Consider the following 115,343-nt stretch of genomic DNA (forward strand, 5'->3'; position numbering starts at 1 on the left):
ATAACTCAGCTCCTCGCAACGATGCATCATGAAGATACGCACGCTGCGGGGGGATTGGGCCATCAAAGCGTGCTCTAAACGCTGCAAGATCTCTTTGGCCAGCACTTCCTCATAGGTATCAGGGGCATGGTGATGGGCGATGCTCAAAGCGTACCCGTCGACAGCACGCTGCTCACGCGTATGGCGTCGATACCAGTCTGCAGCGATATTGGCCGCCACTTTGAATACATACGCGCGATGGTTATCGGCCTGCACCTGCTTGCCCTTTTCGAGCAAGCGCAACCAGGTGTCATGCGCGCAGTCCTGTGCCAGTTCAGGACAATGCGTGCGCCTGCGCAAATAGCGGATCAGATCCGGATAATGGGCCAGAAAGGCCGCCGTCAGCTTGGACATGAAAAGGCGATCAATTTATACAATCAATAATCATTCTCATTATTATATACACGCCAGGCATCTGATTTACCGCTGTCAGAACTCCTTGAATGTGCTGATCGCTGTCACTCCCTTGGCGATCAGGCATAAAAAAAGCGCCGCATTACAATGCGGCGCCTGGCGAAACCCAGCCTGAATGCTCAGGCTTTCTTCAAATACATGGCTTTCAGCAAATAGCTGATGCCATCAATTTTGCAATCGACCTCATGGTCACCTCGAACCAGACGAATGCCTTTGGCCTTGGCACCCTTTTTCAGGGTATTGGAACCTTTGACCTTCAAATCCCGGATCAGAATCACATCGTCGCCCGCAAGCAGCACATTGCCGTTGCTGTCTTTGACAATCAGCTCGTCCTCGTCCGTTTCGACATCCGTCGTTTGATGATTATCTTGCCATTCATAGCCACAATCGGCACAGACCCATTGCTCGGTGTCATGGTAAGTATTTTCCAAGGTGCACTGAGGACAGGGAAGCGGTGTGCTCATATTTTTTTCCTGTAAAAAGCTGGGTGCTACCGCACCAGAAGTGCGGCCAGTGTAGCCCCTCGCATCAGGAACACCAAAAACACCCCACGCAAGACCAGCGCGATACTGCGCCAGCCTCGTCGCCAAGGCACAGTCCGGCCAAGAACCGGTCAAATGAGCGGCGCGTCAGGCAAGTCAATTAATAGCCTATGCAAACACCAGTCCCATACCGCCTCGACCGACTTTCGGGCGGGGGTCGAACGCTTGCGCAGCAAATAAAAGTCCGCGCCCACGGTCCCCGCATGCGCCACCTGCACCAAACGGCCGGCCGCCAGATCCCTGGCTACAAACGCCTTGCAAGCCAATGCCACCCCTTGGCCGGCTAATGCGGCATCCAGTGCCAGAGTGGTCTGATTGAACACCGCACCGGGCAGTTTTCTAGGGGTTTTCAAGAAAGCAGCCCAATGATTCTGCGCATCATGCAGCAGCGGCAAGGCATGCAACTGCTCCATGGACAAAGGCAGTACGGCATTCCCTACCAGTCCAGGGCTGGCTACCGCGACCACATCTTGACGAAACAGCAACTGCGCCTCTAGATCCGCCGCAAAGGGAGGACGAGTCAGACGCACCGCAATGTCGACCTGGTCGCGCTCAAAATCCGACAAGGCTTCCGTTGCCACGGTGCGCAACTCCACATCCGGCAGCAGGGTTTGCAAATCTCCCAGCCGTGGAATCAATAGCTTGGCCGCAACGGTGGGCGTCACACTGATGGTGACGGTATCCGGGCGCGTCAGTAAACGCCCTGTCGCCTCGCTTAGCGTATCAAAAGCACGGGTGACATCGGCCAGATACGCCGCCCCCCTCCCCGTCAGGTGCAGTCCACGCGGCCGACGTTGAAACAACACCACTCCTAAATGCTCTTCCAAGGCCCTGACTTGCTGCGCCACCGCCCCCTGCGTCACCCCCAGCTCCTGAGCCGCTGCTCGGAAACTGAGCCTGCGCCCCGACACTTCGAAGGCGCGCAAGGCATTTAAGGAAGGCAGGGAACGACGTGAGGAGCTCATGGTATAGGCAATAGTTTTTCTACAGTCTAAGACGTTTATTTAACGCCTGATTTTTTTCTATCAGACTGAAATAATAACGTTAATTACTTAACAAGGAGCCTTATATGACTATAGAAAAAGTTGCTCTTATCAGCGCTGGGGGATCCGGCATGGGGGCCGCGGCCGCACGTCGACTGTCTCAAGATGGCTATCAGGTCGCCATCCTGTCCTCATCCGGCAAAGGGGAGGCACTGGCCAATGAACTAGGCGGCATCGGACTGACGGGATCCAACCAGTGCAACGAGGACTTGAAACGACTGGTCGACCTGGCCATGCACCGATGGGGACGCATTGACGCACTGGTCAGCTCGGCCGGGCACGGCCCACGCGGCCCCATCCTGGACATCAGCGACGAAGACTGGCACACAGGCATGGACATCTACTTCTTGAATGCTGTGCGCCCCGCCCGACTGGTGGCCCCCATCATGGCAGCGCAAGGCGGCGGCGCTATCGTGAACATCTCGACCGCCTGGGCGTTTGAGCCTGCGGAAATGTTCCCCACTTCGGCGGTGTTCCGCGCCGGATTGGCAAGCTTCACCAAGATTTTTGCGGATAGCTATGCAGCCCAAAATGTACGCATGAACAACGTGCTGCCTGGCTGGATTGATAGCCTGCCAGCGACCGACGAGCGGCGCGACAGCGTACCGATGGGGCGCTATGGCAAGGCCGAGGAAATTGCGGCGACCATTGCGTTCCTGCTGTCAGACGGCGCCGCTTACATTACGGGTCAGAACATCAAAGTGGATGGAGGGCTGACACGTTCGGTGTAAACCGCAAGCCGTGCAGCCCACTGGACCCGTCTTATAGAGGGCTTATCCTGACAAGAAAGGCGCTCATGCGCAGCAGGAAAGGCCATGCGCATTGGCATTGAGGGATTAGGAGCCAGACGCTGTGCGGCAAAAAACAGAGCTAATCGCCCTCTCTCCGCACCACCCAAACTCTATGAGCCCAGAGTCCATCACCGACGGTTTGAACACCAAAAAAAACGGCCACCCTTGCTGGGTGGCCGTTTTCTTTATCTGAATGCCGCATTACTGATTCACCTTGCCGCACTATAGCGTCGTCTGGAACGGCGGGCGGACAAGCGTAAAAAACTGGGGCCAGTGGCATCACCAAGAAGGCATAAGAACACCAGTGACGCCCCCCAAGACATTACCCCGAATGTGCGCGCTTGCCAGGATTTTTCTTGTTGCGAGTATGCGCACCACGCTCCTGACTAACACGTTGACCCCGGCACTTTGTGCTAAGGGTGACACCCTTGGGAGCGGCGGGGGCCGGAGTACGCTTACGATCAGCTTCAGTCACAATTTTAGTACCCATGTCTCTCTCTCCAGTTTGATTAAATTTGCACTTGTTTCCCATGTTCCCGGTTTATGCGTGGCAACAGGAAACAGACAAGAGGATATTCGGCAGTGCCTTAAGGTATAAAGGCACAACTGAAGGGTCAAATCATCACGAACAAGCCCTCAGCCAAGTTGAGCATAGCAGGGATTGAGCAAACCGGCTCGAATAGGCCCCGAGCAGACACCCAGGCAAGCACCCATGCCTACCCCACAACAAGGCCACTGCCGGACGGGCCACTAAAACCATACGTCCCACACGGCGAGAGCCGTTTCTCAAAGAGGGCAGCCTTCCCTGCTCATTCTTTGACCCAGAAAAAGACATAACTACAGCGATGAAATACGCAGTGCAGCCCAGCCGCATCGCATCTGCACATGTAATCGAATGAGCAATACGGACAACCCCAGGGCCACGAGTCTCCCGCTCATCGCTGACGCGAATGGTCATCCATTAGGGACGGGAGCTTAAGCGTTAGATTTGTCAGAGCATGCGACGCTGCCAGCGCCCCGAACAGCAAATTGCAACACCGTGAGCTACCCGCCAAAGCGGACACAGTCCAGGCAAAGAGTATCGGCCACATCCACCAGACACAGCATCAGCCTGGGCACTAGTCGGCAAGCAGAATGGCGCACTAGGCCCAAAACCGTGGCGGCGGCAAGATAAGCCCTACCAAATAGATTGCGCGCAGCACGACCAAAACGGCGGAACAAAGAAAAAGCGGCTCACATTGCTGTGAGCCGCTTAAATTTTGGTGGCGCATCCCTGATTCGAACAGGGGACCTGCGGATTATGATTCCGTCGCTCTAACCTGCTGAGCTAATGCGCCGAAGAAGAAATTATAGCAAGGTTTCTTCTTTTGGCAAGCACTTCTCTCGAAATTTTTTACTCTTTTTGATGTCTTCCACCCATAAAACTGCTAAGCCCTTGTATTTACTAGCTTTACCCATTTCCCGTAACCCTAGCCCGTTCTCATCATCAAGAAACAAGATGTAAGAAACCCGATGCAACTCCGTCTTTGGGGCCCGGTCCCCGTCTTGCGCGCTATCAAGCCGTTTTGTCATTGCCTGTTGCTACACTGCCTGCTTGGCGTTCGACCCCACCTCATTTATTGACGTCCGTGATCCGGACCTTGCACAGGAACTTTGTTTATGGCCAGTACGCTTGCTATCGTTGTCTCGCTTTTACTGCTGATGTTTTTTGCTTATCGGGGGGTGACGGTTCTGTTGCTGGCTCCCTTGATGGCCGCTTTGGCCGTGCTGCTTTCGGGGGATTCCGGGTTTTTGCTGCCCATCTATACCTCCACCTTCATGAGCGCACTGAGCGGCTATGTGCTGCAGTTCCTGCCCATCTTCTTGCTGGGCGCCCTGTTTGGTCAGTTGATGGCGGACTCCGGAGCGGCGCAGGCCATTGCCAAGTGGATCACCCATAAGCTGGGGCATCGCCACGCGATTGCCACTATTGTGATGGTGTGTGCTGTGCTGACCTATGGCGGCGTGTCCTTGTTTGTCGTGGCCTTTGCTATCTATCCCATTGCCAAGGATCTGTTTCGTGCCGCAGGCATTCCCAAGCGTCTGATTCCCGCCTCCATTGCCCTGGGCTCCTTTACCTTTACCATGACCGCCCTGCCCGGCACGCCCGCCATCCAGAACGCCATACCTATCCCTTACTACGGCACCAACGTGTTTGCAGCGCCCGGACTGGGAATTATTGGTGCCTTGATCATGGCCTTCGGTGGCTTGTGGTGGCTGCAGTCACGGGCTCGCAAGGCCATTGCCCAAGGCGAGACCTACGGGGATCATGGGCAGGATAAGTTCGACGCCAGCACCCCCGATAGCACGGAAGGTGAGAAACCCATGCCCATCTTCCTGGCTTTGCTGCCTTTGATTCTGGTGATCGGCGTCAATGCCCTGTTCACCTATGGCATTTTCCCCGACACAAACTTCGGGTTCATGGCCGAGCGCTTCCCTCAGCTGGACCCGGCCAAAATTACCGGTCTGTGGGCGCTGATTATTGCGTTGATCACGGCCATTCTGGTCTTGATCATCAGCCGTCTGGGGCATTGGAAAAACCTGCGCGAAAGCATCAACAAAGGGGTATTCGGTTTTATGCTGCCCTTGTTCAATACCGCCTCTGAAGTTGGTTACGGTGCGGTCATTGCCAGCCTGGCAGGCTTTGCGATTATTCGGGACTTTGTACTGAACGTGGCACCGGGCAATCCACTGATTTCCGAGGCAGTCGCCATGACCACGCTGGCCGGTATTACCGGCTCATCCTCGGGCGGCTTGAGCATTGCCTTGCAGACCCTGGGCCCGGACTATCTGGCCATGGCTCAACAAGCCGGCATCAGCCCCGAACTGCTGCACCGTGTCGCCGTGATGGCCGCAGGTGGCCTGGACACCTTGCCCCATTGCGGTGCCATCATCACCTTGCTGTCCATCTGCAAGCTGAACCACCGCCAGTCCTACGGCAATATCGCCATGGTGACGATGGCAGCCCCTATTGTGGCGCTGATAACCGTGATTACGCTGGGTACGATTTTTGGCAGCTTTTAAACCGTCTGCCTAAAATGGCCTTGTCCACAGCGGTGTGCCCCTCGCACATCGCTGTTTTTTTATCCAAAACCGGTAACGCTTTGCTATCCGTTGTTGAGACTGAGCATGCTAGGATTCACGCGTAGGGGCCCGTATTATCATTAGCCATAATCAGGAGCACGCCATGAACTACACCTATACCCTCAATGAGTTAGGCGCGGAAGCCATTCGTCAGTTTGTGCTGGATCGTGGTCAGCCTGAGCTGAACCTACAGGCGTATATGGCCGCTGCCGAAGTCGAGGCCGACAACTTCAATGAAGGTGGCAGCCAGCGCGGCCAGATCGAGATTGACTCTCACTGCAGCAAGGACGGTTTGACGCATACGCTGCTGTTGGAGAAACACTGGTTTGCCACCCAGCCTGTTCCTGAAACGCCTGAGGAAGACAGCTTCTTTTAACCACCTGCAGGCCGTTTTCCGCGTTCCGCCTACGTCGCTGACACGCTGCTCGAGCCCTCTTTCTGTGCCCCGACGATGTTTAGCCTCAGCCAGGCAGCCTGAAACGGCTGCCTGATTCTGACTCTGCGTGCATGCGCGGGCAAGGGGCGATCCGCACCTGAAAAAACGGCCTCGCACTCAAGGCCACACCGCTGCCGCATCAATCCACCTGCAAGCCTATTTTGGACGACAGGGCCCCGAACCGGTCGATATCGTTCCAGATCATGGCCTTGAAGCCGCTGGGCCGGGCAGACTCGTTTCCTTCTTGCGGCGTATAACCCAATGCCAGCAATTCCGCCTGCAGGGCGGGGTCCGTCAAGGCTTTTTGCACGACACGATTCAGCGTAGTGATGATGGGTTCGGGGGTGTGGGAAGGAGCCAGCAAGCCATGCCACTGATCCAGTTCAAACCCTGTCTTGCTCACTTCAGCCACCGTCGGCACATCAGGCAGTACCGGACTGCGCTGGGCAGAGGTGACCGCCAGAGCGCGCAGATGTCCGGATTCGATCAAGGTAGCTGCGCTGGACAAGGTGACGATGCCAATCGGCACCTGCCCGGCGACCACATCGTTCAAGGCCGGGCCGCAGCCTCGGTAAGGGATATGCAATAAGGCCGCACCACGCAGATCGTAGAGCATTTCTCCGGCCAGGTGCTGCGGGGTGCCATTGCCACATGACGCATAGGCCAACGCCGGTTCGGACTGCTGCAGCAGGACTTGCTGCAGACTCTGAATATCCGAGCCGCTCCCGGTCACAATGACGGAGGGCACAAAGCCTATATTGGCAATGGGTGCGAAGTCTTCTTTAGGCTTGAAACCCAGGTTGCGGAACACACCTGGATTGATGGCAAAGGAACTGTTGGCCATCAGCAAGGTATGCCCATCGGCACGGGCATAAGCCACGGCACGCGCACCAATATTGCCACTGGCCCCGGGCCGATTGTCGATGATGACCGGCTGGCCCAGGGCTTTTTCCAGACGGGGGCCCAACTTGCGAGCCAGCAAATCGGTTCCCCCACCCGGCGGAAAGGTCACGATCACGGTAATGGGTCTGAGGGGATACTTTGCAGTCTGGGCGACTGCTACCTCGCTGGCCCGCCCCGTCAAAGGGCTTGCGCCCCACGCCACCACCCCCAGCAAGGCGGCCGCTGCCACCCGCTTGCTCACCTGAAAACCCGCCATGACCGCCAGCACCTTGTTACTCAAGCATCCAGACCAATATCGAGCACACGGGCGCTGTGTGTAATCCAACCCACCGCGATCCGATCCACGCCACAGCGGGCAATTTCCACCGCGGTCTCGGGCGTGATACGACCCGAGGCTTCGGTCTTGGCGCGGCCACCAACGCGGGCCACAGCCTCGCTCAAGGTCGCAATATCCATATTGTCCAAAAGAATGCTGTCCACCCCTAGCTCCAGCACTTCATCGAGCTGCTCCAGGGTATCGACTTCCACCTCGATGCACACCAGATGGCCGATATAGGTGCGAGCCGCTTCCACGGCCGCTTTCACGCCCCCGGCCACAGCGATGTGGTTGTCTTTGATCAGCACCGCATCATCCAGACCAAAGCGATGGTTGCTGCCACCGCCCACGCGCACCGCATATTTCTGCACTGCGCGCAGGCCGGGCATGGTTTTGCGGGTGCAGGTAACCTGGGTGCCGTAAGGCGCAATGGCCCGGGCGATGGAGGCCGTTGCCGATGCCACGCCACTTAAATGCCCCAGAAAATTCAATGCGCTACGCTCTGCCGTCAGCATGGAGCGGGCCGAGCCACTGATGACGGCGATCTGGGCACCCGGCATCAGGTCATCCCCATCTTGAAGCTGGGCCTCAAAGCGCAGCGTAGGGTCCAGCAAGGTAAACGCCAGACGAGCCAGATCCAGACCAGCCAACACGCCTTGTTCGCGGGCTACCAGGCGCATTTGCGTACGAGAGTCGGCAGGCACAATGGCGTCCGTTGTCAGATCACCCGCACGACCCAGATCTTCCTGCAAGGTGGCGCGCACCAGAGGCTCAAGCATCACGTCGGGCAGGGAAGGAATACGGTGCGCGCGTGTCTGCGCAGCTTGCGCTGCCGGCGCAGGGGCATTAATTATGCTCATTATGAGTATTTAAATCGCTAAAAAATAAGGCCTAATGGCACGGTGCATTTATGCTATTCCTGAGCATAAGCACTGTCAAGCCATAGGCCCAGTTTTTAACGCGCCTGTTTCGCCAAGGGCAACTTGCTACCCGAGATAGCCCGCTCAAACAACACGTCACCCCGAAAGCGGAACAGCTTGGCAGGCCGCCCCGAGCCGCCCATGCTCATCGCGCCGGTTTCCTCGACCAATGCCTGCTGCTCAATCAAGCGGCGGAAATTCTGCTTGTGCAGGCCACGGCCAGCCAGCGCTTCGACCGCCTGCTGCAATTGCAGCAAGGTGAACTCCGGGGGCATCAGCTCAAACACCACGGGGCGATATTTGATTTTGGCGCGCAGGCGCGCCAGACCCGTAGCCAGAATCCGGCGATGGTCGTGGCGCATGCCCAGTCCCAAGGCATCCTGCTTGCCCTGCGCTTGCTGCTCCTGCTGGCGACGGCGACAGGATTCGGGTAACAGGCCCGCTTCGTACAGCAGCTCGTAGCGCTGCAAGACAAAATCTTCGTTCCAGATGGCGCCCTCCAGCCCAAAGCTGTAATTGACGCGCTGACGTCGTAATGCACGCAAGGACTCGTCCTGCTCGCACCACGTCAACAAGGCCGGCACGATGGTCTGCTGAATGATCGAAGGAGTACCCTCACGCCAGTCCTCCCACGGAAAGTAACGATAACAATCCTGCCAGATCACCTGAGCCACATCCGGCTGACCCACTTCCCGCGTCAGCCCCACATAGCTGACTGACACGATACGCGTTCCCTGAGCGTCAAAACGATCGCGATCTGCAAAGGTATAAAGCTGCTCCACATACCCTACCGGGTGATGGGTTTGCGTTTCCACCCAATCGCGCAGCCCCGTTTGCAAAGAGCGATGCGTATGCTGAAACGGCCCGGCGGGCAAGGCCTGCCCGCCATCCGTGGTCAAGACACGGGGCTCGCCGTCGCTGACAGCGACTAACACAGCGACCAGCTCAGCGCTGACTACAGGTTCCTGCGTATCGATCACATATTCTCCTTCTGAATCTCGCCCATGAGCGTGTGGCCGATTATAAGCGAGCCCTGAGCCGCCCCCACCCCGGAGCGAGCACGTACGCCACGCAATACAGTCCGTACATTATTTTCAGATGATCAAATTATGATCCATGAACATCTAAGCCTAAAGAATTTTGTTTGGCAGCCGTTAAGCGTTTGAACTGTATGTGTTTGCCATAAATGACAAGCAAGCGCTCAGTCAAAGGCCGGATCAGTCAACAGTTTCACGCTTTGTTCTGCTCCGCCATTCGCAAAAATAGAAGGTTTCTGACAGTTCAGAGCAGTCAGTAACCGGGCGTAGAAACCTTTGCTTTTTTTGCATGGCCCCTGCGGGCTTGACGGCCCCTCGCGTCCCCTTTGTTGCTCCCCTCCAGGATGATGAATGCGTAAGAATTTCCCCATTACCCAGGACGAGGTTCGCGTCCGGGCCGATCAGTACCTTATTTCAAAAACCGATCTGAAAGGACGGATCACCTACGCGAACGCGGCCTTTATCGCCATCAGCGGCTTCACCCGGGAAGAGCTGATCGGCAAGGCGCACAATCTTGTCCGCCACCCCGACATGCCGCCCGAGGCGTTTCAGGATTTCTGGGACACCTTGCAAAACAAGCGCCCCTGGATGGGGGTGGTCAAGAACCGACGCAAGGATGGTGGCTTTTACTGGGTCTACGCCATGGCGGTGCCCATTTATGAAAATGGCACGCTAGCCGGCTATGCCTCGGTCCGGGTCAAACCCAGCCAGGAACAGATTGACGAGGCTGAGCGCCTGTACACCGCCATCAATGAGGGACGTGCCCACGGCGTGCGCTTGCATGAAGGTCGTGCTGTGCCGACCGGCTGGCGAAAGGCCTTGAGCCAGTTGCGCCGCCCATTCAGCAACTCCCTGCGGGCCAGCCTGTTCCGTATGGGCACACTGGCGCTGGCCACCACCGGAACTGCGCTGTACTTCGCCCTGACGGGAGGGGTTCCCCAAGGCTCGGGCCTGTGGCTGACCGGTGGCTTGTGTCTGGCCAGTGCGGTCATGATGGGCTACGGCTGGCTGATTGCCCAGCGCGTCATCCGCCCCCTGGATCAGGCCTCGCTGATCGCCCAGCAAATTGCCACCGGCAATCTGCAACTGGACATTGATGTCAGCTCCAGCGAAAGCAATTCGGAAATTGGTCAGCTCTACTTCTGCCTGGACCTGATGCGCAAAAGTCTGGTGGGCATTGCCAGCGATGCCCGAGCGGGAATTGACGCCTCGATTCATGCCGCCCGCATCCTAGAGGTGAACAATACCAATCTGGCCTCCCGCACTGAAGATCAGGCCGCCTCCTTGCAGGAAACCGCCGCCAGCATGGAAGAGCTGACCGTGACGGTGCGCCAGAACGCCGACAATGCCAATCAAGCCAGCCAACTGGCCGATGCCAGTATGCAGATTGCCCAACGTGGCGGCGCTGTGGTGAACGAAGTGGTGCAAACCATGCAAGGCATTCACGACAGTTCACGTCGCATTGGCGATATCGTCACTGTTATTGAAGGCATTGCCTTTCAGACCAATATCCTGGCGTTGAACGCAGCGGTGGAATCGGCTCGCGCCGGCGAAGCGGGACGCGGGTTTGCGGTCGTGGCCGGTGAAGTACGTAGCCTGGCTCAAAAGAGCTCGCAAGCTGCCGGAGAAATCAAGAACCTGATCGACGCCTCTGTCAGCCGCATGGCCATCGGGGCCGAACAGGCGGCCCGCGCCGGCGCCACCATGGGCGAGGTCGTCGATTCGGTCAAACGTGTCACGGACATCATTGGCGAAATCTCGACCGCCTCGATCGAGCAGGCCAGTGGCCTGGACCAGATCAATGAGGCCATGGCCAAAATGGATGGTGTCACCCAGCAAAACGCCGCCCTGGTGCAGGATCTGGGCAATACCATGAGCGATCTGGCCTCGGAAGCGTCCGAGCTGGCCGATGCAATCAAGGTTTTGAATACGGGCTCGGTGGAATCGGCCCAGGGTGCCCCGGCGGCCCTGGCTCAGTTGAGTCAAGCCTCTACCGTGCAGGTGCTGTCCTACCAGAACACACCGGCCTTCCAGGCTCACAGCGCCAAAACGGCGAACGCCAGACTTGAAGCGATTCGTCGCTAAGCAGGCCCTTCAGGATCGGCAGCCCCCTTGCCGATCCTGATACTACTGACAGCTAGACAAAACATTTAATCTGGGGTCGGTTTTTTACCGCCAGACCAGCAAAAAAACAATAATTAATAAAATCAACTGCTTATAGAGATCAGATCACGCTTTTTGAACCGGTTTTTCTCCGTCATCACGGTGACACATTTAGACTTTAATACAAATACCAAGTAACAAAATTAAGTCGATATGCAACATAATGATCTGTCCTTTTCCGCCTACGTCTTTAACAGGGCCAGATCATGCGTGAAAAACAAGCCATTACCTCTCATGAAACACAGGTACCCGAAAAAACCTATTTAATCTCCAAGACCGACCTGAAAGGGCGCATCGTCTATGCCAATCCCGCCTTTATCGAGGTGAGCGGCTACAGCCACGACGAGCTGATCGGAGCACACCACAATATTGTGCGCCACCCCCACATGCCGGCCGTTATTTTTCAGGATTTATGGCAGGCACTCAAACAACAACGATCCTGGTCAGGGCTGATCAAGAACCGCCGCAAAGACGGCGGCTTTTACTGGGTCAAAGCCCGCGTCATTCCTTTATTTGAAAACGGCCGCGTCAGCGGCTACGCCTCGGTTCGGGTACGTGCCCAAGCCAAGGACATCAAAGAAGCGGAGTATCTGTACCACTCCATCCAGCAACAAGGATTGCGCGGTTTTCGTTTACACGAAGGTCAATTGCAGGCCAGAGGCTGGCGCTCGGTTCTGAACACCCTGCTCCAACCCTTGAATCGCAGCCTGCGTGCCAGCTTGTTGCGATTTGGGTTTCTGACCACGGCACTTGTAAGTTTGAGCGCCGGCTTGCTGGTGGGCAGTGGCGCGTCCGGCACGTATCTGACTGTCGGGCTGAGCAGTCTGGGGCTGGTCAGCCTGGTAACCTTGGCCTACGGCTGGATGGTCACCCAGCGCATGATGCAGCCCCTGCACAGCGCCACCCATATCGCCCAGCAAATTGCCACCGGCAACCTGTTGATCGATCTGAACCCCCAGCACACCCGCAGCCAGGAAATCGCACAGCTCTATTTCTACATGGACATGATGCGCAAAAGCCTGCTGGGTCTGGCTTGCGACGTGCATCAAGGCATCCAGGCCTCGTTGGATGTGTCCACACAGATTGAAGAGGGCAATCGCCAGCTTTCCCATCGTACCGCCGCTCAGTCGGGCTCCTTACAGCGCACCGCCGCCAATATGGAGCAGTTGACCATGAATGTGCAGCAGACCGCGGACAATGCCCGTCTGGCTAACCAATTGGCCGACCAGAGCCTGTCTACCGCACGGCGAGGTGGTGAAGTGGTTCAGGACATGGTCAGCACCATGCAGGACATACACAACAGCTCTGAGCGTATTGGCGATATTGTGTCGATTATTGAAGGACTGGCCTTCCAAACGAATATCCCGGCCCTGAATGCCGCTGTAGAATCGGCCCGCGCGGGTGAAGCAGGCAAGGGCTTTGCCGTGGTGGCCGGTGAAGTGCGCAGTCTGGCGCAAAAAAGTGCCCAAGCCGCCGGGGAAATCAAAAACCTGGTGGAGGATTCGCTCAAACGCATGGCGACCGGGGCGCATCACGCCAAGCGGGCAGGTTCCACCATGGACGAGATCATGCAATCCGTCTCAGATGTCACCCATCTGATCAGCGAAATCTCCACCGCCTCCAACGAGCAAGCCAACGGTTTAGCGCAAATCAACGATGCCGTATCCACCATGGACAGCGACATCAACGACAACGCGGATCTGGCTCGCAACCTGGGCGAGACCGTCAACGAACTGAGCCGCCAGGCCAAGGAGCTGAAACTGTCGATTCAATTGCTCAATACCGGCACGACGAACCGCTCGACTTACGTGCCCGACCCAAATGCTACCCAGAAGCCCGTCCCCTTGCTGAAAGTGGCCTGAGTGAAGGGCTGGGTGGCAAAGGCCCCAGCGGCTCGCTGCCCCACCCGCTTATGCCCTGGCCCGCTCCGCCCTGAGATCTGAACACATTCTGACTGGCAGCGACGAACATATTCGTTCGCCGGGCACGGTTTGCATCTTCGCCTGGCACCACTCTGACTGCTATTGTCAGACCAGCCCCAACAGCAGGATGGCGTGCAGGCCCACGCCCACCAGGCCACCTACGACCGTGCCGTTAAAGCGGATGTATTGCAGATCGGTACCCACCGTCAGTTCCAGCTCGCGCACCAGTTGCCTGTCATCCCACTGACGAACGGTGCGCGAAATATGATCCTTGGCCCCTTCGCGCAACTGCTCGGCCAGCCCGGCCGCCGCCGACAACATATGCTCATTCAAGGTGGCCCGCAACGTGGCGTCGGTATTCAGGCGGGCGCCAAGGTCCTGAGCCACCTGCCGCAAATGGGCGGCAACCGAGGAGTCCGGTCTGGCAAGATCGCTGCGCAGCACACGCATGACATCAGTCCAGATGCCATCGATGTATTCGCCCACCTCTTTGTGATGCAAAAACCGCTGCTTGATGGCTTCGACCTGTTCTCTGAGCTCAGAGTCCTGGCCGAGGCGCTGAATATAATCGAGCACCCACTGCTCATAATCCTTACGCAAGGGATGCTCGGGTTCACTCAAAATTGTGTGTACCTCGTCCACCAGCGCACGCGCCAAGCGGTCGGCCATCTTGCCTGACAATTCGTCCACGGAGGTCACCACGCCCACCATCGCCAACAGTTTGGGCCATTCGCGCTGAGCGTAACGCACAAGCACAGCCGCCACGCGTTGCTTGACGGCTTCATTGGACAAATAAGTGCCCAATTGCTGCAAGACCTCATCGAGCAGGCGCTGATGCCGGGCATTACGCGTCAGCAAGCCCAGAATCTGGGAGCTGGTCCCCGCCATATCCACCCGCATCAGATAGCTGCGCACCCCATCGGTCAGGGCCTGTTTGACGCTACGCTCGTCCAGTAAACGCAGGGCCTCGCCCAGGGCCGTTTGCAAAGCACGGCTCACACGTTTGCTTTGCTCAGGTTGCGACAGCCACTGCCCCAGGCGAGCCGCCGGGTCCAGACTGCGCAGTTTCTCCAACAACATCGCCGAATCCAGAAAGTGGTCGCGCACAAATACGCCCAGACTTTCCCCCAGACTGTTTTTCTTATTGGGAATAATGGCCGTATGCGGAAAAGGCAGGCCCAGGGGATGCCGGAACAAGGCCACGACGGCAAACCAGTCAGCCAGCGCGCCCACCGTGGCCGCTTCACTAAAGGCACGCAGCCAAGGCCACAGTCCAGCAACCGGCGCAGCCTCGCCCCGGCCAATCATGGCGTGACTGAGCAGGAACAGGCTGATCGTCAGGCCCAGCAAAGCCAGGGCGCCGCGTTTCATGCGACGCAGACGACGTTCAGGCGAATCGGGGCGAGAGGGAGATACAGGCATGTGCACAGTCTATGCGTCGTTTAGCGACCCCCTTATTGTCACCCTGTCTTTTTCTGGCTGTCCAGAAGCAAATCAGCCTGGGGCAATCCAGGCTGATTCAGGCCCAGCCACATGCCGGGGGTTTACTGGCAAGCCTGTTCGGCACGCTTCACAAAGTCGGTTGTAGCATCGCGCAAGGCCTGGGCAATCTGACCCGCTTGCTTGGGAGCCAGCGTGACACCGCCCGTCGCCGTAGCCGCACAGGCGGACAGGCCTTGACCGGTGATATCCACCACATTGATCCGCAAGCGCGGCTTGGCGCGTGCAATACTGCGGGACACAGCGCAAATATCCTGCTCGCAACCGTCATTGCCATCAACAAACAAGACAATCAAAGCATCCCGTTTAACGCCATCCACCCGACTGGCCGCCAGATTCAGGGAATGAACCAGATTGGTGCTGTCCTTGGCCTCGATAGTCTGAATCAGGTTTTTCAACCGTCCCCGCTGAGCCGTCGTAAAGCGGCCCTGGTAATTGGGTGCGGCGCACTGCTGCGCAAAGGTTATCAAATGCAGGTCCTGCCCCGCGGGCAAACTGTCCACCATGCTGGAGAAAGCGCTGCGCGCCGCCTTGATGCGCGACGTCCCTTCAAACAGGGTTTTAGCCCGTTGGGTCGCGTAATCGCTCCAGGAACCCATATCGCTCAAGTCCTGGCTGAAAAACCACTCCTCGTCCTGAATCTTGGCATCCACGCTCAACAGCATGGACATGGACGTATCAAAAATAAGGTAGACCTCGGGTTTGAGCACCTGGCCCTTATCATCGTGCGCACACACAAAATTAGGGTCTGATGACACCTTGGGGGCAGGCTTGGGATCGGGCTGGGGTTTGGGCGCAGGCGATGGCTCAGGCACGGGCGGCTCCGGTACCACAGGCTCGACCTTGGGCGGTTCGGGGACCGGCGCCAACGGCTCTTGAGCAGGCACAACCGGGGGCAGGACAGGCTCCTGCACCGCAGGCGCTGGCTTGACCACTGCGGGCGGGGCCACGGGCATCCCACTCCTGTCCCAACAGTTGGCAGGCCACTTGAACCACCAGGACAAGAGCAGCACCAGCAGGAGGGCCAGTAGCGCGGCCAACAGAAACCACAGAAGCGGGCGAGCCTTGGCAGCAGGCTCCCCCATGACAGCCGCGCCAGCCCCAAAAGCCGCTGTCGCCGGTGGACCCGGCGGCACAGCCGCTGCTCCGGCCATCCGACGTCGGGCAGACGCGAACAAAGGTTCGGGCGACAGCGCCGGATTCTCGCTCATCACCAGCAACGGCTTGCCGCCTACGCTGTAGATCGCCCCTTGGGCCGCCCCGTCTTGCAGCAGGGCTTGTAGCGCCTGCGCATCTTGGCTCGCCCCCTGATCGTGCAACTGGCGAATCAACAGCTCAATCCGGTCCAACGCTTGCTGATAACGCGCGTCCAGTGCCTGTTGCTGAGCAGCCGGCAAACTGCTTTTGGCCACAGCCTGGCCCTGCAGGCCCGTCCACCAGGCCGTCGTCTGCGAACCATCGGCCTGATAAATGGAAAACAGATGCGTCAGGGGTTCATCCTGACGCTTCAGGATATCCAGCGCAAGCTGATGCTGACGATAGGCCCCGGAGGGCCCCACCGAATCAAGTATGACGCGCTGCATAGGCCTTTACTCGTCGTATCCCAAACTGGACTGCAGGCGGCTGACATCTTTTTGCAGCTGTTGCAACTGCTGCTGCTTTTGGGCTATCGCGGCCGGGCTGTTGTCTTCGGTGGAACGGTTTACGTCCTTGAGCCCTTTATCCAGATCCTTGAGCTGATTCTGCAAGCCGGCTTGCTGACCTTTACTGGCCTGCAAACTACGCAACAACTGCCCCATGGAACGGTTCAGCGCAGTCTGGGCCTGACGCTGCCGGGCCAGACTGGCGTTGCTCAAGCTTTGCTGAGCCTGAATATCCTTGTAGACCTGATGAAACAGCGCATTGGCTTGCTGCGCGCTCAGCAAACTTTGCTCGCGCGTGTCAATGTGCTGGCGATAGGCGCCCGAGGTGTCGCAACTGATCTTGGTCAGGAAACCGGCGTTTTGATCCGACGGATCACACTCGCTCATGGTGGTGGCGCAACCTGCCAGCACAAGACTGGCCGCAACGGGTGACCAACGTAGAAATACTCGCATGAAAAATCCCTTTTAACCCAAGGTCACTGCAGAACGCATGGAATACAGGTCGTCCACTTCTTTTTGCAGCACGGCCACTTTGACATTCATCTCGTCAATCTGACGATCCAGACGCTGGACTTCCGCCTTCTTGCCTCCGTCCTTGCGCTCCGCATCGGCCACATCCCGATATAGGCTGACTTTTTCAGTCATGTTTTTCAGATCGCGATTGAGAACCTCGATATTCTTATCAATACGGGCCAGTTGCTTTTCAGCCTGTTTTTTCTCCATCGTCTTGGCCTTCATGTGCTTTTCAATGTCGGCAATCTGCCTTTTATCGTCAGCAATCACCTGCTGGGCCGTACGGGTTCGCTCAAGAATATTGGCAGTATCGGCCTCGACGTCACGTTGCATGGCGGCCAGACGCTCCGTGGTATTGGCGTATTCGGTGCGACGCTGATCCAGATAGTAGTTGGTCCCCATGGCGACCCCGCAGGCCGCCACGCCCGCGATAATCGCGCAAGCCGCCTTGTTGCTGGAGTTCGACAGCATGCAAGCCAGCACGCCCACCGCCGCCGCGCCGGCGCAGGCCTGAAAGCCAGAGCGGCTGAAGAATTTGGCATCCTGACCACTGGTGAGACGATCATCGGCCTGAGCACCACTGAGCAAACTACTGCCCGTGCTGGCACAGCCCGAAAGCAAAGCCACACCCAGCATCAGACTGCCCAGTAAGGTTCTAGGGGTAAAACGGCGCACGTGTTGCATAACTTCCTCTTCCAATTGAAGTACGTCTATTTTTTATTGACCCGCTCTTTACGAGTTGGGAATCGATTTGCAGTTGTTCTTCCAGGCACTGATATCAATCGAATCTGTTTTCAAATAGTCTTTTTGATTCTTCCAGTGCACGTCCAGATAAGGTTTCAGGGCGCTGAGGCTCTTGTTCTGTTCCATCATCTGGCGTGCGACTGGCACCTGTTTTTCCAGCAAGGTGAGCCCGTACAGGGACGAGGCGTCAATCAAGTTGCTGGCGTAATAACGCGCCAGTTTCGCAACACGATCGTGCTGTTCATCCAGCTTCAATTTGCGGCTGACACACTGTTTGTCGTCCGGGCTGGCCTGACACAGCGCCTCGTAATTTCGTTGCAGCAGCTCCACGAACAAGACGTCGTCTTTAAGTTTGGTGCACAGAAAAGAGCCCAGCTCCAGATTGGCGCGAATGGCTTGGTCGCGCATTTCCTCCTGTCGCAAATTGGCAGCGCGCAAATCCCCTTCCAGCTGCTTGAGCTGCGTCTTGAGCGTGTCGTCCTCCAGACTGCTGGCCAGGGAGCCCAAACGCTGCACGGCGGACTCTTGTGCCGGCGCATCCGGGTTGACAGCGCCTTGCTCGGTCCCCAAGGCCTGCCAGCTCTTTTCAATGGCCTGCACCCGGTCGCGCGAAGTCAGGGCAATTGACACCAGAGCCAGCCGCATACCCGTCGTTTTGGCCTGGGTAGGCCCTTTGGAGCCGTAATAGGCTAATTCCTTGCGCGCCGAAGCGCGCAAGGCTTCGGGCTTGGACAGAAAATTGCCGCCCCGCACCACAAAGCCGCCAGCCTGACCATGCTGACGATCCAGCTTGTTCAAGCGAAACGGCTCCAGAATCATCTCGTCCACATTACCCAAGATGTCGTGCAGCCCCAGCGGATTGGGCTTGAGCCGCCCCATTAGCTGAACCGCCCCATTGGACGACTGCGACCCGGCATACCACTCGTAGTCGTTCATGCCTTCAGGCATGGGATAGCGCACGTCACGGAACTCGGCCGAAGACAAGGACGAGCCACCACGGGCCGCGTATTCCCACTCGATTTCCGTTGGCAGACGCACAAACCCAGCCAAGCCGTCTTCTTTGGGCAGCTTGTCGGCGGCATTGTCGCGCAACCACTGGTTGTACAGGTCGGACACACGGATCGCGTCCATCCAGCTGATTTCGGTCTGCGGCACCACCAAGGTATTTTTGGGTGTCGGGCAGGTGGCTTCAGTCAGGGCCTGGTACTGCAATTTGTTCAGCTCATACTTGGCCATCAAGTAGTAGCGCGATGAACCGGCCTTGCCATCGGTAAAACTGCCCGCAATAAAGTCAGGGCGTTTGTGTTCGATATAACCCCATTCTTGCGCTTCCTGCCCTACCACCACACGCATATCATCCAGAGGGCCGGCCACCGGCACCGCGACACGGCGAAACACCATGGCACCCTCACAGGGCATGGGCAACACCACATCGCCTTCGGCAGGTTTGGGGTTGTAGTACTTCTCCTCCCAAGGTGCCGCCTGAGCAAGCGCGCTCATACCCAGCAGCGCCGTCGCCGCACTGAACCACAATTTACATTTCACGCAGACTCTCCGCAGGTTGAACGCGAACGGCACGCCAGGCTCCGATCGCCGCCACCACACAGGCCAGGCTCACCACCATCAATAAGGCGTACAAGGCATGGGCCGGGGTGATACGACATACGAAGTCCGTCTGGAGGCCATCTCCCACTAGTAATTGATTAAATAAAGCACTGCCCAGGCCATAGAGGCCCAGCCCCAGGGCATAGGCGATCAGGCTCAGTACCAGTGCCTGAATCAGCACATAACGAATGACACCGCCACTATCAATACCCAGCAGCCGCAGGACCGCCAGATCTTTACGTTTGCGATCCACATTAGCCAGAAAGGCACCGCCCAACGAGGCCGCGCAGCCCACCATGGCCGTCAGAGCAATCACGCCAAAAATCAGGCTCAGCACACGATTGATGGCGCGAACGTTTTCAATGTCGGCATACCGGCTGGCCACCGGAATACCCTGCTGTTCCAGCCTCTTGGCCACCGCCCCGACCTGATCGATCGTGCTGGCATAGACCCGGGCGCGGGCATACAGCACGGGCATATCAGCGGCCAGGGGTTTGCCGCTGAACAGGGCAAAATCGGGCACTTGAAAACCATCGCGAGCGTATTCCAGGGCCAGCAGGGTTTCCGGGGCCACGAACACGGCAGGACGCGAATAGCGATGTTCAGCCAGCACATCCACCACGGTCATGGCTTTATCGCCCTGCTCGCGCTGCCCGTCCAGACGACGGTCAACACGAATATGAACCAACTCGCCCGCCTGCCAGTTCAATCGGCGCGCAGCCTCCTGCGTCAGAATGATTTCCTGGGGGGACAGATCACGAGCCTGGGTCTGCAACAAAGGATCGCCCTGCGCACTGGCCAGCACTTCAACGTTTTCCAGAAAACGACGTCGGTCCAGGCGCAGATCCGCCTGCGTGTTCAGCGAACGCGTCATGCCCACGGCGTATGCCACACCGGGCATCTGTCGCAGCCGGTCCAGCCAGGCCTGATCAAAGCTGCCGCTGCTCAGCATCTTTACTTCCAGATTGCGCGGATCATGCAGCAACGCTTGCTGCAATTGAGTGACAACTCCGTGCTTCAGACCGAAGAGCAGCAGCAAAGGCGCGACCACGGCGACCATGGCCGCAACCATGCAAAAAGAGATGCGCCAGTCAAAGCGCAAGTCAGCCCAGGCCAGTCGACACACGCTTAGCAGCATGTCGCATCCCCCTGAGGAAGGAAAACACTCAAACCGGGCTCCAATCTGGCTTGCAGGCGCGGAATGGCGAACTGGCTCAGACTGTCCCAATCATGCGAGACCAGCAAAACCGCCAGATCCAGCTCCCTGGCCAGGCTGAAAAACAGCTGGAACACATCATGAGCGGTTTCGGGGTCCAGGGCTGCGGTAGGCTCATCGGCCAGCACCAGGCCGGGAGCGTGGGCAATCGCGCGCGAAAAAGCAACTCGCTGGCGCTCGCCAATCGATAAGGCAGAGGGGTACAGATTCAGCAGCCGCTCCAGCTTCAGGGTGGCAATCGCGGCATCCAGATGATCGGCCTTGATCGGCATGCCTAACAAGCGCCGTGGCAGAACCATGTTTTCCCAGACCGACAGGTAGGGCAGCAGACCACCATTTTGCAGCACAAAGCCCAGGTTTCTGGCACGCCATTGCGCCAACTCGGATTCACGACCATCGGCATACAAGGCCTTGATATCCATGGCCTGCCTGCCCAAACGAAACGCTTTGACCTGTTTGGGCTTGAGCAACAGCCCCAGGGTCTCCAGCAAGGTGCTTTTGCCGCATCCGCTGACGCCGGTCACGGCCACGATCTGCCCCGCTTCCAGAGCGAGCGCAGGCAATTGCACACGAAAAGCCCGGGGGCCTTGCCCCCGGGAAACCTCTAACTGCTGAATGCGGAGCATGTCAGGGCATCATCTCCAACGGCACGGGATACACGTCATCCCGCGCATCTGCCCCTTCGGCCAATGACACCCAGCGATCCGCATCCGCGTTGTAACGTTCGTAATGGCGCAACTTGATGCCCAGATCACGAATGAATTTCTCCTGGCTCAGGGCATCCCAACTGCTCCAGGTATCTTCGTCCAGACTCAGTACCGCACTTTGGTAGGGCAAGTCGTCCAGATACTCGCTCATCAGGCCCAGCTCGGCGAGCTTGGTGCCCTTTTCCTGCTTCAAGGTGCTGGGGTCCGCCCCCATGGCGGCGGCCACGGAACGCAAGCGGTTAAACATGTCGGTAGGCGAAATCATGCCTTCGTTGGCCGCCTCCAGAATCTGTTTAACCACAGCGCTCAGATCACTCAACTGGGCTTTGGTCAACAGAACACGGACATCCGTTGTGGGAATGTTCTGGCGCACCAGGTCACGATCGCTGATCCAGGCATGAAATACCTCGGGCGCGGTGGTGCCGGTTGTCTTACCCAGATAGGCCAGGCGCATGGCATGGCCGATCAACTCGGCGTCCGAGAGCATCTGGTCAGTCGTGCTATCGCCCGTTTCCTCGGCGCGGGCCGCGCTGCCAATGGCATCTCCGCCCTGATAGGCCACTTTGACCTGCTCCGTCAGCGCCGTGGCCAGGTTATCGACCATCTTGCCAAACTGGTTCACATCACCGGCATTGACGGGGTAGTACAGCGAAGTCTGCGTGCCCCCATACGTGGACAGCTCGCGGTACTGGTCTTCGGCTTTGGCGTGGTTGTTCTTGCCCGAGGGCGTCTTCAGATGCAGGGTGTAGATCGCCACCCCCGGCTTGGCCGCTTCAATACGCAGTTGCGGCGCATCCAGGCCGGTCGAGGAGTACGTGTTATTGCCTTCCAGCGCCCCGGCGTCGGTAATCAGCACCACGTAGCGCGCGCCAAAATCATTCCAGTTCACCTTGTCCAGGGCTTCGAGCACCCCGGCGTAGGCGTCTTCGTCATAGGCAACCGTCGAGACCTTGGCCTGCTTCAGATCGGCCACTTTAGCCAGGAAGTCTTCACTGCTGGTGACGGTATTGGGATCTGCATACATGCGCGTCAGATACTCAATGCCCGGCGCCGCGTCCAGATTGGAGCGAAACGCGATCAACCCGAACTTGACCTGCTCTGTCAGGCCCTGCTCTTCCACCTTGCTATAGACCTTGCGTACCGCCTCGCGGGTACGTTCAATGTAGGGGTCCATGGAAATGGTGGAGTCAATCACAAAAACGACTGCCGCACTAAAGCCCTTGATCTGGGACGTGCGAAGGGCATCCTGATCCGGCTGCGGCTCGTTCTTGGCGGCGTCCGGCTCGTTCTGATCGGCTGTCTGTTTGCTGACCGAGGCCACATTGAGCAAACGCGTACGGAAACCGTTTTCAGTCATCACCTCTTCGCCACTCAAAACGGGCAACAGGTAGAACTGCTCTTGCACATCCACAAAATACTCAGGTTCCTGGGCCAGCACACCCTCGGCCTGCGCGTCTTTACGCAGCGCCTGACGGATAGGAGCCACCAGGGTTGCCGGGTCAGGCGTGTCCAGGACTTTTTCCAGCAAGGTGCGCTCCTGGAAAAACAACATGCGGTCACGGTTGGCCGGGTTGGTAAAGGCCAGGGTCAACTGCATTTTCCAGTCCACCGTGCAGGCCTTGTCCAGCCAGCCCACGGTTTTGCCCTGGCTGTCCGGGCCCACCTGCAAGCGCTCTGCCCCGGCCTGCTCGATGCGCTGATAAATATAAAAACGGCTAAAGGCGGGAACTGGCTTGCCCTGTTGATCCGTTGCCGAAGAAAACAGACGGCAGGAAGGCGTGGTCAGGACGCGTTGATAAAGCGTCTTTTTACCCTCTTGCAGCAAGGGGGCGGCCGCCTGTGCCTGGCCTGCCCCCAACAAGAGCGCAGCAAGCAAACTGAATCGAACCAGCGGACGGATCATCATTGGCTCAGCTCCTGAAAGCGGGCCTTGGCGTGCGCATTATCGGGATCGGACAGCAAGACGGTTTCATACCAGTACGCAGCGGTAGCCGGATTGGGCTTGCTAAAGCAGGCATGCGCCGGGTGATCCTGGGGATCATATTCACGGGCATAGGCCAGGGCAATCTTCACATCACCAGACTGTGCCTTGTTCACATACAGGCGTTGGGCGACGTCGCATTGCCCCGCCTTTTTGACTTCCTCAATCACAGCCAGCCACTGCTCGGACGTTTTGCTTTCCTTGACACACTCTTGCACGAACTGCAGCCCAGGCCGATCTGCCAGCTTGTCCATGGTGCAGTTGTCAGTCTCCACCACGGCGGGCTTGGGCTCGGGTGCCTCGGGGGCCGCCGGGCTGTCGTCCTTGGCGGATTGGCTGTAGAACCAGTAGGCGGCTGCGCCCAGCAAAGTCAGCAAAAGGACAAGCAAAACAATCCATTTGGCCATGCCACCTTTTTTGGCGGGAGGCTCGACAGGAGCCACCGTGTCCACGTTGGGGGCGGGCATCTCTACCTTGACGGGTTCCGGCGCTGGAGGAGCCACCGTCTCAACCACAGGAGGCGTTTCCACAACAGGCTCGGGCGCGGGTGTTTCGGGTGCAGCGGCTACCGGCATGGTCAGTTCCATTGCCTGGGCATGGCCACCCGCAGTAGAAGGCAAGATGGCCTTGTCCAGTTTCAGCGGGCTGCGACCCAACTCTTCACCACCGCTATCCGCCAAGGTGATCTGATACGCATCGCTGGCATTGGCCAGCAGCGAATCCACAATGTCGGCGTTCAGCAGAACCGCGATACCCTCTTCATGCTCGGTCCAGCCTTGTTGCGGCAACCAACGCAAAGAAGCATCCCAGCTTTGTGCCGAATGCAGGTAATAACTGTTTTGGCTGCGCTGAATGGCGATCGCATAGTCCCCCAGCTCCAGCTCATCATCCAGATCACGCACATACAAACGAGCGCGGCCCGGAACAGCAGGCTCCAACGCCTGCAAACTAAATCTTAATTTCATGCCACGCTCTTATCGGTAAAACAGTCCAAAATGCGGCCCAAGGCCTGATTTTGCTCCAGGCTCAGTTCGCGCCCGCCCTCATAACCCGCGTTATGCAAGGTGGTGTGCGCCAAAGCGGCCAGCCATTGCTCAAAAAAGAGAGCACCGTGATCCTGGGGCTGGGCGGGCAGTGCCGGCATGCCATCGGGGGCAAACGTCCTGGGGGTCTTGAAGAAATCCTCGGTGCCGCCTTTCAGGTAGAACCAGGTCACAAACTCGCTGATCGTCATGGACACATTGCAGACCTGACGATCAGCCAGGCGCTCGCGCCGCACACCGCTTTGACGACGCTTGGTCAGCGCGGCCAGCAGCTTGTCGCGCAAGGCCCAACGATCCGAGGCCACAATCAACTCCTCCACCAGGCTGGCGAGCAAATCGACCGGCATGCGCAACACATTCTGATTGGTGCGGCTGGCAGGAAGGTCACGCAACTGACTGACCCAACTGCGATAAACCAGATCGGCATACTGCTGCTCGAAAGGCTGCTCCTGAACCAACACGCCCGGTTCATCGGGCTCACTTTTGCTGGAACCCAGGCTCAAGAACAGATCTCGCAAGGTATCTTGCGACAGGTGCAAGGCCGCCAGCAGTTCGCCCACAAGGGCACGATAGGCAGGCAATTCTTCACGGAACTGTTTGGCCAGCGCCTCTTTGACTACCGATTGCTGATCGCCATCCTGGCTGTACCAGGAATACAGGGACTTCTTGACCAGGCTGTCATGCAAACTGCGAAACTGCTCTTGCAGGCGCATCAGCTTGAAATCCAGGCCGCCGATCTGGGCCACATAAGCGCGCAAACGCTGCATGCCACCATCGTTCAAGGCGAGCATGGCATCCCAGGCCTGGGCTGGATCACTCAGTTGCTGCGCCAGCAGCGGGTTCTCAATAAAGCTGCCGCGCATGCGCCCCATTTTCTCGGCCACAGAGGCGGTAATGGAGAGCTCCCGGCTCTCTGTATCCAGATCGATAAACGGCGTGGGCATGCCGGGCTTGCGCACCAGGAAGGTGTTGGAAAACGGCTGATCGGGACGCCATTGCTGCAACCATTCGCAGTGGCCAAAACGCTCCTTGAAGCTCATCTTCATCAAGCCATCCCAGCTGTCACGCACCTGAGCATCATCCTGAATCAGGGAGGCGCCAATACGTTTGTCAAACATGGTAATGGCCCACATCAGGCCCACTTTGCGGTTCTGGCGCTCCTGCGGTGTGGCCCCCTGAGTGCGATGCACCCACCGTGTCAGCACGGGTTCCACGTCCTTGACATCACTTTGCTTGTCCGAGGCCGTACACATGACAAGGCCATTCATCTCCTGCTGGTCGGTATAGCGCTCAAACAGATAGGCCACCTTGCCGCGCAGAATCAGCTGCGAGGCAGGATTGCCACCGCTGCTCTCCGACGCGGCACCGGCCTCCTGCACCGAGCGAATGTTCAGGCGACCGCGGTAACCGGGAAAATCCAGCAGGTCTACCTTGTCCACACCGCTGGCCTGGGTTTCACCGATCAAGGGAAAGGTCAGCTCAACGGTCAGCGCGGCCAGATGGGCCAAGGGCACGTCCACCGCCTGGGCAGCAACAACGGTCTGGCCATCGTGCTCGCGCACGGGCAAAACGCTCAGGCTTTTCTCGGCGGGACTGCCCAAGGATTCGAGCACATCCACGTTCATGATGCTGTCCTGCTGCACAAAGCCATCGCCTTCGCGACGGATCAGGGCGGTCAAGGGTGCATACACCTTGCTGGGATGGCCCAGGGCCTGCAGCACTTTAGCCAGGCCGATATAAAGTTCACTCAACTCAGCCTGTTCACCCCACAAGATGGAGAACAGCTGTGCCCGATCTTCCAGACGCAAAGCGGGGGCCAGATTCATGAGCTCGGGCCAATAAACACTATCGAGCAAGCGGGTGGAATTGCCAAAACTGCCGCGCACGTAATCCCACAAGGACACGGCATCATCGGCGCTAAAGCCGGTATCGGTGAGGCCCGCGCGGCCTTTGAGCGAGTCGATCAAGGCCTTGATACGATCAGGAGCAAAGGTATAACCGACCTGCTCCTTGTCAAAGTCATTGAAATAACTGTTGACCAGGATTTTCACCATATCGACCTCAGAGAAAATCTGCAGTTCGACAGGGTAGGCCTCGGGACCTGCGCTCGCATTACGGCTGAAACGCGTCACCAGACCCGTGGCTTCTTTACCGCCTCCCGGTGGGTTCACGTGGCGCAAGAAGTCGATGGTTTCACCACCGTAACGGGTTTCCAGGCGTCCGTTGCCCCCCGCGGCAAGGCTGGAAATCAGATAGGATTTGCCCGCTTGCGACAGACCAAAAAACCCAATCGTCATGGGGCGCCCCGACACCACGCTCAGACTGCGGGCTGTATTACGGGCACGGCGCAGCTCCAGCACCAGACTGTCGGCTTGCGCATTCAGGCGTTGCGACGAGCCACGCGCCTGCATGACCCACTCAATCGCCTGTCCTGCACCGTGATATACGTTCTGCCAGTCCTGGCACAAATCCTTCTGTAAGGTCGTCATGTCCGTCATTTGAGCACTACGCTCCCGCTATCGAGCCAATATGGAGAATCACCCAGACCTGCTTCCAGCATGGTGTTGAGCTGGATACGCACAGCCTTGGGCACAGGGCTGGACAATTTGAAGTCGCGCGGATTGGAGCGACGCACTTCCAGGCGGTCGCTGATCATGCGGCGACCTTGCTTGTCACGCACTTTCTGGTTGACCTGCAAACTCACTTCCATGGAAGGCAGTTGCCCATCATCGTCAGGCGCATCCGCCATCTGGCGACGCACCTTCTCGTTCAAATGCAGGTAATACAAGGGCGAGGCGGGCCAGCGTTCGACATCCAGCTGTCGATAGCCCAGACGCAGGTAACTGCCCTGCATCAAGAGGTGATAGCCGTCCGAGTCCTCGCTGCTGACGCTTTCCAGCGTCACCATTTCCTCGCGGGTATCCGGGTCAATCTGGAGCACATCCTTGTAGACCAGATCCTGATCCTTGATCTGATTATTGGAATCGATAATCCCGATATGGCGCAGGGTGGAGCGCGGCCGCAGATTCGATACTTTGAAATTGAACTGGTCAATATTCATGTTGTAGCAAAGCAGGCACAGCATGGCGCCCACCGAGGCCGTACTCTTGGGATCATCGATCCGGCCATTGGTGTGGAAGGGATACCAGCTGCCGGTGCGGTAATTGTGCAAAGGCAACAATCGCGCAGGCGAGACAGGCATCTGTGAGCGCACATAGGCCTGCACGCCTGGCAGGCGCGAAGGACGCCCGGCCATGAGCACAATGTCGCAGTCGTAATAGTTCAACACTTCGCAAAAAGCGCGCAAAGGGTCGTTAATGTTCAGCGAACCCGTGACCAAACCCTGGTGCAAATGGGCCAGATCAAAGGACTGCTCAACATGGGCCAGCTCCAGCTCCACGCGCTGACCGACATGCTTGTGCAGTTCGTCCAGCACATACTGCACCACTTGGCCGGAAACGCGTGGCAGGGCATCGGCCGCCCCCGCCGAGGCATGGGACAGGGGAACATTGCCCTGATCGCCATGCACATGTTCAAAGTCCAGCAACTGGCCCCAGGGCACCGACTGAACAGCGCGCGGGTCCTCGTGCGGATCGTAGGCTTCATAGCGTTTCAGAAACTCCAGCCCCAGCGGCACAAAGACCTGCAGGGCCAGTTGCTGGCGCAAGACGGCTTTATTGGCATCGGCTTTTTCATTGCCGCATAGACGCGACAGGAAGACGTCCGTATCCTGCACACCGGCATGACTCAGGGCGTGTTCAAACGCGGGCAGGACATAACGCTGAATCACATCGAGCAAGATATCGTCACCGGCCACGCGGAAGCTGTCGCGAAAACGCTGTTTGGGCGAGATGGTCAGGTTGCTGCCACCGCCCGCCCCTGCCGGGCGACGCAAGGTGTAGTCGCTGATCACGATATCGGTGGTGCCCCCACCAATGTCAATAATGCCCAAGGTCAGCGTTTCCCGATCTTCCTTGTAGGGGGCCGCAACGGCATCAAAGAACTCATCGGCATGGCCGGCAAAGTTCTGGGTAATTTCGGTAAACAGATAGACCAACTGCGAACTGGTTGCCTCGTCCCATTCCACCCGGAATTCGGGCAAAGGCACACGCAGGCTCTCTGGCATGCGACCCGATTCGACAGGCTCGAGCGCATAAGGATCTTCTTCACCCTGATACCAGTCCAGGCTGGTCCACAGCAGACCAATGGCCTGACGCAAACGCTCAGACAGGAGGCTGCGCTCTACCAAAGGCATGCCGGGCGGTACCGTCAACACGATGTTGCTCAGGCGACGCGGCTTGTTGGAATGCCCCTGACGCACCCGTTGGGCCGGACTGTTGATTTGCAACAGCGCCTGGGCCAGCACTTCGGTCAGCATGAATGTCATGACCGAACTGCGCGAATAGAACGGCTCAAACACCGGCAGGCGGTCGTCTTCTTCCAAGGTGAACAGCGCTTCGCCCCGCTCGTCAATGTGCAGGGAGAATGGTGCCGCCAGGGCACGCGGCTCTGCATCGGAACGGTCGTACTGCTGACTGAAACGCCAGCCGTGCTTGTATTCGTTTTCGTCCCACAAGTAGCGTTTAGGACTGGACAGGCCGGTGGTGCCTTCGGTGCCACGACGGCGCGCAGCCAAACGCGCAGCCTCATCGCCAACACGCACCAGCGTAGGCCAGGAAAAGGCGGTGGGACGGCCACTTTTAAGGGACAGATGATTCTTGCCAAAGTCCGTCTGCGCAAACTCGACACGACTTTCAAATGGCTTGCTGTACACCTGATGCGGGTGGGACAAATCGCGCAACTGCAGCACGTAATTTTGCCGCAGCCCCGAATCGTCCTGGCCATGGTTTTCAATCAGAATCCCGCAAGTACGCGAGTTCCCTACATCCAGCACCAGATCTACCGGAATGATCTGCTCGCTTTGCCAGTTGGCCGCCAACACCTTGATGTCCGGCAAGCGTACCCAGGCTTCCGTACGCTCTTCCACACTCTCATGCGGGGGCGCGAACAGACTGAGCAGGTTCAAAAAGTGCAACTGAGCCGAGCGCAAGGCGCTGACCTCTTCGCCAAAGTCGATGTTGCGCGTTTTGTTGACGTTGTCTTTATAAACTTCCAGCAGCCATTCCTGCACCCAGTCGCGGTTCAGGAACCAGTCCATATGGGCGCTATCGCAAGCAAGGCGAAACAGGGCGCCGGCGTTGATGTCCTCTCGCAAGGGGGCCAGATAGGCCGCGCCTTCAGTCAGGTCCACCACGCTGGTGTCGCAGGCAAGCGTAATACGGTGCGTGTTGCCGTCCCGATCGGGCGTTTCCAGACGCACCACCCGCAGGCGGCTCCAACTGGCTGGCCCATGATCGAAACGATGGGGGGCGACAAAACGAACATAGGGCACCGGTAGCCACAGGCCATCGAACAGGTCCAGGGTACGACTCAGGGACACATCGCATTCCTGATCATTGCGCCCCCCTCCCTGATAGACCCCCACCTCGCCTTCGGGCTGGTGAAAGAGGGTCTGCTCCTGGCCAAACTGCAGACCTTCAAACAGCAAACGCCAGTTCTGGCCATTTGTGCTGAAAAAAGAATGGTTCAAGGTGCCCAGCTTCTTGCTACCCAAAGTGGGAGCGTTGATGTCAAAACCGAAGTCCATGAACTGGACTCCGGTATTTTCAATCAAAGTAACCAAGCCATCGTGTTTGAGTAATTCAGGCAACATAAGATTCAGGCACTCATCATTCGGATTGCTGCAAGATCAGAGGAAAGGCATTGGAGCCGTACATGCCCGCGCACTGGGCGGCAGCTCCTGCGGCACCGGGATCACACACAATCTTGGGCATATCGTAGGCCGCATTGTCAGTACATTTGGCGGCGGAATTAGCATTCAAGATCAGACGGCCCTGATCGGCCAAGGCCGACACAGGAGCCTCGCACTGCACGCCGTCCCCGCGCTTGATCTGCACATGGCCTGCACCGTCTTTCAATTGATATTGCAGTTGCACGGGTTTACCGGTCTGACTGTCCTGCACTCCCATGCGGGCGGCCCATTGGCCGTTAAGGAAATCCATCTTGCCCGTTTGCAAGGCATCGGGCGGCACCACCAGAGAACCGGGGGGAACTGCCGCAGACGTTGCAGGGCTAGTCGGATTGGCATCCAGAGTCGGAGGCGCGGCAGGATCGGCAGGCGGGTTGGCAGGCCCGTCTGGCAACTGCGGCGGCTGGGGATGGGCATGCGCGTTCGCGGCCGGATCAGTTGGCGGCGCAGCATCCAGAGCCTGGCCTCCCTCTGGAGCACCCGGCACGACAGGAACGCCCGTTCCCGGAGCAACAGCGTCAGGCGCCCTTACCCCTGGAGCCATACCCGAGCCTGGCGCGCCCGGTACCACGGGCACCGAGCCTGCCGTAACACGCCCCGTCGCATCGACACGAGCATTGGGCAGCAGAACGCCCGTATCCAGCGTGGGCAAGGACCAACCCAGCCAGTTACGCACTTTCTCGGGCAGGTAGCTGCCGACACTGGAACTCAACGACGCCACAGGGGTATTGGGCACAAGGGGCGTCGAACACCAGCGCAAGCCAAACAGGAGCAAGGCCAGCAGCAGCAATAAGGCCAGCAAACGCCACCACCAGCGGGACCACCAGCTTGCAGCCACGGGAGCCACCACCGGAGGCACGGCGGGCTCGACTGGCGGCAGCGGGGCAGGCACGACGGCAGGCGCCACCTGAGGAGCGGGTCTCAAGGGTAGCAAGGGATCTTGGGTTTGGTCCGCTCCGTGGTGCAAAAAGCCCCAGAAGGTCAGAACGGGCTTGCCGTTGACCAGATAGACAAAGTTTTCATCCGGGAAATACAGAACACGGCGCAGCAGACTGGAGAACAGGGCCTTGTCGCCCAAGGCGTTCTTTTCCTGCTCATCGGCGTCCACAGCAGGCGTCATCTCGTCCAGCCTGGCCTGAAAAGCCGTTAATTGTTTCAGGCCTTCCTCACGTTCCTGCGCCGTTGCTGCCGTCCAAGGCACCACCTGACCTGGGATCGGGCTGTACCAGTCCAGTGTGGAGCCTGTTTCATTGCTTTGCGGAATCGCCATATGATCGGCAACATGGCCGGCCCGACGGCGCAAAGCTTCTCGTAACTGTAAAGCGGAGCGAAATACCGGTCGGCCGCCCTCACCTAAAGCCATGAAAGCATCGGCACGGCCACTGCGCAGTAAAACCCCTTGCTTCATTGAGTTCCCGAATAAAAAAAAGAAACATAGTACAACAAATAGCTACTTCCACCGCCTCAGGAAAATGCCCAGTCATAGGGCGTGCCCAGGGAGAAAAAACCCCTTTAAGGGTTTTGAAAAAACCGGAACCAAAAAGAACGGAAAGTCGTTTTGATACTGAGCGACCAATTAAAGAGGGTAATAAAACCGCCTACCTTTCGGCCCTGCTGATAAAAATGTACGCCGTCGTACGCAAATCAACATTGACCCTGCAGAAATAAGCGCCGCCTTGACTTACTAATCAGAATTAGACCCTGCCGCCCCCAGTTTCAGTCCGTGGAAAAAGGCCAAAAAAAAGGACTGGTCACGCGCATCCAGCCCGCCAACCCGCGCTATGACCCGATCTGCGGCACGTTTGCCGGCCAGACCCCGGCAACATTCCGGCCTTTGTCATAGACCTTTCACGTTGACCGACTAGGATGAGCGCTACCCCCTAACTCAGCCTTGGCGCTATTCATCACTATGAGCAAACATATCTCCGACAAGACTGTACGTAACGCCAGTCAGAACACCCCTTTTAGCGAAATTCTGGAACGAAGCCTGTCTCGCCGTGCCGTCATGCGCGGAGGCCTGGCCGCTGCGCTGGCCACCATGACCGGCTTTGGCCTGGCTGGCTGTGACAGCAACAGCACCGGCAGCAGCTCGTCCGATAGCGGCAGTGGCCAGACCCCTACCCCAAGCCCCAATCCTGATCCAGAACCACCGGCAAAGCTCAAACTGGGGTTTGAGTCCCTGCCCACTTCCATGACAGATGGCTGTGTTGTGCCTCCCGGCTATACCGCCCATGTGCTGGCCCCGTGGGGAACGCCCATTAACGACAACGCCTTGCCCTGGGACCAAAACGGCAACAACAGCTCCAGTGATCTGCTCAACTCCATGGGCATGCACCATGACGGCATGCACTTTTTCCCACTGGAAGGCAGCTCCACTGAGGGCTTGCTGGCCGTCAACCACGAATATATTGACGCCAATGCCCTGCACCCCAATGGCCCGACCCTGGTCGATGGCAAACGGCCTGCCGAGGAAGTGCGCAAGGAAATCAATGCCCATGGCGTAGCGATCATCCACATTCGTCGCGACCAGGGCCGCTGGGACATCGTCCAGAACTCGCGTTACAACCGTCGCTTCACCTCCGCCACCCCCATGAAGCTGGCCGGCCCCATCGGCGGCACGGACTGGACCAAAACGCCTTTTTCGCCCAACGGCACGCAAGTGCGTGGCACCAACAATAACTGCGGTAACGGCACGACCCCCTGGGGCACTTACATCACCGCCGAAGAGAACTGGGCCGCCTGCTTTGTAAACACTGGCAATCGTGATGCAGCCCAATTACGCGTGGGCGTATCGGCTGGTCCAACTGGCCGCTACAAATGGGAAACCGCCGCCAAGGACCCTTCGGAAGTCCTGGGCGAATTCGCCCGCTTTAACGTGACCGCAACAGGCGCCAGCGCCACCGAGGACTGGCGCAACGAAGTCAACGGTTTTGGCTATCTGGTCGAGATCGACCCTTACGACCCCAGCAGCATTGCCACCAAGCGCACCTCCATGGGTCGCTTCGCCCACGAAGGCTGTGCCTACAGCAAGCCTGAAGCCGGCAAACCCCTGGCTTTCTATAGTGGCGACGATTCGCGCTTTGAATACGTTTACCGCTTCGTGTCCGAAGCCAACTGGGACCCGAAAGACGCCCAGCGCACGGATCGCCTGGCCGTGGGCGCCAAGTATCTGGACAAGGGCACCTTGTATGTCGCCCGCTTCAACGAAGACGGTTCGGGCGAATGGCTAGCCCTGACAGGAACAACGGTTGGCAAAAATGGGCGCACGCTGGCTCAAGAGTTTGGCAGCCTCGATGCCATCCTGATCAACACACGCGGTGCCGCTGACTTTGTGGGTGCCACCCCGATGGATCGCCCCGAGTGGACCGCCACCCACCCAAGCAACGGCGACGTCTACCTGACGCTGACCAACAACACCAGCCGCAATGCCTCTACGGGCACCAACCCGGCCAACCCACGTCTGAACAACGTAAACGGCCACGTGATTCGCTGGCACGACGAGGCAGACTCGAACAAATTCAAGTGGGACATTTTTGTGTTCGGCTCGGATGCCGGTGCGGATGCGGACACCAACCTTTCTGGCCTGACGGATCTGAACCAACTGGCCAGCCCGGACGGCCTGGCTTTTGACAGCCGGGGCATCCTCTGGATCCAGACGGACAATGGCATCGATGGTGGACGTAAAAACAATGTCGCCCGCGCCACCAACGACCAGATGCTGGCCGTTATCCCCGGCGCCCTGGCTGACAGCACAGGTACCGGTCCGGCCATCAACGCCTCCAATCAGGCCGAGCTGCGCCGCTTCTTTGTGGGGCCCAATGAAGCCGAGATCACCGGTTTTGCCATGACCCCGGATCACACCAGCCTGTTCCTGAACATTCAGCACCCCTCGAACTGGCCCGCTTATGACACGCAGGACGCCACCGTCGTCAGCATGAACACGGTACGTCCACGTTCTTCGACCGTGGTGATCCAGCGTACGGACGGCAAGCCCATTGCCGTGTAAGCACCAGGGCGGATCAGGGGTTTGAATCCGCCTGATTGAGTGTCATGCTCAATTTTTTCCATGCGGGGCCGTCAATCGATGGCCCCGTCTGCTTTTGAGCACGACGCCATTCAGACAAAACCACGGGTTTGGATGCTGGGGCACGGAGCCAGTTGCTCCATTTTCGAGCAGCGACCAGGGAAAAATCGGGCTTGAGGGCCAGAGCACGACAGCAAGCCGGCTGCTCAGCACACCGGAGCACCCTGCTTGAAGCCGCGGCAATCAAGGCGTGAAGGCCACGTGAAGAAAATTTTCTCAACAGGCCCCTAAAGAGTTTTTCACCCCTTCCGTTAATGTTGCTGTACAGGAAGAACGCAGTGTGTCGAATGCGCGATCAGCCCCCTGGGGCCTAGCAGAACGCCAACGCTTTCCTGGGCAAAGGGCGAAACCGTTTCGCCGCTCTACTCAACATTGGGAGTTACCATGTCTGTTATCAATACGAACTCGCTTTCCCTCGTTGCCCAAGGCAATCTGAGCAAATCGCAAGGCGCACTGGGTCAAGCCATTGAGCGTCTGTCCTCCGGCCTGCGCATCAACAGCGCCAAGGACGACGCTGCTGGTCAAGCGATTGCTAACCGCTTCACGGCCAACATCAAGGGTCTGACGCAAGCTACGCGTAACGCCAACGATGGTATCTCCATCGCTCAAACGACTGAAGGTGCACTGAACGAAATTAACAATAACTTGCAGCGCGTGCGAGAACTGTCGGTTCAAGCGGCCAACGGCTCCAACTCTCAATCAGATCTAGATTCGATTCAAGGCGAAATTACGCAGCGCCTGAAAGAAATCGATCGTGTGTCTACCCAAACGCAATTTAACGGTGTACACGTATTGGCTCAGAAAGATCGCAATCTTGATATTCAAGTAGGTGCCCATGACGGTCAGACGATTACGCTGAAGTTGGATAAGATTGATTCGAAGGAACTCGGCCTCTCAGCGCTTGCAATCAACGGCCCTCAAGGCGCTGTCAGCACTGCTACTGCATCTACCATCAATGCTGTCAAAGGCACAAACAATGCTGGGACGGTAACGGTTACTGCACCTACCGGCGTAGCGGATCTGGGTACTACTCCTCCGGCTGCTGCAACCCTGATGCAAGACACCAAAGGAAATCTTTGGGCAGAAGTTACTGCGACAGCAGGTGCTACACGCGATGGAATCGCTTCAGGCGACAAACTTTACGTCGCGGTGACTGCAGCTGACCTCACTGTTGATGGAACCACTGGAGCAGTAACTGTAGCTGCAAAGAATTTCACTAGTGCAGTAAAAGTAACTGCTAAGCCGCTGGACGCTATTGATACAGCGTTGCAAAAAGTGGATTCGCTTCGCAGTGACCTCGGTGCAATTCAAAACCGCTTCCAGTCCACCATTGCTAACCTGAGCAACACGGTCACCAACCTGTCCGCAGCTCGGTCGCGTATCGAAGACGCCGACTACGCAGTCGAAGTCTCCAACATGACTCGCGCTCAGATCCTGCAACAGGCTGGCACGTCGGTACTGGCACAGGCTAACCAAGTGCCACAAACTGTACTGTCGCTGCTGCGTTAATTGACGCTGCCGAACCATTCACTTTGAATTAACAAGCGAAGTGAATGCACGACAAAAAGCCAGCCCAATAACGGGCTGGCTTTTTTCCATCTGAATCAACACGACAGGACATCACAGAGAAGTCAGACTGCAATTGCCGCCTGCTCGACACTTAGTCCAAATCCTCACTTTATCGCTGAATAGCAGCGCAGTACACTGCCATGCCCTCCCTCCTGTTTACCGCCAAGAACAGAACCACCAGAACATCATCCTCAACGGTATAAACAAGACGATAGCCCTGCTTGAGGCAGCTTGATTTTGTAGCAGTTCAACAAATCGCCTCGCAAGGCGGACCCGACACATGCACTGTATCCAGTCTTTTGCGAAGCAGACTTTTGAAGGTGGTTTTAACGCTTCCATCCAGCCGCTCACACTCCCGCAACGCTTCGGGCACGAACTTTAAGTTGTATTTATGGGCTGTCTCTCAGAGCTGCTCAAGACCAACCTCGACCGCCGTATCTTTGACCGCCAGCCATTGACGCACCAACTCATCCAAATCCCGGTTAGCCATTTCCTCGACCAACGACTCACACAAGCGAGGCGTCACCATATAAAAGGCGGGTCGGTTATGGCTCAATACGGCAACAGGCTTTTCTCCAGCCGTGCGCAATACCTGTGCCGGGTTCTTCTTGAACTCGGACATGCTAATAGAATAATCAGTCAAAAAAGTGGAAGATTAGCAGCCGGTAGGCGCAGGCTTACAAAAGTACCTGAAACTCCGCACTGTCAGAAATAGCGTCCCACTTGTCTTTTGCCAGGCAGGCACGGATACGGGCTACGGCCTGGCTACGAAGTTGAGACACCCGACCTTCGGTGACCCCCAGCACCAATGCAATTTCTTTCTGGTTCAAGTCTTGCTCAAATTGCAGCGCAAAAAGCAGTTTTTCACGCTCGGGCAGTTGATCGATGGCGGTAATCAAGGCTTGTCGTAGTCCCTGGGAGGTCAACAGGTTCAAGGGGTTGTCAAAGTATGCCTGCTCCCGCGAATTGTCCTCCAGAAACTCCAGCGCATCGGCTGATGGGTCAGCGTGGCGTTTCAGGTCTTCGTAGTGAATCACCTGAACCCCCACTGCCTCGTCCAGCAGCTCGTAGTAATCGTCCATGCTCATGGACAGGGCTTGGGCAATTTCCGACTCGGTGGGCTCACGCAACAGTTCCTGACGCAAGGTGCTGACGGCTACTTCAATCTGACGAGCTTTGGTGCGCACACTGCGCGGCAACCAGTCCTGACTGCGTAATTCGTCCAGCATGGCCCCGCGGATACGGGTCACGGCGTAGGTTTCAAATTGGGCCTCGGCCACCACCTGGTAGCGGCGTACGGCATCGAGCAGGCCCATCATGCCCGCTTGCATCAGATCATCCAGCTCGACACTGGGAGGCAGGCGCGACACAAGCTGAAGCGCCTGGCGGCGCACCAGTGGGGCGTACTGCTCAACCAGGACGTCTTCTGAACGAGGCATGGACAGGCACGAATCCGGACAATAAAGATGGGGCTATTTTGCCTGCCACTCCTGCCACACAGTCCCCAAATCAAACTGTCTTTCGCCATCTTGTTCAGGCTTTAAACGGGCCTGACCGGGCCAAAAGCCAAAATACCTCCTAAAGATACGCGCGTGGGTGCCGTAATTGGAGCGTTACAGGTGCCAAGCCCTGCCATGCTCTTGCGGCCTGCCACCAAGCCCCTTCTGGAGTGATGTCATGATCAACTCAGTTTCATCTCAAACGACGGCCTTGGTGCCCCTGGCTTCCCCGGTGGAACAAAACCCTGGCACCCCCCTGCCGTCAGCAGCCACGACAGTGACGCCTGCCAAGGAAACCGGTACGGATACCCAGTTGCAGCAGCGCTGGCCCGACAAGCGCGAACCCCTGCCCGGCATGGTCAACACGCTGGACGACACGCTGGAGCAGATCAACAACTCCCTGCAGGCCTGGTCCACGGGCATTCGCTTTGATATGGATGACGAGGCGCAGCGACTGGTAGTTTCGATCGTGGACAACACGACCGGCGAGGTACTGCGCACCGTGCCGTCCGACGCGGTTATCCAGATTGCCAAAATGATCGTTCAGTTGCAGGGCAACGCCGTCAGCGTGAAGGTTTAAAAACCAAACTGGCATCGAAACGTCCCATTGACATGGGCTTTGCGCGCGGCATATTCGCGACAAAATAGGACACTACAGGAGTATTTGATATGGCTATTTCTTCAATCGGTATTGGCTCAGGCCTGAAGCTGGATGAGTTACTGGAAGACCTGCGAAAAGCAGAGAATGTCTCCCTGACCGCTATTCAGAATCGCCAAATCGAAAATGTGAGTCGGATCTCCGCTTACGGCAAACTCAAGGCGTCTATTACTGCCCTGCAAAGCGCAGGAAAAACACTCAATGACCCAAGTCTATACGGGGCAGTAAAAGTCAAGGCCGCAGGCGACGGTATCTCTGTCACAGGAAACAACAAGGCGACCCCTGGCCAGTACAGTATTGTGGTCGAACAGCTTGCCAGCAAACACTCACTGAGTACTGGCAAAATAAGTGATCGCACAACCCCACTCGGTATTGATGGAAAAGTAACCATTACCCTGCAAAATGGAACAGCACATACCTTGGATTTGACTGGCAAGGACACCTCTTTGCAGGGAGTCATGCAAGCGGTCAATGCTGACCCTAAACTAGGCGTTACGGCGACTATCATTAATAACGGTGATCCCGATCGCCCCTATCAATTAGTTTTAACCGCCTCCGAAACCGGAGAGCAGGCTTCTATCCAGTCTATTTCTGTAGACGAAAATGCTAATCTGGACGGTCTGCTTTCTTTTACAGCAGCCACTGAAAGCAGCCCTGCTCAAGGGATGAAACAACTGAGTGAAGCCGTCAACGCCAAAGCCACTATTAATGGCATTGACATCATCAGTCAAAGCAATACCCTGAAAGACACTGTAGAAGGTCTGGAGATCACTCTCAACAAAGCCAGTTCAGACGCGATCAGCCTGGATGTGACACGAGACGACAGCATCCCAAGCAAGGCTATTTCAGACTTCGTTGGAGCTTATAACGCCTTAAATAGTACGATTCGCTCACTGACCTCCTACGATGTCGAAAACAAAAAAGGCTCTGCCTTAACGGGCGACTCCATGCCCCGCCGGATTCAGTCCAGCTTACGTTCCACATTGAACATTCCAACTACTGAGGGAAATTTACGCTCCCTAGCCTCCATGGGTATCACGGCTGACCCAAAGACAGGAGACTTGGTCGTTGATGACAAGAAACTGGCAACTGCGCTGAAAGATAATATGGCCGATGTCCAACGCCTGTTTGTTGGTGAGGATGCTCTTGGAAACCGTATTAACAAAGCAGCGGATGAATACGTCAAAAAAGGCGGTTTTATCGACAATGCAACCGACGGCGCTGACAAAATTGGGAAAACCCTTGAAAAACAAGCCATTGCCACTGCCGAACGTATAGACAACAAGATTGAGGCTTATCGTAAGCAATTTATTCAGTTAGACAGAATGGTGAACCAAATGAAAGGCACCAGCGATTACCTCACCCAGCAGTTGTCCATGCTGGGCAATATGAACAGCAATAAATAAACCCCTATGAGCTATCCTGCCCCTTCCCGTCGCTTTGGCCAACAATCGGTTCGCACCTACGCCCAGGTAGGCCTGGAAACCGAGGTCCTGAGCGCCAGTCCCGAACATCTGATTACCCTGTTGTTCAACGGCGCGCGCACAGCCATGTTGCAAGCCCGTCTACACATGGAACAAGGCAATATTGCCGGGCGGGGGCAATCCTTATCGAAGGCCATCGATATCGTCGATAGCGGGCTGAAAATGGCTGTCGATACCGAAAAGGGCGGAGAGCTGGCTCGCAATCTGGTCGCAACCTATGACTTGATCCTGCACAACCTGATGCTGGCCAATCTTCGCAATGACGCGGAAAAGCTGACGCTGGCCGAACGTATGCTGACCGATATTGCCGATGCCTGGCGCAGCAATGTTGACACCCAACGTGCCAAGCAGCCAGCTTGACTCCGGGGCTCGCAGACCAGAGCGCGTCTCTGATCCGCACCTCCAACCTCCTTTGCGCCTTTTGCGCCTGGTACGAACATGAGCGATACCTCTAACCCGATCGTCGACCAATATCAAATAATCGCCGGCATCACCCGTCACATGCTGGAGCTTGCCCAATCAGCACGCTGGGAGGATGTGTTTGAGCAATCCGAACACTATCAACTCGCCGTGGAAAAACTCAAAAACATGGAAGATCTGTCTGCAACCGAAAAGCAGGCACGTCGTCAGCTGCTGACGCAGATTCTGGCCGATGACGCCCAGATCCGTCACCTGGCCACCCCGGAACTGAGCCGGCTGGGCGCCCTGCTGGGCAATATGAAACGCCAGCAAACGGTATTGCAAGCGTACTACAGCCCTAGCGTTCATCCATGAGCATTGGCGGCCCCTCCCCCTTGGGGACGCTGCTTATTCAGCGGCTGGATGCCGTTCTGGGTATCAGCACAGGACAGCAAAGCAATATCGCCACGGGCGCCCGACCGGATGCGATCAGCCAGACACCGGGCAGTCAACGCGCCGAGCGCCTTGAAAATCAGACCGCGCGAGATCAACGCCAAAGCGTAGATCAGGCTCGTGCCCACACCCAGGGTCGCGACAGCCGGAATCTGCGTACACAAACCGGTCAAAGCCTGACCGATCCGGCCCTGACTGCACGCGGCCCCAATACGAGCACCACCAGTTCAGCCCCGACAACGTTGGGACGCACCGCTCAACTGATTCTTTCCCTGCTGGAGCGCTTTCCGGATCGAACGCCCGCCATTCAGGGCAGACAGGCCTTATTGTCCAGCCACCCTACACTGCAAGCAGACGCCAGCGAAGCCGCCCGCCCCGGCACCGATGGTCAGGCAGGTGGACGCGCCGGCATGGCACAAACGGCCACCAGCACCACGGCCACCCTGACTCAGCAAGGGCTGCCCTTGCCCGGCAGCAGCGCAACGGGAGGTGCCCACACGGGGCCAGGCGCGACGGCTGGCGGCACGGCCGGCACACCCGCAAACCCCGCAGGCCTGTCCGGCACCGGGACGGCGGCCACGGGCACGACGGCCACCGGAGCCCTGCCCACCGGCAGCACGGCCGCACTGGCGCAACACTTCGCCCAGGCGTTACCCCAGGCCCTGCAACACAGCGGCTTGTTTTACGAGTCTCACCTCAGTGATCTGCACTTTGGTCAACGTAGCGTCAGCGAACTGCAGCTGGAACCACAAAATCAGCACCGCCCTTCGGCCGAACCGGCACCCGCCCACAGCCCTGCCAGCCAAACGCCCTCCTCTGCCCCGGACCCGGCCAACAGCCTGCTGCTGCGCCAGCAACTGGACACACTGGCCCACCAGAGTCTGCAATGGCAGGGCCAGGCCTGGCCAGAGGCGGAGATGGATTGGAGCGTTCAGCGTCACGAAGCCCAATCAGACGAAGAGACAGAGCACTGGTCCAGCACCGTGCGACTGGACCTGCCCACCCTGGGCCCGATCACCCTGCGCCTCAATCTTTTGAATCAGCAGTTGCTGGTCCATATCCAGGCCGAGCAGTCCGCTCCCTACCTGGACGAGCACAGCCTGCCCTTGCGTGAACGCCTGCAGGGCCAGGGCCTGATTCTGAGCCAGTTGCAGATCGAGGCTGACCCGACCCTGCCGCAGGACCTGCCCGATGAAGCCTGATTCACCGACCCATCGTCCGCAGGCCCTGGCCTTGCGCTACGACCCCAAGGATGGGGCTCCGCGCGTAGTCGCCAAAGGCTACGGCACCCTGGCTGAAAAAATCATCGAAACGGCCCGGGAGCATAACCTGTACGTCCACGAGTCCCCCGAGCTGGTGGGCCTGCTGATGCAAGTGGACCTGGACCGTCATATTCCTCCCCAGCTCTATCAGGCCGTCGCCGAATTGCTGGCCTGGCTGTATGCGCTGGAACAAGGCCATCCCCAAGCCACACAAGCCTTGCAGGCCTTGCACGATGCCTCAAAACCTTGATGCCCTCGTTTAGAAGGGCTGAAAAGCCCCTGTTTTTGGGCTTAGATACCCTGCTTAGCCTCGCGTTCAAAACGTTACATTAAGCACGGCAAGCTGCCCGCACCTGTGCGTGCAGCCCATCCTGACTTTCTGGCAAGCGAACATGTCGATTTCCAATCTCTCCAGCATTGAAAACCTTTTGGCCCAGATGCGCGCTGTCGCGCAGGCTGCCGGGGCTTCCAGTTCTGTGTCCTCCCCGGCCAGCAGCGCTGCGCCTGGGGGCTTTGCCGCCGAGCTGGCACGCTCCTTGAACCGGGTGTCACAGGCGCAAAACGAGGCCAGCGCTCAGGCCCAGGCCTTTGAAATGGGCGAGCCCGGAATCTCCTTGAATGACGTGATGATTGACCTGCAAAAAGCTAGCGTTGGCTTTCAGGCCACCGTCCAGGTACGCAACCGCTTAGTGGCCGCCTACCAAGAAATTGCCAGTATGCCGGTGTAAGCGCCTGATCCTTTCATGCCCGCCGCCCTTTCCCTTAATGCTGCCTGAGCACGTCCTGATTTGAACTCCCCTGATTCCATGCAGAACCCTGCCTCTGCCTCACCAAGGTCATCCATGAGTCAGACAGCACAGATGCTGAATAAAATTCCTGGCTACGACACGCTGCGCACCCTGCCCAAGACGGCATTGATCGGGCTGGGCGCGGCTCTGATCGCCCTGATTGTCGCCATCCTGATGTGGAGCCGTGGCCCAACCTACCAGGTTCTGTTCTCCAATCTGGACGACCGTGATGGCGGCGCCATCGTCTCGGCCCTGGGCCAGATGAATGTGCCTTACCAATTCAACACGAACGGCACTGCGATTCTGGTTCCTGAGGATCGGGTCCACGATGTGCGCATGCAAATGGCCTCGCAAGGTTTGCCGCGCAGCGGCAATGCCGGTTTCGAGCTGCTGGATCAAAGCCGCTTTGGGGCCAGCCAGTTCACGGAGCAAGTCACGTATCAGCGGGCGCTGGAAGGCGAACTGGCCAACTCCATCAAGGCCGTGCATGCCGTCAAGGAAGCCCGGGTTCACCTGGCCATGCCACGTGAGACCTTGTTTGTACGCGATCGCCAGTCGCCCACCGCCTCGGTGGTGCTGTCGCTCTACCCCGGCCGCGATCTGAGTGAGGGTCAGGTCTCGGCCATCAGTTGGCTGATCTCCTCCAGCGTGCCCAATCTGCAAGCCGACAAGGTCTCCATCATCGACCAGAATGGTCGTTTGCTCACCGCACCCGCGGGAGAGATGGGCGCGGACAATCAGCAGCGCAACTTTGTCAACGACATCGAGTACCGCGCCGTACAACGTATTCTGACCTTGCTGAACCCGCTGGTGGGCCCGGGCAATGTGCGTGCACAAGTGACCGCCGAGGTGGACTTCTCACGGCGCGAACAGACCTCCGAGGTCTACAAGCCCAATCAGCAACCTGGCCAGGCAGCGGTACGCAGCCAGCAGACCAGTTCCTCCCTGCAACGCAATCCGCAACAGCCCCAGGGCGTTCCCGGTGCCCTGAGCAATCAGGCCCCCAACAATGCCACGGCCAATCTGGTCAACCCGCCAGCCGCTCCCACTCAGCCACAAGCGCCCGCTGCCGCCGGTAATGACACGGCCGCAACTAACACGACACAGACGGCCGATGCCGCTGCCAGCACGGACCCTTCACTGGTTTCCCTGGCCGAGCAGGCCCGTCTTTTGCAAAACACCGGTAATGCGCGCAACGACTCCACCGTCAACTATGAAGTGGACCGCACGATCAGCCACGTCAAAGGGCCCATGGGCCAGCTAAGCCGTCTGTCGGTGGCCGTGGTGGTGAACTATCGCAACACCGACAAGGACAACCAGCCGCTGGACCAGGAAGAACTGGACAAAATCCGCGATCTGGTCAAACAGGCCGTAGGCTACTCGGCTGAGCGAGGCGACAGCCTGAGCGTGGTGAACGGTCAGTTCAACGAGCAAGGCGATATTGATACCCCCTTCTGGAAAAATCCGGAGTACCGAGAGCTGGCCATGGAATTGATCAAGTATGTGGTCTTTGCATTCATTCTGTTCATGGCGTGGCGCATCGTCATCAACCCCATCGTCCAGGGCCTGATTCAGGCCAAGGCGGTGGCGGATGCCCGCGTCGAGCGTCAGAAAGAGGATGCCGCTCGTGAGCATGCCGCTGAACAGCGCGCTGCTGAAATGAGCCGTTACGAAGAGAATCTGAACACCGCCCGCAAGCTGGCTCACGACGATCCACGCGCCGTGGCTATGGTGTTGCGCTCCTGGTTAAACAAAGATGAAAAAAATGAAAACGGCTAAACCGGACGACTCCATCGAACGCAGTGCGATTTTGATGATGTCCTTGGGGGAAGATGCCGCTGCCGAAGTGTTTCGTCACCTCTCGCCCCGTGAAGTGCAGCAGCTCAGTACGGCAATGGCCTCCTTGAAGCAGCTGACCCGTGCCGATATGGACGAGGCGCTGGAGAGTTTTCGTCAGGAAGCCGACCAGTTCATGGCCGTGGCGCTGGATTCAAACGCCTATATCCGCTCGGTATTGACCAAAGCGCTGGGCTCGGACCGTGCCGCTGGCCTGATCGAGGACTTGCTGGAGAACGGCGAAGGCGCCAGCAGCGGTATTGACGCCCTGAACTGGCTGGACGCCTCCAGCGTGGCCGAGCTGATTGCCGACGAGCACCCGCAAATTATCGCCACCATTCTGGTACACCTGGAACGTGACCGTGCCGCCGATATTCTGGGACACATCCCGGATCGCCTGCGTGACGATGTGGTCTTGCGCATTGCCACCTTTGGCGGCGTACAGCCTACCGCGCTGAACGAGCTGACCGAAGTGTTGAACGGCATCTTGTCCGGCCAGGGCGCCAAACGCAGCAAGATGGGCGGGCCGCGCACGGCAGCAGAGATGCTGAACTACATGAACGCCAGCCTGGAAGAGTCCGTACTGACCAGCCTGCGCGGCATGGATGCCGACCTGACCCAGCGCATCGTGGACGAAATGTTCGTGTTCGAGAACCTGGCCGATGTGGAAGACATCGCTATCCAGTTGCTGCTCAAGGAAATCGAAACTTCTGCACTGACTATCGCCCTCAAAGGCGCGCCCGAAGAGCTGCGCGACAAGTTCTTTCGCAACATGTCCAACCGTGCCGCCGAAATGTTGCGCGAGGATATCGACGCCCAGGGCCCGATCCGCATGTCCAAGGTGGAGCAGGAGCAAAAAGCCATTGTGCAGGTGGCACGCCGTCTGGCCGAAGCCGGCCAGATCACACTGGGTGGCCTGAGCGGGGACGAGTATGTCTAGGATGGCCGTGTCTGAACAGGCCCGGCTGGCGTGGGCCGTTTGTTTTTTGCGTCCGGCCTTGGCGCACGGCGCTGGTCAAGGGGGCCTATAGATGCCCAGCCATCGCAAAGCCTCGGCGTACTCAGAGCTGCAGGACAGTTGGACCCGCTGGCAGATGCAAGGGCTCGATGACCCGGCCCCTGCCAACGAGCCGCAAGAACCAGAATTTGTGCCTCCCACCCAGGAAGAGCTGCAACGCGAACTGGACGAGCAGCGCAGTCAGGCACAGGAAGAAGGCCATCAGCAAGGCTATCAGGCTGGTTTCTATCAAGGTCACGCAGCAGGACTGGCTGCGGGCCAGGAAAGCGGCCATGCCCTGGGTTATGAGGCCGGCATCAGCGCCGGCATGGCCAAGGCGCAAGAACAAATCGATCAGTACATCAAGGAATTTGTTGCCCTGAACCAGAACTGCGCCCAATCCATCGAAATGATGAATCAGGAAATGGGGCAGGCGCTGATTCAGCTGGCCACCCGCATTGCCGAGCATGTCTTGCAAAGCACCATCACCTCCGAGCCCGGCCGCATCCGCGATCTGGTCGCCGAGGTGCTGCGCAGCGATCCCGGTGATACCAGCGCCCTGGAACTGAGCCTGCACCCGGACGACATCAGTCTGGTGCGTGAATTTCTGATTGAACAGGGCGAGCCCCGCGCCTGGCGCCTGCAGGAAGATGCCCAGCTGCAACGTGGCGAATGTCGAGTGCGCTCCAGCTACGGCGATATCGACGCGACCTTTGCAACCCGCTGGAAACGGGCACTGGCCAGCCTGGGCTTAGCGGTCCCCTCGGAGCCCTGAATGGTCCCTGCCAAGCTGGCCCCCACCCCCGAACGCTGGCGTGCCCAACTGCTATCGGCGCAACAACGGGTACAAGCGATCGAGCCCAGTTTGCGCAGCGGCCGTGTCGTGCGCGCCACCGGTCTGGTGCTGGAAGCCACAGGTTTGAAACTGGCAGTAGGTGCCGCCTGTAAAGTGGAGCTGTCTGCCGCCCAGAATATCTGGGCAGAAGCCGAGGTTGTGGGCTTTGAGGGCCGGTCCCTGTACCTGATGCCCCTGAGCGAAATTTCAGGCCTGCCGCCAGGGGCACGCGTGGTGCCCGTCGAGGCCCAACTGCAGCCCCCCGTTCCCCTGCCCGACTCCGATCAACCCGACAGGCTGCCTGCCCAGGCCCGCTCTCGCCACGTTCCGGTTGGCCCGGGGCTGCTGGGCCGGGTCGTGGACGGCAGCGGCAACCCGCTGGACGGCCTGGGTCCGATCGACGCCCAATCCTGCGTCCCGCTCAGCCACACCACACCCAACCCGCTCAAGCGCAGCCCGATCGACACGGTGCTGGATGTCGGCGTGCGCGCCATCAATGGTCTGCTCACCGTCGGTCGTGGTCAGCGCATGGGGCTGTTTGCCGGCTCCGGTGTAGGCAAGAGTGTGCTCCTGGGCATGATGGCGCGCTACACCCAGGCCGACATTATTGTCGTCGGCCTGATTGGCGAACGGGGCCGAGAAGTCAAGGAATTCATTGAGCACAACCTGGGCGAGGAAGGTCTGCAACGCTCGGTAGTGGTCGCTGCCCCGGCTGACGTCTCTCCCCTGCTACGTTTACAAGGCGCGGTCTATGCCACCCGTCTGGCCGAGTTTTTTCGCGATGAGGGCAAAAATGTCCTGTTGATCATGGACTCGCTGACGCGCTATGCGATGGCGCAGCGCGAGATCGCCTTGGCGATCGGCGAGCCGCCCGCTACCAAAGGCTACCCCCCTTCGGTATTTGCCAAACTGCCCGCACTGGTGGAACGCGCCGGTAATGGCGAACCGAATGCGCAGGGCCGTTGCGGCTCAATCACGGCGTTTTACACCGTGCTGACCGAGGGCGACGACCAGCAGGACCCGATTGCCGACTCGGCCCGAGCAATCCTGGACGGCCATATTGTGCTGTCGCGCAGTCTGGCCGAAACCGGCCACTACCCTGCCATTGATATTGAAGCCTCCATTTCGCGGGTCATGCCCAGCATCGTGGACCCTGAGCAAGTCAAGATGGTGCACCGTTTCAAGGGTCTGCTCTCCAGCTATCAACGCAACCGCGACCTGATTGCGGTGGGCGCCTACACCCGGGGCAACGACCCGGCCATTGACCAGGCCATTGATCGCTACCCTTGGCTAGAAGCCTACCTGCGCCAGGGCATGCAGCAACGTGTGGATATGCCACGCGCCTTTGATGAGTTGAATGCCGTTTTAAATAGCGAGCAATAAGCATGAAAGCCAACGCCTCCTTACATACGCTGGTCGATCTCAGTCAGAATCAGGTTGACGACGCCGCCCGTCAGTTGCAGGAACTGCGCACGCAGCGCGATGCGGCCCAATCGCAACTGGAAATGCTGCAAACCTATCGACAGGACTATGCCCAGCGCCTGCTCAATGTGGGTCAGGCGGGGGTAACCATGGCGAACTATCACAATTTCCGCCGCTTTATCGTGACATTGGACCAGGCCATTTCCCAGCAAAATAGTGTTATCCATGCGCTGGAAGAGAAGATGGAACAGGGACGACAGATCTGGTATGGCCACCAGCAACGCCTGAAAGCCTATGAAACCCTGATCGATCGTCGTCTCCAGACTCAACACGTCCAGCAGCAAAGAATGGAACAACGAAACAGCGACGAAATCGCTGCTCGTCTCTTTACCCGCAGCCAGACCGCCTATTAAACAAGCGCCGCCATGACTTCGCCCACTCTTTCGGTTTTACCTGCGGCTCCTGCCGCACCCTCGGCCCCCGTCGCCCCTACGGCCGGGCCTGCGGCTGCGCACGCGCCCAAGGACGAAGGCTTTGCCCAGCATCTGCAAACTCAACAGCAACACGTGCAAGGCAAAGGGGCTGGCAAGACAGGGACCGCTGCCAGACAGGACCACACTCACACCCAGGCTCTCGCACGCAGCCCCAAACAGGCTGAGACAGTAGCCGGGCCAGCGGGGGCCAGTGAGCTGGACACCCTGAACACAGACCCGGCCTTGATGATCGCCGATCAGAGCGACCTGGAGCTGGACACCGAGGCACCGGCCGATAGCGGCCTGCCCGCAATGGCCTTGTCCATTCTGTCGCAAGTGCAAGCCATCAAGAACAGCAAAACCGAGATCAAAGCAGCGCAGACAGAGCGCACGCTACCTGTGACCGCCGCCCACACGCGCCAGACTCTGGCCGCCGAGCTGAGCAGTACCCGCGCCGCAGCCGTGGCGACCCCCTTGGAAACCACTGCGGCGCAAGCAGATGTTGACCTGAGTGCTGAACTGGCCTTGCCCAAATCCCTTGAGAACAGTAATCCGCTGGCTGCCACCCCCGTCCGCAAAGCGGCTGTCAATGCGGCCCACGTCGTAATCGACACCGCATTTAACACCAAGCTCGTCGCGAGCACAGCGTCGTCTCAAGCTCATCTGATGGATGACGCTTCAGCGTCTCTGGTGGCCCTGGGTCGACACATGGCGGAGGATGCTCGTGCAGGCGTGAACCTGAATCTGCCCGCTCTGGATGCGTCCTTGCTGGCCCAACTGAGCGCCACGCCCGGCACGCTCCCGGCTAACAGTCCCGCCGCCTTACCCAGCGCAATGACGCTGGCCATTGCCACACCGGTTCAATCCCCTGAATGGGGCGCTGCCATGGGACGCCAGATGATTACACTGGCCCAGCAAGCCCAAGGCAGCATTCAAAGTGCTGATATCCGCCTGGACCCGCCGGAACTGGGCCCCCTGCGCATTACTTTGCAGATGCAGGACGGCATGGCCCACGCCATGATTACCTCACCCCACGCCCAAGTGCGTCAGGCCCTGGAGCAGTCCCTGCAACAACTGCAACAGCAGTTCGCGGAAAACGGCCTGACTCTGGGCCAGGCGGACGTGGGTGACCAGCACGCCTCGCATGAGGCCTTTCGCGAGCAATTGGTAGCCCAAGGCAGCCAGGGCGAGCAAACCGCCTTCAGCCTGAACACGGTGGCATCCCCAGAGGAGACCGACCTCTTGGTGAACCGCAGCGCTACCCGCTCGCTGAACCCGGATGCGCTGGTTGATACCTTCGCCTGACTCCCAGCCCCACGGACCGCCCGGCAAAAAGCATGATTAAGCTCGAAAAGCAGCGTCTATTCGCCGGGCCTGTCCTGTCTGACCTCCGGCACAATAGCTCAGGCATGCAGTCAGGCTCAGGCCAGACATGCGTTTGTCTGTTTGTCATACGCTAGAAAATACATCGCTCACATCACATGGCCCGAAAAGCACCCACCAAACTTGCACGCCTGATGAAAACCGGTCTGCTGGTTCTGTTTATTATCGCCGCTAGCGTGGGCGCAACCCTGTACTACTCCTGGCAACAAAGCAGCCCGCCTGCGTGGTTGGCCTGGGCAGAAAAAGGCCAGTCGGTTGAAGCCGCTCCTGCCCCTGACGAGCCTGCCGCCGTCAAGATCAACGCTAAGCCCATTTTTGCGCCGCTGGACCCGTTCACCGTCACCCTGAACGAGAATGGCCGCTCGCGCATTCTGTATGTGGGCATCACCTTGCGCGTTCAGGATGATGGTTCGCGCGCCATGTTGGTGGAGTACATGCCCATGGTTCGTGACCGGGTGCTCAAGATCCTGGCTGAACAGCGTCCCACCTACATCCAGACTTCCGAAGGGCGTCAAGCCTTGGTTGCACAGCTGAGCGCGGGCCTGAAAGAGCCCTACCCGCCCAATCCTGCTGTTCCGCACATCAATGATGTCCTGTTCACCGCCTTTGTCATCCAATAAATGTCGTATCAGAGCTTCTTATCCCAAGACGAAGTCGATGCACTGCTGGCCGGTGTTACCGGCGAAGGCGCTGACACCAAGCCCCTGAATGAAAACCTCTCTGGCGTGCGGGCCTATGACCTGACCTCGCCAGATCGGGTGGTGCGCCACCGCATGCAAACGCTGGAGCTGATCAACGAGCGCTTTGCCCGTCGGCTGCGCTCGACCATGCTCAGCTTCATGCGCCGTAACGCCGACATTACCGTCGGCTCCATTCGCATTCAGAAGTACTCGGACTTCGAGCGCAACCTGCCCGTGCCCAGCAACCTGAACATGGTTGCCTTAAAGCCCCTGCGTGGCGTGTCGCTGTTCACCTACGACCCAAACCTGGTCTTTCTGATTATCGACAGCCTGTTTGGTGGCCATGGCCGCTACAACACGCGTGTGGAAGGTCGCGACTTCACCACCACAGAACAACGCATTATCCAGCGTTTGCTGACCCTGACCCTGGAGAGCTATTGCGGCGCCTGGGAGACGATCTACCCGCTTGAGGCGGAGTACATGCGCTCGGAAATGCACACCAAGTTTGCCAGCATCAGCAGCAGCAACGATATCGTGGTGGTGACCTCGTTCAATATTGAATTCGGCGCCCAAGGCGGCAATCTGAACATCTGCCTGCCCTACTCCATGATCGAGCCGGTGCGCGACCTGTTGACGCGCCCCTTGCAAGACAAGGGCACCGATGCCATCGACCAGCGCTGGACCCAGCAGCTCTCGCGCCAGGTGCGCAGCGCCGAAGTCGAGCTGATTGCCAACTTTGTCAATATCGACATGACCATTGCCGAGCTCACTCAGCTCAAGGTCAATGATGTGTTGCCCATTGACATCCCCACTCTAATTGAAGCCCACGTGGATGGGGTGCCGGTTCTGGAATGCCAGTATGGCACTTCCGGCGGCCGTTACTCCCTGCGGGTAGAAAACATCCTGGCCACCAACGACAGCGATTTGACTAAAGGTAAGTCCCTATGAGCGACCCTCACAACCCTAACGACCGGTCTGCGCCCGAGGACGACTGGGCAGCCGCGATGGCTGAGCAACAGGCCGGCACCCAAAGCAGCACCCAGGCCCAAGGTCTGGAACAGCCCCTGGAAGATGACTGGGCCTCGGCCCTGGCCGAGCAAAGCGCGGCTACGCCGGTGCACGAACCCAGCCCGGCCAGCAATCTGTTCCCCCCCATGGAACCGGCCCAGAACACGGCAACCACCGATATCGACATGATTATGGACATCCCCGTCCAGCTGTCGGTAGAGCTGGGTCGCACCCGCCTGACCATCAAGAATATTCTGCAACTGGGCCAGGGCTCGGTCGTGGAGCTGGACGGCCTGGCCGGCGAGCCCCTGGATATTTATGTGAACGGCTACCTCATCGCCCAGGGTGAAGTGGTGGTCGTAGACGACAAGTACGGGATTCGCGTCACCGATATTGTGACGCCCTCGGACCGTATCCAGCGACTGAACGGGCGTCGCTAGAACATGGAACAAGCCCAGCTCGTCAGAATCATGCTTAGCCTGCTGCTGGTTGTGGGCCTGATTCTGGCAGCAGCCTGGGTGGCCCGCCGCGGCGGGCTGCTCAGGAATCAGAATCAGCAACGCATCAAGATTCTTGACAACCGGCGTCTGGGCCCGCGCAGCAGCGTCGCCCTGATCCGGATTGACGAGCGCGAAATTCTGATTGGCATCACTCCCCAGCAGATCAGCCTGTTGCACACACAGGCGTCTGCCAGCCCCGAGGCAGATTTCCAGACCCATCTGGACCAGCACCGTGCGCCCCGCTGAACGCATCATGACTGCATTTTCATCCCCTGCCCGAGCACACGTCAGTATCGCTCTGCTTCTGGCTCTGATCTGCCTGTTCCTGCCTTCCCAGGCCGTGGGGCAGGCCATTCCGGCCATCACCAGCACCGCGGGCCCGAACGGTTCGCAAACCTGGTCGCTCAGCATCCAGACCCTGGCCATGCTGACCATGATGTCCTTTCTGCCGGCGGCCCTGCTGATGATGACCGGCTTTACCCGTGTCATTATCGTGTTGGGCCTGCTGCGCAATGCCATGGGCACGGGGACAGCGCCACCCAATACGGTGCTGGTGGGTCTGGCTCTGTTTCTGACCTTCTTCGTGATGTCGCCGGTGTTTGACCAGGTGTATCAGGACGCCTACAAGCCGCTGTCGGAAAACAAGATCAGCTTTGAGGCGGCCCTGGAGCAAGGCGCTCAGCCCCTGAAAACCTTTATGCTGCATCAGACCCGCGAAGCCGACTTGAAATTGTTTGGCGATATGGCGGGCGTGGGCGAGCTGCAAACGCCCGAAGAAGTTCCCTTGCGTGTGCTGGTGCCCGCCTTTGTCACCAGCGAACTGAAAACCGCTTTCCAGATCGGTTTTACGATCTTCATTCCCTTTCTGATCATCGACCTGGTCATTGCCAGCGTGCTGATGTCCTTAGGGATGATGATGGTCCCGCCCGTGACCATTTCGCTGCCCTTTAAGCTCATGCTGTTTGTACTGGCCGACGGCTGGCATTTACTGCTGGGTTCGCTGGCCCGCAGCTTCTATCAATAAAGGACCGCCATGACTCCCGAAACCGTCATGTCCATGACCTATACCGCCTTGAAACTGGCTCTGTCCATGGCCGGCCCCATGCTGATCGTGGTGCTGGTCGTGGGTCTGGGCATCAGTATCTTCCAGGCGGCCACCCAGATCAATGAAATGACGTTGTCGTTCATCCCCAAGCTGCTGGCCATGGGCATTACCGTAGTGCTGCTGGGCCCATGGTTGATCAACAATATGGTCGACTATATGCAGGGCCTGCTACGCGGCATTCCCGGCCTGGTCAATTAGGACAGGCCGGAGCGAGGAGGCTGCCGTGAGCCCACCACCATGTGTCTGGCAAGGCGCACGGCCTTGTCAGACCCGCAGGCCCCAGGCGCACCGTGCTTGACCTGAACTCCGCCCAGCTCCATGCCTGGCTGAACGCCTTTCTGTGGCCGTTCATCCGCATTCTGGCCACCCTGGCGACAGTTCCTTTTTTCAGTGAATCCGCCATTCCCAAACGCGCCAAGATCGGGCTGGGTTTTATCCTCGCTCTGATCGTAGCGCCCTCGCTGCCCCCACTGCCTGATCTGCCCACCGCCTCGTACGAGGCTTTGCTGATTGCGGCGCAACAAGTGTTTATCGGCGTCGCGCTGGGGCTGACCATGCGCATCGTATTCGCAGCGGTACAGACAGCGGGCGAGTTCATCGGGCTGCAGATGGGCCTGTCCTTCGCCTCCTTCTTTGATCCGGCCACGGGCGCCAATACCGCCGTGCTGTCGCGGCTGCTGAACGTGATTGCGGTGCTGACTTTTCTGGCCCTGAACGGTCATCTGCTTTTGCTGGGTGTGCTGGTGCGCACGTTCCACGTATTGCCCATCGGTGCAGACCTGAACATCAATGGCTGGGGGGCATTGCTGGATTGGAGCAGCGAGTTGTGGGTGTCAGGCATGCTGCTGGCCCTGCCGCTGATTATTGTGCTTCTGACCATTAACCTGGCCTTCGGCATCTTGAACCGTACCGCCCAACAACTGACGATTTTTGCGGTGGGTTTTCCGATTACGCTGACCATCGGCCTGACCTTGCTGGTCGTGGTGATCCCGCAAACCACGCCCTTTCTCGCCCAGTTGTTCAACTCCGGCTACGAAGCCATGATGCGGGTTGCCCTCGGGCTGGCTGGCCCTTAAAAGGCATGGGCCTGGCGCTGCTTGTGCGCCTGCATCAGACGCCGGGCCTGGCCCAGCGTCAGGACACCTTTTTGTTTGGCACGTCCAATCAACAACTGCATCAACTGGGCGCTGATCAACGCGTCTCCCAGGGCATCATGCCGCTCACTGACCGGCAGACCACAATACCGCAGACAATCATCCAGGCCCAGTCGACGACCACGCCATTCGGGCAGCAGACACGCTGCCAGTTCAGCCAGATCCAGGGCCAGAGGCCGGGCCTGTTGCACACCGGCCTGAGGCCAGGCACGGTCCAGAAATGCCAGATCAAAATCGGCATCCCAGGCGACCCAGACCGAGTTTTCCGAATAACGGGCAAAGTCACGCATGAGCTGCGGCAAGGGTTCACCTTTTTCCTGCAGCTGCGGACTGATCTCATGAATCAGCAGACTCTCTGGACTGCGTTCGCCGTGTGCGCGCACCAGACCGGCCCACACATTGCCCAGGGCAATCGAGCCCCGCTCCAGTCGTACTGCGCCCATTTGCACAATATGGTGGCGTTTGGGTTCCAGCCCGCTGGTTTCCAGGTCCAACACGGTAAATGCCGCTTCGTCCCATGTGAGCTCATCCACCCCGCTCCAGGACAGGGAGGGGCTACGGGCGGCGAAGGAAGCGCGTCGCCAGGGGAGCCAAGAGAGCAATTTCATAAGCGGTACCGGAACGCCAGAATACGCTGGGCACGACGCACTTGTGACAAGGCCTCGCGCAAGACGCGGGCATCCAGTGCGCCCAAGCTGCCCAGACGCACCAGATTGTCCGGCTCCTGGCCTTGTTGCAACTGCGTCTGATGATGTTGCAAACGCAGCAACTGCAAATAACGGTAGGCCTCGCGCAGGCCCTCCGACTCCTCTGCGCTAAAGACGCCACGCTGGGTCAACACCGCCAACCTGTCCATGGACGAAGGCAACTCACAGCCGTGGGCCAGCGCCAGCACGCGCAACACATCCACCATCGGGGCCAATGCCTGCTTCTTGATATCCAGCTTGTCATCGCCCTGCCCCATCAAGGCCTCCAAACGACTGCGCTTTTTGCCACTGGGAATGCGGGTTTGACAGGTGCTTTGAGCCAGCATGCGCTGAAACACCGGATTATCGTTCACCATGCCCAGCACGCGCCGCTGCAGACGTTGCAACAGGCTGGTCTGCCCCCAGATGCTCCGGCAGTCAAAATAAATCGTGGACTCAAGCAACTGCTCGGGTGCCGGCCGCTCGATCATGATCTGAAAACGATGTAACCATTCCGCTTCGGAAAGACATAGCTCAGGGTTGCTGGCCATGATATTGCCCGTACACCAGGCCATGCCGCAACGGTCCAGAGCCTCGTTGACCCGACGCGCAAACGGCAGGAGCAAGGCCCGGTAGGCGTTGGCCTGCTCCGGCGAGCTGGCGCTAAATAAAATGCCATTATCCTGGTCGGTGTGGCGGGTCTGCTCACCCCGGGCCTGGCTGCCAAAGGCCAGCCAGCAAAACTCGATGCCATCCAGCCCCGAGCCGGGCAAAGACAGTTCGATCGTGCGCTGAACCGTATGGTCATTCAAACGCGTAATTACGGCTGTCAGTTGCTCAGAGCGCGCACCGTGGGCCAGCATGGCATCGACCAGTCGGCCAATATCGGCTTGCAAGCGCACCAGCCCGGACACATCCTGGGCGCAACGCAAGGCACGCGACAGGTGGACCAGATCGACGCGCTGCAAGGAGAACACATCGCGCTCGGACACCATGCCCACCACTTTATGATCCTGAACCAGGCAGACATGACCGATCTGATGCTCGACCATCAACAGCGCCGCATCAAACGCCGAAGCCTGAGGCGCAAGCCAGACCGGGTCCGGCGTCATGATTTCCGACATGGCCTGACCTGGATCGTATTGGCCTCCAGCCACCAGACGGCGCAGATCGCGCAAGGTGAAGATCCCCAACAGATGCTGATCGGCATTGACCACGACCATGCTGCTGACCTGCCGCTCGTGCATGTCTTTGACGGCCTGCTCGACCGGACAATCAGGCAGACAACTGAGCAGTCCCCGTTCTGTCAGGGACTGCAGACTCATGTCCAAGGTATAACTGGCCCCCAGATCGGCACTGGCGCTTTTCTGAGCGCTGCGCCAGACCGAAGCCAGCAAACTGCTGGTGCCGCGGAGACAATAATCCCGAAACGGTTCGCTGATGCTCAACAGATGCGCAACGGCCTCACCGGCCACACACAAGGTGAAACAGTCTTCCTGTACCTGGTAGGCGCTCTCCAGCGCTTGCCCGGACACCAGCTCACGCACTGGCAGCAGGTCTCCTTCCACATACTCCTGGGTTTCGCCGTGCGCCTGGGTGCCGATCTGTCCCTGGCGAACAAGATAGAGCTGATCGACGCGCGCGCCCTGCTCCAACAGCACCTGCCCGGCCGAGAAAAACCGGAGCTCACTATGTTCGATCAGGTAATCGCAGTGCTGCGCCTGCATCTGATCAAAAGGTGGGTAAGCAATCAACCAGGCCAAGATGCCGGGCGCTTTCTGGCGCACCGCCGTCTTGGCCACGGATTCACCGGGAATCGCGAAGGACATGGGCGTCTCTGCTGGCTAGGGGCAAAGAATTATTGTGCCATGCAGCATCGCCCTCGCGGACCCTGATTTTCTAGGGGATTTCAACTATAGGCACCCGCCCGTTTTTCCCCCAAAAGGCTTAGCGCAACCGGTCGTAATCGCGTTCGGCCATATCAATCACATCCCCTTCCTGAACCTTGAACTGGGACACGGCCTCTGCCAGGGTCTCGGATTGTGCCTGCAAGGAGCCTGCCGCAGCCGCCGCCTCCTCGACCAGCGAGGCGTTTTGCTGCACCACAGCATCCATTTGAGCCACTGCCGTGTTGATCTGCTCAATACCGGCCGTCTGCTCCTGCGAGGCCGAGGAAATCTCGCTCATCAAGGTGGTGACGCTATTGACCGCACGCACCACCTCTTGAATGATGTCGCCCGCACTGGCCACCTGCTGCGTTCCGGTCTGGACTTCGTTTTGCGAGGCTTCGATCAGACCTTTGATTTCCTTGGCGGCCTGGGCGCTGCGCTGTGCCAGGCTACGCACCTCTCCGGCCACCACGGCAAAGCCCTTGCCCTGCTCTCCCGCGCGAGCCGCTTCCACCGCGGCGTTCAAGGCCAGAATATTGGTCTGGAAGGCAATACCGTCAATCACGTTAACAATGTCGGCTACCTGTCCGGAACGAGCGGAAATCTGGTTCATCGTGTGAACGACCGCGCCGACCGACTCACCACCCTGCTGTGCCACTTTGGCGGCGTTATGCGCCAACTGATCGGCCTGATGGGCATTGTCGGCATTCTGACGCACCGTACTGGCCAATTCTTCAAGACTGGCCGCCGTTTCCTGCAAAGCGGCAGCTTGCTGCTCGGTGCGGGAACTCAAGTCGGTATTACCGGCAAAAATCTGCGAAGAACCCGAGGCGATCTCGTCCACACCTTGGCGCACGGTCAGCACGATCCCCTGCAGGCTTTGTTGCATGCGACGCATGGCGTCATACAACACCCCGACCTCATTGGCCGAGCGGTAGGTAATTTTCTTGGTCAGATCGCCGTTGGCAATATGGTCAAAATGCATACCGGCTTCACGCAAGGGGGTCAACGCGGTGCGGCCCAGCACCAGTCGCAAGGCCACAATAATGGCCAGACCCAGCAACAAGGCCAGGGCGATGACGATATTGGCCACACGGGTTTGCAGTTCTGCCTGCTCCAGCAACACGTCAGTCTGCTCGTTGTAGAACTTGCTCAGCTCCTCAATGCGGAACTGGAAAGTGGCAGCGCGCAAAACGCCAAAACCTTCGCTGACAAAGTAAAAGGTACTGTAATCACGGGTTTCCAGTGCCTGAACCATGGGTTCAATCCCGTCATCCAGATAGGCCTGATAGGACGCAACCAGTCCCATGGCCAAACGGCGCAGCTCAGGCTCGGTCGGCATATTGGCACGAATATCGGCAAAGGCCTTGCGCACCTCATCCAGCTTTTGCGTGGCCAACGTGACAGAGTTCTCGGCACTTTGCAGCAGGTTCTGATCATCATCAATACCGGCTTCCTGATAGAAGCGCGCCGCGCTCATCAAGCTGACACGGGCTTCCATCATATTGTTGTTCAACTGCAGGATCTGCATGGCACGCTGATCCTGACGATTGATCGTACGCAAGGCCTCGCCACTTTGCTGCAGGTAATAGGCGGCCAGCCCCCCTACCGCCACAATCAGGACCAAAAACAATCCCATGCAAATCATCAGCATGGTGCTGATCTTCAAGCCCGACGCCGACTTCAGGCTGGGACGAAACGATTTGGAGGAACGACGTTTAGATGCGCGGGACGCGGACGGAAGACTGCTTTCAATACCCAGCATTTGCTAAATCCAAAGAAAACTCTAGTGGCTGACCGGCAAGATGGTAATCATCTCCGTGCCAGGGTGCTCAATCGTGACCGAGCCTGTAGTAGCGCTACGCGCTTGCTCGCGGTACATGGAAGGAATATGGCTGCGTTTGACCACATGCTGGAAACGCCCCTGGGCATCAAACTGAAGCCACAACTCCTGGCGAAAATAGACCGCGTCCGTTGCCAGGGTTGTCCCCTGGAACCACACGGCCATTTCACTGCCGTCGAGCTGTCGGTAGACCTGGTGTGGACGGCCTTGCAAGGACTGCTCAGCGTCAGCACGCGTGCTTTGGCCCAGGACCAGATCATTCAGCCCCGACGCCTTGAAAGACGAGCCCTGGGTGGCGCAAGCAGCCAGGGTCAGCAAGCACAAACCGATCAGCGTCTTACGGCCCCGCCCGACCCAGATACCCAGTCGGGAGCAAGGCATTAGAACTCCTCCCAATCATCGTCCGAAGAGGCACTGTGAGGCTTGCCGCTCAAGTCGGGACGCAACAGACGCTGACTATCTTCCTGAGTAGCGGCGGTGGCCTTGGCAGCAGGCGGCGAGGTCTTGGCGGGAGCCGACAGCCCCCTGCTCACGCCCGCAGCAGGTTTGGCAGCGTTCGCTACACCTTTCAAGGATGGCGTGCGACGTGTCTCGGCGTCCGATGAGGATGCACTGGCACTGCGGCGGTTAGCGACGCGGCGGGCGCTGACGTCGATCACTTCCGTGCCCGGCGAGCGAAAGAACGCGATCGCCTGGTTGACCTTGGTGACCTGCTCGCTCAGCCCCGAGGAAGCCAGAGCGGCCTGCTCCACCAGACGGGCGTTGTACTGCGTCGTCTCATCCATCTGCGAGACAGCGCGATTCACCTGATCGATACCGGAGGACTGCTCAATCGTTGCGGCCGTGATCTCACCCATGATGTCGGTGACACGACGCACGGAATCCACAATTTCCTGCATAGTGGCGCCCGCGCGTTCCACCTGCGAGGAACCTTCCGTGACCTTACGCACCGAATCCTCGATCAGGGCCGTGATTTCACGCGCGGCCTGCGCACTGCGTTGTGCCAGAGCGCGGACTTCAGCGGCCACCACGGCAAAACCCTTGCCCTGCTCACCCGCACGAGCCGCTTCAACCGCCGCGTTCAGGGCCAGAATATTGGTCTGGAAAGCAATGCTGTCAATCACGCCCACAATATCGGAGATCTTGTTGGAACTGGCCGAAATCCCCTGCATGGTGGCTACCACTTCATTGACGGCGCTCCCCCCACGATGTGCTACATCCGAGGCGGTCGCGGCCAACTGATTGGCTTGCTGGGCGTTATCGGCATTTTGGCGAACGGTCCCAGCCAATTGTTCCATGCTGGCAGCCGTCTGCTGCAAGGAAGCAGCCTGCTCTTCGGTACGACTGCTGATATTGGTGTTGCCCTGGGCAATTTCCTGTGCGCCGGCATGAATCTCCTCCAGTCCCAGACGCACCGCCGTGGTGGTCTTGACCAGGGACTCCTGCATGCGACCCAGCGACTCGAACAAGTCACCGATTTCGTTGGAGGTCAGAACATGGATACGTTGGGTCAGGTCGCCTTTGGCAATGGCATCAAAGTACGCCGCAAAGTCACCCAAGGGACGCACCACCCGACGGAGAAAGTAGCTGATGGCCGCCAGCCCCAACAACACGGCCAGCACCAGCACGACGGTCAAGACAATGTTGAAGGTGCTCTGCTGCTCCTGCAAGGTGCGCAACACCGCGTCACCGGAGCCCAGGGCCAACAGACCATGAAAGTAATACAGCACCCAGGCTGCCATGGCCACTGTCAATGCCATCAGAGCAGCAATACAAAAGGTCATGCCGACCCTTAGACTCAAATTCTTAAAAAGCATAGAAGATTCCCGCACGTGGTGCTTGACTGCCGGTTAAGGAAAAACCACCCAAAAAAGGAACAGCGTCCTAGCGATTCAAATTGAACAGGCTCATGCTCTGGATCGTCTGAAATGCCATCGCCGACATTTCCAGCGCAGCCTTGCGCAGCTCCAACTGAGTGGACGCATCAAAAATATTCAGATCTTCCAGACGCGAGAGCTCATTGGTGTAATTGAGGGCTCGGGCAGCCCCATTGGCGCTGAGCGCATCAATTTCATTCATGCGCGTACCGACCGACGAAATTACGGTCTGCACATTGTCGAAGTTCTCCCCGATACGCTGTATGGCTGAGTTCATCGCGTTGCGAAACTCGGCCTGGGCAACCGGGTCCCCACTGACAGGCTTGCGCAAGGCGTCCACCACCGACTGCAAGGTGTTGAACATATTCATGTCAGCCGGGCTGGTGCTGTCCACCGAACTGATGGCAAAGCTGTCACCTACGGCGGGCTTGCCTTCGATCTGCACGCTGACCCCGCCAGGCAGGCTGATGCGCTGACGCTCGTTCTCATCCAGCACACCTTGACTGACCACCGCCCCGTTCACCTCGATGTCGTAATCCGTTTCCGAGGTAAATCGGATGGTGTAATTGGCCTGCGCGCCAGGCAAGGACGAGTTGCCGTTGGGGGCGCTGAGCACAGCCGAGCCACTGTTGGCGTTGGCCTGGGTGAAGTAGGCTGTCGATCCGGGGTTGGCCCGCTCGAAGATGGTGCGACCATGATCGGCCGAGTCCATCTGGCGGGTTTGCTCAACCTGAATATCACGGCTGTTGGTGTCACCCGTGTAGGTAAAGGTGTTTCCCGTCCGCTCAAACGCCTGAGTCGTCCCTTTAGCCCCGGAGAACAGATACTGGCCCGAACCATCCTTGGTGTTGGCAAAGCCAAACAGGGTATCCAGCGCACTTTCGATCACGGTAGCCAAGGTGCTGCGATCGGCATCCGACATGGTGCCCGTGGAAGCTTCCACCAAACGGGTTTGCACGCCCTGCAACTGCAGGTTGACGGCATTGAGCAGGTTTTCTTCCTCACCCAGCGAACGCATGGCCACTTCGCGGTTTTCACCATAGCGCTTGTCCATGGCCTGCGACTGCGCCAGATTGATGGTCTGGGCCGACGCCAAAGGATCATCCGAGGGGGTGATCATCCGCTTTTGCGAGCCCATCTGCTGAAAAACACGCATCAGATCGGACTGCTGCTTGTTGATCGAGTTCAGGCCTGTCTGAAAAAAAAGAGAAGAACTAATACGCATAGCAAGGTTCCAATTTCAAGACTGAATCGCCGTACTTACGTACGCAGGCCCAACAGGGTGTCAAACATCTGGGAGCTGACATCAATCAAACGGGCGGCCGCCTGATACTGTTCCTGAAAACGCTGGAGCATGATGTATTCCTCATCCTTGTTAACGCCCGACAAGGCCTGCTGAGCGGCATAGTTCTGCTCGATCAGCTTGAGTTGCGCCTTGGCCGCGGTGCCGTTTTGCTGCGTTTGCACCGCAATCCGGTTCACGATCTGGCCAAAGGAGTCATTCAGGCTCAGGGAGCCGTCCGCCAACACTTTGGTATTGCGCAGATCCGCCAGTTTCTGAGCGATCGTGCCATTGGCCGAGCCGGTATCCGGGTTGGCCGCGGCAATATCCTGGGGACGCTTGATCTCCACCTGTAAATTGCTGCCAGCGGTGGCGGTAGGCTGAACCAGCCAGGAATCCCCATCCTGCGACTGGGTCTTCAGGCTGGACACGTCGATTTCCAGGCCATCCACCCGCGTAATGCCGCCGTCCTGGTCCGGTCCATTGAGGGGCGTAATGTCGTTGCTGCTCAGATTGCGCAACTGAAAGCGTCCGTCCACACGCTCGATCCGGTAGTTATCGCCGGTCAGCTTGTCCACGGGTTGGGTGTAACCCTTGCTGGGATCAGCCGGATCAATCGGGTCCTTGTAGAAGGACACACCGGGTACGCCACTGCTGACGGGATTGGTGCCATTGGCCACGACTTTGGGGCCACTGACGCTGAATATGTCTTTGCCCGCCTCCCCCTTCAAGTCAATGCCTTGACGGTGAATATCGTTCACGGTGTGGGCCAGGCCCACGGCCAGACGCCCCAGGGCGCTGATGGCGGGCTCCAGACTTTCCTGACGGAACTGCAGCAGGCCACCGAGCGTGCCGCCTTTGATCGCGCCTTCACGAAACTCGGTCACCACCATCTTGCCGTCCACGTTCAGGGCAGACGTAAACCCGACCACAAACCGCTCAGGGTTTTCTGCGGAACGCACCGCATGCAAGGGATAGACCCGCTCGCCACCCAACAACATCTGGCCACCTGCGGTGGTCACGCTCAAGCGCCCGTCCTGCTCGACGGTGCGAACGTCAATCAGTTGTCCCAGTTCGGCCACCAACTGTTCGCGCTGGTCCAGCAGATCATTGGGCTCGTGTCCGGGCGTGGTTCCCTTGGCCGCCACAATCTGCTTATTGACGTTGTCGATCCGCTCCAGATAGCTGTTGATCTGGGTAACCGTGGTTCCAACCTGCGTGTTGATGTTCTCGTTCACGCGGTTCATGTAGGAGGTGGCGTCACGAATCTGGGTGGCCAGACTTTCGGCGCGGCCCAACAGTTCCTGGCGTGCCGAAGGATCGGCAGGCTGCGAGGCAACCGCTTCCAGCCCGTCAAAGAAATTCTGCAAGGCTGGGCTGACACCGACCGTACGATCCGAGAACAGATTGTCCAGCTGGGCAATTTCGGTGCCGTAGCTGACCAGAGCCGCTCCGGCGGTCTGGGAACGCACCAGCTGTTGATACAGAAAATTGTCGTAGGAGCGCTGAACCGTCACGACCTGCACACCGCGGCCGTAGTAACCGGCACTGCCTCCTACCGAACCAGCCGTCTCAACCAGAACCGATTGGCGGTTATAGCCAGGGGTATCGATATTATTAATATTGTGGCCCGTCACCTGCATGCGCTTTTGAGCGGCATACAAGCCGGTAATACCAAGGTTGGCGAGATTCATATCAAATCCTTTCTGTCCTGCCCGGCCCGTTGTGTCCAAGGCGAAAAATGAACATGCTGCTTTTTAACGACCACCTTGGTGCATTATTTAGACCTGTAACAATAATTAAGACTTGCCACCATCAAAGTAGGCCATGATGGCAATCAGTTTTTTGGCGTAAGAAGGATCCGTGGCGTAGCCTGCATCCTGAATACGCTGCGCAGCCTCTTGCGGCGTTGCGGCGTGCTTGACGCTTTCATAGCGCTTGTTATTGCCGATCAGACGCGCGTAGTCGGCAAAGGACTCGGCATAAGAGTCATAGGCACGAAAGGTTTGCGTCATCTTGCGCGCCACACCGTTTTGGTATTCGGTGGTCATGACCTCTACCGTTTTTCCTTTCCAGGAGGGGGTGGCCTTGATCCCAAACAAGTTGTGGCTGGTGGAACCGTCGGCATGCATGATTTCACGTTTGCCCCAGCCCGACTCCAAGGCCGCCTGACTCAGGATCAGCTTGGCGGGGACACCACTGTCTTCTGCGGCCACTTTGGCTGCGGTATTCATGCGGTCTACAAACTGACGGATGTGGTTGGGCGCCCCCTGAATGGAAGAGTACACGCGCTGCACCGTGCTGTTATTGCTGAGCTTGTCGATCAGTTCGGCAATGGAGGCCGCATCAATGGAGCGGTCATTGGGCATGCGCGAGCGCAAATCCGCACGACGCGAAGACGCGGTTTCCGGGTCATAGGACGCAGCGCCAAAGGGCTCGCTGTCTTGCCCGCTCATCTGAGCCTGCAACGCCTTGGCCAATCCGATGCCCGGGTCAGCCAACTGCAGGGCCAACTGCTCATCGCCCAGGCTTTGCGCCATGCGCACGGACTGGGTATCAAACATGCCGCCTTCAGGATTGGCGGCTCGCGCCTGCTTCAAAATATTCTGGATAAACAGGGACTCGAACTGACGGGCCACTTGCAGTTGAGTCGCTTGATTCTGATCGTCCTGCCCGGCTTGCCGACGCAGCTGAGCCAACTGTTGCGGGTCAAAAATTGAAACCTGCGTTCCCGTTCCTGGACGAGGAAAGTACTGCACCGTCATTAGATGATCTCCAGATCTGCCCGCAAAGCGCCCGCGCTTTTCAGGTTCTGCAAAATGGACAACAAATCTTGAGGGGTAGCGCCCAAGGCATTGAGCGCCCGCACCACATCGGCCAGATTGGCACTGGTCTTTACGCGTTGCAGCGAACCACTGTCACTGCGCATTTCAATCTGCGTGCTGTCAGCCACGACCGTCTGGCCGCCACCGAACGGGGTATCGGGCTGGCTGACCTGCGGTTGACGGCTGATGACCACCGACAAGTTGCCATAGGCAATCGCGGCCTCATCAATGGTGACGGTACGATTCATGACCACCGAACCCGTACGCGCATTGATAACCACTCGTGCGCGCGCTGGCGGCAGATTTACTTGCAGGTTTTCCACATGGGAAATAAAAGCAGTCTGGGCCTGGGGGTCCAATGGACCCCGTACCTGAATCAGGCGCCCATCCAGCGCCGTGGCCGTGGACGGACCGAACTGTTTGTTCAGGGCAGCCACCACGTTCTGGGCGGTCCCAAAGTCCGAGGTGTTCATCTCCAGATTGATCACCCCGTCCCGCGCATACGTTGTGGGCACGCTTTGCTCGACCGTGGCACCGCCAGGAATCGTGCCGCCATTTAACTGGTTGACCTGGACACTGGAACCGCCGGCTTCGGCACCGGCGCCGCCTACCAGCAAGTTACCCTGTGCGATCGCGTACACCTGACCGTTCGCACCTTTCAAGGGCGTCATCAGCAAGGTGCCGCCGCGCAGACTCTTGGCGTTCCCCATGGAGGACACCACCACGTCCACAGACTGGCCAGGACGGGCAAAGGCGGGCAGGCGGGCTGTCACCATCACAGCCGCCACGTTCTTGAGCTGCATATTGCTGCCCTGGGGAATAGTCACCCCCAGTTGCGACAGCATATTGGTCAGACTTTGCTGCGTAAACGGCGCTTGGCGAACCTGGTCGCCACTGCCGTCCAGACCCACCACCAGACCGTAACCGATCAGCGGATTGTCGCGCACCCCCTGGATGGACGCCAGATCCTTGATTCGCTCGGCCTGACTGAGCGGAGCCAGCAACAGGCCTGCTGCCAGCATGGCTGCCCGCAGCATGTCGCGGTAAGAAGAGAAAGGAGTACGACTCATGGAAAATGCCATAGCAAGCAAAAGGCTCAGAACGGGGAAATATTCAGGAAAAAACGCTGTAGCCAACCCATGGTCTGGACTTCGTCCATCACCCCTTTGCTACGAAACTCGATACGGGCATCGGCCACCTGCGTGGACGACACCGTATTGCTGCCGGTAATGGAGCGCGGGTCCACAACGCCGGAAAAGCGGATGTGTTCACTGCCCCGGTTGATGGCGATCTGCTTCTCCCCGGCGACCTGCAGGTTACCGTTGGGCAGCACGCCCACCACCGTCGTGGTCAAGGTGCCGCTGAACGTATTGTCGGCGCGGCTGGAGCCCTTGCCTTGTGCCTTGTTCGAGCCGGACACCTCAAAGTTCTGCTTGCTGCCTATTTCATTGGGCAGGAAAGCCGGGACACCCGTAAAGTCCAAGCCGCCGCTACCGGTCCGGTCCGTGTTGGTCGACACATTCTTGGCAGCGTTGGTGCGCTCCTGAATCATGATGGTGACAATATCGCCCACATTGCGGGGCCGTCTGTCCTCAAACAGCGGATAGTTGCCATACGCCGAGGGCTGATAGATGGAGCCATTTGCCACCACAGCCGCTGGAATGGCGGGAGGCGGAGCCGCGGTCAAGGGGCCGGTGACTACATCTTCAGGGGGCACCAGCGCGCAACCGGACAAGACAAGCAGCGCACACAGGGCAAGACGGCTCAACAGAGCTTGGAACATTGTCACGATCTCTTCAGGTTTACAGCTGCGTCAGACGAGCCAGCATCTGGTCAGCGGTGGACACGGCCTTGCTATTGATTTCGTAGGCACGCTGGGCACTGATCATATTGACCAGCTCCTCGGCCACGTTGACGTTGGACGTTTCGTTGTACTTGTGCATGACCAGCCCTGCGCCATCCATACCTGGCTGCAGAAAGTTTGCGGCCCCCGACGCATCGGTTTCGATGTACAAGTTCTCGCCCATGCTTTGCAAACCGGCCGGGTTGACGAAGGTGCTCAGTTGCAGTTGCCCCACCTCCACACTGGCGCCCGCGGCACCGGGCTGAGTAACCGACACGGTCCCGTCGCGCCCAATGGTCAGTTCCAGGGCGTTATCCGGGATATTGATGGGAGGCTGAATGGGGTAGCCGCCGGCTGTTACCAGCTGACCATTCTGATCGCGTTGCAAACTGCCGTCACGCGTATAGGCGAAGGTGCCATCCGGCATTTCCACTTGCAAAAACCCACTGCCCTGAATGGCGATGTCCATATTGTGGCCGGTGTGCTTCATATCGCCCTGACTATGGATACGCTCCGTGGCCACCGTGCGCACGCCCGTACCGATCTGCAGACCCGTAGGCAACTGGTTGGCAGCGCCGACCTGAGCACCAGGCTGACGAAGGGTTTGGTACATCAGGTCTTCAAACACCGCACGGGTACGTTTGAAACCGGTGGTATTGACGTTGGCCAAGTTATTGGAAATGACATCCATATTGGTCTGCTGGGCTTCCAGACCGGTCTTGGCAATCCACAGAGAGCGAATCATGTGTGTGTAATCCTTGAAGCTAGCGCTCGCGTCATGCGCGAGGCTTAGCCATTAAATGAAAGTAGAGAGTTGGCCCGGTCCTCGCGTACGCCGGCGTCCTGGATGACCTTCATCTGGGTTTCAAAACGACGGGCATTGGCAATCATGGCCACCATCGCTTCAGCCGGGTTCACGTTGCTTTTTTCAATAAAGCCCGACACCATCCGCACCGACGGGTCCGCGGGAGCCGGTGCACCGCTGCTCATACGAAACAAACCATCCTGGCCCCGCAACAGGTCGGCGGCGGGTGGGTTGACCATTTTCAACTGCCCCATCACCTGAATGTCGCGCGGATTGTCGCCAGCTCCCAGGGCAGTCAACTGACCGTCGCTGGAAAAAGTGACGGTTCCCCGATCGGGAATCTCGATCGCCTGACCGTCGGCGCTCAGCACGGGCAAACCGGACTGCGTCACCAACTGGTTCTGGGCATTGACGACCAGATCGCCTGCCCGGGTATAGGCCTCCTGGCCATCGAGCGCACGAACGGCAAACCAGCCCTGACCTGCAATCGCCACATCCAGTGCATTACCGGTTTCGGCCATTGTGCCCGGTTGAAAACGACTGCCCGGCGTCACCGTGGCGGTGCCCACACGGGTCTGCGCACCGTCCTCACTGGTAACGGGCACCGAGCGGTAATACGCGAGCTGTTCGCGAAAACCGGACGTGTTCACATTGGCCAGATTGTTGGTGATGACGTCTTGCTGCTCCAGCGTGCGCTGAGCGCCATTCATGGCGGTATAAATCAGGCGATCCATGACAGCTCTTAACGCAGGTTGACCAGGGTTTGCAGAACCTGATCCTGTGTCTTGATGGTCTGGGCATTGGCCTGATAGGTGCGCTGGGCAATGATCATATTGACCAGTTCCTGACCCATGTCCACATTGGAGTCTTCCACGGCCTGACCCTTGATCGTGGCCAGCCCGTTCTCGCCAGGACGGCCCAAAATGGGTTGACCCGACGCGCCGGTCTCTGCCCAGGCGTTGCCGCCCACAGGGCTAAGGCCTTGCAAGTTGCTAAAGTCGGCCAGAACCAGCGAACCCAGGCGTTGAGTGACGCCGTTGGTGTAGGACGCCACCATGGTGCCGTCCTTGTCAATGTTCATGCCAGCGTATTCACCGGTGGCGTAGCCATCTTGGTAAGGCTTGCCTTTGGCGAACTCGCCACCGAACTGGGTCGTGCCGGTATAGCGCACATCAAAGACCAGATCGTCAGCTGGGGAGGCATTGCCGCCGGGGTTGGCCAAGGTCAGGTTGACCGTTGCAGGGGTCGGGCTGGTCAGCACCCCGGCGCCGTTGAAAGTCAGTGTCGCTTTGGCGGGCGACAAAGGCGTGCTGCCTTCCATGTAGTACACGTCCCATACACTTTCACCGCCCGCATTGGCAGGCCGCTTGACAAAGTACTGAGAGATTTCGTGACTGTTGCCCAGAGAGTCGTAAACGGAGTAGCTAAACGATTCGCTGTAGGTGGTGCTGTCTTTGGGGTCAAAGATATTGATGGGATTGCCATTGGCATCCTGGGCTGGAATTGCTTCGGCACCACCGGGCAGGTTGGGCTTGAAATCCAGGGACGTCGTGGCTTTGGGCGGCACGTTTGCCGATGGCACCTGCAAGCGCTCAAGCTGGCTGCTGCCCACGCCATAGCCAGTCAGGTAGTGGCCCTGGGCATTCACCAAATAGCCTGCCTTGTCGGGATAGAACTGGCCATTGCGCGAAAACAGCACGGCACCGTTGCTTTGCTCCAGACGGAACAGGCCATTGGCACCGTCAATGGCCATGTCAAACATATTGCCCGAGGAGCTGATGTTACCCACCGAAAAGCGCTGGCTGACGCGCGATACTTGCACGCCCAGACCGACGCGCGAGTTCGCGTAAACGTCCGCGAACTGCACACTCGACGCTTTATAGCCAACCGTTCCCGAGTTGGCGATATTGTTACCGATAGAATCCAGGTTCTGGGAGGCGGCGTTCAGGCCGCTCAATCCTTGTCCGAAGCTCATGAAATTTCCTTTTAATGTCGTGTTGGCCCAGCGCGCTCAAGAGGCCAGCAACGCTTACATAATTTTGCGTATATCCAGCAGGGAGAATGAACCTGCCAGACCCAGATCCAGCATCAGGCCGCTGGAGGTATAAGCCACACTATCGACCTTGCCGTGCGTCAATGGACTGGCTGTCACAGCCGTGCCATCATTGCTGGCCAACACACTGACGGTGTAGGAACCGTCGGCCAGCGGGGAGCCCTGGTTGTCCAGGCCATCCCAGCTCAGCGAATACACCCCGGCCTCTTTGGGCCCCAGCTCGTACTCGCGCACCACCTTGCCACTGCTGTCTTTGATATGCACCAAGGTGGTACTGCTGCCACTGACCAGGTCAATCCCAAAAGGCATGGCAACTTTCTCGCCGTCCGGACTCGTGCCCAGGGACACTTTCGCACCTGGCACCAGCACCTGCTTGCCAATCAGGTTGGCAGCCTGCATGGACTGGCTGACATCCATCTGTCCGGCCACGGCCAGCAAGGTGTTGTTCAATTGCTGAATCCCGGCCACCGTGGACATTTGTGCCATCTGGCTGGTGACCTGGGCATTGTCCATGGGGTTAAGTGGGTCCTGATTGCGCAGCTGTGTAATCAGCATGGTCAGGAAACGGTCTTCCGTTTCGGCCATGGCGCTTTTGTTACGGGCATCTATCCCGGCCATCGCCCCGGCGGTGGGGTCCAGGGCACTGCGATCGTTGGTGACTGTGCTCATGCTCTCTCTTTGCGTAAACCGGTTTACTGGCCAATGGTCAGGGTGCGCAACATCAGGTTTTTGGAGGTGTTCACCACCTCTACATTGGCCTGATAGGAGCGCGACGCGGCCAGCATATTGACGGTCTCGGCCACCACATCCACATTGGGCAAGGTCACATAACCTTGGGCATCGGCATAGGGATTGCCGGGGTCGTACTGCAATCGACCCGGCGCATTGCTTTCCTGCACCCCCAGCACCTGCACGCCACCGACAGGACTGTTGCCCTGCGGAGTCATCTGAAACACGACCTGGCGAGCCTTGTATGGCTGACCATCGGGCCCGACCACGCTGTCGGCGTTAGCCAGGTTGCTGGCCGACACGTTCATGCGTTGGGACTGCGCTGTCAGGGCAGAGCCGGCAATCTGGAAAATACTGAAACTGGACATGAAGACTCGCTATTACTGTTGCAAGGCTGCCATCAAGCCTTTCAAACGCTGGGACGCCAGGTTGATGGTGCTTTGATAGTGCAAGGTGTTATCGGCAAACTGCATGCGCTCGACGTCCATCTCAACCGTATTGCCATCCAAAGATGGTTGTACGGGGACGCGGTAGAGCAGCTCGTCCGTGCTGGGCGGACGGCTGGCCTGGGCGGGTATGTGACGGACCGATGTCAGGGACAGGCTGGTATTGGGCAATGCCATCTGGCCCTGCCCCCCTAAAGCAGCTTTCAGGGTGGCCGTAAAGTCCATATCCCGTGCCTTGTAGTTGGGCGTGTCGGCGTTGGCAATATTGGAGGCCAGAACCTCTTGGCGCTGTTGGCGCACAGCCAGTGCCGTCTGGTAAAACTTCAGGTGCTCACCGATGCGATCAATCATGGAGTCAAGCCAATATTCTGTGTTCAAGTTCAAAATACAGTGAACGCGCGCACGCCTTTTCACCGACATGACAGAATGGTAGCCAGAGGCACGGCATCACAAACCCGGGAACAAAACGCAATTTATCGGCCAGTTCAGCTCTTGACCCGGCGACTGAGCCCGTAAAATTCAGCCATGACCTTGTATAGACTCCTGCTTTGCGTATGTCTGTTCGCCCTGGGGGCGAGCGTCACTGCGCGCGCCCAGGAGCCGGCCAACGTACTCAGTGTGCAAGCCATGCAGGAGCAGGCGCAGGAGTTTTTACATAAACAGGCGCAGATGTATCCTGGTGTCGCCACGATCACGCTGGATACCTCGCGCCTTGACACTATGCCGGCCTGCGCCCAAAACCAGATCTTCCTGCCCAGCGGCCAACGCCTGCGCTCGCGCATGAGCGTGGGCGTGCGCTGCCTGAGCCCGCACAGCTGGAGCACGTCGATAGGCGCTACGCTATCGATCCAGGGCAGCTATTACGTGAGCAGCCGGCGTATCAACCCAGGCGAGACCATTCAGCAAGATGATCTGGTCGAGCGCGAGGGGGACTTGCTGGCGCTGGCCAATGGCGTGGTCATTGATCCGGAGCGGATCATCGGCTATGTCGCCAGCCAGCGCATTCCGTTGGGCAATGCGATACGAGCCTCGGCGCTGCGCGATCCACAATCGGTAACACGCGGCCAAATGGTTCGCACCATTGCGCGCGGCATGGGCTTTGTCGCCAGTGGAGAGGGTCAGGCTCTGCAAAGCGGAGCACCGGGCACCCAAATTCAGATCAAGGCCAGTTCAGGGCAAATCATTTCGGCCACTGTCCTGGATGCCTCCACGGTCCAGGTCATTCTCTGAACGAAATCCGATGAGCATGCTAAAGTTTGCGTCCAGAGCGCCGTTACAAGATCAACGCAAAGAACAGGCCGCACGGAGAAAAACGTGAAGATCAGCCCCTCCTCCCTCAAGACACCTCTTGCTGAAACCTCTGCCACAGAACGCAGCACGGCTCCCAGTCGTGCACGCCAGGCATACAACAGCACCAGCACCAACGAAGTGGATTTCAGCGCCGCAGCCCGCCAGCTCAATTCGCTGCAAGACAGCAGCGCCGATGTGAACATGAAAAAAGTCGAGGCCTTGCGCCAGGCTATTGCCGCCGGCGAGCTCAAAATTGACACCAGCCGGATTGCCGACTCCCTGATCGCCTCCGTGCGCGATCTTCTCAAGTAACTCACCCCAAACGGCCATGCCTTTGCAAACCTGCCTTGCCGATCAACACCAAGCCCTGCTGGATTTCGAGCAGTTGCTGGTCGAAGAAAATACCTTGCTGCTGCGTCGCTTTGAGCCTCAGGAACTGGCCCAGATCACCTTGAGCAAGTACCAGTTGCTCGAACGCATTGAGCAACTGGAGCAGACCCGCGCCCAGCTGCTGCAAGCACGCGGACTGGAAAACAGCAATCAGGGCCTGCGCTACGCTGCCGAACAGGACGAGCTGGAACACGAGCTGGAGCAACTGATCGAGCTGAGCCAAAAAGTGCGCAACGCCAGCGACAACAATCGCATTTTGGTTGATACTTTTCTGGCCGACACCCAGCAAAACCTGGATGCGCTAGAAGCCTTCACGGGGCGCAATACGTTCTACGATGCGTCGGGCAAGACGCAAAATACGCAGTCCTCTTTAAGTCTGAAAGTCTGACACCTCGCCCTGACAGCCTGCGAACGTCCGGTCAGGGCAAACCCCACCTCCACCCAAGACAAGCTACGGTGTGCCGGCGCTTCCTGCACAAGGCAGGAACTGCTCATGCATCATGCGCTCTGGCGGCGCAACGAGCTGCCCGAGCATCAGTACAACGCATCTCACTGAGCGCCCGGCCATCTGCGACGACGCTGGACAAAAAAAGCCTGCCGTTTGGCAGGCTTTTACACAGGGCTGGACGGCTGGGCTTAACTCATCGCTTCTTTCAACACCAGCATCTTCACCAGCGCATCGACCGACTGACTGGACTTCAGGCCCGGTTTGCCCAGCAGGCGGGCACTCAGTTGCCGCACACCACGATTGTCGGGGGCCTGCAGCAAATCCCAGCAGGCCAGCGTTAACTGGGCGGCTGCCAGCAGATGAAGTTCTTCTTCAAACTCAGAGTGGCTGGCTGGCAAAATGCCGCGCACGGTGTTGAACAAGCGTGCCATTTCCTGCACTTCGCTACGCAGCATCATGTAGCAGGCCAGACTGGCCGGAGCGATCGGCTCGGCACCTGCATGTTGATGCATGAGCGCAAAACGGGTCTTCAACACCTTGCCATCATGCCGACGTACGGTACGCAGCACAATTAGATCCAGATGAACAGGCTCGCCCTGACGCTGGCGCAACTGCACCGGCTCAACGGCATACCACAGCGCGATTTCACTGAGCCTGACCCGGCCCAGTGTTTCAAGGTGCAGGCGAGCAGCCAGATCGGGAATGGCATGAAAGGCCAACTGTTTGCTCAGGGCATTCGGCGTGGTTTTACCGTCCTTGTGCCACAGGGAGGTCGCGCCGGGGATCAGCGCCAGCCAGTCTGCAGGCATGTCGGCCCACTGACGCCACATGGTGGGCGATCCGCCTTCAAAAATATGCAGCAGATTCACCGGCTGGGCCTGGGTGTTCAAAACCTGCATGGCCTGGTTAAGCGCTTGTGTGGGACTGGGCCGTTCCATGCTGCGCACCCCACGTACATCCGACCACTGTGACGGTGTCTGACGCTGATAGTAGGGAACGCTGAGAGCCTGACCTTTGGGGCTGAACAGGAAACTGAACGAACACTGCTCCTGACTGCCTGCAGGCTGATGATCTGCGTGGATCACCAGCAAACGAGACACATCGCCTTCGCTCACTTCCTGACACGCGGCGCGCATCAAGCCTTCGGCTCGTTGTGCAGCCGCCCCATCCTGCACAGCAGCATGAGGGGCGTGCAAGTCACGCCAAAAGTCATAAGCTTCGGCGCAGGCCAATCGCTCGTCCAGATCAGCGGCGGCACGCCGTGCCTGCTCCAGGCCGACGGGGCCACCCGCCGAGGCAGCAGACAAAAGACGCGGCAAGACACGCGCCCGGCGCTCTTCCTCGGCCTGATGTTCCTGAGCGGACTGCCCGCCACTTTCCAGCAAGGCGGCCAGGTCGCCAGAGCTGGCCGCATACAGAGGGCGCTGACTTTCGCGAACCTGCAAGGCAGAATCGACCAGTTCACCCGCACTCATAAAGCGCAAGTCCTCGGGCACTTTCTGGCCATTGGACACATAATGGATTGGCAATTTGAAACGAATGGCTGTATCCAGGGGAGCACCCAGCTTGATGGCCTCATCCACTTTGGAGATGATGCAGCCGCTCAACGGCGTGCCGCCGTCCTGGGTATAGCTGCGGGCCACCTCATCCAAGGTATCCCCCTGGCTGGCGGCGTTAAGCACCAGCAGGCGCTGTACGCGGCGACCGGCACCTGCCAGCAAAGCGGCCTGTTCGCGCACATAGCGATCCCGCTGGCTGATCCCCATATTGTCGATCAGGATCACCTGATCGGGCCGCACGCCCAGCATCACGCTGCGCAACTGCGCCACATCCTGAACAATATGTACGGCCACTCGCATGAGGTCGCCATAAATCTTTAATTGTTCATGAGCACCAATCCGATAGGTGTCCGTGGTCAGCAAAACCACTTTATCCGGGCCGAAACGACGTACGGCGCGGGCCGCCAGCTTTGCCAGCGTGGTGGTCTTGCCCACCCCCGTAGGACCGACCAGCGCCAGGGCCAGCCCCGGCTGCCACAGGGAATCCTCAGCCCGCAACACGGGCAAATGGGTTTCCAGTTCGGTACGCACCCACTGCAAGGCAGCACGCGCGCCCAGCTCGGGCGGCAGGCGCTTGAGCAGCGCACGCAATAACGCGGTGCTAAAACCCTGCGACAACAGGCTCTGGAACAGATTGACCGCAACCGGAGAGCGGCGCATCTGATGGCTCCAGACCAGATCATCCATCCGGCCTTCCAAGGCACCGCGCAACGCACCGATTGCCCCCATCACATTGTCGGCAGCCGGTGGCGCAGCCATGTCCTGCTGACGTATGCCCGCTGCCTGATGCGCTGTGCCCGTGGGCATGGGCGCACGCTCGGCCGCAGCACCGGGAACCGAGCTGGAATCCGTGGCCAGAATTTCCACCCCGCCATTGACTCGACGGTTGGACACAATCAATGCATCCGGGCCTAAAGCAAGGCGCACCTGACGCATGGCCTCACGACTGGTACTGCCAAAAAAGCGACTTATATTCATTCAGACTGACCAATAATGGTGGTGACCCGAAGGATGCGTTCTTCAGGAATTTCAGCGTTAGACAAGACACCCAACTGGGGAATGTGGTGACGCAGGAAACGAGACAGGGTCGCCCGCAAAATGGGCGGCACAACCAGCACGGGTGGGTCGCCATGCTCTTCCTGGAACTGGGCGGCCCGCATGGTATCGGTCAGCACCGACTCGGCCAGACCGGGCTCCAGAGCGCCGCTGCTGGTCAAGGCCTGCGTCATGACACGCTCCAGACGCGCATCCAAGCCAATCACGCGCAGTTCGCCCTCGCCGGGGAACCACTGTTGTACGATGGCCCGGCCCAGCGCCACCCGCAAAACGGCCAGAAGCTCGCCTGCCTCTTGCCCGGGCTGGACGGCACCGGGAGCCAGAATGCGCGGCGCATGTTCGGCCAAGGTCTCCACAATGCTGCGCATATCGCGAATCGGCACATCTTCCGCCAGCAGACCTCGCAAGACCTTGAGCAAAAGGCTAAGAGACAGGGTCTGGGGCACAAAATCCTCGACCAGCTTGGGAGCCTCGCGCCCCACATGGTCGAGCAGTTGCTGCACTTCCTGACGGCCCAGCAATTCAGCCCCGTGGCGATGCAGTAAATGATTGATGTGCGTGGCAATCACCGTGCTGGCATCGACCACGGTATAGCCCGCAATCTGGGCCTGTTCACGCATACTCACGTCAACCCACACAGCGGGCAGACCAAAGGCCGGATCGCTGGTCGGGGTGCCCGGCAGCTTCATGGTGACACCGCCAGGATCGATGGCCAGCCACTGCCCCGGCGTGGCGGTACCGCGCCCGATCTCCACACCGGCCAACAAAATGCGGTAATCATTGGGCTTGAGTTCGAGGTTGTCCCGGATATGAACGACGGGCGGCAAAAAGCCCACTTCCTGCGCAAACTTCTTACGCAAACTGCGGATACGGTGCAGCAACTCGCCATTTTGAGCGTGGTCCACCAGCGAGATCAGGCGATAGCCCACTTCCAGCCCCAAGGGGTCGACCATGGACACATCATTCCAGCTGGCTTCGCTGGCCGCTGAATCGGCTGCCGCCAAGACCTCATCATTGGGTTCACTGGTCTGCTGTGCCTGTTCTGCCTGATGTTTCTGCATCAGCCAGGCCCCCGCTCCCAGAATGGCCGCCAACAACAGAAACACCAGATTGGGCATGCCGGGAATCAAACCCATCAAGCCCAGAATCCCGGCAGTGATATACAGCACCATGGGATTGCGGAAAAGCTGGTTGACCATCTGCTGGCCCACATCCTCATCAGTGGCCACCCGCGAGACCACGACCCCGGCCGCTGTGGAGATAATCAGGGCGGGAATCTGCGCGACCAGCCCGTCACCAATGGTGAGCAAGGTATACACATGGCCGGCTTCCGAGAAAGACAGGCCGTGCTGCAGCACGCCGATAATCAGACCGCCGATGACGTTGATGACCATGATCAGCAGACCGGCCACCGCATCACCGCGCACAAACTTGCTCGCACCGTCCATGGAACCGTAGAACTCGGCCTCCTGCGAGACTTCCGCCCGGCGACGTCGCGCATCTTCCTCGCCAATCAGACCGGCATTCAGATCCGCATCAATGGCCATTTGCTTGCCCGGCAGGGCATCCAGGGTAAAGCGGGCTCCCACTTCGGCAATACGGCCCGCACCCTTGGTAATCACCACAAAGTTGATGATGACCAGAATCACGAACACGATCAGACCCACGGCAAAATTGCCGCCGACCAGAAAGTGACCAAAGGCCTCAATCACCTGCCCCGCCGCATCCGGTCCTTTATGACCGTTCATCAGCACCACCCGCGTGGAGGCCACGTTCAGGGCCAGACGCAACAAGGTGGCAAACAGCAGCACCGCCGGAAAAGCCGCAAAATCCAAGGGCTTTTTGGTGAACATGGCCACCAGCAAAATCATGACGGCCAGGGCGATATTAAAGGTAAACAGCAGGTCCAGCAGAAACGGCGGCAAGGGCAAAATCATCATGGCCATCACCATGAGAATCAGCACCGGGCCGGCGAGAAGCCGGGCGTGTTGTCCCCCGTTTTGTTTCAGTAAGGCAAAAAAATTGTTCATTGCTTTTAATGTTTGCGCGAACGCAGTGGACCTTCATCCATGCCCGTGGGCACGTTCAGTCGGGTGGGCATGATCGGACGTTCGCCCTGGCCCTTGTTCCAGTTACGAAGCTGATAGACCCAGGCCAGCACCTCGGCCACCGCCGAGTACAGGTCCACAGGAATCTCACGCTCCAGCTCAACATTGAAATACAAGGCTCGCGCCAGCGCGGGTGCTTCCAGCATCGCCACCTTATGCTCTGCCGCCAGCCCGCGAATCTTGGCGGCGATCAGGCCCGTTCCTTTGGCCACCACGCGTGGCGCGCCACCTTTGCCATCCTGGTACTTCAGCGCGACCGCATAATGCGTGGGGTTGGTGACCACCACATCGGCGCCCGGCACCTGGGACATCATGCGCGAACGCGCCATGGACCGCTGCTGCTGCCGGATGCGCCCTTTGACATGCGGATCGCCCTCACTTTCCTTATGTTCTTCCTTTACGTCCTGACGCGACATGCGCAGCTTCTTATAAAAGCTCCACAGCTGCCAGGGCGCGTCAATCAACACAATCACCAGCAGGCTGGCGGCAATCAGGGCGCAACACTTGATGATCAAGGTCATTCCCGTGGCGATGGCCGCTGTGGGATGCACATACATCAGTGCTGTCATCTGCTCGCGCTCGGTCCAGATGACATAGACCGCCACGGAGCCGACCAGACCCGCTTTGGCCAGGGTCTTGATCAGTTCAATCACCGTTTGCATGGAAAACATGCGCTTGATGCCCTTGGCCGGATTCATGCGTTCGAACTTGGGTTGCAGCGCCTTGCCGCTAAAACTCATCCCACCCAGTGCAATGGAGGCCAGTATCGCGACAAGCACCAGCAGTGCAAACAAGGGCGCCAGCCCCTTGAGTGCTTCGCCAGCCAGCCCCGCCGCCTGGACCACCATGGCATTGGGGTCATGGGCGACACGGGGATCGAACCAGACGCTGCGCCGCACGATACCGCCGAAGGTTTCATACAGATACGCAGCCCCGACCCAGATTCCACCAATGCCGGCCAGCAGCATCAAAAACGTGGTCAGCTCTCTGGAACGGGCCACCTGCCCTTCTTCCCGCGCCTTCTCCAGGCGCCGGGGCGAGGCCGGTTCTGTTTTTTCGAGATCGCTGTCTTCTGCCATGGACTGCCAAGACGCAGGAATTGAAGGAATGAATCAAGCGCCCAGCACAAATGTCGCGCTCGCACTACAGGTCGCGGGGTCATTCTAAAAGAGCACCGCCGCTCTGATAGCGCGGAGAAAGCCCGATAAAAGCAGGCTGTTCCCCACAAGCAAAAAGGCGCTGCAGTGCGCAGCGCCTTTTTAATGTCGACACAAGCCGTCTCGAAGGGACAGGTTCAAAAGCCCAGATTGGCCAGCAAATCGTCCACCTGATCCTGGCTGGTGACCACTTCCGAGGCCACCGGCGAGACCACTGGACCATTGATAAGGCTTTGAGTTTCTTCGCGTTTTTCCGTGGGCACATTGTCGACCAGCACCTGGACCAGCTCGGTCTCGATGGTGCCGACCACGCCCAGCATGCGCGTGATCACCTGCCCGGTCAGATCCTGAAAATCCTGGGCCATGATGATCTCCAGCAGGTTGTCCTGGGTCTGCTGGGCCTTGACGGGCACATCGCGCAAAAAGCCACGCGTGCGCTTGACCAGCTCGCGGGCCTGATCCTGGTCCAGGGGCTGCTCAAACCATTGCTCCCATTCCACATCGAGCGCCTGGGCGTCGGCTTGCAAAGACTCTTGCAAAGGACGCACCTGCTCGGCAGCATTGAGCACCCGGTTGGCGGCTTGCTCGGTCATGCGAGCCACATAGTGCAGACGATCGCGGGCATCCGGAATCGCGTGCGCGGCATCTTTGATGGCTTGATCCAGACCCAGTTCGCGCATGCTTTCCCGCAGCAGGCGGGTCAGATTGGCGATGCGGTAGACCAGATCAACCGGTACGCTTTGGGAATCAGGATGAGTCGGTGTTTGCTGTGGGTCCATGACGTACTCCGTATTAACCGCCCATTTTCTCGAAGATCTTGTTCAGCTTTTCTTCCAGCGTTGCGGCGGTAAAGGGTTTGACCACGTAGCCATTGGCCCCTGCCTGGGCGGCGGCAATAATGTTTTCTTTCTTGGCTTCAGCCGTCACCATGAGCACCGGCAACGAAGCCAGGTTCGCATCAGCGCGAATCTGTTTGAGCATCTCCAGCCCGTCCAGATTGGGCATGTTCCAGTCCGAGACCACAAACTCAAAATTGCCATTACGCAATTTCTCCAGGCCCATCTGGCCATCTTCAGCTTCATCCACATTCTCGTATCCCAGATCCTTGAGCAGGTTCTTGATGATCCGGCGCATGGTAGGAAAGTCATCGACGACGAGAATCTTTATATTTTTTTGTACCATTTACATTCTCCAAATGAGTAGCATGCCAGTGCGTTCAGGCCCGTTTATACACGGTGCCCAAAGGCCCCCACACTGGCTAGAATTCGTTCGCTGATCTGCCCCAACGGCAAGGCGATATCCGTTGCGCCAATTTGCAAGGCTTCACGCGGCATGCCAAAGACCACACTGGTGGCCTCATCCTGGGCAAAGGTCAAGGCTCCTGCCTGTCTCATGGCCAGCAGGCCTTGTGCGCCATCCTTGCCCATGCCGGTCAGAATCACCCCCACGGCATTGCGTCCGGCCAGCTCGGCAGCAGAGTGAAACAGGACATCGACCGAAGGCCGATGACGATTGACCGGTTCGCTATCGACCAGCTTGACCACATAATTGGCCCCTGAACGGGCCAGCTTCATGTGAGCGACCCCGCCTGGAGCCAGATACACGTGGCCGGGCAGCACGCGTTGACCGTCCTCAGCCTCATGCACCTGCATGGAGCACAAGCCATCGAGTCGGTTCACAAACGAGCGTGTGAAACCGGCAGGCATATGTTGGGTAATCATGATGGCCGGACAATTGGCCGGCAAGGGCTCAAGCACTTGGCGGATGGCTTCCGTGCCACCCGTGGAGGCGCCAATCATGATCAGTTTTTCAGTCGTTGAAAAATTATGCGTCAGGCGGCGCGCCGGGGCCGCGCCTGGCACGGCCGGAACAGCACGGCGCGGACGGGCAATGGAGGCCGCACGGATCTTGTCGGCAATCAGGTCCGAGTAATCGAGCAGGCCATCGCGCAGGCCCAGCTTGGGCTTGGTCACAAAGTCCACGGCGCCCAGCTCCAGTGCACGCAAGGTGACATCCGAATTGCGCTCGGTCAGCGAAGAGACCATCACGACCGGCATCGGACGCAAGCGCATCAGGCGCTCCAGAAAATCCAGGCCGTCCATGCGAGGCATCTCCACATCCAGCGTCAGGACATCTGGATTGTGTTCTTTGATCAGCTCGCGCGCCACCAGCGGGTCCGGGGCTACCGCCACCACTTCCATATCCGCATGACTGTTGATAATTTCCACCATCAGGCTGCGCACCAGGGCGGAATCGTCTACACACAAAACTCGAATTTTCTTCATGCTACTCATAATCCCGATTTCAAGCGCCGACAGAGCCTGGCGCTTGGCAAGAGGCGGTCAGGCCCTAATTGCGGACATATACCGTCTGACCAAGCAGGCGAAATGCCTTGGTCAGGTAAGAGAAATTCTCCGAATGCCCGACAAACAGCAGGCCGCCCGGTTTGGTCACGGCGGCAAATCGCTCCAGAATGCGCGTCTGGTCATCCCGATCAAAATAAATCATGGTGTTTCGACAGAAGATCACATCAAAACGACTGGACGAGGGCCAGGTTGGCCCCACCAGGTTGAACTCCTCGAACTCCACCATGTTGCGCAACACGGGCTTAACCCGTGCCAGCCCTTTGCGCGCGCCCACGCCGCGCTGAAAATAGCGGGGCAACCAGAGATCGGGCACAGGCTGGATGCGCTCCAGGGTGTAGACCCCCTGCCGGGCCTTGTCCAGGGCAGCCGAGTCAATATCGCTGGCCAGGATGGACACGTTGACATCAGGCGAGGGGCAGTGCTCGCGCACAGTCATGGCAATCGAATATGCCTCCTCGCCGGTCGAGGCCGCACTGCACCAGATATCCAGCGGCTTGCCGCGTGTGCTGACAAATTTGCCCAGAATATCGAAGTGATGCTGCTCGCGAAAAAACGCAGTGTGATTGATGGTGAAAGCGTTAACAAAATCCTGCCATTCCTGGCTGTGCGTGTCCTGCTCCAGAACGTCCAGGTACTGACGCACTTCCCGCAACCCCGCACCTTGGCTGCGCATGCCCAACGTGCGGGCCACCATGTCTTCTTTGTGGGTACCTAAGATGATGCCCGCATACGACTTGAGCAAGCGCGCGGCTCGCTCACAGTCGGCCCTCGAGGCTTGCGGGATCGAGGGCAATGTATAAACAAAAGGTTCCACAGATGTGCTCATATCGCTACAGGCTGGCCAAGGTCCCGCTAAAAGGCCCCGTCGACAGACGCTCGGTGGAACGCGAACGCTCCGGTCCGGACGACTCAAACGGATCATCAATAATGTCGTGCGCGCTCACCTTGAACGCCGACACCGCATCGGACAGACGGGTGGCCTGATCCTGCAAAGACCCGGCCGCTGCGCTCGCCTGCTCCACCAGAGCCGCATTTTGCTGCACAACCACATCCATTTGTGCAACCGCCCGGTTTACCTGCTCAATCCCCTCGGACTGCTCGTTCGAGGCGGAAGAAATTTCTGCCATGATGGTGGTCACGCTCTGTACCGAACTGACCACTTCCATCACCACCTTGCCCGCCTCGTCCACCTGGCGGGTCCCTTCCTTGACCTTGGCCAGCGACTGCTCGATCAAACCCTTGATCTCGCGGGCGGCCTGCGCACTGCGCTGCGCCAAGCTACGCACTTCCCCGGCCACCACGGCAAAACCCTTGCCCTGCTCGCCAGCGCGCGCTGCTTCCACGGCAGCGTTCAAGGCTAGGATATTGGTCTGGAAAGCAATGCCGTCAATCACGTTCACAATCTGCGCGATCTGCCCCGAACTGGCAGACAGATCCTCCATGGTCTGCACCACGGTAGAGACCGCCTGACCGCCACGCAGCGCCACTTCCGATGCGTTCTTGGCAACCTTGTCGGCCTGCTGGGCATTATCGGAGTTCTGGCGAACCGTACTGGCCAATTGCTCCATGCTGGCCGCCGTCTCCTGCAAGGAGGCAGCCTGCTCTTCCGTGCGACTGCTCAGATCCGTATTGCCCACATAAATCTCATGTGAGCCAAAGGTAATCTCCTCCACCCCCTGGCGCACGGTCTGCACCATCGACTGCAGGCTGTTTTGCATACGGCGGACCGCATCGTAGAGCACGCCGATCTCATTGGTGGACTTGACCTCTACACGCTGGGTCAGGTCACCACTGGCAATCCGGTCAAAATGTTCTCCAGCCTGACGCAGGGGACGCAGCACCATGCGATTCAAGAACACATACACCGCCAGGGAAATAAACAGACACAGCACCATGGCCAGTCCGACCAGACGGATTACCAGGTTGTATTGCTCGTTCTCTTTCTGGTACTGGGTATCAATCGAGCGCTGCTGAGCCTCTTGCAAGGAGTTCAAGGCGCTGTACAGATCTTCTTCCAGGAACTTGGTGGTCGTGGCGACATAACTGCGAAAACCTGCAATATCGCCCTGCTCCAGATAGGCAATCAAAGGCAGCACCCCGCCTTGCATCAGCGACATGAATGCCGCATCTACACGCTGATAATAGTCATTGGTGCCTTCCAGCTGCGTGGCCACGCCCTGATACTCAAAAAACGCTTCCTGGGCACGCTCGAACTGCTTGCGCGTCGCCTCCAGCGCATCGCGGGTTGCCGAACTGATCGCTGAGGTTTCAGGCGCCGCATCGCTCCACTCGGCCATCAGGTCCTGGTTTTGCAGATCGTTGCTGACCACATAGCTGATGGCCGCTCGTCCAATCAGGGTTTGGGTCTCTTTGTAGTGCTCGATCGCCTGATACATGGCCGAGCCTACCCGCTGGTTGACCACGATGCTTTGCAGCGCACCGTTATTGGCACGCAGGGACAAAATCCCCAAAGCCGCGCCCGCCACCAGCATTGCCAGAAAAAACACCAGTACCAGAATCAGACTGGTCCGCACCTTCAGATTGGCCAAACGTAATCCATCCAGCATCGCAAGCACCTTGTCTAGAGTAGATCAGAACATCAGAGGCGCTTGTGACGCCTCCCCCGACCCGAACAATCCTTGAAGGACCTGCTCAACAGGCCCCGCTTTGCAAGTCTTTGCAGACTCGGGTGATCAGGCCACCGCGCTATCGACCAGTGCCATCTCTTCGCTGGTCATGAGTTTTTCAATATCCACCAAAATCAGCATGCGTTCACCCAGCGTGCCGATCCCGGTCAGGTACTCGGTCGAGAAAGCTGTGCCAAAGCTGGGGGCGGCACTGATCTGGGACGACTGCAAAACCAGCACGTCCGAGACCCCATCCACCACCACACCTGCTACGCGGTCGTGCAGATTCAGAATCACCACCACGGTCTGGTGGTCGTACTCCACCCGCTCCATGTTAAAGCGCACCCGCAAGTCGGCGATAGGCACAATCACACCGCGCAGATTGGTGACACCCTTGATGAAGTTGGGCACGTTGGCAATACGCGTTACGGTCTGAGAGTCGTAGCCGCGTATTTCCTGAACTTTCAGAATATCGATGCCGTATTCCTGGTCGCCCAGAGTAAATACCAGATACTCCTTGCCGCCAGCCTCGGCAGCTTCGGAGTGGGAAGTAAAGTCGTTGGACATAAAGATCTCCGAATAATCAGGCCCACGTCGAGGCGGGGTCCCGCGCCAGACGTTGCAAGGCAAAAACATCAACAATCAGGGCTACGCTGCCATCGCCCAAAATGGTGGCAGCGGAAATACCCGGAATTTTTCTATAGTTGGCTTCCAGGTTCTTGACCACGACTTGATGCTGCCCGATCAGGTGATCGACCAGCAAGGCAAAGCGCATGTCTTCAGCCTGCAAGATAACGGCAATCGCGCGCGTCACATCGGTCTCGGCCCCCTCAACCGAGAAGATGTCACGCAAGGAAATCAGGGGCAGATACTCGCCACGCACAAACATGACGTGATCGGTATCGGTTACGCGGCGCAACTGCTCTTCAGTAGGCTGCATGGATTCGGTTACATGAGCCAGCGGCAGGATGAACACTTCATTGCCCACCTGTACCGACATGCCGTCCAGAATCGCCAGCGTCAGCGGCAGAACAATACGGGTGGTTGTTCCCTTGCCCGCACGCGAGTACAGCTGCACATGGCCACCCATGCTTTGAATATTGCGTCGCACCACGTCCATGCCCACGCCACGCCCGGAAATTTCCGTAACCTTGTCGGCGGTGGAAAAACCGGGGGCAAAGATCAGTTGCCAGACTTCGTCGTCCGGCATGCTCTCGGTTACCGGCAGGCCCGAGGACATGGCTTTCTTCAGAATACGTTCGCGGTTCAGGCCGGCACCATCATCCACCACTTCAATAATGATGTGGCCACCCTGATGCTGGGCTGACAAGGTCAGCACGCCCTCTTCTTCCTTGCCCGCTGCCAGCCGATCCTCGGGCATTTCAATGCCGTGGTCGATACTATTGCGCACCAGGTGAGTCAGCGGGTCGATAATGCGTTCGATCAGGCTCTTGTCCAGCTCGGTGGCCTGCCCCTTGGTGACCAGACGAATCTTCTTGTTCATGCGTGCGGCACTTTCACGCACCACGCGCGGAAAGCGGCTGAACACATAGTCCATGGGCATCATGCGAATGGACATGACCGACTCTTGCAGATCACGCGCATTGCGCTCGAGCTGCTCGATACCGTTGAGCAAACGGTCGTGCACCACCGGGTCCAGCGTAGAGGCCGTCTGCACCAACATGGCTTGCGTGATGACCAGTTCGCCAACCAGATTGATGATCTGGTCGACCTTCTCCACGCCCACACGAATGGTGCCGGACTCCTTGGGTGCTGCCGCCTTGGCGGGTTTATCGGCCGCTTTGGGAGCAGCAGGAAGCGTCGTTGCGGTTTTCTCAGGCTCAGCGGCAACCGGAGCCGCTGCGGGCGCCGGAGCGGCCGGCGCGACAGCGGGGGCAGCAGGCTCGACAACCACTGCAGCCGCGGGAGCCACGGCGGGTGCCGCAGTGGACGCAGACGTCACCGCTTGCCCAGGCGCGGCGGCCGGTTTTACCGACACCTGATCGGCATTCAGAATAAAGCAGCACACGGCCAGGATATCGTCAGCCGAACCCGTGGTTTCCACCCAGATATCCAGGCGATCACCTTCGCGAGTTTGATGGACGATGGTGCCCATCAACTCCATTTCCTGTTGCAAGGCCTCGGCATCCTTATCCGAGACCGGCCCCATGGACACCCACAGCGGCAAGCCTTCCGTATTGGCGGCCGGTTCCGGCTCGGGCTCTGCTTCGGCTTCAGCTTGCAAAATCGCTTCTGCGCCTTTCGTGTCCGTTGCCAGAATGCCCTTTTGTTCCAGGGCCAGTTGCCTTAACTGCGCGCAGATGCGAGTGTAGGCTTCCTCGTCAGGCTCCTGTTCCTCGCGATAGGCATTGACTTGTCCGGTTAGCACGTCCTTGGTTTCCAGAAAGAGGTCAATCATGTCCTTGCGCAATTGCATCTCGCCATTACGGACCAGATCGAGCAGATTTTCGAGTAAATGAGTCGTCTCAGCCAACTGACCGAAACAGCCAAACGTGCCCGCCCCACCCTTGATGGAGTGCGCGGCCCGAAAGATGGCATTGAGCTGGTCACGATCTGGCTCATCCAGATCCAGCTCCAGCAGCAAGCGCTCCATGTCCGCCAGCAACTCATCGGCTTCATCGAAAAAGGTTTCGTAAAACTGACTCAGATCCACGCCGGAGCTCATGAACACTTCCTTCTTGGTTATGGCTTAGAACAACAAAACAAAAAGCACAGCCCAAACCCGTGGGCCATCCGGGCCTGAAAACAGGTCCTAAGGCACTACCGGCAAAGCAGAAGGCATGGCAGGCAAACCGGGAATATGAATACTGATTGGCCCGTCGGTCTCCTGCATGGCTTCGCGCAAATCAAACTCTTGCGAACCACTTGCCGCCTGCTCGTCCATGCGTCGTTCCGCCCGGCTATTGAGCACGAGCAGGCTGATACGCCGATTTACGGCTGCGGCGGGGTTATCTTTAACCAGGCTGACAGTATCGGCCAAACCCAGCACCTGCTTGACCTTGGCCTCGGCCAGACCGCCGGCCACCAGCTCCTGGCGAGCCGCATTGGCCCGGTCAGCGGACAGTTCCCAGTTGCTGTAGAGGCGCTCGCCACTGGCGTAAGGCAGCGAATCGGTATGACCGGAAATCAGAATGCGGTTGGGCATTTCGTTGAGCGGGGCGCTAAGCGAGCGCAAAATCGCCCGCATATAGATCTGCACATGCGCACTGCCCGTGGAAAACATGGGGCGGCTTTGGCGGTCAATGATCTGAATGCGCAAACCGTCCTGAGTCATGTCCAGCAGCAATTGCGGACGAAACTCGCTCAAGACCGGATCGATGCGGATCAACTCCTCCAGAGCGGACTTCAAATCTTCCAGACGCTCGACATCCTGACGGTCGTCTGCCGCCTGGCTGGAGTTGACTCCAGAATGGGGGTTGGGAACCAGACTGGGCTGACCGCCTGGAATCACACTGCGTGAATAGTCGGCCTGATAACCGCCGGAGATCGCATCCATCAAGGGCATGCGAAAATAATCGGCGATTTCCTTCAAGTCCTGCTTGGGAACCAGCGAAAGAATCCACATCACCAGGAAAAAGGCCATCATTGCCGTCATGAAGTCGGCATAGGCAATTTTCCAGCTGCCGCCATGGTGTTCGGCATGGGCCATCTTCTTGCGACGGATGACCACGCGATCCTTGTGATTGCTCATGAACGCATCCGCTTAGGCTTTGCGACCGCCACCCGAACGGGCCTGACGGACATGCTCTTCCAGTTCCTGGAACGAAGGGCGATCGGAGGAAAACAGCACCTTGCGACCAAACTCCACCGCCAACTGGGGAGGATAGCCGTTCAGGTTGGCCAGCAAGGTCACCTTGATGCATTCAAGCACCTTGACCGAATCCGAAGTGCGGCGTTCGATGGTCGCGGCCAAAGGAGCCACAAAACCATAAGCGAGCAAAATACCCAGAAACGTCCCGACCATGGCCTTGGAGATCAGATCGGCCAACACAGCAGGCGGCTGATCCACCGATGCCAGGGCTTTCACCACGCCAAGCACTGCCGCCACAATCCCGAAGGCGGGCAAGGCATCGGAGACCTCTCGCAAGGCGCGCGCGGGCACATTGCGCTCGTGCTGGTGGGTTTCAATGTCCTGATCCATCAGGGTTTCGATCTCAAACGAGCTCATATTGCCGCTGATCATCAAACGCAAGTAATCGGACACAAAGTTCATCAAGGCCGGATCTTTCACCACATTGGGGTAATCGGCGAAGATGGGACTTTGTTCAGGGTTTTCGATATCGGCCTCGATGGACATCATGCCATCGCGACGAGCCTTGTTCAGCAGTACGGACAGCATGCCCATCAACTGCATGTACAACTGCTTGTTGTAGGGGCTGCTGCGAAAGGCAATCGGCAAGGCTTTGGCCAGCAGCTTGATGGACTTGCCACTGTTGGACGCAAAATAGGCCCCCAGGGCCGCGCCACCAATCAGCAGTAATTCAAAAGGCTGGTAGAGCGCACCCAAATGCCCGCCCAGCCCTACAAAGCTCCCGAAAACGGAGACGAAAACAATGATATATCCAAGGATAATAAGCACGGATACGCCTTCTTCAAATACACGCTGCTAATGATGGCGGCAAGCAACCGGGCTAAAACGACACGTTAACGGCCTTTTTCCAGCCTAGATCAACGCTTCCGGTTGCCTTGACACATTCAGATTGGTATCAGATCCACATCAAAAACCAGCATCCATCCGGCTTTGCTGCATACTGACGACAAAAGCTATTGCTAAACGGGCACGTCTGCCTGAACGGCGACGTGCCCCGGGACCCCGGCTTGCGGCTCTCTGGTCGAGTCGGATTTTCGACTTTTGCCGGCAGGCGATTTCGCTGTGCTGCGCGCCTTGCTGGCACGCGTCTTGCCAGCTCGCGGAGGCGGGCGACAAATAGCGCAAATAAAGCCGGCTTCGGGATCGTGCGCATGGGCCACAAACCCCCCCTTGCAGCGCTCGCATTGGGACAACTGCAACAGGCCACTATCAAAAAAGCGCAACAGCATCCAGGCGCGGGTGAAGCTCAGCACCGGTTCTTCATCTGGCCCCACATCCAGACGACCTGCCGAAGACTGCTCCAGATACAGGCGATACGCCTCGACCAGCGCACGGCTTTTGTCGCAAGGCGTATGCAAGGCCATGAACTGGTAAATGCTGTAGAACAGACTGGAATGAATATTGGGCAGCCAGGTCATGAACCAGTCAACCGAAAAAGGCAGCATGCCTTTAGGCGGCGAGCAGCCTTTGACTTCGCGGTACAAACGGGCCAGCCGGTCGTAACTTAACGATGTTTCTGCTTGCAGAACCTGCAAGCGCGCCCCCAGCTCAATCATGTCGGAAGCAAGCCCAATTTCCTGGGCCTCTTTGGCGACGCTTTTTATAGCCATAGTTCTTGATGTAATAAGTTCGGGACTGGCTCAGCCAGCCTGTTCTGCCGTCGCCCGCTGGGACAGGAGAATGGTGGAGTGAGCCTGCTGCAATACCCCTCCCAGCACATTCTGCGTCAACGTGGTGAGCAGGTCGTAGTCGTTGAAGCGAAAGCCGCAAATCAACGAGCTGGAGCTGGCCAGTTTGACCAGTTGGGCCGGTGACAGACGCAACAAAGTCTCTGCCACATCGGTGTCGAAGCCCAAACGGAACATACCTGCCGAAAAATTCTCCCGCAGCAGACGCTGCGCGAGTAACAAGTACGACAAATTGACTTCCTGAATATCATTCAGCAGCGAATTTTCCGATACGGGCATGTCAGCCATCCTTGTAAATCTGTTAATCAGCTAGTTTCTTGTAACAAAACACATTTAAAACATATAAAGTTACATAAATATGTATCATGCCTGGCAATCTATTGCGTGAATATACTTTTTACATTATCGACGCTTCTGACACACACTGTCTATAAATGCTCTTAAAACATAGAAAACGTCGTATATATGCAATAAATGCATCAAGGCACAGCAGAATATTATCAGATGCTCACTTAATGTTGTAGATATAAACTAGATGTAACATGACAAAAATCAAAACGCTTGTATCAAAAATATGTTTTGTTGCAGATATTGGTCATTAATTAATGCATATTTCGACGATCCCTCTCAGGCTTGGCCTAAAAAGCGACGAAATATCGGATAATCTGCGAGTAGCCCCCCTGCCCGCTGCGCCCTCATCCGTTTTGTAACAGCCCATGGTTCCTGCTGCTTTTACGCAACGTCTGTTCGCCTTATGCCTGAGTTTGGTGCTGGCGGCATGCGCCCATAGCCCCTCCTCCCGTCTCCCTACGGGGCAATCCATCAGCCTGGATAATCAGCGTCGCTCGGCCGTCGTCCTGTCGGCGCTGACCCTGCTGGAGACGCCCTACCGTTACGGAGGCCGTGAACCCTCCACCGGTTTTGATTGCAGCGGACTGGTGCACTATGTCTTTAGCCAGGAATCGAGCTCCCCCATTCCGCGCCGCACCCGCGATCAGGCCAGCGTTGCCCGTCGCGTCAGCCGGGCACAACTGCGCCCCGGTGATCTGGTGTTTTTCAACACGCTGGGCACACCCAACTCACATGTAGGCATTTATATCGGCAAGCAACAGTTCATCAACGCCCCCTCCAGTGGGGGGCGGGTACGGATTGATTCACTTGATAATCCCTATTTCGCCAAACGCTTTGAAACCGCCCGCACCTTTTTTGATTGATGCCCCGGCAAGCCGGCATAAAAAAGAGCCTTGGTCAGCAAGGCTCTTTTTTCATTGACGTTCCCTCAGGCAAGGGCCTGTCAGCAGCAGAACAGGCGCTTATGACGTGGGCACCGTGGCGTATTGCTCGGCCAACTGCAAAAAGGCATCCAATTCCGGCGAACGCCCTGTTTCTTCCAGCATAATCGCCGCCACCGCCGGGGCGATCGACTGCGCCAGACGTGCGTCCAGAAACAAAAGACGCGAACGACGGGCCAGCACATCCTCAACCGTCCGGGCATATTCAAAGCGACAGGCAAAGCGCACCATGGCGACGCTCAAACCAGGAGCCAGCTCCTGATCGGCTCCCGGCAGCGTCTGCACCCAATCGGCCTCGCTGCCATAGGCATCCAAGCCGGGCGTACGGCCCAAAACGCGCCGATCCCCCACATAGGAAGCGCCCACCAGACGCTGGTCCTGCGTTCGACAGGCCGGCAAGGGCCCCAGCAGGCCGGACTGCTGACAGCGTTCCAGCACGTCTTCAGCCATGGCCCGGTAGGTTGTCCACTTCCCCCCCGTCACTGTCAACAGGCCATTGGCGCTCACCGTAATACTATGTTCGCGGCTGATGGACTGCGTCTGTCCCGCGGCCGACTCAGCAGCCGGACGCACCAAGGGTCGTAGCCCCACCCAGATACTGCGGACATCCTGTACGGTGGGCGCTTTTTGCAGATAGTTCGCGGATTCCTTCAAAATAAAATCCACTTCCTGAGCCAAAGGACGCGGCTCCAACGGGATATCGTCTCGAGGCGTATCGGTTGTGCCCAGAATCAGTTTGCCCAGCCAGGGCACAGCAAACAAGACCCGCCCATCCTGGGTGCGTGGCACCAGCAATGCATGCTCACCCGGCAAGAATTCCTGGTCGACGACCAGGTGTACGCCCTGACTAGGTGAGACCATGGGCCGCAGTTCGCGCCCAGCTTCCTGCGCATCCAGCTGCCGAATCTGGTCGACCCACACTCCAGTGGCATTGACGACACAAGAGCTCTGGATCTCATAAACCTGACCGCTTTCCTTGTCCTGGCAACGCACGCCAGAGACCTTGCCCTCCCGGTGCATCACCTCCACCACCGGGCAATAATTAATCAGCAAAGCCCCCTTTAAGGCTGCCGTACGAGCCAGCGCCAAGGCCAGACGGGCATCGTCAAACTGACCATCCCAATATTTGACACCCCCTTTCAAGCCACTTTGCCGGGCTCCGGGCAAAAGCTGCCGGATTTTGGATGCACTCAGAAACTGGGTATGCCCCAATCCCTCGCGTCCCGCCAAACCGTCGTATGCCATCAAGCCCACCCCATAGAATGGGGTTTCCCAGCACTTGTAGCTGGGCATGACAAAAGGCAGGCGCTGTGCCAGATGCGGCGCATTGCTCAGCAAATGCATGCGTTCGCGCAAGGCCTCCCGCACCAGACTGACATTGCCCTGGGCCAGATAACGCACCCCACCGTGTACCAGCTTGGTGGCCCGCGAAGACGTGCCCTTGGCAAAATCCCAGGCTTCCAGCACCACCACACTCAAACCGCGCAGGGCGGCATCCAGGGCCACGCCCAGTCCTGTCGCGCCACCCCCTATCACGACCATATCCACCTGCGTGGTGCGCGCCAGGGCACCCAGCATCTGGGCTCTATCGGTCAATAAGGGGGAACTTAATGTAGTCATAAATAAAAGTTGGACCTGAAATTAGCAGACACCCGAAAAACACTGACTGGCTCGGGATTTACCCTGATTTTAGCCCCTGATCTTTTACCGTCCAGTGAAACTTGTCCGCCTCCTGTGCTCACCCCCCCGAGTAGCACACAGAGCCAGTACACTGTGGACTGCTCCGCTTTTACCGCCTCATTCGCATGACATTCCTACTTGCTCTCGATCAGGGAACCTCCAGCTCGCGCAGCCTTGTTGTAGCGGCAGATGGCCGCATTCTGGCCAAGGCGCAGCAGGAAACTCAACAATACTATCCGCGCACAGACTGGGTGGAACACGACCCCCAGGAAATTCTGGACACTCAGTTTCGGACCGCCCGACAAGCAATCGAGCAGGCAGGTCTACGCCCCCAGGACATTCACGCCATCGGCATTACCAATCAGCGTGAAACCACCGTGCTATGGGACCGGCAAACCGGACAAGCCCTGCACAAGGCCATCGTCTGGCAAGACAGGCGCGCCGAGGACTTCTGCGCCCAGTTGCGCGAGCAAGGGCACGAAGCCCGCATTACCGGAAAAACTGGCCTGCCGATTGATGCCTATTTTTCCGCTTCCAAACTGCGCTGGCTGCTGGACACCGTGCCCGGCGCCCGAGAACGGGCACAGCGTGGCGAACTGGCCTTTGGAACCATCGACAGCTGGCTGATCTGGCACTTGAGCGGCGGCAAGGTGCATGCCACCGATGTCAGCAACGCCTCACGCACGCTGCTCTACAACATTCATCGTCATCAGTGGGATCAGGAGCTGCTGGAGCTGTTCAACATTCCTGCCAGCGTCCTGCCCCAGGTCCAGCGCTCCGCCTCGGAGTTTGCCCGGTGCAGCCCGGATGTCCTGGGCAGCCCCATTCCTATCTGCGGTGTGGCGGGCGACCAACAAAGCGCCCTGTTCGGCCAGGCCTGTACCACACCAGGCATGGCGAAGAACACCTATGGAACAGGCTGCTTTTTGTTGATGCACTGTGGCTCGCAAGTGCCCCATTCCCGGAACGGGCTGATCGCCACCAGCGCGGCCCAGTATGAAGACACACCCGCCTATGCGCTGGAAGGCAGCGTGTTCATCGGCGGCGCGGTTGTCCAGTGGCTACGCGACGGTCTGGGTGCTCTGGAGCACAGCGCTCAGGTGGAAGCGCTGGCGCGCAGCGTTCCCGATGCCCAGGGTGTGCGACTGGTGCCTGCCTTTACCGGCCTGGGAGCGCCTTATTGGGATGCGCAGGCGCGTGGGACCATAACCGGTTTGACACGAGCCTCGACCATGGCACACATTGCACGCGCGGCCCTGGACAGCATCGCCTATCAAAGCGCTGCGGTATTGCAGGCCATGAATCGTGACGTCCAAGCCAATGGCGGCCCGGCCCTGCACGAGCTGCGCGTAGATGGCGGCGCGTGCGCGAATAATCTTCTGATGCAATTTCAGGCAGACTTGTTAGGCCTGCCCGTCGTGCGCCCCGTTACTATTGAAACCACGGCCTTGGGCGCCGCTTACCTGGCGGGCCTGGGCAGCGGGCTGTACGCTGGTCCAGCCGATATCGCATCGCTGTGGCAGTGTGACCGGATCTTTGAACCGACCATGTCGCGCGATGAAGCGCAAAACCTGATGCTCAGTTGGGAGCACGCCGTGCGTCAGGCCCGCACTTATTGAACCTGCTGTTTTTTTGACGGAAACACCATGCTGCAAAAAATCATTCTGGGCATTGCCATCTTTTTGATCGTCATGCTGGGCCTGACTTTTGGCGAAGCCATTCTCCGCTACCTCGCGTCCTACCTGGGGTTTCTGTTTCATGACTTCGTCGACCTGATGCGTGAAGTCCAGCAATACCTGACAGTCCACTGGGGCAAGGCATTGATCGCCCTTCTGATCACCATCCCGCTGGTCATCTGGATCTCAACCAGCAAGAAAGACGAGCTGACCAAACCCAACAGCCATCGCAAGATTGCCATTGTTCTGGCAATTTTCCTGGGCTGGCTGGGCGTACACCGTTTTTACCTGGGTCAGATCGGCATGGGCCTACTGTTCCTGGTTTTATTTGCCATCTGGTCCCCGCTGGCCTACTTTCTGGCCTTGATCGACGCCCTGCGCTATGCCTTTATGGGTGACGATGAGTTCAAACTGCTCCGTTAAGCCTTCTGCCATTGCCCACAGCCAGCGGTGACCGAACCCGCTCTCCAGGCCTACGGGGCCGCTTGCACGTCCGAGCTTGCCGCCCCGTTGTCCTGACCGGACCGATGGTCCAGTGTCGCGCTGACACTGTCCCAGGCCGTCTGCAAACTATCGAAAACACGCTGGGCATGGATTTGTTTGAACAAGCCCATGCGAATCAGCTTGCGAGTCACTTTCTCATTAGCCTCGCACAAGGCGACCATGACATTGCGCTGCTCCAGCTCTGTCAGAGCAGACTCCAGGGCCTGCATGGCAGTGGCGTCCACAAAAGGCACATAATTCAGGCGCACGACCACCGCTCGAATTGGGTCTGGCACGGACAGCAGTGCGCGATTGACTGCTTCAACACTGGCAAAAAAGTAAGGACCTTCCAGGGTCAGCACCCAGATATCCTGACGCAGCTCCTGGCTAAAAGACACATCCAGTGCCCGCTGCAAACGACGGCCTTCCAGCGCCCGTACCTGCACCCCGTCAGAGGTGCGTTTGAGCACGTACAACATGGCCAGGATCACCCCGATATTGACGGCCACCACCAGATCCGCGAACACGGTCAGGGCAAATGTCACCCACAAAATGAACAGGTCAGCCCGGGGCATGCGCCGCTGCAAACGCAGCAGCAACTTGGCCTGACTCATATTCCAGGCCACCATGAACAAAATGGCAGCCAGTACCGTCAAAGGAATATATGCGGCCAAGGGCGCCAAGAGCAGCAGGACCAGCACCAGAAAAATCGCATGCACCACACCAGCAATGGGACTGTTACCGCCATTGCGAATATTGGTGGCGGTACGGGCTATCGCCCCCGTGGCGGCAATCCCGCCAAACAAGGGTGAGAGCACGTTGGCAATCCCCTGGCCGACCAGCTCCTGATTGGAGTCGTGGCGTGAGCCTGTCATCGAATCGGCCACCACTGCGGACAGGAGAGACTCGATCGCCCCCAACATGGCGATGGCAAAAGCCGGCCCGATCAACTCCACCACACGGGTCAGCGTAATCTGCGGCCATTGGAAAGCGGGCAAGCCACTGGGCAAGGCGCCAAAGCTGGAACCGATGGTCGCTACAGACTCAAACCGAAACACGGCCTGCAGCAGGGTGATGAAGACCAAAGCCACCAAGGGCCCAGGCAAGCGCGCCAGGGACGGAATCTTGGGCACAACGATCAAAATAGCCAGGGACAACATCCCCAGCAGCGTGGTTGCCCAGTCCAGAGACGGCAGATTATGCAGCAGGAACCAGAGTTTTTCGTGAAAGTGCTGGCCTTGAACGGCGGGCAGACCGAAGAAATCCCGCCACTGCCCTACCCAGATAATCACGCCTATACCGGCCGTAAACCCCACAATGACCGGATCGGGGATGAAGCGGATCACCGCCCCCAGGCGCAACAGGCCCAGCAGCAGCAAAATCACCCCGGCCATCAAGGTGGCAATCTGCAGCCCGGCCACGCCATGCTGCGCCACCACGCCGGACAAGATCACAATAAAAGCGCCCGTAGGCCCTGCAATCTGAACCCGACTCCCGCCAAATAATGAAACCGCCAGACCGGCAACAATGGCGGTATACAAACCCTGCTCCGGCTTGACCCCGGAGGCAATGGCAAAGGCCATGGCCAGCGGCAAGGCCACCACGCCCACCACCAAACCGGCCAGCACATTATTCAGCCAATATTTTCGCCCTAGAAATCCGGCTCGACCCGCTTCCAGCAGTGCAATCATCGCGCGTCCTTATCATGCCCAGCCTGCTCGACACAGATGAGAAACAAGCGGGGCCTACACTCAAATGGAGGCTTAATGATACTACCGCGCACGCCACAACCTTCACGTTAGTGATGGCCTTATTTGATGACGCTTAAAAGAAACCCCATGCTGCGCCCGCGGCTTGCGCTCCAGCTCGCGACCTGCAGGCCGTTCAAACTGGCCTGGCACACAGCAGTCTGTGATGCATTACTGGGGGTTAGAGCTCATCCCCAAGGAGCCCATTTTGACCGAGAGGGGGAGCCGAGTTGGGGGGCAGCCCGGCAATAAAAAAACTCCACCTCAATCAGGTGGAGTTTTTTTAGCAAACAAGAGGGTTACGCGTTCCGGGCACGCAGCAGACGCAAACTGTTCAATACCACCAGCAGGCTGGCCCCCACGTCGGCAAACACAGCCATCCACATGGTGGCCTGACCGGTCAGAGCCATCACCAGGAACACAGCCTTGATGCCCAAGGCCAGGCTGATGTTCTGCCACAGCACAAGGTGTAAAGCCCGGGACTGACGCATCAACACGGCAATCTTGCCCAGATCATCGTCCATCAAAGCCACATCGGCCGTCTCGATCGCAATGTCCGAACCCAAAGCACCCATGGCGATACCCACATCCGCACGAGCCAGGGCGGGGGCATCGTTGATGCCATCGCCCACCATGGCTACCAGGCCTTTAGCCAGTTTTTCCTCGATCCGATCCAACTTGTCTTGTGGCAGCAAACCACCTCGAAAATCCTGAATTCCGGCTTGCTGGGCCACATGGCGCACGGCTTGCTCATGGTCACCAGAGAGCACCTCCACCTGCACACCCAGCGCCTGCAAGTCACGGATCGCCTGTGTGGTGGTGGGACGCAGCGTATCGCTCATCGCGAACCAGGCCAGCAAACCTTGCTCGTCCCCCAGATACACCATGGTGGCACCACTTTGCACGGCCTGCAGCTCGGCCGGGCTGGTCTGGGCCTGATGGGAGCCCAGCACCCAACTGCGCTTGCCCAAACGCAATTGACCCGTCACACCTTGCGCCTGCACACCGTTACCCGCTATCGCCTCGAACTGATCCAGGCTTAATGAGCCCGAACTGACACGGCCTCGTGCAATCGCCTGAGAGGCCGGGTGGTCAGAACGCTCGGCCAACGCAAGCGCCATGTCCAGCACATCACCATCCGACAGGCTCTGACGCAGGCTGCCATATTCGCTCAAGGAAGGCTCGCCCAGGGTCAATGTGCCCGTCTTGTCCACAGCCAGATACCGCAACTGTCGGGCACGCTCCAGATACACGCCCCCCTTGATCAAAATACCGGCGCGTGCGGCGCTCGCCAAAGCACTGACCACCGCCACCGGGGTGGAAATCACCAGAGCGCAAGGACAGGCAATCACCAGCAAGACCAGAGCCCGATACACAGACTCCGTCCAGCTCACCCCCCCCATCAGGGGCAAGGCCAAGGCCATCACCACCGCGGCAAGCACCACCAATGGGGTGTAGACACGCGAGAATTGATCCACAAAACGCTGAATGGGCGCCTTATTGGCTTGGGCTTCCTGAACCGAGCGCGTGATACGAGCCAGCAAGGTTTCATCGTGCGCGGACTGCACCTGATACACCAGCTCGCCCATGCCATTAATCGTCCCGGCAAACACCTCGTCGCCGGGGGCCTTGTCCACGGGCGCACTCTCGCCCGTGATCGGAGCCTGATTAACCGTGCTTACACCTTGCAAGACCTTGCCATCCAGGCCGAAACGCTCCCCGGGCGCCACGCGCACCTGCCAACCCGCCTGAACCTGATTGGCCGGCATCCGTTGCCATTGGCTACCATCCGTACTGACCAGCACCTCATCGGGTACCAGCTTGAGCAAGCTGTCGACCGCACTACGAGCACGATCCAGAGAGCGGGCCTCAATCCATTCTGCCAGGCTGAACAAAGACATAACCATGGCTGCTTCCGGCCACTGTGCCAGAATCACCGCGCCGGTTACGGCAATACTCATCAAGGCATTGATATTGAGCTGACCATTGCGCAAGGCAATCCAGCCCTTTTTGTACACCTGCACGCCGCCGGACAGGATCGCCGCCCCAGCCAGAACCACAATCAGCCACTCTGGGGCCGCCAGCCAATGGCTAATCTCGGCGCCCAAGGCCAGCACCACCGCAGCGACAATGCGAACCAGTCCCTGGCGGGGCGAGGCTGCTGGCACCGGCGCCTCGTCAGCCATGCGAGGCTCAAAGCCCAAACCGCGCAATGCATTCAATACCTTGTCGCGTGCCCCTTCTGCATGCTCCACGGTCAGGACACGCTGCATCAGGTCAAAGCCCAGACTCTGTACCTGGTCCAGACGTTTCAGACCCGAACGGATCATATTCTCTTCGGCCGGGCAGTCCATATCGGCAATATGAACCACCAGCCGCGTGTCGGTGCTGGCCGCCAGCGCCACCGTAGGGCCAACAGCCGGGCTCGAGCAGCACGCTCCTTCATGGGCCTGGGAGTCTGGACAAACCTGATCATGCTCATGACTATGGTCATGACTATGATCGCCCACGGCGTGTTCATGATCGTGGCTATGCGCATGGTCGTGCTCAGCCGGACGAACATTGGCTGCGCCCTGCCCTTTGTCGAACCTTGATGTCTTGTTAGCGGATGTCATCGCAATTCCTCGCTGCTTGCATGAGCCCAGTAGAAAGCCTAAAGTAACTACAAGGTCAAGCCCCCTGGAGGCAGAGCAATGAAAATTGGTGAACTGGCAGAAAAAAGCCACTGCAACACGGAAACAATCCGCTATTACGAGAAGGTCGGACTACTGCCCGAACCTGAGCGCAGCGAAGGCAATTACCGCTTGTATCGTCCGGTTCATCTGGAGCGGCTGCGGTTTATCCGCAATTGCCGCAGCCTGGATATGACCCATGAGGAAATCCGCAGCCTGCTGGCCTTTATGGATGGTCCAGCCCAGGACTGCGCCCCCGTCAACGAGCTGCTGGATGAACACATTGAACATGTGGCGGTGCGAATTGCCGAGCTGGAGCATCTGCAACAGCAGTTGACCGAACTGCGTCACCGTTGCGGACAAGCCGGGGGCCTGGAGCACTGCGGTATTTTGCAAGGCCTGGTCAATATGGAGCCGGATCACGTTCCGGCTCCCAGCACCCACTTGGGTTAACCCGCGTGGGCCGCACATGTGAGCCCGACAATTAAGTGCGCACCCGGCCTGCCACCCCCATACCGATCAGCATCGCGACCAGAAAGACAAGCGCCAAGGGAGCGCCGGAGGCTGCCAACACCACTGCCGGCCCTGGGCAAAAGCCGGCAATCCCCCACCCTGCCCCAAAGATCAAGGAGCCCAATACCAGTGGACGATCGATCTGCCGTTGCTTGGGCAGGTTCATGGGCTGGCCCGTCACGAACGCGCAAGGACGACGACGCGCCACGCTGAAAGGAATAATGGCCACGGCAATAGCGGCTGCCATCACCAACGCCAAAGACGGGTCCCAGGCTCCCGCCAGGTCCAGAAACGCCAGAACCTTGCTGGGGTTCGCCAAGCCGGAAATCAATAAGCCCAAGCCAAAAATGAGGCCGGAAATCAACGCGATGAAGTAATGCATGGCGGCTCCTTAAAGCACGTGACGCAACACAAACACAGTCAAAAAACCGCTGGCCATGAAAGCCAGGGTCGCCACCAATGAGCGCGGTGACAGGCGTGACAAACCGCACACGCCATGCCCGCTGGTGCAACCCGAGCCCAAACGGGTGCCAAACCCCACCAGCAAGCCTGCCACCACGACCCACATCCAAGGCTGGGCTTGTACTGGGGGTACGGTCTCGCCGATCAGGCGATACAGCCAAGGGGCCGCCGCCATGCCCAGCAGCGCCATCCAACGCCAGGCCCGGTCACCAGCCTGCCCGGTCCAGGTGCCCGACAGCAGCCCGGAGATGCCGAACACACGGCCATTAAAAAGCACCAGAATGGCCGCTGCCAAACCGATCAGGGCGCCCCCGAGCAGGGCGCTCCATGGGGTAAACGAAGTCCAATCAATGGTGATCATCAGTGCCTCCCGGGGCGCAAAAAATTCCATACAACGTCTGCATGACAGCCAGTACCGCCGGATCTTCCAGGCGGTAATACACGTATTTGCCTTCTTTACGGCTGGCAATGAGATTTTCCCGCCGCAATACCGTCAATTGCTGGGATAAGGTAGGCTGTGCAATACCGCTACGCTGAGCCAGCTCCCCCACATTGCATTCCCCCTGCACCAAGGTGCAGAGAATCATCAGACGGTCGGGGTTGGCCAGGCTAGCCAGCAGACTGCTGGCACGGCCAGCCACCTGCCGCAAGGCTTCCAGTTCAGTTTGATTCATATCATTCTACAAAAACACAATATATATTATTATATAATATCTTTTAATATTTTATAAGCACCACGAGGTCTGACATGCTCCAACCCCAGGTCGCCAGCTTCTTTCATACCGATACGGCCACTTTCACCTATGTGGTTTATGCGCCCGGCCAACGTGAATGCGCCATCATCGATTCGGTGCTGGACTATGACGCGGCCTCGGGCCGCAGCCACACCGCCACCGCTCAACAGGTGCTGGACTTTGTGCAGCAGCATCAACTTCAGGTGCAATGGATTCTGGAAACCCATGCCCATGCCGACCATTTATCTGCCGCGGTCTGGCTTCAGGAGCGAACCGGAGGGAAAATTGCGATTGGTGAACATATCAAGCAAGTGCAGGCCACCTTCAGCCGTATCTTTAATATAGAGGCCGAAATTCAGGCCAACGGCACGCCGTTTGATACTTTGTTTCGCGACCAGGAGTATTTCCAGATCGGTGCCCTCCAGGTTCAGGCCCTGCATGTCCCTGGTCACACGCCCGCGGACATGGCCTATCACGTCCAGGGACTGGGTGTATTTGTGGGCGATACCTTGTTCTTGCCCGATGTCGGCACCGCCCGTTGTGACTTTCCGGGTGGCAGCGCCAGTCAGCTTTACCAATCCATTCAACGCCTGCTGGCACTGCCAGCACAGACCGTCCTGTTCATGTGTCACGACTACCCGCCAGAAGGGCGCGAACCTCAATCCCATTGCACGGTGCAAGCGCAAAAAGAAGGCAATATCCATGTGCGTGACGGCATCAGCCAAGAGCAGTTCTGCGAGCGGCGCACGGCACGGGACAAAACGCTGGGCATGCCGCGCCTGATCCTGCCCTCCATCCAGGTCAATATCCGGGCGGGGCACTTCCCCGAGCCCGAAAGCAACGGTCAGGTCTATCTGAAACTGCCTGTCAATCTGCTCTAAGTACGGCGGACTTTTGCGTCGGGGCAAGTGTGAGCCCCGACACAGAAAAACTTTTGAGGCCCAGCCTGCGTATACTGCCTTTTTCTGCACCCTGAACTTCAGAAGGAAACAACAGGCATGACATACATGGTCCTCAAACACCTGCACATGACAGCCGCCGGGCTGAGTATTTTGTTTTTCATCATCCGGGCCTATTGGTCAGTCAGTGGCTCTGCCTGTCTGCAACATCGTTTTGTACGAATCGCCCCCCATGTGATCGACACCGTTTTGCTGGTCTGTGGCCTGGCATTGGCGGGCATGCTGGGTGCCGCGGCCAATCAGCCCTGGCTCATTACCAAAATCGTGCTGCTGATCGTGTATATCGTGGTGGGCAGCTATGCCATCAAGCGTGGCAAGACGGCTTTCAGCCGGGGGGTTGCGGCACTGATCGCGATTGCGATCTTTGCCTACATCGTGGGCGTGGCCATTTACCGCAGCCCTGCTTCCTGGTTCGTCTGAGCACCAGCCGGCTGCTCACAAAAAAAACCTGGTCGTGGCAGATTAAACCACGGCCAGGTTTTTTTCCGGTTGCTTTTTACCAGACGCCAATCCAGCGCTGAACCAGCAAACTGCTGACGGCCACCGCTATCCACACCCCCAGTCCCAGCAAGGCAGGTCGCACACCGGCTCGGGCCATCACACGCAGGTCTGAACACAGTCCAATAGCGGCCAATGCCAGCACCATCAGGAACTCAGCCATAAAACGCAGCGGTTCCAGCCATTGCACGGGCACCCAGCCCATCGAGCGCACAGCTGAAGCCACCATGAACCAGACAATGAACCAGGGGAACACCCGCATCAGATCAAAATCCCGACCGGCCTGACGCGAGCGCCATACTTCCAGCCCGGCCAGAATCAGACAGATCGGAATGATCAGAGTCGCGCGAGTAAGCTTGACGATCGTGGCATGGTCGCCTGCCTGACGGCTGTAACTGTAACCAGCTGCCACCACCGAGGAGGTATCGTTGATCGCCGTGCCAGCCCATACCCCAAAGCCCGCATCCGACATATTCATCATGTGACCGGCCAAGGGGAACACCAGCACTGCCACAATATTGAAAATAAAAATGGTCGAGATCGCCAGCGCCGTTTCATGCTCTTCAGGCTTGAGAATTGGAGTGACCGCCGCAATCGCCGAGCCGCCACAAATCGCGGTGCCCACCCCGATCAGGGTACGCAGCTTGGACGCAATCCCCAGAGCGCGGCCCAGCAGCAAAGCCGTCACAAAGGCCACTGTCAATGTCACCAAAGTCACCGCCAGAGAATCCAAACCGGTACGCATTACTTGCGGCAGGCTCAGTCCAAAGCCCAGGCCGATAATTGACCACTGCAACAACACTTTGGACGAAAAGCGCAAGCCGGGCTGAAACAGCGTCGCCACGCCCATCGTGTTACGCAACACCATACCGAGCACAATGGCAAAGACGGGGCCACCAATCAAAGGCCAAAGCTTGCCCAGGCCCATGGCGGCGACACCCACCGCCACCGCCAACAAAAAACCCCACCAACGCGACGGCTTCAGAGAGAAACCCGATGTGTCCGGCGCCTTCAAGGCGGTAGGGGCTGCGGGTAAATCGGTCACACTGCTCATCGTGTCATTCCAGATAGGGTAATAAGTAAAAGTAATTTTAGGTTGACCCCGAGTATTAAAAAATTCATTATTACTTATCGTAAGTATCAATTTTATTTATCATGAACGCGATCAGCATCAGACAACTGGAAGTCTTTGTCGGTATAGCCACCTTAGGCACCGTGCGCGCCTGCGCGGCCCAGATTCACCTGTCCCAACCGGCGGCCAGCATGGCGCTGGCCGAACTGGAAAAGCAACTGGACAGCCCCTTGTTCGAGCGCACGCCGGGGCGTATGCAACTGACCAGTCGCGGCAAACAGTTGCTACCGCATGCACGTGAAATTCTGGAGCGCTTGCGCGAGATGCAAAGCCAGCAGGAAGAACGTGAGTTGCGCGGTGAAATCCGCATCGGAGCCAGCAATACCGTGGGCAATTACCTGATTGGCGATCTGGTGGGGTCGTTTGTACGCCAGCACCCGCGCGTGTCTTTACATGTATCGGTCGACAATACGGCCAATATCATCAGCCAGTTACTGGAACACCGCTGCGATATTGCCTGCGTAGAGGGGCCGGTCAACCACCCCCAACTGGAGACCTGGATCTGGCGCGAGGACGCGCTGGTCGTCTGCGCCGCCCCCGATCACCCACTGGCAACCCGGACCACCCTGCACAAACAGGACTTTGCAGGCATGAACTGGATCATGCGCGAACGGGGCTCAGCCTCGCGGGCACTAACCGAACAAGCCTTGAATACACTACCCGGTGGACATGTATTGATGGAGCTGGGCCAGGTGGAGGCCATCAAACAGGCGGTCATCGCCGGACTGGGCTTGGCCTGCCTTCCCCAGGCGGCCACCCTGGATGCGGTGGCCAATCAGCGACTTCGTATTCTGGATACCCCCTTTCTGGATCTGAAACGTCGTCTGTCCCTGGTGCTGCATAAAGAGCGCTACCGCAGTCAGGTGTTAAGCGCCTTTGCACAACACCTGCACAACCCGCCAGCCGGCTCCTCGTCCCCTAAGAATTGACGCTAGTTTGCATTCTGGTCCGCGTTCTGACACACAGCAATGGTATTCTTGCTGCAGTGCAGCACAAACAGATGGGATCACCAGTCCCGATCTTTTGCCCCTCTTGAACCGAGCCCTGTCATGAACCTTGCCCCCATGCCGCAAGCGCAAGATACCCCCGATTTTGCCCGCCCATCCTATCTTCCCCCTTACGAGACTGTCGCCTTGGTACTGCAAGGAGGCGGTGCCTTGGGAGCCTATCAGGCCGGTGTGTACGAGGGATTGCTGGAAGCCGGAATCGAGCCCGACTGTCTGTCCGGCATTTCGATTGGCGCCTTGAACACGGCGATTATTGCGGGCAATCCCCCCGAGCGCCAGGTAGAGCGTCTGCGCGAGTTCTGGAACACCATTTGCGAACCTTATTTCGGCTGGTCTGGCCCAGCCTGTCTGGAGCGTGCGCTCTTTGGGATTAACGACATGATGCGTGAGGCGATCAGCGCCTTCAATGCCAGCAATGCGCTCGTTCTGGGCCAGCGCGGGTTCTTCCGTCCCCGCTTCCCCCCGCCTATGCAGGCCACGCCGGGCGTACCCGAAGGAGCCAGTTACTATGACACCAGTGCCCTGAAAGACACGCTGGAGCGTCTATGCGACTTTGATCGCATCAACGACAAGCGTCAGCGTATTTCAGTGGGCGCGGTCAATGTGGGCACGGGCAACTTTGTCTATTTTGACAACCATCGCACCGTCTTGAGGGCCGAGCACTTCATGGCCTCGGGCGCTCTGCCCCCCGCCTTTGCCCCGGTGGAAATTGACGGCCAGTACTACTGGGATGGGGGTCTGGTCTCCAATACCCCACTGTCTTATGTGCTGGATCAGTCGCCCCGCCGTGACACCCTGGTCTTTCAAGTGGATTTATGGAGTGCTCGAGGACCGGTCCCAACCAATATGGGTGAGGTCAGCGACCGCTTGAACGAAATCCGCTACTCCAGCCGGACACGTATGGTGACCGAGGACATGCGCCACTCGCAGTACATGCGTCATATCCTGACCGAACTGCTGGCGCTGATCCCCGAGGACCAGCGCAAAGAGCGGCTACCCTGCCGCCTGGCGGAAGAACTGGCCAGCAACAAGCGCTACAACGTAGTGCACCTGATTTACCGCAACCAGCCCTACGAGCAGCATTACAAGGACTATCAGTTTGGCCGCACAACCATGCGCGAGCACTGGCGCAGTGGCCTGGAGGATATCCGTCAAACCCTGCTGCATCGGGACAAGCTGAATATGCCGCAAAACCTGGCCGGCTTCACTACGTATGACGTGCACCGCGAAGACATTGAAAAAAGGCTGACAGGCGGGAAATAAGCCCGCCCCGGCCTGCGCCTAGCGGCGGCTCAAAACCATCGCGCCGCTCAACACAAAGGCCGTGCCCAGCAATTGCATGAGCGTAATGGGTTCACCCAAAAACCAGTTGGCCAGAAACAGTACCGATACCGGCCCGATCAAGCCCATCTGCGCACTCATCGGTGCGCCAATGCGCTCCACGGCCCACATGGTCATGAAGGTGGGCAAGACCGTATTGCAGACCGCATGAATCATGGACAGGCCATAGACCGGCGCAGGCTGCACCAGCCCCTGCCAGCCCAACACGGCGAAAAAGTGAATCAGGGTGTAGACCGCCGAAAATGACATGGCGTACGCCACCAGACGCGTGGAGCCAATGGATTTGAGCAGCTCACCCGAGCCAATCAGATAGATGGCATAGGAAATAGCCGAGCCCAGCACGCACAATGCGCCTAGCAGAACGTCGTCACCTGTCAGGCTCAGATCCTGTATAAAGACCAGCCCTACCCCTAGATAAGCTAGCGCCAAGGCCAACCATTGCTTGGGCAGAATACGGCGCTTGAGGAAAATGGCCGAGAACATCAGCACAAAGGTCGGCGACAAAAACAGAATCAGCCGCTCCAGTCCTGCCGAAATGTACTCAAGCCCGATAAAATCCAGCAGACTGGCCAGGTAATAGCCCAGAAAACCCAGCACCACCAGTTCCAGCTTCTGACGGCCGGTTAACGCCGCCAGCTTGCCCTGTCGTACTTTGCGGATTTGCCAAACGGCAATGGCCAGGAAAAAAGGCAAGGACAGGAGCATCCGAAACCCAATGACGGTCAGCGCAGTGACATCATATTGATACGTCAGCTTGGCCACCACCGCTTTGGCCGAGAAAAGGATAGAGCCGCCCCCTGAGAGCGCCAGTCCAATCAAAAAGGAACTGCGCTGCGCACTGGGGCCTTGACGAGCTTGCATGGAGATTCATCACTTTGCAGGGCGACACTGTCAGCAAAACAGCCGCTGGCCCCGACAGAAAAAAGAGTCAATAAAAGCAAGAAGAATTCGATTCTACTCTTTGCCCTGTGCAGCGACCATGCTGCCCCACAAAGCGCACGCGCGTTCAGAGGGCTGAGAGGCGCCCCACGGCGGCCTGCGAGCAGCAAAAAAACAGACCGCCAGCCATCCCGCCCAGATCCTTGCCATTTTCCCCTCTGAAAACTTGCACACTTTTCAAAATACGTGCTATATTCTTTTTCTCTGGTCCCCGATAGCTCAGTCGGTAGAGCGACGGACTGTTAATCCGCAGGTCCCAGGTTCGAGCCCTGGTCGGGGAGCCAAGAAAACCGTCAAAATCAGCCCATCGCGTTTGCGTTGGGCTGATTTTTTTTGTGCATGTCTTTGTCCGTTACGCGGCACGCGTAGACCGCGTCATTAACATTTGGACAAACAAAACCCGATCCCAAAAAAGACAGCGGGCCTGCATCTCATGCAGGCCCGCTGTGGCTCTTTCCCCTGACTTCGCTCCTGCTTGAGCCGGCGCCGCCGCTGCTAACGCACTACCCCGGCTCAAAATTGACCGAATCAGTCAGAAAGATCAGAACCGGTGCGTCACACCCACCGTGGCAACCGTGCTCTTGAGGTCGCTGTAGTAGCCGATGTTGCGAGCGTAAGAGCCAATTGCATACAGGCTGGTGCGCTTGGACAAATTGTGCAAATAGCCCGCGCTGAACACATGTTGGGTCTTGGCATCATCCGTGCTGCGCGGTGTCGAACGTGGATCAGCCATCGTCCAGGAAGCCAGCACAGAACCTGCCTTGCCTGCCGGTACCGTCACGCCCAACGCATAGGAGTTGACCTTGAGGTCTTTATGCAAGCCGGGACCAAACTGCTCGGTTTGCAAGGAGCCGCCAATATACCCATTGCGGCTCTGACCAAAAGCGGCATGCAGCGTCGCAAAGCTGAACTTGTAGCTGGCAGCCAGGTTCCAGGCACTCACATTCCCGCTTTGGGCCGCCACCAGATTGCCGCCACGCTCGCGAGCAGAACCATAACGGGCCTGGTCAAAGCTCAGCGCGGCTTTCAAGGGACCATTGGTATAGCGCATGGCCACGCTGACGGCTTTCACGTTGGCCTCATCGCTGTTGATGGCATTGCCACTCAAACCACTGCGATCCCACTGCTGAGGTCCATTGGTGTTGAACGAGTAACCCGCACCGAACTGAAAACCGGAGAACTCGGGGCTCTGATAAGCCACCATATTGTCATAGCGAACCGTATTGGCCGAATCAAATGCCGCCCCGACGCCGTACTGATAGCCATTGCCACCAAACGGGCTGGCTACCCCCGCCACATACAGGGAAGTGACCGTCGTCTGACGACCCAGGTCAACACGCCCCCAGGACTCACCGCTCAAACCCAGACTTGCCTGACGGCCGAACAAGCGGCCTTGGCGCAAATTGCCAGTGCCCAGATCAAAGCCGCTTTCCAGCATGAAGTTGGCCTTGAGCCCGCCGCCCAGATCCTCGCTGCCCATCAGCCCCCAGCGGTTACCCATCCAACCCTGGTCATACAAGCCAAAACGACTGCGTTTGCCTGCCCCTCCCTTCATGTCGTCCCCTTTCCATTGTTCGTACCCCAGGCCCGTATCGACCACGCCATACAAGGTCACATTCGATGCAGCGAAAGCGGGAACTGCCAGTGCAGGCATCAGCAAAGCTGCCAAGATAGTTTTTTTCATGTTCTCTGTTCTCTGTAAACGTCTGAATGCCGGAGGACTTATGATTTTTTCCGGCCTTGTTATTCAAGTGCTGAGCCAGCCTGCCGACAAAAAGTCCCGGCACGAGCTCACTGCACTCCCTCCTCTGTCTTGACAGCAAAACACCCCAACCGGCACATCTTGAGACGCGGCTCAAAACAGGCTGGATAGTTGAGACTCATATACTGCAAGCATTTATATTTCAGACATAAACAATATTGATGTCAATCAACTGGAACTCGCATATTTGCTGGGTTTTATCCGCATTTTCCCTAGTTTTCTCATCTGTCGAGAATTTCCCAAAAGCCAGCCAGCAAGCCGCAAAGCCTTTAAACAAACGGCTTGCAACCATATGCTACAAATCGGCTTGACTGATTTATTGACCGGACGGTATGTTCCAGCCGAAAAACTCAGGATTTACGCCTATTGCCAAGCCTGCTCCCCAGTTTGCGTCGATGAAATTCACTTTTTCTAAAAATAACGCTTTACAAACCCGCAACCTTCACTCTATAATTATTTTCTTTGCTGGTCCCCGATAGCTCAGTCGGTAGAGCGACGGACTGTTAATCCGCAGGTCCCAGGTTCGAGCCCTGGTCGGGGAGCCAAAAATACCAAAGCCCAGCTACGCAAGCAGCTGGGCTTTTCTACGTCTGGCCTGAACCAAGCAAGTTCCTCGTTCATTCAATAGGGCCAATCACAACCATCATCAGCCGTGCCTACTCGTGCGGGTGATAGACCGACTCCCACAGATCCCGCTTTATCGACGCTGCGCAACCCGTGGATTGACGCACCGGCCATCCCGCAACGCGGTTTACCCCATGCCAGGACCCGCAGCTCTTGAGCGCAGGCGATCTCCTTTTGTCAGTTATCAGGAGTAAAACGCTCGGCTCCCCCTCCATCCTCTACCTCAATCGCGTACCCAGCCACTCTTTATAATCTTTCTTGATCAGCACCGGCGTATGCACCGTTAAGTCCTGAGCTCGTTCCAGTTAGGCATCAAGGATAAAACTCGTCGTGCGCAAGCGCTGATGCGCCAGGACGGCATAGACATGCCACCTATGAACTCCCTATACCTGCCCAGCCCTCAAAGCGCCCTGCCGTCTGCCCCTGCAAGCTGGCTCCCCAACGTGTTCGAACCTGCGCTCTTTCCTAAGCACTAAAAACGTCAACGCTCTTATTCAATACAAAGAGCCTGCACTGCGTATGCCCTCTTCGTCGTCAGGAACAAGCCGTGTTCATCACTGGAGAATTTCACGCCATCTGCGAGCGTAACTGGCGATAATGCAGCATCCAACCTTTTGTCCGGGTTTGTCACACCTGGGCCTATCGATTATTCCGTTGTTCGCACGCTTCTATGCTCGATACTCTTTTCCCCTTTTTAGGGGGACTTGGCCTGTTCCTGATTGGCATGATGCTTCTGTCCGAAGGACTGGTCGCGTTTGCAGGCGGCTCCCTCAAACAGATACTGCTGGCTTTTACCGGTCGCCCCATCAAAGCCTTTGCCTCTGGGGCGCTGATTACGGCACTGGCCCAGTCATCGACAGCCACGACCGTCACCTTGATCGGGTTTGTCAGTGCCGGGCTGATTTCCTTTACACAAGCCATTGGCGTGGTTATTGGTGCCAGCCTTGGCAATACCGCTACCGGCTGGATCATTTCTGGCCTGGGGCTGAAAGTGAATCTGGGTTTTTACACCCTGCCATTAATCGGTCTGGGGGCTTTGCTCAAACTGCTGGCTCCCGGTCGTCACAAGGAACTGGGCCGTGCCCTGGCCGGCTTCGGCACCCTATTTCTGGGCTTGAGCATGTTGCAGGATGGCATGCAAGGTCTGGCGGCCAACTTCAGCCTGGCCCACTTGCCTGCCGGCGGTTATGGCGCTCACTTGTTGATCATGTTGACCGGGCTGGCCCTGACCGCGGTGCTGCAGTCCTCGACAGCGGCCATCGCCATGACCTTGACCGCGCTGGATGCAGGAGCCATCAGCTTTGACCAAGCGGCAGCCATCGTCGTGGGAGCCTCCATCGGCACCACCCTGACTGGCGTTCTGGTCGCTATTGGCGGCACAATCTATGCCAAACGCACAGCCATTGCCTATATCCTGTTCAACGTCATTGCCGGTTTGCTGGGCCTGCTGATTCTGCCGCTGTTTCTCAAAGCCATGTACGCCACCGGCTCTTATATCAATACCCCTCCCGGAGCCCTGGGCCTGGCGGCCTTTCACAGCCTGTTCATTGGCTTGGGCGCCGCCTTGTGCCTGCCCTTTACCCAGCCTTTTGCCCGCTGGGTACAAAAGCTGGTGCCTGACCGGGCTGCTCGCCCCCCGCATCATCTGGACGACAGCCTGCTGCAAGTGCCTGCCCTGGCACTGGAGACCACACAACGCACCTTGCAAGAGCAGGCACAACGTTTGCTGAACCTGTATCAGCACAGTCTGGCCATGAGCCGCCCCGATACGGCAGCAACCGATCTGCAGCAGATCGGGACTGTACTCGATCAGGCTTACGAGTTTGTCTTGCGCATTCCCAGCGCGGCGGATGATCCAGCAGTGGCCGCCCACATCAGCGCGCTTTTGCATGCCATCGATCATATGCAGCGCCTGCGTGGCCGCTTACAGTACCAGCCGGGCACGGATCTGCTGGACCAACGCTACCAGCACGCCCGGAGCCTGGCGTCAGAACTGACTACACTGGCTCAGCAAAGCCTGCATGCACAAGCCCCCGTTGACTGGCAGGAGCAAATGCAGATTCGGGCGCAGTCTCAGGCCCAATTGCTGGATACGGTACGCGGCCAGCTTCTGGCTGCCCCCCAAGGACAGGACGATGTCTCGCGCACGTTGCGAATCACAGATACTCACCGCTGGTTTGAGCGCAGCAGCCAGCACATCTGGCGCGCCAGCCATTACCTGGAACTGGCCCGTCAGGCCAAGCGCTGACCTCAGGGGCCCAGCCCCTGCACGCCGATTTGCCCCCGCCGTGACAAACAAGAAGGGCGCAGGCGTGTTTTAACGCCAGCAGAAACCCAATAAACAGATACCAAGATTCACTCCGGCAGTCAGGATTCCCCCTTACAATCGCCTCAAATTCACGCTAATGGAAAACTTCCATGTCCACCCGGCCAAATCTACAATTCCATACTTTTTTGCTTTTGCTGGCCGCAGTCTCCGCCGCCTTTGTCTGGATACTTCTTCCTTTTTATGGCGCGGTATTCTGGGGAGCGGTGCTGGCCATTTTGTTTGCCCCCCTGCAGCGCAAACTCCTGGCCAAAACCAAAGGCCGCCGTTCCCTGTCAGCCCTGATCAGTCTGCTGATCATTATCCTGATTGTCATTATTCCGGTCATCCTGATCTCTATATCCCTGGTGCAGCAGATCGCCTCCTTATACGATCTGATGAACAGTGGCCAGTTAAATCCCGGAGCCTATCTACAAAAGATCCTCAGTGCCCTCCCCCCCAGCGTCCTTGACTTTGCCGCCCGCTTTGGCCTGCATGACACCGCTTCCCTGCAAGAAAAGTTTTCGCAGTTCGCCGTTCAGGGCGGCCAGTTCCTGACCAAACAGGCGCTCAATGTCGGCCAGAACACCTTCCAGTTCCTGGTCAGCCTGGGCATCATGCTGTACATGCTGTTTTTCCTGCTGCGCGACGGGGTAGAGCTAGGCCGTCACTACCGTCAGTTGATTCCACTGAGCGAGAACCAAAAGACTCATCTTTTCCGCAAGTTCACCACCGTGGTACGCGCCACTGTCAAAGGCAATATTGCGGTGGCCGCCACACAAGGCGCGCTGGGCGGCGTCATGTTCTGGTTCCTGGACATTCAGGGCGCTCTGTTCTGGGGTGTCCTGATGGCTGTGCTTTCCTTGCTGCCCGCCGTGGGCGCATCGCTGATCTGGGCTCCCGTTGCCATCTACTTTTTCGTCTCGGGGCACTACGTCCCCGGGATTATCCTGACTACTTTTGGCATTATGGTCATTGGGCTGGTCGACAACCTGCTGCGCCCTTTGCTGGTCGGCAAAGACACCAAGATCCCGGACTACGTGATCTTGATCTCCACCCTGGGCGGCTTGTCGATTTTCGGCCTGAACGGCTTTGTGATCGGCCCGCTGATCGCCGCCATGTTCATCGCATGCTGGGATCTGTTTCCCTCGGCCATCAGCGCCCGGATTGAAGCAGAAGACCAGGAAAGCACCAACAAATAAAAACAGGCCGGCCTTATGGCTGGCCTGCTCGTCTTCACCATCAAGCATCTCAAGGGCGTGCTGAACACCGGTTTCATAAGGTGCCCAGCATGCCCAGCGCCGTATCTCAAGTCCGCAATACGGGCAAAAACACAATCCAGATATTGACCACGACGGCCAGGAACCAGACCAAGGAGCGCAAGGCTGCCTTGTTCATGATGTACATCAGCAAATACAAAACACGCAGCACAATCCAGGAAATCATCAGACTTTGCACACGCAGAGGATCGGCTCCTGACCACAACGCCAACAACACCGCCGCAAAAAAGAAAGGCAAGGCCTCAAACGCATTGGCCTGAGCCGCATTGGCGCGCGCCCGCCAGCCTGTCAACCCCGCCAGCCAGGGCCGCGGGTCATGATTATCAAAACCTGAACCCCCCGCCTTGGCACAAATGGCGGCCAACCAAGGCAAGAAAGCCGCTACCACCAAACCAATCTTGATCCCTAGCATCATCATCCCCTTAACAGGCTGAAAACGCTCAACATAGCATGTTGCACCTTTCATGCGCACAGAGAATTTACAAACCAGAAAAAAACAGGATATACTTATCGTCTTAGGTTAGCCGATGTAGCTCAGTCGGTAGAGCAGCTCATTCGTAATGAGAAGGTCGAGGGTTCGATTCCTTTCATCGGCACCAGCTAATCTAAAACCATTGAAACCCAACAATCATACTCATAAAATCAATGGTTTCGCTTTCCCATACCGAAAGCAACTGATAGGCGCACTTTATGAAGCCGCTTGCGCTACTCAGATTAAGTTCTCGATATATCCGCCATACATGCCTGGGGTTGCAACCAAGCCTGCGTGCACCCTGCATCGTGCCCAAACGGCTAGCAGATGCTGGATGGCCTCCAGAACCTGGCTACCCCCCGTAAATTTCGACACGTTCATGCGGTGGAGCCTCTCAAAAAGAAGATTCCACGTCTGAGCTCATCGTTTTTACAGAGGGTTCACCGCGTCAAGTTAGTGATGAAAACCGCCAGACTCGTCCTGCTGCCCCTGTACGGCAACGGGATGGGAGGAGAAATAATCCAGGCAACGACGGAAGTCATCCAGCAATAGGGAAGCCAGGTCACGCGTCACACCATGGCGCACCAGGATGCGTTGGATCACCAGGTCCTGGCGATTGGCCGGCATGGAGTACGCAGGTACTTGCCAACCGCGCGAACGTAAGCGATCGGCCAAGTCATACAGATTGAAACCCGGGTTCGCGCCGTCCTTGATCTTCCAGCACAAGGCTGGAATACCTTTATCAGGGTCACCGTCAAACAAGATCTCAAACGGACCCAACTTGCCAATCTCGCTCGCAAGATAACGTGCCGTGTCATAGCAAGCGTTCTGAATACGACGATAGCCCGCTTTGCCAAGACGCAAAAAGTTGTAGTACTGGGCCACGATCTGGCCGCCAGGCCTGGAAAAATTCAATGCAAAGGTCGGCATGTTGCCACCCAAATAGTTCACATTGAATATCAACTCTTCAGGAAGATGGGCGGCATCACGCCAGAGCACCCAACCTACCCCCAGGGGGGCAAGCCCAAACTTATGACCCGAGGTGTTTATCGACACCACACGAGGAAGACGAAAATCCCACTGCAATTGAGGGGCACAAAAGGGAGCCAGAAACCCGCCACTGGCACCGTCAACGTGAATCGGGATATCCAGCCCCGTGTCTTGCTGCAATTTATCCAAGGCATCATGAACCTGCTTGACCGGCTCGTACTCGCAGGTGAAGGTGACACCCAAGGTGGGCACCACACCAATGGTGTTTTCATCGACGCGTTTTAATACTTCTTCGGCATTCATAATGAGCCGACCTTCTTCCATGGGAATTTCACGCAATTCCACATCAAAATAACGCGCAAATTTATGCCAACAAATTTGCACAGGACCGCAAACCAGATTGGGCTTATCGGTCGAAAGTCCTGCCGCACTGCGTTTCTTGCGCCATGCCCACTTAAGTGCCAGGCCTCCGAGCATGGCGGCTTCGGAAGAGCCCGTGGTCGAGCAGCCCAAGGTGTTCTTGGCGTCTGGAGAGTTCCACAAGTCAGCGAGCATGTGCACGCAGCGTGACTCGATTTCAGCCGTCTGGGGATACTCATCTTTGTCAATCATGTTTTTGTCGATTGACTCGTCCATCAGCTTGTGGACCTCCTCCTCAACCCAGGTCTGGCAAAACGTCGCCAGATTCTGACGGGAGTTACCGTCGAGCATCAGCTCATCGTGGACTACCTGGTACGCGTGCCTGGGAGCGTGCTCATGTTCGGGCATTTTGTACTTGGGCATGGAGACCGACAAATCGGTGGACGCGTAAACGTCATCGAGAAGGTCATTGCGGATATCATCCTTGGCGTGTAGAGGCATGGATTCCCTTTAGTAGTCGGTTGAAACAAAAGCTATTTATAAAAAATAGATACAGCAACGGTCGCGAACATTACCGGCATGACATTCGCACGGCTGGCCAATGACCTGAGTCCCGGCCCGGCCAGCGCATTCATCACATGCCGCACTGATCTCTCCAAGCCGCATGGCGATCGATAAGTACAAGGGTCTTATTTCATCAACAGCACGATCACCATGCCCCAAAGGGTCAGTAAGGTATTGCTGATCGCATACGGCACCGTATAACCGAGCATCGGCACATTGCTTTTTGCGACATCGGCAACCATCGCCACCGAGGCAGTGCTTGTGCGCGCACCGCCGCAACACCCCAAATTAATCGCAGGATCAAAGCGAAAAATATATTTACCGATAAAAGGAGCAAGAATCATCGGGGTTGCTGTCGCGAATATGCCCCAGAAGAACAGCTCTATGCCCACCTGCTTTACGCCGTGAATAAACGTCGGGCCAGCTGTGATCCCCACGACAGCGATAAATACATTCAGCCCTACGGAGTTCATAAACCAGAGCGTGGCGCTGGGGACGCTGCCTAATTTGGGCTTAAAGCTGCGCAGCCAGCCAAACACCAAACCGGCAATAAGCGCTCCGCCCGAGGTGGACAGTGTGATGGGCACCCCTGCCACCGGTACCACAATGGCACCCACAAGACCACCAATGACGATGCCAAAGCCAACAAACATCATGTCAGTGACACTGGTCGGGCGATCCGCAAAGCCAAAAGCGTCAATAACCGCCTCCACGTGCTTGCGGCTACCACTGATGCTGACAATATCGCCCCGGTGCAGCTTGGTTTGCGCCTGTACGGGAATATCAACGCCCATAGAGCCTCGACGAATACGCGTCACATACACACCCCGTGCCTCGGGTCGTTTGGAGAGCTCCAGTAATGTTTGATTGTTTGCCGCCTTGCTCGTGACGACCATATCAATCGACTCAATAGGAATTTGCAGCAACTCCCTATCGGCCACTTCCTCGGCGCGGTTGGACCAGTCAACCAAGGCCTCATGACGCCCTGAAACCGCAACGATATCGCCCACTTGCAATAAGGTATTGTCGTCAAACGGAATAATCTTTCCATC

General features: G+C 58.0%; 102 protein-coding genes and 4 tRNA genes (2 of these 106 cut by a window edge). 43 read left to right on the top strand and 63 right to left on the bottom strand.

Annotation, left to right across the window (positions count from 1 at the left end; translation table 11 throughout):
- The 3 genes from V6936_RS07440 to V6936_RS07450 form a co-directional block, all read right to left on the bottom strand.
- Positions 1 to 393 carry the 5' portion of an RNA polymerase sigma factor gene (locus V6936_RS07440; protein ID WP_131071460.1) on the bottom strand. 102 nt of this gene lie to the left of the window's left edge, so the window shows 393 of its 495 coding nt (coding positions 1-393); its start codon is at positions 391 to 393; the stop codon falls past the left edge of the window.
- Between the two features lie 179 nt (positions 394 to 572).
- The gene (locus tag V6936_RS07445; RefSeq protein ID WP_336579658.1) at positions 573 to 917 is read right to left on the bottom strand and encodes a zinc ribbon domain-containing protein YjdM; all 345 of its coding nucleotides are present in this window, start codon (positions 915 to 917) and stop codon (positions 573 to 575) included.
- Positions 918 to 1,066: 149 nt separating this feature from the next.
- A complete protein-coding gene (locus tag V6936_RS07450) occupies positions 1,067 to 1,960 on the bottom strand; it encodes a LysR substrate-binding domain-containing protein (protein ID WP_301607078.1) in 894 nt (297 codons plus the stop codon).
- 104 nt (positions 1,961 to 2,064) lie between these two features.
- Here V6936_RS07450 and V6936_RS07455 point away from each other — a divergent pair, with 104 nt between their 5' ends.
- Positions 2,065 to 2,769 (top strand): SDR family oxidoreductase, encoded by a 705-nt coding sequence (locus tag V6936_RS07455; protein ID WP_059317881.1) that lies wholly within the window; start codon positions 2,065 to 2,067, stop codon positions 2,767 to 2,769.
- A 1,320-nt stretch (positions 2,770 to 4,089) separates the two neighbouring features.
- Here the strand turns inward: V6936_RS07455 and V6936_RS07460 are convergent.
- A tRNA-Met gene (locus tag V6936_RS07460) sits at positions 4,090 to 4,166 on the bottom strand.
- A 322-nt stretch (positions 4,167 to 4,488) separates the two neighbouring features.
- Between V6936_RS07460 and V6936_RS07465 the strand changes: the two genes are divergently transcribed.
- Positions 4,489 to 5,892, top strand: a complete 1,404-nt coding sequence (locus V6936_RS07465) for a GntP family permease (protein ID WP_003804570.1) — start codon at positions 4,489 to 4,491, stop codon at positions 5,890 to 5,892.
- Between the two features lie 163 nt (positions 5,893 to 6,055).
- Complete coding sequence (locus V6936_RS07470; RefSeq protein WP_003804572.1) at positions 6,056 to 6,328, top strand: hypothetical protein; 273 nt, start codon at positions 6,056 to 6,058, stop codon at positions 6,326 to 6,328.
- 199 nt (positions 6,329 to 6,527) lie between these two features.
- Here V6936_RS07470 and V6936_RS07475 read toward each other — a convergent pair whose 3' ends face one another.
- The 3 genes from V6936_RS07475 to V6936_RS07485 all read right to left on the bottom strand — a co-directional run bounded on the left by V6936_RS07475 (position 6,528) and on the right by V6936_RS07485 (position 9,507).
- Positions 6,528 to 7,547, bottom strand: coding sequence for a tripartite tricarboxylate transporter substrate binding protein (locus tag V6936_RS07475; protein ID WP_059317950.1), 1,020 nt, complete (start codon positions 7,545 to 7,547; stop codon positions 6,528 to 6,530).
- Positions 7,548 to 7,567: 20 nt separating this feature from the next.
- Entirely contained in the window at positions 7,568 to 8,467 is a 900-nt protein-coding gene (gene nadC / locus V6936_RS07480; protein WP_336579660.1) for a carboxylating nicotinate-nucleotide diphosphorylase, read from the bottom strand.
- 95 nt (positions 8,468 to 8,562) lie between these two features.
- Positions 8,563 to 9,507 carry an NUDIX hydrolase gene (locus V6936_RS07485; protein ID WP_003804578.1) on the bottom strand — a complete coding sequence of 315 codons (945 nt, stop codon included), beginning with the start codon at positions 9,505 to 9,507 and terminating at the stop codon, positions 8,563 to 8,565.
- A gap of 408 nt (positions 9,508 to 9,915) precedes the next feature.
- On the opposite strand from V6936_RS07485, the gene V6936_RS07490 reads away from it, so the two are divergent.
- Together V6936_RS07490 and V6936_RS07495 are read left to right on the top strand one after the other, a co-directional pair.
- Entirely contained in the window at positions 9,916 to 11,649 is a 1,734-nt protein-coding gene (locus tag V6936_RS07490; protein ID WP_336579661.1) for a methyl-accepting chemotaxis protein, read from the top strand.
- Between the two features lie 284 nt (positions 11,650 to 11,933).
- Positions 11,934 to 13,589: a methyl-accepting chemotaxis protein gene (locus V6936_RS07495; RefSeq protein WP_336579662.1), complete on the top strand. Its 1,656-nt coding sequence runs from the start codon at positions 11,934 to 11,936 to the stop codon at positions 13,587 to 13,589.
- 165 nt (positions 13,590 to 13,754) lie between these two features.
- On the opposite strand, the gene V6936_RS07500 is transcribed toward V6936_RS07495, so the two are convergent.
- From V6936_RS07500 to V6936_RS07555, 12 genes are all read right to left on the bottom strand, one after another.
- A complete protein-coding gene (locus V6936_RS07500) occupies positions 13,755 to 15,071 on the bottom strand; it encodes a DUF445 domain-containing protein (protein ID WP_336579664.1) in 1,317 nt (438 codons plus the stop codon).
- A gap of 122 nt (positions 15,072 to 15,193) precedes the next feature.
- Positions 15,194 to 16,732 carry a hypothetical protein gene (locus V6936_RS07505; protein WP_336579665.1) on the bottom strand — a complete coding sequence of 513 codons (1,539 nt, stop codon included), beginning with the start codon at positions 16,730 to 16,732 and terminating at the stop codon, positions 15,194 to 15,196.
- Between the two features lie 6 nt (positions 16,733 to 16,738).
- Positions 16,739 to 17,245 (bottom strand): hypothetical protein, encoded by a 507-nt coding sequence (locus V6936_RS07510; protein WP_003804587.1) that lies wholly within the window; start codon positions 17,243 to 17,245, stop codon positions 16,739 to 16,741.
- 12 nt (positions 17,246 to 17,257) lie between these two features.
- Complete coding sequence (locus tag V6936_RS07515) at positions 17,258 to 17,989, bottom strand: hypothetical protein (protein ID WP_003804589.1); 732 nt, start codon at positions 17,987 to 17,989, stop codon at positions 17,258 to 17,260.
- A 48-nt stretch (positions 17,990 to 18,037) separates the two neighbouring features.
- Positions 18,038 to 19,594, bottom strand: a complete 1,557-nt coding sequence (locus tag V6936_RS07520; protein ID WP_003804591.1) for a formylglycine-generating enzyme family protein — start codon at positions 19,592 to 19,594, stop codon at positions 18,038 to 18,040.
- Positions 19,584 to 20,792 carry an ABC transporter permease gene (locus V6936_RS07525; protein ID WP_336579666.1) on the bottom strand — a complete coding sequence of 403 codons (1,209 nt, stop codon included), beginning with the start codon at positions 20,790 to 20,792 and terminating at the stop codon, positions 19,584 to 19,586. The genes V6936_RS07520 and V6936_RS07525 overlap by 11 nt, the downstream gene beginning before the upstream one ends.
- Entirely contained in the window at positions 20,783 to 21,496 is a 714-nt protein-coding gene (locus tag V6936_RS07530) for an ABC transporter ATP-binding protein (RefSeq protein WP_003804594.1), read from the bottom strand. Before V6936_RS07530 ends, V6936_RS07525 begins: the two co-directional genes overlap by 10 nt.
- Position 21,497: 1 nt before the next feature.
- Positions 21,498 to 23,483, bottom strand: coding sequence for a vWA domain-containing protein (locus V6936_RS07535; RefSeq protein ID WP_336579667.1), 1,986 nt, complete (start codon positions 23,481 to 23,483; stop codon positions 21,498 to 21,500).
- Complete coding sequence (locus V6936_RS07540) at positions 23,480 to 24,523, bottom strand: hypothetical protein (protein WP_059317889.1); 1,044 nt, start codon at positions 24,521 to 24,523, stop codon at positions 23,480 to 23,482. Before V6936_RS07540 ends, V6936_RS07535 begins: the two co-directional genes overlap by 4 nt.
- A complete protein-coding gene (locus V6936_RS07545; RefSeq protein WP_162129606.1) occupies positions 24,520 to 27,090 on the bottom strand; it encodes a virulence factor SrfC family protein in 2,571 nt (856 codons plus the stop codon). Before V6936_RS07545 ends, V6936_RS07540 begins: the two co-directional genes overlap by 4 nt.
- 5 nt (positions 27,091 to 27,095) lie before the next feature.
- Positions 27,096 to 30,314 carry a virulence factor SrfB gene (locus V6936_RS07550; protein WP_336579668.1) on the bottom strand — a complete coding sequence of 1,073 codons (3,219 nt, stop codon included), beginning with the start codon at positions 30,312 to 30,314 and terminating at the stop codon, positions 27,096 to 27,098.
- A gap of 16 nt (positions 30,315 to 30,330) precedes the next feature.
- Positions 30,331 to 31,818, bottom strand: a complete 1,488-nt coding sequence (locus tag V6936_RS07555; protein ID WP_336579670.1) for an SrfA family protein — start codon at positions 31,816 to 31,818, stop codon at positions 30,331 to 30,333.
- Between the two features lie 501 nt (positions 31,819 to 32,319).
- Here V6936_RS07555 and V6936_RS07560 point away from each other — a divergent pair.
- On the top strand, positions 32,320 to 34,416 hold the full coding sequence (locus V6936_RS07560) for a PhoX family protein (RefSeq protein WP_301607061.1): 2,097 nt from the start codon (positions 32,320 to 32,322) through the stop codon (positions 34,414 to 34,416).
- A gap of 462 nt (positions 34,417 to 34,878) precedes the next feature.
- Positions 34,879 to 36,003, top strand: coding sequence for a FliC/FljB family flagellin (locus tag V6936_RS07565; RefSeq protein ID WP_301607059.1), 1,125 nt, complete (start codon positions 34,879 to 34,881; stop codon positions 36,001 to 36,003).
- A 463-nt stretch (positions 36,004 to 36,466) separates the two neighbouring features.
- On the opposite strand, the gene V6936_RS07570 is transcribed toward V6936_RS07565, so the two are convergent.
- Positions 36,467 to 36,685 carry a type II toxin-antitoxin system Phd/YefM family antitoxin gene (locus V6936_RS07570; protein WP_301607057.1) on the bottom strand — a complete coding sequence of 73 codons (219 nt, stop codon included), beginning with the start codon at positions 36,683 to 36,685 and terminating at the stop codon, positions 36,467 to 36,469.
- A 55-nt stretch (positions 36,686 to 36,740) separates the two neighbouring features.
- The gene (locus tag V6936_RS07575; protein ID WP_219235873.1) at positions 36,741 to 37,502 is read right to left on the bottom strand and encodes an RNA polymerase sigma factor FliA; all 762 of its coding nucleotides are present in this window, start codon (positions 37,500 to 37,502) and stop codon (positions 36,741 to 36,743) included.
- 238 nt (positions 37,503 to 37,740) lie between these two features.
- Here V6936_RS07575 and V6936_RS07580 point away from each other — a divergent pair, with 238 nt between their 5' ends.
- From V6936_RS07580 to fliR, 20 genes are all read left to right on the top strand, one after another.
- A complete protein-coding gene (locus V6936_RS07580) occupies positions 37,741 to 38,142 on the top strand; it encodes a flagellar protein FlaG (RefSeq protein WP_301607055.1) in 402 nt (133 codons plus the stop codon).
- Positions 38,143 to 38,231: 89 nt separating this feature from the next.
- Positions 38,232 to 39,626 (top strand): flagellar filament capping protein FliD, encoded by a 1,395-nt coding sequence (fliD, locus tag V6936_RS07585; protein ID WP_003804614.1) that lies wholly within the window; start codon positions 38,232 to 38,234, stop codon positions 39,624 to 39,626.
- Between the two features lie 6 nt (positions 39,627 to 39,632).
- The gene (fliS, locus tag V6936_RS07590; RefSeq protein ID WP_003804615.1) at positions 39,633 to 40,064 is read left to right on the top strand and encodes a flagellar export chaperone FliS; all 432 of its coding nucleotides are present in this window, start codon (positions 39,633 to 39,635) and stop codon (positions 40,062 to 40,064) included.
- A 78-nt stretch (positions 40,065 to 40,142) separates the two neighbouring features.
- A complete protein-coding gene (locus tag V6936_RS07595; protein WP_003804618.1) occupies positions 40,143 to 40,478 on the top strand; it encodes a flagellar protein FliT in 336 nt (111 codons plus the stop codon).
- The gene (locus tag V6936_RS07600) at positions 40,475 to 41,758 is read left to right on the top strand and encodes a flagellar hook-length control protein FliK (protein ID WP_003804620.1); all 1,284 of its coding nucleotides are present in this window, start codon (positions 40,475 to 40,477) and stop codon (positions 41,756 to 41,758) included. Before V6936_RS07595 ends, V6936_RS07600 begins: the two co-directional genes overlap by 4 nt.
- Positions 41,748 to 42,068, top strand: a complete 321-nt coding sequence (locus V6936_RS07605) for an EscU/YscU/HrcU family type III secretion system export apparatus switch protein (RefSeq protein WP_003804622.1) — start codon at positions 41,748 to 41,750, stop codon at positions 42,066 to 42,068. Before V6936_RS07600 ends, V6936_RS07605 begins: the two co-directional genes overlap by 11 nt.
- A 142-nt stretch (positions 42,069 to 42,210) precedes the next feature.
- The gene (gene fliE / locus V6936_RS07610) at positions 42,211 to 42,546 is read left to right on the top strand and encodes a flagellar hook-basal body complex protein FliE (protein WP_003804624.1); all 336 of its coding nucleotides are present in this window, start codon (positions 42,211 to 42,213) and stop codon (positions 42,544 to 42,546) included.
- Between the two features lie 114 nt (positions 42,547 to 42,660).
- Positions 42,661 to 44,385: a flagellar basal-body MS-ring/collar protein FliF gene (gene fliF / locus V6936_RS07615; RefSeq protein WP_003804626.1), complete on the top strand. Its 1,725-nt coding sequence runs from the start codon at positions 42,661 to 42,663 to the stop codon at positions 44,383 to 44,385.
- Positions 44,372 to 45,382, top strand: a complete 1,011-nt coding sequence (fliG, locus tag V6936_RS07620) for a flagellar motor switch protein FliG (RefSeq protein WP_039943984.1) — start codon at positions 44,372 to 44,374, stop codon at positions 45,380 to 45,382. The genes fliF and fliG overlap by 14 nt, the downstream gene beginning before the upstream one ends.
- Before the next feature lie 91 nt (positions 45,383 to 45,473).
- Positions 45,474 to 46,214: a flagellar assembly protein FliH gene (gene fliH / locus V6936_RS07625; protein WP_336579671.1), complete on the top strand. Its 741-nt coding sequence runs from the start codon at positions 45,474 to 45,476 to the stop codon at positions 46,212 to 46,214.
- On the top strand, positions 46,215 to 47,657 hold the full coding sequence (fliI, locus tag V6936_RS07630) for a flagellar protein export ATPase FliI (RefSeq protein WP_003804631.1): 1,443 nt from the start codon (positions 46,215 to 46,217) through the stop codon (positions 47,655 to 47,657).
- Positions 47,658 to 47,659: 2 nt separating this feature from the next.
- Positions 47,660 to 48,109, top strand: a complete 450-nt coding sequence (gene fliJ / locus V6936_RS07635; protein WP_003804635.1) for a flagellar export protein FliJ — start codon at positions 47,660 to 47,662, stop codon at positions 48,107 to 48,109.
- A 12-nt stretch (positions 48,110 to 48,121) separates the two neighbouring features.
- Positions 48,122 to 49,474 carry a flagellar hook-length control protein FliK gene (locus V6936_RS07640; protein ID WP_301607047.1) on the top strand — a complete coding sequence of 451 codons (1,353 nt, stop codon included), beginning with the start codon at positions 48,122 to 48,124 and terminating at the stop codon, positions 49,472 to 49,474.
- 212 nt (positions 49,475 to 49,686) lie between these two features.
- Positions 49,687 to 50,172: a flagellar basal body-associated FliL family protein gene (locus V6936_RS07645; RefSeq protein WP_230406276.1), complete on the top strand. Its 486-nt coding sequence runs from the start codon at positions 49,687 to 49,689 to the stop codon at positions 50,170 to 50,172.
- Complete coding sequence (gene fliM, locus V6936_RS07650) at positions 50,173 to 51,180, top strand: flagellar motor switch protein FliM (RefSeq protein WP_003804642.1); 1,008 nt, start codon at positions 50,173 to 50,175, stop codon at positions 51,178 to 51,180.
- Positions 51,177 to 51,680, top strand: a complete 504-nt coding sequence (gene fliN, locus V6936_RS07655; RefSeq protein WP_003804644.1) for a flagellar motor switch protein FliN — start codon at positions 51,177 to 51,179, stop codon at positions 51,678 to 51,680. The genes fliM and fliN overlap by 4 nt, the downstream gene beginning before the upstream one ends.
- Before the next feature lie 30 nt (positions 51,681 to 51,710).
- On the top strand, positions 51,711 to 51,986 hold the full coding sequence (fliO, locus tag V6936_RS07660; RefSeq protein WP_003804646.1) for a flagellar biosynthetic protein FliO: 276 nt from the start codon (positions 51,711 to 51,713) through the stop codon (positions 51,984 to 51,986).
- A gap of 7 nt (positions 51,987 to 51,993) precedes the next feature.
- Positions 51,994 to 52,764 carry a flagellar type III secretion system pore protein FliP gene (fliP, locus tag V6936_RS07665; protein WP_039944016.1) on the top strand — a complete coding sequence of 257 codons (771 nt, stop codon included), beginning with the start codon at positions 51,994 to 51,996 and terminating at the stop codon, positions 52,762 to 52,764.
- A 9-nt stretch (positions 52,765 to 52,773) separates the two neighbouring features.
- Positions 52,774 to 53,043 carry a flagellar biosynthesis protein FliQ gene (fliQ, locus tag V6936_RS07670; RefSeq protein WP_003804652.1) on the top strand — a complete coding sequence of 90 codons (270 nt, stop codon included), beginning with the start codon at positions 52,774 to 52,776 and terminating at the stop codon, positions 53,041 to 53,043.
- Between the two features lie 92 nt (positions 53,044 to 53,135).
- On the top strand, positions 53,136 to 53,921 hold the full coding sequence (fliR, locus tag V6936_RS07675; protein WP_039943987.1) for a flagellar biosynthetic protein FliR: 786 nt from the start codon (positions 53,136 to 53,138) through the stop codon (positions 53,919 to 53,921).
- On the opposite strand, the gene V6936_RS07680 is transcribed toward fliR, so the two are convergent.
- From V6936_RS07680 to flgB, 16 genes are all read right to left on the bottom strand, one after another.
- Entirely contained in the window at positions 53,918 to 54,607 is a 690-nt protein-coding gene (locus V6936_RS07680) for a 3'-5' exonuclease (protein WP_059317901.1), read from the bottom strand. The genes fliR and V6936_RS07680 overlap by 4 nt on opposite strands.
- Positions 54,604 to 56,514 (bottom strand): DUF294 nucleotidyltransferase-like domain-containing protein, encoded by a 1,911-nt coding sequence (locus V6936_RS07685; protein ID WP_240209346.1) that lies wholly within the window; start codon positions 56,512 to 56,514, stop codon positions 54,604 to 54,606. The genes V6936_RS07680 and V6936_RS07685 overlap by 4 nt, the downstream gene beginning before the upstream one ends.
- A 118-nt stretch (positions 56,515 to 56,632) precedes the next feature.
- Positions 56,633 to 58,339 carry a methyl-accepting chemotaxis protein gene (locus tag V6936_RS07690; RefSeq protein WP_003804659.1) on the bottom strand — a complete coding sequence of 569 codons (1,707 nt, stop codon included), beginning with the start codon at positions 58,337 to 58,339 and terminating at the stop codon, positions 56,633 to 56,635.
- 21 nt (positions 58,340 to 58,360) lie between these two features.
- Positions 58,361 to 58,798, bottom strand: coding sequence for a hypothetical protein (locus V6936_RS07695; protein WP_003804661.1), 438 nt, complete (start codon positions 58,796 to 58,798; stop codon positions 58,361 to 58,363).
- Positions 58,798 to 60,177, bottom strand: coding sequence for a methyl-accepting chemotaxis protein (locus tag V6936_RS07700; protein WP_336579679.1), 1,380 nt, complete (start codon positions 60,175 to 60,177; stop codon positions 58,798 to 58,800). The genes V6936_RS07695 and V6936_RS07700 overlap by 1 nt, the downstream gene beginning before the upstream one ends.
- A gap of 124 nt (positions 60,178 to 60,301) precedes the next feature.
- Positions 60,302 to 61,519: a flagellar hook-associated protein FlgL gene (gene flgL, locus V6936_RS07705; RefSeq protein ID WP_003804665.1), complete on the bottom strand. Its 1,218-nt coding sequence runs from the start codon at positions 61,517 to 61,519 to the stop codon at positions 60,302 to 60,304.
- Between the two features lie 35 nt (positions 61,520 to 61,554).
- Positions 61,555 to 63,270, bottom strand: a complete 1,716-nt coding sequence (gene flgK, locus V6936_RS07710) for a flagellar hook-associated protein FlgK (RefSeq protein ID WP_003804667.1) — start codon at positions 63,268 to 63,270, stop codon at positions 61,555 to 61,557.
- Between the two features lie 105 nt (positions 63,271 to 63,375).
- The gene (gene flgJ, locus V6936_RS07715) at positions 63,376 to 64,341 is read right to left on the bottom strand and encodes a flagellar assembly peptidoglycan hydrolase FlgJ (protein WP_003804669.1); all 966 of its coding nucleotides are present in this window, start codon (positions 64,339 to 64,341) and stop codon (positions 63,376 to 63,378) included.
- Positions 64,341 to 65,471 (bottom strand): flagellar basal body P-ring protein FlgI, encoded by a 1,131-nt coding sequence (locus V6936_RS07720; RefSeq protein WP_080585005.1) that lies wholly within the window; start codon positions 65,469 to 65,471, stop codon positions 64,341 to 64,343. Before V6936_RS07720 ends, flgJ begins: the two co-directional genes overlap by 1 nt.
- 26 nt (positions 65,472 to 65,497) lie before the next feature.
- Positions 65,498 to 66,184 (bottom strand): flagellar basal body L-ring protein FlgH, encoded by a 687-nt coding sequence (locus V6936_RS07725; protein WP_003804673.1) that lies wholly within the window; start codon positions 66,182 to 66,184, stop codon positions 65,498 to 65,500.
- A 19-nt stretch (positions 66,185 to 66,203) separates the two neighbouring features.
- Positions 66,204 to 66,989: a flagellar basal-body rod protein FlgG gene (gene flgG, locus V6936_RS07730; protein ID WP_003804676.1), complete on the bottom strand. Its 786-nt coding sequence runs from the start codon at positions 66,987 to 66,989 to the stop codon at positions 66,204 to 66,206.
- 44 nt (positions 66,990 to 67,033) lie between these two features.
- A complete protein-coding gene (gene flgF, locus V6936_RS07735; RefSeq protein WP_131071437.1) occupies positions 67,034 to 67,783 on the bottom strand; it encodes a flagellar basal-body rod protein FlgF in 750 nt (249 codons plus the stop codon).
- A gap of 8 nt (positions 67,784 to 67,791) precedes the next feature.
- Positions 67,792 to 69,024: a flagellar hook protein FlgE gene (gene flgE, locus V6936_RS07740; protein ID WP_003804679.1), complete on the bottom strand. Its 1,233-nt coding sequence runs from the start codon at positions 69,022 to 69,024 to the stop codon at positions 67,792 to 67,794.
- Between the two features lie 54 nt (positions 69,025 to 69,078).
- Positions 69,079 to 69,771, bottom strand: coding sequence for a flagellar hook capping FlgD N-terminal domain-containing protein (locus V6936_RS07745; protein ID WP_003804681.1), 693 nt, complete (start codon positions 69,769 to 69,771; stop codon positions 69,079 to 69,081).
- Between the two features lie 23 nt (positions 69,772 to 69,794).
- The gene (flgC, locus tag V6936_RS07750) at positions 69,795 to 70,199 is read right to left on the bottom strand and encodes a flagellar basal body rod protein FlgC (protein ID WP_003804683.1); all 405 of its coding nucleotides are present in this window, start codon (positions 70,197 to 70,199) and stop codon (positions 69,795 to 69,797) included.
- 12 nt (positions 70,200 to 70,211) lie between these two features.
- Complete coding sequence (flgB, locus tag V6936_RS07755) at positions 70,212 to 70,628, bottom strand: flagellar basal body rod protein FlgB (protein ID WP_003804685.1); 417 nt, start codon at positions 70,626 to 70,628, stop codon at positions 70,212 to 70,214.
- A 174-nt stretch (positions 70,629 to 70,802) separates the two neighbouring features.
- Between flgB and flgA the strand changes: the two genes are divergently transcribed.
- The 3 genes from flgA (at position 70,803) to V6936_RS07770 (ending at position 72,345) form a co-directional block, all read left to right on the top strand.
- Entirely contained in the window at positions 70,803 to 71,507 is a 705-nt protein-coding gene (gene flgA / locus V6936_RS07760; protein WP_039943991.1) for a flagellar basal body P-ring formation chaperone FlgA, read from the top strand.
- Between the two features lie 84 nt (positions 71,508 to 71,591).
- Entirely contained in the window at positions 71,592 to 71,879 is a 288-nt protein-coding gene (gene flgM / locus V6936_RS07765; RefSeq protein WP_240209351.1) for a flagellar biosynthesis anti-sigma factor FlgM, read from the top strand.
- 16 nt (positions 71,880 to 71,895) lie between these two features.
- Entirely contained in the window at positions 71,896 to 72,345 is a 450-nt protein-coding gene (locus tag V6936_RS07770) for a flagella synthesis protein FlgN (protein WP_240209352.1), read from the top strand.
- Between the two features lie 248 nt (positions 72,346 to 72,593).
- On the opposite strand, the gene flhF is transcribed toward V6936_RS07770, so the two are convergent.
- The 14 genes from flhF to flhD form a co-directional block, all read right to left on the bottom strand.
- Positions 72,594 to 74,942 carry a flagellar biosynthesis protein FlhF gene (flhF, locus tag V6936_RS07775; RefSeq protein ID WP_336579681.1) on the bottom strand — a complete coding sequence of 783 codons (2,349 nt, stop codon included), beginning with the start codon at positions 74,940 to 74,942 and terminating at the stop codon, positions 72,594 to 72,596.
- The gene (gene flhA, locus V6936_RS07780; protein ID WP_336579682.1) at positions 74,939 to 77,050 is read right to left on the bottom strand and encodes a flagellar biosynthesis protein FlhA; all 2,112 of its coding nucleotides are present in this window, start codon (positions 77,048 to 77,050) and stop codon (positions 74,939 to 74,941) included. The genes flhF and flhA overlap by 4 nt, the downstream gene beginning before the upstream one ends.
- 5 nt (positions 77,051 to 77,055) lie before the next feature.
- The gene (gene flhB / locus V6936_RS07785) at positions 77,056 to 78,207 is read right to left on the bottom strand and encodes a flagellar biosynthesis protein FlhB (RefSeq protein WP_003804696.1); all 1,152 of its coding nucleotides are present in this window, start codon (positions 78,205 to 78,207) and stop codon (positions 77,056 to 77,058) included.
- 215 nt (positions 78,208 to 78,422) lie between these two features.
- Positions 78,423 to 79,064: a protein phosphatase CheZ gene (gene cheZ, locus V6936_RS07790; protein WP_003804698.1), complete on the bottom strand. Its 642-nt coding sequence runs from the start codon at positions 79,062 to 79,064 to the stop codon at positions 78,423 to 78,425.
- A gap of 13 nt (positions 79,065 to 79,077) precedes the next feature.
- On the bottom strand, positions 79,078 to 79,467 hold the full coding sequence (cheY, locus tag V6936_RS07795) for a chemotaxis response regulator CheY (protein ID WP_003804700.1): 390 nt from the start codon (positions 79,465 to 79,467) through the stop codon (positions 79,078 to 79,080).
- Positions 79,468 to 79,511: 44 nt separating this feature from the next.
- Positions 79,512 to 80,570, bottom strand: coding sequence for a protein-glutamate methylesterase/protein-glutamine glutaminase (locus tag V6936_RS07800; RefSeq protein WP_003804702.1), 1,059 nt, complete (start codon positions 80,568 to 80,570; stop codon positions 79,512 to 79,514).
- 64 nt (positions 80,571 to 80,634) lie between these two features.
- The gene (locus tag V6936_RS07805; RefSeq protein WP_230406275.1) at positions 80,635 to 81,477 is read right to left on the bottom strand and encodes a CheR family methyltransferase; all 843 of its coding nucleotides are present in this window, start codon (positions 81,475 to 81,477) and stop codon (positions 80,635 to 80,637) included.
- Between the two features lie 4 nt (positions 81,478 to 81,481).
- A complete protein-coding gene (locus V6936_RS07810; RefSeq protein ID WP_131071435.1) occupies positions 81,482 to 83,218 on the bottom strand; it encodes a methyl-accepting chemotaxis protein in 1,737 nt (578 codons plus the stop codon).
- Between the two features lie 126 nt (positions 83,219 to 83,344).
- Entirely contained in the window at positions 83,345 to 83,845 is a 501-nt protein-coding gene (locus V6936_RS07815; RefSeq protein ID WP_003804708.1) for a chemotaxis protein CheW, read from the bottom strand.
- Between the two features lie 16 nt (positions 83,846 to 83,861).
- On the bottom strand, positions 83,862 to 85,964 hold the full coding sequence (cheA, locus tag V6936_RS07820; protein ID WP_240209353.1) for a chemotaxis protein CheA: 2,103 nt from the start codon (positions 85,962 to 85,964) through the stop codon (positions 83,862 to 83,864).
- An 87-nt stretch (positions 85,965 to 86,051) separates the two neighbouring features.
- Positions 86,052 to 86,990 carry a flagellar motor protein MotB gene (gene motB, locus V6936_RS07825; protein ID WP_003804712.1) on the bottom strand — a complete coding sequence of 313 codons (939 nt, stop codon included), beginning with the start codon at positions 86,988 to 86,990 and terminating at the stop codon, positions 86,052 to 86,054.
- 12 nt (positions 86,991 to 87,002) lie between these two features.
- Positions 87,003 to 87,878 carry a flagellar motor stator protein MotA gene (motA, locus tag V6936_RS07830; RefSeq protein WP_003804713.1) on the bottom strand — a complete coding sequence of 292 codons (876 nt, stop codon included), beginning with the start codon at positions 87,876 to 87,878 and terminating at the stop codon, positions 87,003 to 87,005.
- 191 nt (positions 87,879 to 88,069) lie between these two features.
- A complete protein-coding gene (gene flhC, locus V6936_RS07835) occupies positions 88,070 to 88,720 on the bottom strand; it encodes a flagellar transcriptional regulator FlhC (protein ID WP_059317909.1) in 651 nt (216 codons plus the stop codon).
- 30 nt (positions 88,721 to 88,750) lie between these two features.
- Entirely contained in the window at positions 88,751 to 89,077 is a 327-nt protein-coding gene (gene flhD / locus V6936_RS07840; RefSeq protein ID WP_003804716.1) for a flagellar transcriptional regulator FlhD, read from the bottom strand.
- A gap of 437 nt (positions 89,078 to 89,514) precedes the next feature.
- On the opposite strand from flhD, the gene V6936_RS07845 reads away from it, so the two are divergent.
- The gene (locus V6936_RS07845) at positions 89,515 to 90,012 is read left to right on the top strand and encodes a C40 family peptidase (RefSeq protein ID WP_003804718.1); all 498 of its coding nucleotides are present in this window, start codon (positions 89,515 to 89,517) and stop codon (positions 90,010 to 90,012) included.
- 99 nt (positions 90,013 to 90,111) lie between these two features.
- Here the strand turns inward: V6936_RS07845 and V6936_RS07850 are convergent, their stop codons facing one another.
- Positions 90,112 to 91,710 (bottom strand): glycerol-3-phosphate dehydrogenase/oxidase, encoded by a 1,599-nt coding sequence (locus tag V6936_RS07850; protein WP_039943995.1) that lies wholly within the window; start codon positions 91,708 to 91,710, stop codon positions 90,112 to 90,114.
- 185 nt (positions 91,711 to 91,895) lie between these two features.
- Here V6936_RS07850 and glpK point away from each other — a divergent pair, with 185 nt between their 5' ends.
- Positions 91,896 to 93,389 carry a glycerol kinase GlpK gene (glpK, locus tag V6936_RS07855; RefSeq protein ID WP_240209354.1) on the top strand — a complete coding sequence of 498 codons (1,494 nt, stop codon included), beginning with the start codon at positions 91,896 to 91,898 and terminating at the stop codon, positions 93,387 to 93,389.
- A gap of 27 nt (positions 93,390 to 93,416) precedes the next feature.
- A complete protein-coding gene (locus tag V6936_RS07860) occupies positions 93,417 to 93,869 on the top strand; it encodes a TM2 domain-containing protein (RefSeq protein ID WP_003804721.1) in 453 nt (150 codons plus the stop codon).
- A gap of 50 nt (positions 93,870 to 93,919) precedes the next feature.
- On the opposite strand, the gene V6936_RS07865 is transcribed toward V6936_RS07860, so the two are convergent.
- Both V6936_RS07865 and V6936_RS07870 read right to left on the bottom strand, forming a co-directional pair.
- Positions 93,920 to 95,620, bottom strand: a complete 1,701-nt coding sequence (locus V6936_RS07865; RefSeq protein ID WP_336579684.1) for a SulP family inorganic anion transporter — start codon at positions 95,618 to 95,620, stop codon at positions 93,920 to 93,922.
- Between the two features lie 356 nt (positions 95,621 to 95,976).
- The gene (locus V6936_RS07870; RefSeq protein ID WP_442892577.1) at positions 95,977 to 98,082 is read right to left on the bottom strand and encodes a heavy metal translocating P-type ATPase; all 2,106 of its coding nucleotides are present in this window, start codon (positions 98,080 to 98,082) and stop codon (positions 95,977 to 95,979) included.
- Positions 98,083 to 98,370: 288 nt separating this feature from the next.
- On the opposite strand from V6936_RS07870, the gene cadR reads away from it, so the two are divergent.
- Positions 98,371 to 98,802, top strand: a complete 432-nt coding sequence (gene cadR / locus V6936_RS07875) for a Cd(II)/Pb(II)-responsive transcriptional regulator (RefSeq protein WP_003804724.1) — start codon at positions 98,371 to 98,373, stop codon at positions 98,800 to 98,802.
- Positions 98,803 to 98,833: 31 nt separating this feature from the next.
- Here cadR and V6936_RS07880 read toward each other — a convergent pair whose 3' ends face one another.
- Genes V6936_RS07880 through V6936_RS07890 form a run of 3 tightly spaced genes read right to left on the bottom strand, consistent with a single transcriptional unit; the run spans position 98,834 to position 99,998 of the window.
- Positions 98,834 to 99,244 (bottom strand): DUF6691 family protein, encoded by a 411-nt coding sequence (locus tag V6936_RS07880; protein WP_003804725.1) that lies wholly within the window; start codon positions 99,242 to 99,244, stop codon positions 98,834 to 98,836.
- Positions 99,245 to 99,253: 9 nt separating this feature from the next.
- Positions 99,254 to 99,682, bottom strand: coding sequence for a YeeE/YedE family protein (locus tag V6936_RS07885; RefSeq protein ID WP_059317953.1), 429 nt, complete (start codon positions 99,680 to 99,682; stop codon positions 99,254 to 99,256).
- On the bottom strand, positions 99,672 to 99,998 hold the full coding sequence (locus V6936_RS07890) for an ArsR/SmtB family transcription factor (RefSeq protein ID WP_003804727.1): 327 nt from the start codon (positions 99,996 to 99,998) through the stop codon (positions 99,672 to 99,674). The genes V6936_RS07885 and V6936_RS07890 overlap by 11 nt, the downstream gene beginning before the upstream one ends.
- A 74-nt stretch (positions 99,999 to 100,072) precedes the next feature.
- On the opposite strand from V6936_RS07890, the gene V6936_RS07895 reads away from it, so the two are divergent.
- A complete protein-coding gene (locus V6936_RS07895; RefSeq protein WP_003804728.1) occupies positions 100,073 to 100,939 on the top strand; it encodes an MBL fold metallo-hydrolase in 867 nt (288 codons plus the stop codon).
- A 117-nt stretch (positions 100,940 to 101,056) separates the two neighbouring features.
- Entirely contained in the window at positions 101,057 to 101,437 is a 381-nt protein-coding gene (locus V6936_RS07900; protein ID WP_003804729.1) for a SirB2 family protein, read from the top strand.
- A 76-nt stretch (positions 101,438 to 101,513) separates the two neighbouring features.
- Here V6936_RS07900 and V6936_RS07905 read toward each other — a convergent pair whose 3' ends face one another.
- A complete protein-coding gene (locus V6936_RS07905; protein ID WP_003804730.1) occupies positions 101,514 to 102,569 on the bottom strand; it encodes a YeiH family protein in 1,056 nt (351 codons plus the stop codon).
- Between the two features lie 101 nt (positions 102,570 to 102,670).
- Between V6936_RS07905 and V6936_RS07910 the strand changes: the two genes are divergently transcribed.
- Together V6936_RS07910 and V6936_RS07915 are read left to right on the top strand one after the other, a co-directional pair.
- Positions 102,671 to 103,576 (top strand): LysR substrate-binding domain-containing protein, encoded by a 906-nt coding sequence (locus V6936_RS07910; protein WP_059317913.1) that lies wholly within the window; start codon positions 102,671 to 102,673, stop codon positions 103,574 to 103,576.
- Positions 103,577 to 103,696: 120 nt separating this feature from the next.
- Complete coding sequence (locus tag V6936_RS07915; protein WP_336579687.1) at positions 103,697 to 104,917, top strand: patatin-like phospholipase family protein; 1,221 nt, start codon at positions 103,697 to 103,699, stop codon at positions 104,915 to 104,917.
- Between the two features lie 18 nt (positions 104,918 to 104,935).
- Here V6936_RS07915 and V6936_RS07920 read toward each other — a convergent pair whose 3' ends face one another.
- Entirely contained in the window at positions 104,936 to 105,856 is a 921-nt protein-coding gene (locus V6936_RS07920) for a DMT family transporter (protein WP_003804734.1), read from the bottom strand.
- Positions 105,857 to 106,142: 286 nt separating this feature from the next.
- On the opposite strand from V6936_RS07920, the gene V6936_RS07925 reads away from it, so the two are divergent.
- Positions 106,143 to 106,218: transfer RNA gene (locus tag V6936_RS07925), tRNA-Asn, on the top strand.
- Positions 106,219 to 106,475: 257 nt separating this feature from the next.
- On the opposite strand, the gene V6936_RS07930 is transcribed toward V6936_RS07925, so the two are convergent.
- Positions 106,476 to 107,618: a porin gene (locus V6936_RS07930; protein ID WP_003804735.1), complete on the bottom strand. Its 1,143-nt coding sequence runs from the start codon at positions 107,616 to 107,618 to the stop codon at positions 106,476 to 106,478.
- Between the two features lie 547 nt (positions 107,619 to 108,165).
- Between V6936_RS07930 and V6936_RS07935 the strand changes: the two genes are divergently transcribed.
- From V6936_RS07935 to V6936_RS07945, 3 genes are all read left to right on the top strand, one after another.
- Positions 108,166 to 108,241 (top strand) — tRNA-Asn (locus V6936_RS07935).
- 749 nt (positions 108,242 to 108,990) lie between these two features.
- Positions 108,991 to 110,568, top strand: coding sequence for a Na/Pi symporter (locus V6936_RS07940; RefSeq protein WP_201024843.1), 1,578 nt, complete (start codon positions 108,991 to 108,993; stop codon positions 110,566 to 110,568).
- Positions 110,569 to 110,738: 170 nt separating this feature from the next.
- Positions 110,739 to 111,827 carry an AI-2E family transporter gene (locus V6936_RS07945; protein WP_003804737.1) on the top strand — a complete coding sequence of 363 codons (1,089 nt, stop codon included), beginning with the start codon at positions 110,739 to 110,741 and terminating at the stop codon, positions 111,825 to 111,827.
- A gap of 106 nt (positions 111,828 to 111,933) precedes the next feature.
- Here the strand turns inward: V6936_RS07945 and V6936_RS07950 are convergent, their stop codons facing one another.
- Positions 111,934 to 112,317, bottom strand: coding sequence for an MAPEG family protein (locus tag V6936_RS07950; protein ID WP_131071891.1), 384 nt, complete (start codon positions 112,315 to 112,317; stop codon positions 111,934 to 111,936).
- A gap of 111 nt (positions 112,318 to 112,428) precedes the next feature.
- Here V6936_RS07950 and V6936_RS07955 point away from each other — a divergent pair.
- A tRNA-Thr gene (locus tag V6936_RS07955) sits at positions 112,429 to 112,504 on the top strand.
- Positions 112,505 to 112,830: 326 nt separating this feature from the next.
- On the opposite strand, the gene V6936_RS07960 is transcribed toward V6936_RS07955, so the two are convergent.
- Together V6936_RS07960 and aspT are read right to left on the bottom strand one after the other, a co-directional pair.
- A complete protein-coding gene (locus tag V6936_RS07960) occupies positions 112,831 to 114,228 on the bottom strand; it encodes a glutamate decarboxylase (protein ID WP_301607031.1) in 1,398 nt (465 codons plus the stop codon).
- Positions 114,229 to 114,416: 188 nt separating this feature from the next.
- Positions 114,417 to 115,343: the 3' portion of an aspartate-alanine antiporter gene (aspT, locus tag V6936_RS07965; RefSeq protein WP_059317917.1), read on the bottom strand. 765 nt of this gene lie beyond the right edge of the window; 927 of the gene's 1,692 nt are visible here — the last part of the coding sequence; its start codon lies off the right edge, out of view — the gene reads right to left on this strand; it ends in the stop codon at positions 114,417 to 114,419.

It is taken from the genome of Alcaligenes sp. CHO6, assembly GCF_037120595.1.
Classification (GTDB): domain Bacteria; phylum Pseudomonadota; class Gammaproteobacteria; order Burkholderiales; family Burkholderiaceae_B; genus Alcaligenes; species Alcaligenes ammonioxydans.

Excerpts from the sequence above, each read along its gene's own strand:
- V6936_RS07445 (WP_336579658.1), bottom strand. The coding sequence starts at position 917 with ATGAGCACACCGCTTCCCTGTCCTCAGTGCACCTTGGAAAATACTTAC.
- V6936_RS07450 (WP_301607078.1), bottom strand. The coding sequence starts at position 1,960 with ATGAGCTCCTCACGTCGTTCCCTGCCTTCCTTAAATGCCTTGCGCGCC.
- V6936_RS07455 (WP_059317881.1), top strand. The coding sequence starts at position 2,065 with ATGACTATAGAAAAAGTTGCTCTTATCAGCGCTGGGGGATCCGGCATG.
- V6936_RS07465 (WP_003804570.1), top strand. The coding sequence starts at position 4,489 with ATGGCCAGTACGCTTGCTATCGTTGTCTCGCTTTTACTGCTGATGTTT.
- V6936_RS07470 (WP_003804572.1), top strand. The coding sequence starts at position 6,056 with ATGAACTACACCTATACCCTCAATGAGTTAGGCGCGGAAGCCATTCGT.
- V6936_RS07475 (WP_059317950.1), bottom strand. The coding sequence starts at position 7,547 with ATGGCGGGTTTTCAGGTGAGCAAGCGGGTGGCAGCGGCCGCCTTGCTG.
- nadC (WP_336579660.1), bottom strand. The coding sequence starts at position 8,467 with ATGAGCATAATTAATGCCCCTGCGCCGGCAGCGCAAGCTGCGCAGACA.
- V6936_RS07490 (WP_336579661.1), top strand. The coding sequence starts at position 9,916 with ATGCGTAAGAATTTCCCCATTACCCAGGACGAGGTTCGCGTCCGGGCC.
- V6936_RS07495 (WP_336579662.1), top strand. The coding sequence starts at position 11,934 with ATGCGTGAAAAACAAGCCATTACCTCTCATGAAACACAGGTACCCGAA.
- V6936_RS07500 (WP_336579664.1), bottom strand. The coding sequence starts at position 15,071 with ATGCCTGTATCTCCCTCTCGCCCCGATTCGCCTGAACGTCGTCTGCGT.
- V6936_RS07505 (WP_336579665.1), bottom strand. The coding sequence starts at position 16,732 with ATGCAGCGCGTCATACTTGATTCGGTGGGGCCCTCCGGGGCCTATCGT.
- V6936_RS07510 (WP_003804587.1), bottom strand. The coding sequence starts at position 17,245 with ATGCGAGTATTTCTACGTTGGTCACCCGTTGCGGCCAGTCTTGTGCTG.
- V6936_RS07515 (WP_003804589.1), bottom strand. The coding sequence starts at position 17,989 with ATGCAACACGTGCGCCGTTTTACCCCTAGAACCTTACTGGGCAGTCTG.
- V6936_RS07525 (WP_336579666.1), bottom strand. The coding sequence starts at position 20,792 with ATGCTGCTAAGCGTGTGTCGACTGGCCTGGGCTGACTTGCGCTTTGAC.
- V6936_RS07530 (WP_003804594.1), bottom strand. The coding sequence starts at position 21,496 with ATGCTCCGCATTCAGCAGTTAGAGGTTTCCCGGGGGCAAGGCCCCCGG.
- V6936_RS07535 (WP_336579667.1), bottom strand. The coding sequence starts at position 23,483 with ATGATGATCCGTCCGCTGGTTCGATTCAGTTTGCTTGCTGCGCTCTTG.
- V6936_RS07540 (WP_059317889.1), bottom strand. The coding sequence starts at position 24,523 with ATGAAATTAAGATTTAGTTTGCAGGCGTTGGAGCCTGCTGTTCCGGGC.
- V6936_RS07545 (WP_162129606.1), bottom strand. The coding sequence starts at position 27,090 with ATGACGACCTTACAGAAGGATTTGTGCCAGGACTGGCAGAACGTATAT.
- V6936_RS07550 (WP_336579668.1), bottom strand. The coding sequence starts at position 30,314 with ATGTTGCCTGAATTACTCAAACACGATGGCTTGGTTACTTTGATTGAA.
- V6936_RS07555 (WP_336579670.1), bottom strand. The coding sequence starts at position 31,818 with ATGAAGCAAGGGGTTTTACTGCGCAGTGGCCGTGCCGATGCTTTCATG.
- V6936_RS07560 (WP_301607061.1), top strand. The coding sequence starts at position 32,320 with ATGAGCAAACATATCTCCGACAAGACTGTACGTAACGCCAGTCAGAAC.
- V6936_RS07565 (WP_301607059.1), top strand. The coding sequence starts at position 34,879 with ATGTCTGTTATCAATACGAACTCGCTTTCCCTCGTTGCCCAAGGCAAT.
- V6936_RS07570 (WP_301607057.1), bottom strand. The coding sequence starts at position 36,685 with ATGTCCGAGTTCAAGAAGAACCCGGCACAGGTATTGCGCACGGCTGGA.
- V6936_RS07575 (WP_219235873.1), bottom strand. The coding sequence starts at position 37,502 with ATGCCTCGTTCAGAAGACGTCCTGGTTGAGCAGTACGCCCCACTGGTG.
- V6936_RS07580 (WP_301607055.1), top strand. The coding sequence starts at position 37,741 with ATGATCAACTCAGTTTCATCTCAAACGACGGCCTTGGTGCCCCTGGCT.
- fliD (WP_003804614.1), top strand. The coding sequence starts at position 38,232 with ATGGCTATTTCTTCAATCGGTATTGGCTCAGGCCTGAAGCTGGATGAG.
- fliS (WP_003804615.1), top strand. The coding sequence starts at position 39,633 with ATGAGCTATCCTGCCCCTTCCCGTCGCTTTGGCCAACAATCGGTTCGC.
- V6936_RS07595 (WP_003804618.1), top strand. The coding sequence starts at position 40,143 with ATGAGCGATACCTCTAACCCGATCGTCGACCAATATCAAATAATCGCC.
- V6936_RS07600 (WP_003804620.1), top strand. The coding sequence starts at position 40,475 with ATGAGCATTGGCGGCCCCTCCCCCTTGGGGACGCTGCTTATTCAGCGG.
- V6936_RS07605 (WP_003804622.1), top strand. The coding sequence starts at position 41,748 with ATGAAGCCTGATTCACCGACCCATCGTCCGCAGGCCCTGGCCTTGCGC.
- fliE (WP_003804624.1), top strand. The coding sequence starts at position 42,211 with ATGTCGATTTCCAATCTCTCCAGCATTGAAAACCTTTTGGCCCAGATG.
- fliF (WP_003804626.1), top strand. The coding sequence starts at position 42,661 with ATGAGTCAGACAGCACAGATGCTGAATAAAATTCCTGGCTACGACACG.
- fliG (WP_039943984.1), top strand. The coding sequence starts at position 44,372 with ATGAAAACGGCTAAACCGGACGACTCCATCGAACGCAGTGCGATTTTG.
- fliH (WP_336579671.1), top strand. The coding sequence starts at position 45,474 with ATGCCCAGCCATCGCAAAGCCTCGGCGTACTCAGAGCTGCAGGACAGT.
- fliI (WP_003804631.1), top strand. The coding sequence starts at position 46,215 with ATGGTCCCTGCCAAGCTGGCCCCCACCCCCGAACGCTGGCGTGCCCAA.
- fliJ (WP_003804635.1), top strand. The coding sequence starts at position 47,660 with ATGAAAGCCAACGCCTCCTTACATACGCTGGTCGATCTCAGTCAGAAT.
- V6936_RS07640 (WP_301607047.1), top strand. The coding sequence starts at position 48,122 with ATGACTTCGCCCACTCTTTCGGTTTTACCTGCGGCTCCTGCCGCACCC.
- V6936_RS07645 (WP_230406276.1), top strand. The coding sequence starts at position 49,687 with ATGAAAACCGGTCTGCTGGTTCTGTTTATTATCGCCGCTAGCGTGGGC.
- fliM (WP_003804642.1), top strand. The coding sequence starts at position 50,173 with ATGTCGTATCAGAGCTTCTTATCCCAAGACGAAGTCGATGCACTGCTG.
- fliN (WP_003804644.1), top strand. The coding sequence starts at position 51,177 with ATGAGCGACCCTCACAACCCTAACGACCGGTCTGCGCCCGAGGACGAC.
- fliO (WP_003804646.1), top strand. The coding sequence starts at position 51,711 with ATGCTTAGCCTGCTGCTGGTTGTGGGCCTGATTCTGGCAGCAGCCTGG.
- fliP (WP_039944016.1), top strand. The coding sequence starts at position 51,994 with ATGACTGCATTTTCATCCCCTGCCCGAGCACACGTCAGTATCGCTCTG.
- fliQ (WP_003804652.1), top strand. The coding sequence starts at position 52,774 with ATGACTCCCGAAACCGTCATGTCCATGACCTATACCGCCTTGAAACTG.
- V6936_RS07680 (WP_059317901.1), bottom strand. The coding sequence starts at position 54,607 with ATGAAATTGCTCTCTTGGCTCCCCTGGCGACGCGCTTCCTTCGCCGCC.
- V6936_RS07685 (WP_240209346.1), bottom strand. The coding sequence starts at position 56,514 with ATGTCCTTCGCGATTCCCGGTGAATCCGTGGCCAAGACGGCGGTGCGC.
- V6936_RS07690 (WP_003804659.1), bottom strand. The coding sequence starts at position 58,339 with ATGCTGGGTATTGAAAGCAGTCTTCCGTCCGCGTCCCGCGCATCTAAA.
- V6936_RS07695 (WP_003804661.1), bottom strand. The coding sequence starts at position 58,798 with ATGCCTTGCTCCCGACTGGGTATCTGGGTCGGGCGGGGCCGTAAGACG.
- V6936_RS07700 (WP_336579679.1), bottom strand. The coding sequence starts at position 60,177 with ATGGCATTGACAGTGGCCATGGCAGCCTGGGTGCTGTATTACTTTCAT.
- flgL (WP_003804665.1), bottom strand. The coding sequence starts at position 61,519 with ATGCGTATTAGTTCTTCTCTTTTTTTTCAGACAGGCCTGAACTCGATC.
- flgK (WP_003804667.1), bottom strand. The coding sequence starts at position 63,270 with ATGAATCTCGCCAACCTTGGTATTACCGGCTTGTATGCCGCTCAAAAG.
- flgJ (WP_003804669.1), bottom strand. The coding sequence starts at position 64,341 with ATGACGGTGCAGTACTTTCCTCGTCCAGGAACGGGAACGCAGGTTTCA.
- V6936_RS07720 (WP_080585005.1), bottom strand. The coding sequence starts at position 65,471 with ATGAGTCGTACTCCTTTCTCTTCTTACCGCGACATGCTGCGGGCAGCC.
- V6936_RS07725 (WP_003804673.1), bottom strand. The coding sequence starts at position 66,184 with ATGTTCCAAGCTCTGTTGAGCCGTCTTGCCCTGTGTGCGCTGCTTGTC.
- flgG (WP_003804676.1), bottom strand. The coding sequence starts at position 66,989 with ATGATTCGCTCTCTGTGGATTGCCAAGACCGGTCTGGAAGCCCAGCAG.
- flgF (WP_131071437.1), bottom strand. The coding sequence starts at position 67,783 with ATGGATCGCCTGATTTATACCGCCATGAATGGCGCTCAGCGCACGCTG.
- flgE (WP_003804679.1), bottom strand. The coding sequence starts at position 69,024 with ATGAGCTTCGGACAAGGATTGAGCGGCCTGAACGCCGCCTCCCAGAAC.
- V6936_RS07745 (WP_003804681.1), bottom strand. The coding sequence starts at position 69,771 with ATGAGCACAGTCACCAACGATCGCAGTGCCCTGGACCCCACCGCCGGG.
- flgC (WP_003804683.1), bottom strand. The coding sequence starts at position 70,199 with ATGTCCAGTTTCAGTATTTTCCAGATTGCCGGCTCTGCCCTGACAGCG.
- flgB (WP_003804685.1), bottom strand. The coding sequence starts at position 70,628 with ATGATTGATCGCATCGGTGAGCACCTGAAGTTTTACCAGACGGCACTG.
- flgA (WP_039943991.1), top strand. The coding sequence starts at position 70,803 with ATGACCTTGTATAGACTCCTGCTTTGCGTATGTCTGTTCGCCCTGGGG.
- V6936_RS07770 (WP_240209352.1), top strand. The coding sequence starts at position 71,896 with ATGCCTTTGCAAACCTGCCTTGCCGATCAACACCAAGCCCTGCTGGAT.
- flhF (WP_336579681.1), bottom strand. The coding sequence starts at position 74,942 with ATGAATATAAGTCGCTTTTTTGGCAGTACCAGTCGTGAGGCCATGCGT.
- flhA (WP_336579682.1), bottom strand. The coding sequence starts at position 77,050 with ATGAACAATTTTTTTGCCTTACTGAAACAAAACGGGGGACAACACGCC.
- flhB (WP_003804696.1), bottom strand. The coding sequence starts at position 78,207 with ATGGCAGAAGACAGCGATCTCGAAAAAACAGAACCGGCCTCGCCCCGG.
- cheZ (WP_003804698.1), bottom strand. The coding sequence starts at position 79,064 with ATGGACCCACAGCAAACACCGACTCATCCTGATTCCCAAAGCGTACCG.
- cheY (WP_003804700.1), bottom strand. The coding sequence starts at position 79,467 with ATGGTACAAAAAAATATAAAGATTCTCGTCGTCGATGACTTTCCTACC.
- V6936_RS07800 (WP_003804702.1), bottom strand. The coding sequence starts at position 80,570 with ATGAAGAAAATTCGAGTTTTGTGTGTAGACGATTCCGCCCTGGTGCGC.
- V6936_RS07805 (WP_230406275.1), bottom strand. The coding sequence starts at position 81,477 with ATGAGCACATCTGTGGAACCTTTTGTTTATACATTGCCCTCGATCCCG.
- V6936_RS07810 (WP_131071435.1), bottom strand. The coding sequence starts at position 83,218 with ATGCTGGATGGATTACGTTTGGCCAATCTGAAGGTGCGGACCAGTCTG.
- V6936_RS07815 (WP_003804708.1), bottom strand. The coding sequence starts at position 83,845 with ATGTCCAACGACTTTACTTCCCACTCCGAAGCTGCCGAGGCTGGCGGC.
- cheA (WP_240209353.1), bottom strand. The coding sequence starts at position 85,964 with ATGAGCTCCGGCGTGGATCTGAGTCAGTTTTACGAAACCTTTTTCGAT.
- motB (WP_003804712.1), bottom strand. The coding sequence starts at position 86,990 with ATGAGCAATCACAAGGATCGCGTGGTCATCCGTCGCAAGAAGATGGCC.
- flhC (WP_059317909.1), bottom strand. The coding sequence starts at position 88,720 with ATGGCTATAAAAAGCGTCGCCAAAGAGGCCCAGGAAATTGGGCTTGCT.
- flhD (WP_003804716.1), bottom strand. The coding sequence starts at position 89,077 with ATGCCCGTATCGGAAAATTCGCTGCTGAATGATATTCAGGAAGTCAAT.
- V6936_RS07845 (WP_003804718.1), top strand. The coding sequence starts at position 89,515 with ATGGTTCCTGCTGCTTTTACGCAACGTCTGTTCGCCTTATGCCTGAGT.
- V6936_RS07850 (WP_039943995.1), bottom strand. The coding sequence starts at position 91,710 with ATGACTACATTAAGTTCCCCCTTATTGACCGATAGAGCCCAGATGCTG.
- glpK (WP_240209354.1), top strand. The coding sequence starts at position 91,896 with ATGACATTCCTACTTGCTCTCGATCAGGGAACCTCCAGCTCGCGCAGC.
- V6936_RS07860 (WP_003804721.1), top strand. The coding sequence starts at position 93,417 with ATGCTGCAAAAAATCATTCTGGGCATTGCCATCTTTTTGATCGTCATG.
- V6936_RS07865 (WP_336579684.1), bottom strand. The coding sequence starts at position 95,620 with ATGATTGCACTGCTGGAAGCGGGTCGAGCCGGATTTCTAGGGCGAAAA.
- cadR (WP_003804724.1), top strand. The coding sequence starts at position 98,371 with ATGAAAATTGGTGAACTGGCAGAAAAAAGCCACTGCAACACGGAAACA.
- V6936_RS07880 (WP_003804725.1), bottom strand. The coding sequence starts at position 99,244 with ATGCATTACTTCATCGCGTTGATTTCCGGCCTCATTTTTGGCTTGGGC.
- V6936_RS07890 (WP_003804727.1), bottom strand. The coding sequence starts at position 99,998 with ATGAATCAAACTGAACTGGAAGCCTTGCGGCAGGTGGCTGGCCGTGCC.
- V6936_RS07895 (WP_003804728.1), top strand. The coding sequence starts at position 100,073 with ATGCTCCAACCCCAGGTCGCCAGCTTCTTTCATACCGATACGGCCACT.
- V6936_RS07900 (WP_003804729.1), top strand. The coding sequence starts at position 101,057 with ATGACATACATGGTCCTCAAACACCTGCACATGACAGCCGCCGGGCTG.
- V6936_RS07905 (WP_003804730.1), bottom strand. The coding sequence starts at position 102,569 with ATGAGCAGTGTGACCGATTTACCCGCAGCCCCTACCGCCTTGAAGGCG.
- V6936_RS07910 (WP_059317913.1), top strand. The coding sequence starts at position 102,671 with ATGAACGCGATCAGCATCAGACAACTGGAAGTCTTTGTCGGTATAGCC.
- V6936_RS07915 (WP_336579687.1), top strand. The coding sequence starts at position 103,697 with ATGAACCTTGCCCCCATGCCGCAAGCGCAAGATACCCCCGATTTTGCC.
- V6936_RS07920 (WP_003804734.1), bottom strand. The coding sequence starts at position 105,856 with ATGCAAGCTCGTCAAGGCCCCAGTGCGCAGCGCAGTTCCTTTTTGATT.
- V6936_RS07930 (WP_003804735.1), bottom strand. The coding sequence starts at position 107,618 with ATGAAAAAAACTATCTTGGCAGCTTTGCTGATGCCTGCACTGGCAGTT.
- V6936_RS07940 (WP_201024843.1), top strand. The coding sequence starts at position 108,991 with ATGCTCGATACTCTTTTCCCCTTTTTAGGGGGACTTGGCCTGTTCCTG.
- V6936_RS07945 (WP_003804737.1), top strand. The coding sequence starts at position 110,739 with ATGTCCACCCGGCCAAATCTACAATTCCATACTTTTTTGCTTTTGCTG.
- V6936_RS07950 (WP_131071891.1), bottom strand. The coding sequence starts at position 112,317 with ATGCTAGGGATCAAGATTGGTTTGGTGGTAGCGGCTTTCTTGCCTTGG.
- V6936_RS07960 (WP_301607031.1), bottom strand. The coding sequence starts at position 114,228 with ATGCCTCTACACGCCAAGGATGATATCCGCAATGACCTTCTCGATGAC.